The following is a 115,343-nucleotide window of genomic DNA, read 5'->3' on the forward strand; positions in this document are numbered from 1 at the left end:
CAGAAGCCGCGCCAAAGGTCCGGAACCGGAAGGAGTAGCATTAGGGAAAATCAATGACCAGACGTATGCTTTCATTACTTTAGAAAGAACTGGCGGTGTTATGGTTTATAATATTACAGATCCTAATACCCCTACGTTTACAGATTACAAAAATTCCCGTTCTACTTCAGCATACGGAGGTGATAATGGTCCTGAAGGAATTATCTACATCGCTCCTGAAAACACTACAACCAATAAAGGTTATGTGATTATCGCCAACGAAATCAGCGGAACTTTATCCATATATGAAGTGGCCACGCCTGCAACACTAGGAACAGGTGAAATAAAAACCGAACAGGCCACCTTTACTATATTCCCAAATCCTGTCAACAAAGGAAATACTCTTTATTTTAACAGAAAACAGGATTATGAATTGTACGATATGTCCGGAAAATTGATCGGGAAAGAAAAGAATGCTTTAACCATAAGCACTGCTAACCTTTCTACGGGAGTTTATCTTGTAAAAACTTTGGAAGGACAGATCAAAAGAGTCATTGTAAGATAAAATATAATATTTAGTTGATTGAAAAAGCTTCGGAGATTCCGGGGCTTTTTTGTTACTGGAAAATTCATTAGTTTTAAACTTTTAATAACACAATGGAAAATCAATTAGAGAATATTATTCAACAAGTCTGGCATAAAGAAAAACGAAATCTCTTTACATTTCTTACCGGTGCAGGAATTTCATCAGACAGTGGTATTCCTACTTATCGTGGAATAGATGGAATTTGGGTAAAAGGAACTCAGTTTCACAAGCCTGAAGAATTTGGAACGTTACGTTATTTCAGACAGCATCCGGAAGAAGTTCTGCAGTATTCTCTTTTCAGAAAAAAAATGTTTGAAAATGCTTCTCCCAACGAAAGTCATTTTGCATTGGCAGATATTGAAACTCAACTTCAGGACAGATTTCATCTGCTTACCCAAAATATTGACAACCTTCACCGCCGTTCCGGAAGCCAAAGAATCTATGAAATCCATGGGAATAACCGGGAGATTAAATGCTCAAACGGATGTAAAGAAATTATGGATCTGCCTGTGGACATACAAAGCAAAGATCTGGATGAAGATCTTACCGCGAAAGATAAAGAACTTTTAACCTGTGCTCATTGCGGGCATTGGATGCGCCCGAATATTTTATGGTTTGATGAATATTATGATGAAAAAACGAACAAAAAATTCAGTGCACTTAAAATTGCCAAAAACAGTGGTGTTCTTTTTATTGTTGGTACTTCCGGAGCAACGAGCCTTCCTATTGCCATTGCCGAAACCGCACTCAAGTATGGAGCTTTTATCGTAGACATTAATATGGAAGACAATAACTTCACTGAGCTGATCAAAAATAAAAAGAATGCATTAATCATCCGGGAAAAATCTACTGAAGTATTAAAGGTAGTTAAAGAAATTATTACAAAAACCGTCTCCTGAAGCAACCTGATTATTTATGATGATTTAACTTTTAAAATTCTTGAAAAAAGCATTTTATATCTATATTTATCCTCAACAAAAACCAATTCACAATGAAAAATATTAAAACTGGAGGAATTCTTTGTTTCCTGCTGCTGGGAACAGCTACTGCATTTTCACAATCAAGAAAAGTAGAATCTACAAAAGGAGTAGAAAAAACAGAAAGCGATAAGGTGGTACATATAGAAGGTGTGGGCCACAAGCTCAATTACGCTCTCAATGGAGGCGTTGTTGAGGTAGAAGGTGGCGACAACACATTAACAGTCAAAGGAAGTGCTAAAAAAATTACGGTTTCAGGAACAGGTAATAAAGTATACATCGATAAAGTGGATAAAATCTCCATGGAAGGTGGCGGCAATATGGTCTACTACCGGACTTCCGGAACAAAATCAGGAAAGCCGGATGTTTCTATAGAAGGGGTAGGAAACAAAGTTGTAAAACAATAAAAACATTTTTTTTGAGTCTGAAAAATTTCATCATAAACCTGACGGGTTTGGTAGGCTTAGTGGACTCAATATGCAAATAAAAAGACAGGCCTTAAAAAAGCCTGTCTTTTTAAAAATATCTCAGATATATTTTACTCTACGTTGATTACCTTTTCGATTTCCGGAGCATGTTGTTTAATTGTATTTTCAACACCCAGTTTTAAGGTTGAAAAATTCAATGAACACCCGGAACAGTTACCTAAAAGTTTCACAAACACCTGATTATCTTTCACATCAATAAGCTCAATATCACCTCCGTCTTTATTCAAAAATGGTCTGATGCTTTCCAGAGCTTCCATTACTCTTGTTACGGTATCTTCGTGCGTTATGTTTGTTTCCATATTTTTTCAGTTCAATTCGGTTTTTTCAAATTTTATTGAAATTATTATTATTTTGCTTTTGGCGAGCATCCTGCCATCGTAGAAATCTTCACAGCTTCAGTAGGAGGAAGATTTTTATTTCTTTCCACTAAACTTTCTACCATTTTTCTGGCAGTTTCTGTGTAGATATCTGCAATTTTAGATCCTTCCTGAAGCGCAGCTGGTCTTCCAACGTCTCCTGCTTCTCTGATGCTTTGGATCAATGGAATCTCTCCTAATACCGGAATTCCAAGATCTTCCGCTAAATATTGTGCTCCCTGGTTTCCAAAGATATAATATTTATTGTCAGGAAGTTCTTCCGGTGTAAAATATGCCATATTTTCGATCAATCCAAGAACCGGAATGTTAATACTTTCCATCTGGAACATCGCAATTCCTTTTCTTACATCTGCTAATGCAACATGCTGAGGTGTACTTACGATGACCGCTCCTGTTACAGGCACTTCCTGGATAATTGACAAGTGAATATCCCCTGTTCCCGGAGGAAGGTCAATTAATAAGAAATCCAGCTCTCCCCATGCAGCATCTCTGATCATCTGGTTCAAAGCTTTTGAAGCCATAGGACCTCTCCACACTACAGCCTGATTAGCGCCGGAGAAATATCCTATTGAAAGCATTTTAACTCCATAATTTTCGATAGGCTTCATCAGATTTTTACCATTCACTTCTACAGAAATTGGTTTCTGTCCCTCTGTATCGAACATGGTAGGAACTGAAGGACCGTAGATATCTGCATCCAATAATCCTACTTTAAAGCCCATTTTGGCTAACGTTACTGCCATATTTGCAGAAACGGTAGACTTCCCTACTCCTCCTTTACCGGAAGCAATAGCGATAATATTTTGAATTCCCGGAATTTGTTTTCCTTTGATCTGACTTTGCTGAATTTCACTAGGCTCCGGAGAAACGATTTTAAGTTTTAAATGAATGTCTTCTCCAAACTCACTGGCAAAAGCCTGTTTCATGGCAGCCTCCAGTTTTTTCTTTTCGTGCATTGCAGGTGAATGAGCAGTCATGTCAATATAAACATCGTTACCCATAATCTGAAGATTATTCACCAAATCGTCTACTTCTATTTCTTTAAGGAATTCCTGAACCTTTTCTTTCGTCAACATATAAATATAAATTGTTTACAAATTTACGGATTTTTTCGGTAATTTAGAATCAATAAAATCTATAATATCAGGTGATAAATCAGATCGTTAAAAATTTCTTATTTGTGATTTTTATCCTGACATTACACCCAACCTCAGAAAGCAATTGATATGAGAACCAATACCTATCCTTCCAAATACGCACAGGCAAAAGGAATATTTACCATTGGAAAGACGAAATTCAAATGGTATGACCTCGCAAGTGATCCTTCGGAAGTTTCCCGGCAGGACATTGATAATGCACAATTGTGTATTGAAAATGCTGAAGAAAATTTTAAAAACATCGATGATCTGGGATTCGTCATCATGCATCGCTGTGGAGAAAATTATCTCCTGTTAGTCTGCACATGGCGCAGTGAAAATGAATTGTGGGAAAGAAACAAAACCCATCTTCCAACTTACTGTGTCTGGGAAATGGGCATTGTATATTATGAATCTCAGTCCTGGAAAAAATATCTGGGTTCCGGACGGGAAGAAAAAGACAAAGAGGACTATCTCAATGATTTCTTTGAGGGAGAAGTGTAGAAATTTTCTGTTTTGTCATTGACTATATCGAATCTTCGATTTCTGACGACTGAAGAACCTCATAAAATAAAAGATTCTTCATTCCACTCCGTTTCATTCAGAATGGCATGCATAAAAAACAATTTAAAGTCAGAGTATTAATTGGCTCTGTTCTTTTCATCAAACCTTACATTACGATCCATTCCTTTTACTTTTTTATTTCCAAAAGTATAGGTTGCTGATAAAGTAAGTCTTCTGGCGTCGTAGTAATTATTGTAAGAATGTGTTCCTGTTGTATAATAAATTTCTCCCAGACTTTTGCCTTGCTTTAATATATCTGAAACAAATATATTCAGCTGAAGGCTCTTTTCCATAAGATTCAGCTTCACCCCTGAAGTAAGATTTCCAGCAAACTTCATATAGGAATTTCCGGAATTGGAAGGCAGACGGAACCAGTAATTCAGAATCAGCTGTATTGTTTTACTTTGATTGAGTGATATATTATTCTGAAAATCGAAATCATAACTATTCCCTTTTCTGGCAAGAGCATCGGTTGCAAAAACATCCGTATTCATATAAGAATAATTGGCCGAGTAATTCGCTTCCCATTTTTTGAAAAAAGTATCTGAATAGTTAAGGGAAACTCCCATGCTGTTCTGGTTGTAATAATTTTCAAAAGTACTCACCCTGTTTTCTCCTTTCAGGGTGGCAAGCTGACTAAATGCTTCCACGGTTCTCTGAAAATAAGCTGATGCCGATAATTTTCCTTTGTACACGTAGGAAAGTTCAAAATTATGATTGATAGAGGGCTTCAGGAAAGGATTTCCGGTAAAATAAGAATTGATATTGATGTACCAGCGGTAGGGATTGATCGCTCGGAATCCCGGTCTATTGATTCTTTTGGAATAATTCAGGTTGAAAGTATGGTTTTCATTGCTTTTATAGCTGATATAGGCCGTTGGAAAAAATTTCCCATACGAATTTTCAGTCCGCTGTCCGGAAGTTAAAGAATTTCCGTTGACCACCGAATATTCGTAACGTAAACCTGCTTTTGCCGACCATTTTTCGTTGAATGACTTTTCAAAACTTATATAAGCTGCATAATTTTTCTCGTTATATTCAAATTCATTGCTTTTCAAAGGATCTGTAATATATTGTCCGTTCGCTAAGTTCTGATAAAATATACTGGAGTTATTATCAAAATTGGTGAATTTCACTCCACCTTCTGTCTTTGCAAACTGATAAGGCAATGTAAGATCCGCCTGCCCGGAATAAATTTTATAATCCACCATAGAAGGCGATTTTACCACAAATCTGTCTCCCGAACTCTCTGTTGTAGTAAAATCAATAATTGTTTCCGGAGTATTGGAAAAATAATTTCCTGTGATACTCAGTTTATTATCCTGCTTCCCGAATTTCAGATCATAATACGCGCTGGCCGTATGTTGTCTTCCTGTAGCTCTGTGCTGTGCATCAGTCAGTAGTGTATTGGTATAAATCCCATTCTGGAAATAGTTTGAAGTATTTCTGATATCCATATTGGAATGTCCGAATCCGAAATCATAAATAAATCCGACATTGGACTTTTTACTTAACTGATAATCCAAACTTAAATTGGCCCCCAGTCCATCCCCGAAATCTCTTCTATTATCATTGCTTTTAAGACCATCTGCACCTTCTATCCAATAGTTTTCATAGGAATGCTTTTCATTTTTATTCTGTCTCAGCTTTAAGGAAGAACGCAGTTTTTCGTTCTGATAATTTACGGTTACACTGTTTGAATTCCCGGTATAGGTTTGCTGCTGAAGACTGCTGGTAAGGCTTCCACTCCATCCCAAGTTTTGATTTTTCTTTAAAACAATATTGATTAATCCGCTGTTTCCCTGTGCTTCATATTTGGCAGGAGGTGCTGTGATGACTTCAATTTTTTCTATATTTTCAGATCTGAGACTTTTGAGATAGGTAACCAGTTCAGCATCTGACAAATTCAGAATTCTGTCGTTAATCATTACTGCCACCCCACTTTTCCCAACGATGGAAACTCCGGTGTTATCATCTACTTTAACCAGAGGAGTTGTCGCAAGAGCATCCACAGCATCCATCCCCTGTGAGGCAACAGAATTGGATACATTGAAAACCAATCTGTCTGCTTTTCTCTCAATCAGTTTTTTTCTGGCAGTAAGCGTAACCCCTTCGATTTGTTTTTCATTCTTTTTTTCAATAAAAAAGTCCTGTTTTACTTCTCCGTTGATGACAATATCTCTGTTGGAAATTTCTATACCATCCTGTAGAAGCTTAATGGTATAGTTTCCATTTTCTGAAAGTTTCAAAGAGTAATTTCCTTTTTCGTCTGAAATGGAGGTGTGTTTTTTCTGATCTTTTACGGCAATCACCTCAATGTAGGGGACAGCATTTCCAGCCTGAGAGATCTTTCCTTTTATACTTTGAGCTAAAGCAATAGCGGGCAACAGCATGATTACAGCTAGTACTATCTTCTTCATGAATTATATTGTTTTTAATAAGACAAATCGTAAATGCCTTTTATTACATCTCTTTTACTGTTTTTCAATATCTTCGTTCTTTAAAATCAAAACATGAAAAAAGGGCTTATTGCATTTTCCATATGTATTACTCAAATTATTTCCGCACAGAATTATTCCCAATATGTCAATCCCATGATAGGAACCGGAGGCCATGGCCACACTTTTCCAGGGGCGATTGTTCCTTTTGGAATGGTACAGCTTTCTCCCGATACCAGAATTGACGGAAGCTGGGACGGATGCAGCGGATACCATTATTCGGATTCTGTCATCTACGGCTTTTCTCATACCCATTTAAACGGTACAGGAGTTTCTGATTATGGAGATATTATGCTGATGCCTACTATGGGAAATCCAAGCCTGAACAGCAAAGACTATTCTTCGAAATTTTCGCATAAAAATGAAAAAGCAACAGCAGGATTCTATGCTGTAAAATTAGATAAAAATAATATTGATGTTCGCCTTACAACGACAAAAAGAGTCGGGTATCATGAATACACTTTCAACAATGCCGGAAATGCCAATATCATTTTAGACCTCAACCACAGAGATAAGCTTCTGGAAGGTGAAGTAAAGATTATTGATGATACAACCATTGAAGTTTTCAGAAGAAGTGAAGCATGGGCTACCAATCAGTACATCTATGCCAGAATTGAGTTTTCAAAGCCTATGAAAATTTCAAAAAAAGACACCAATGGAAAAGAAGAAGACAATCTTTTTACGGGGACAAAACTTGCTCTGGCATTTTCAGCTAATGTTAAAAAAGGAGAAAAGATCAATGTAAAAGTCTCTGTTTCTCCTACAGGCTATGAAGGAGCAGTAAAAAATATGCTGGCAGAAGGAACATCTAATGATTTTGAAGCAGTAAAAAAACAGGCAGAAACGAATTGGGATAAAGAACTTTCCAAAATTGAGGTGAAATCTGATGATAAAAACAAATTAGCTGTTTTTTATACTGCACTTTACCATGTCTTCACACAACCGAACATCAATATGGATGTTGACGGAAAATACAGAGGCAGAGATAACAAGCTTTATACCGCCAATGGTTTTGATTATTACACCGTATTCTCACTTTGGGATACCTTCAGAGGCGCTCATCCGCTGATGACTTTAATTGACAGAAAAAGAACTGCTGATTTTATCAATACCTTCATTAAACAATACGAACAGGGAGGAAAACTTCCGGTATGGGAACTGGCTTCCAACGAAACAGAATGTATGATTGGCTATCACTCTGTTTCCGTCATTGCAGATGCTATGGCTAAGGGAATTCAGGGGTTTGATTATGAAAAGGCATTTCAGGCTGCAAAAGGTTCTGCCATGCAGGATATTTTTGGTTTGAATGCTTACAAACAGAATCATTATATCAGCATAGATGATGAGCATGAAAGTGTTTCCAAAACAGTAGAATATGCCTATGACGATTGGTGTATTGCTCAAATGGCGAAAATTTTAGGCAAGAAAGAAGACTATCAGTATTTCATGAAACGTTCTCAGAACTGGAAAAACCTTTACAATCCAAAAACAGGTTTTATGCAGCCAAGAAAAAACGGGAACTGGTATGAGCCTTTTGATCCGAGAGAAGTTAACAACAATTATACGGAAGGAAACTCGTGGCATTATTCATATTCTGTACAGCAGGATATTCCGGGGCTTATTGCAGCGCATGGCGGAAAAGAAAAATTTGAACAGTTCATTGATGCTATTTTTACAGCACCTGATAAAACAACGGGAAGAGAACAAGTGGATATCACAGGATTGATAGGACAATACGCCCAGGGAAATGAACCAAGCCATCACATTGCTTATTTATATAATTTCGTTGATAAGCCAGAAAAAACAGATGCAAAAATCAAATACATCCTTGATAATTTTTATAAAAATACACCTGACGGCCTTATCGGAAATGAAGACTGTGGCCAGATGAGTGCATGGTATGTTTTAAGCTCAATGGGAATTTATTCTGTCACTCCGGGATTACCGGAATGGGAAACCACAACGCCTTATTTTGACGAAATTAAAATTCATCTTGAAGACGGTACTACCAGAACAATTACCAAAACTACTGGCAGAGCTGAACTTAAAAAACTGGGATTCGAAAATGTGAAATCGGCTAAAGATTTTAAATATGCTGAACAAACCGCTTCACCAGTAATTGCTGCAGACAGAATTTTTGATTTTTCTACCAAGGTAGAAATCACTCCACTTAATGCCAATGACAAAGTGTACTACATGACGATAGATGAAAGTGACAGCAATAAAAGAAAGACGTTCTCTACTTATAAAGGACCATTCTCCATCACCAAAACCACTCAGGTAATGGCTTATGCTGAAAGAAACGGAGAAAAAAGTTCTGTAACCACAGCTCACTTCAACAGAAGACCTAATTACTGGGATATTAATATTTTATCAAAAGTGACTCCACAGTACAGCGCTACCGGAAACCTTGCTCTTATTGACGGTATCAGAGGGGATGTTAACTGGAGAAAAGGGGAATGGCACGGATATCAGGGACAAAATTTTGAGGCAGTCATTGATTTTAAGTCCCCTAAGAACATAAAATCATTATCTTCCACTTACCTTCAGGACAGCAAAGCATGGATTATAATGCCTAAAAAAGTAGAATATTACGCCTCCATGAACGGAAAAGATTTTGTCCTTCTGAAAACGGTTGACAATACTATTGATCCTAAGGATGAAAAAGTACAGATCAAAGACTTTTCAACAGAAATTCTTCCTACCGAAGCACGATATATTAAAGTAAAAGCTTACTACTTCGGAAAACTTCCGGAATGGCATCAGGGAGCAGGCGGTGATGCTTATATCTTTATTGATGAAATTGCTGTGAAGTAAAAAAACAAAAAACAACACCTATGAAAAAATTATCATTACTACTCTTTTTACTTTTAAGCATTATAAAAGTTTCAGCTTGTAAATGTGTATATGAAACCTTAGCATACAATTATCAAAATTCAGAATTTGTAGGTATTATCAGAATTTTGAAAGTATATGACGAAAATACTGAGCAAAGATCCTATAAAGCAGATATTGAAATTGAAAAAGTATATAAGGGAGCTAAAACATTCAAAACAATGAATGTGAGAGGACTCATTGGAAATTCCTATTCCGGAGCTTGTGAAATTGATGTCCTGCCCAATGAAAGATATCTGATCTTTTTAAACCAATACAATAACACCTATTCCATTTCATCCTGTACTCCAAAATCAAAACTGGAAAATAAACCAACAAAAGATGAAAAATTGTGGCTTAAAAATCTGGAAAAAGCCTTTACTTATTTAAATAATAATACATTCAGGTTTATAGGCTTACAGTTTACCCGTTGCTATGATGAATTCCAAACTGAATATAAATCTGATTTGTCAAAGATCAGTGGATTCAAGCCTAAGCAGCCTTTTGCTATCTATAAAGTAAAAATAGATGATACATCAAAAATTCAGGAAATTACTCCTGTTACAACTTTTGGAAGTAAGGATAGTATGATCGAAAATATACTGAAAACAAAGATGAAAGTCTCTACACCGACATCTTTCTGGAATGCCAACCCAAAAGAAGGTCTACTATTTCTCTCCTATCATAAAGAAAATATAGACAAGCCGTATGGTGAAGTCATCTCCTGTGATTAATACTAAAATAAACCCTTCTTCAGAATTTTGACGAAGGGTTTATTTTTCAATTCATTCTTTCCGACCATTGCAGGACTTCCGGAAGTTCCATATCAGAAAATTCGATGTGGATGACTCTTCTTTTCTTTCCGTTGGTGGTTCGGTTGGAACCATGAAGCGTTAAAGGTTTCATCAGCATAATTCCCCCTTTTTCTACGTTGCAGATTTCTTCGGTTTCAACTGTCCAGTCGATGGTTTCCGGTCTGTAAATGCCTTTTGCATGAGACTTTGGAACCACTTTCAGCGCTCCGTTGTTTTCATCGGTATCATCCAGATGGATTCTGATGGTGTAGATATTTTCCAAAACATTAAGTGGAGGCTGCACCGCAAACTGATTTTGTTTGGTGGTCCACGGTCCGAAATTTTCCAATTCCAGCTTTTTATCCACAGAAATAGTAAGATCCTGATGATAGGCCACGTACCAGTTGGAAGTTTCAGGCTTATCAAAATAGATGCTTTTAACTACAAAATATTTTTCTCCAAAAATTTCCTTTATCACTTTCCTGATGTTTTCATTAAACACAAGATCTTTGATTTCCGGAACTTCCTTTAAAAACTGTCTGATGGCAAAAAGGTCTTCAGACTTTCTAAAATTTTCTTTTGAAGTGTCTATATTTTGCAGCACAACATTGATGTCTTCCAGTTCTTTCTGCGAAAACACATCATTGATAACAGCAAAGCCATATTTTTCAATATGGCTTTTATGATTTTCTAAGTTGTTTAAACTCATTGATATTTAAATTTTGTCTAATGGTTCAGTTAACTGCCCTTCCCATTTTGAAACTGCTGTGGTTGCCAGCGTATTTCCAAGTACGTTGGTCATACTTCTACCCATATCACAGAAATGGTCAATTGGTAAAATCAAAGCAATACCTTCCGGCGGGATACCAAACATTGAACATGTTGCCACAATAATTACCAGAGAAGCTCTTGGAACTCCTGCAATCCCTTTTGACGTAAGCATTAGTACCAAAAGCATAGTGATCTGCTGTCCAAGGGTCATTTCGATTCCGTAGATCTGAGCAATAAAGATTGAAGCAAATGTCATGTACATCATACTTCCATCCAGGTTGAATGAATATCCTAAAGGTAAAATAAAAGATACTACTCTACTGTTACACCCAAATTTTTCCAGTTCTTCCACCAATTTCGGGAATACTGCTTCTGAACTTGTAGTAGAGAAAGCAATCAGTAATGGTTCTTTAATTCTTTTTAAAAGGTCAAAAAGACGGTTTCCTAGGATGAAATATCCTACCAGTAAAAGGACCAGCCAAAGAACTCCTATAGCAAAGAAGAAGTCTCTTAAATAAATAGCATATACTTTAAAAATTTCAAAACCATTGGTGGCCACTACCGCTGCAATAGCTCCCAATACTCCAAGCGGAGCAAACCACATGATATACCCTACCATTTTAAGAATAGCATGCGCAATAATATCAAATAGTTTCACAACTGGTTTAGCATATTCTTCTCCCAGATTAGCCAAAGCAACTCCAAACATCACCGCAAATACAACAATCTGCAGTACTTCGTTGGTAGCGAAGGCTTCAAATAAACTTTTAGGAATCATGTGTTTTACGAAATCTTCCATGGAAAAACTTTTGCTGCTTTTAAGAAGTTCGTCAGCAGAAGCGACATCCTGAATTGGTAATTTGGTAACATGTCCCGGCTCCAGCCAGTTAACAAGGATCAACCCGATAAAAAGGGAAATCAGAGAAGCTGAAATAAACCAAAGCATGGCTTTTGTACCTACTCTTCCAATCATTTTGATATCACTCATTTTGGCAATCCCTACTACTAATGTCGTAAAAACCAATGGAGCAATAATCATCTGTACCAATCTGATAAAAACCGTTCCCAACAGTTTTATGTTTTTAGAAAAGGGTTCTGCACTATCCGGATAGCTCACGTGTACAATACCTCCGATTCCTACTCCCAGAAGAAGGGCAATGATAATTGCTATAAAAAGTTTATTCTGTCCTTTCATATATATAGTTCAATTTGCGCAAATATAATGGTTTTTCAATTGGCAGACGATTTTCTTCTATAGCGTTGAATTTTACATTAAGTTTTTAATCCCCAAAAATTAAAACCCTGGTTTAGAAAATATTGTAAAAAAATTAAGAAACATTTATTGACTTTTTATTCTTTTGGTACAAATTTTATTATTACATTTGAGTGTATAACAACATTAATAAATATACAATATGAAAAAAACTATTGCAATGGCTGCATTAGCTGTAGCTGTATCTTTCGGTGCTATTTCTTGTAAAAAGAAAGTTTCTGATGCCGACCTTCAGACTCAGGCTACAACTATAGTAACTTCTAATCCCAATGCTTCTGTTGAAGTAAAAGAAGGTGTAGCTCACTTAAGCGGTACTTTCGCAGATCAACAGTCTAAAGACGCAATGATTGCTAAATTAAAAGCCATCAGCGGAGTAAAAGACGTAATGGATATGTCTACCGTAGCAGCTCCTGCACCTGCAGCACCAGTTGAAACGGCATCTGCTGTAGATCCTGCTGTTCAGAAAAAAGTTCAGGATGCAGTGAAGGATTTCCCTTCTGTAAAAGTGGAAGTTGTCAACGGACAGCTTACTCTTACAGGAAATGTTTCTGCTTTACAGGCCAGAAAAATCAAGGAATCTGTAGATGCTTTGAAAATCGGAAAGTATAACAACAACCTAATCGTAAAATAATTTAAGATGAGCCAATTACAAGATAAATATTCAAGTGTAGTTTCAGCGGCACAGTCTGCAGGGATCTCCAATCTTCAGGTTCAGGAGCAGGACGGAATTCTTTATGTTTCCGGAAATGCTTCCAATACTGCAGCTAAAGATGCTGTATGGAATGCTCTGGGAGCTATTGATTCTACTTATTCTGCTTCAGATATCAATATTGATGTACAGGTTGCAGGTTTGGCTTCAGGTGCTTCTTTAACAGTGGCTACTGAAGAATCTAATCTTAACATCAGACAGGAACCTTCTACTGAAGCTGCCGTTGTAGGTAAAGCTGCAAAAGGTTCTTCTGTAACTCTTATTGAGCAAACTTCTGATGACTGGTGGAAAGTAAAAAATGCTGACGGCCAGGAAGGATATGCTTACTCAAGATATTTAAGAGCATAATTTTTATTAAAAAATAATAAATTTTCACAAAAAAAGCATAGAAACATCCCAACTTTGGGATGTTTTTATATTTTTACGGCTCTGAAAAAAAAACTAATGAAGAAAACTCTGTTGCTATTGACTTTGATGTTCACTGTCATTATTCTGCACGCCCAAAAGTTACACATTGACGGAAAAATATCCGATTCCGAAAAGAAAGCGATAGAAAATGCCACCGTCTATCTTTTGAAACAAAAAGATTCATCCATTATCAATTATACGGCAACCAATAGGGAAGGGAAATTCTCGCTGAAGATTGATGATATGAAAGAACCTTCCATTCTCAAAATCGATGCTGATAAATTATCTTCCTATTCAAAAAAATTCGAAAAAATAGATCAATCGCTATCTCTGGGAGATATTCAGCTGGAGAAGCAAGGTATTGTAAATAAAATTGATGAAGTAAAAATCACCGTTTCACCCGTAAAAATTAAAAAAGACACTATTGAATTTAATGCAGCTGCTATCAAAGTACGCCCAGACAGTAAAATTGAAGAGCTTCTGAAGCAAATCCCCGGTGTAGAAATCAGCAATGAAGGAAAGATTACCGTGAATGGCAAAGAAGTAGACCAGATCATGATCAATGGAAAGCCTTTCTTTGATAAAGACGGTAAAATTGCTCTTCAGAATTTACCCGCAGATATTATTAAGAATATTCAGTTCACCACCACTAAAACCAAGGAGGAAGAACTCAGCGGAAAAGCAGCCAAATCTCAGAATACCACCATCAATTTTAATATTGATGAAAAGAAAAATAAAGGTTTACTGACAAGACTTACGGTTGGCTATGGATCAGATAAACGGTATGAAGCAAGTGGACTGGCGAGTTATTTTAAAGGGGATACCAAAATAAGCCTATTGGCTTCTTCCAATAATATCAACTCTCAGGGATTCTCCAGAGATGAGGTTTTTGACAGTATGGGAAATGGCCGGAATGCCTGGATGATGCAGGGAGGATCTGTCTCAACGGTAGGAAATATGACTTACTATAACCAGGGAGGCGGTACGAAAGGAATTCAAAGGTCTACAACAATTGGGTTAAACTACAGTGACAAGCTGGGAAAAGATGCCGATCTGGATTCCTTCAGCCTGATGCATTCCGATTCCAATACGGAAACAAGATCTAAAGTTTCAAGATCTACCCTTCTCCCTACTTACACGCTTCAAACCAATTCTGAAAGCAATGGTGAAAATGAGTCCAAACAATACAGCTTTGATACTTCGGCTAAAATCAAGCTGGATTCTATGACGAGTATCTATCTTTCTCCAAGATTTACGAAAAACAGCAGTTTCAATTTTAATAATTCACGTTCATCTACTTTAAATAATGGTAAACTTGTAAATGAAAGTAATACTTATTCAACTAATGACTCGGAAAGCAATTCATTCAATCCATACCTCTATTTTTCAAGAAAGTTCAGGAAAAAAGGACGTTCGGTTTCCGCTAATATGAACAGTTCCATTTCTGAATCTAAAAGAGATAACCTGAACCAATCTCAAAATACGTTCTATCAAACTAATGGAACCACAAAAGACAACAGGGATCAGTTAGCCAAAAATAAAAATCAGAACAGCAGTTTCAATTTTACTGCCGGATATACAGAACCTGTTTCCGATTCTTCAAGTGTAAGTTTTGAATTGAAATATGAAACCCGATCTTCCAGAGATTTGAGAAATGTAAATGATTTTGATAATACAACAGGAGATTATACTAAATACAATCAGCTTTTATCCAACAATATGAAGCAAAGAATCAATCAGATATCTCCTGAGTTGACTTACCAGATTAGCAAAAAGAAACTGAATTTCTGGGCTTCCATGAATCTTGATATTTCGGATATGAAGGTAAATTCTATTTATAACGGCCAGCAATATGACCTTCAGAAAAATTTTGTACTGCCCCAATATAATGTGAACCTTTACTATCAGCTGACTGAAGGAAAAACCTTAAGCTTTTACAACTATTCCAACTTCAACATTCCGACAGCAGAACAACTGACTCCTTATAAAGATGAATCCAATCCTTTGATTACCTATCAGGGAAATCCTGACTTAAAAAATACCTGGACTAACAATCTTTATTTATATTTCAATAATTATAATAAAGTGAAAGAGTTCAGCTACTATTTCAATATTGGTTTTACGTACAGAAATAATGATATCATCAATTTTTCCACCTATGATAATGCAGGAAAACAGGTGATCACTTATGACAACGTAAGCGGAAATAAAAGCATCAATGCCGGCGGAGGTTTCAGTAAAGTATTGAAATGGAAGAATAATAAACTTATTATCAATCCAAGATTCACCATGAATTATGCTTACAATAACGGTTTTATTGATGGACAATCTTTCACCAGCAATTCTTATAATCTAAACCCAGGTCTTAATCTTACTTATGAAATTAAAGATAAAATGACGATCAAGCCCTCTTACAGACTTGGATATAGTTTCTCCAATTATACCAATTATAATGTAACCAATGTAAATACAGCGAATCAGTCATTAAAACTTGAACTGACCAATTATATGCTGAAAGGCAATCTCGTATTTGGAAACGATTTTGAATACAATACCAATTCCAATATTGCTCCGGGCTTTAAAAAAGATTTCTACTTCTGGAATACCAGCCTTGGATATTCATTCTATAAAAAACAGTTTACAGCAAAAGTAAAGGTGTATGACGTTTTAAATCAAAATCAAAGCGTGAGAAGAACCATTACCGATTCTTATTTTGAAGACCGTGAAGATCTCATCCTGAAAAGATACATCATGTTCTCCATCAGCATGAAACTGAATAAATTTGCTGGTAAAAAGACGAAGTAAAGCAACATCATACTTCTGTATATATTTTGATAATGGCCGGATCTTTCCGGCTATTTCTATGGGGCAACCTGAAATATAATCCTGAGCTCCGTTACAACTGAAGATATAATATTCCCCTCCTCCGGAGGGGTGGCGAAAATTCAAAGAATTTTTGACGGGGTGGTTTTTACAACAACCTTTTAAACAAGATTATTAATAAACATGTTTTTATTTTTAAATTAGCGGTAAATTTTTTTTATGAAAATCCATATTTCAGTATTATGTATTCTTTTTTTCATTCTTGGAAAAGCTCAGAAAACGGAACAGAAAGATACCTTCGTTAAAGACAATTTCACCAAGAAAGAATTTTATATTCCAATGCGTGATGGTGTGAAACTTTTTACTGCGGTATATATTCCGAAAGATATATCGAACAAAAACAAATATCCGTTCCTGATGCAGAGAACCTGTTACAGCATTGCACCGTACGGAGAAAGTGAATATAAAGCAAAGGTAGGTCCCAACACGTATCTTATGAAAGACAAGTATATTTTCGTGTATCAGGACGTACGCGGAAGATATATGAGTGAAGGTACTTTTACCAATATGACTCCACAGGTGGAGCGCAAAACCAAAAAAGATGTTGATGAAAGTACCGATACTTATGACACCATCGAATGGCTTTTGAAAAATGTGAAAGATAACAATGGTAAAGTAGGCCAATTCGGAACATCATACCCGGGATTCTATACTGCTGTAGGAACGTTGTCACAGCATCCTGCTTTGGTAGCTTCTTCACCACAGGCACCGATTTCCGATTTCTGGAATGACGACTTCCTTCACAACGGAAGATTTATGCTAGGCTATTTCAGAACATTTCCTGTTTTTGGCGTTCAGAAAACACAACCGGAAAAGCAGGCATGGTATATGGATTCTTTCATCAAACAGACTTCTGAAGACGGTTTGAAATTCTACAGAGATATGGGTACGCTGAAAGATGGATATGAAAAATATTACAAGAATAATTTCTTCATGACAGAAATTATGAATCATACCAACTATGATGAATTCTGGCAGAAAAGAGGTCTTCTTCCTCACTTAAAGAATATCAACCATGCTGTAATGACAGTGGGTGGATGGTTTGATGCAGAAGATCTTTCTGGTCCTCTGAATATTTATAAAACTATTGAAAAGACAAGCCCTAAAGCTAAAAACACAATAGTAATGGGACCTTTTTCCCATGGTGGCTGGTCTCAGGAGCAGGGAAAACATTTCCACAGTGAAACGTATTTTGGAGATAGTATTGCTACTTACTACCAAAAAAATATTGAAACAAAATTTTTCAATCATTACCTGAAAGGCAATACCAAAGAAGATGCAGGACTTCCTGAAGCGCTGATGTATGATACCGGTGCTAAAGAATGGAAAGAATTTGCTTCTTACCCTCCGAGAAATGCTCAGAAAGTGAATTTCTATCTGGCTGATAAAACCCTGAAAAAATCATCAGGACAAGGCTATTCTGAATATTACAGTGATCCTAACAACCCTGTATTGAGTTCAGATCACTTAAAAGATTTTAATGGATTCACTCCAAAAAATTATATGTCAGAAGATCAGAGATTTGCTGTAGGAAGACCAGATGTATTAACTTTTACTACCGATGTACTGACTGATGATATTACATTTGCCGGAGAGATTATGGCTAAACTGAATATTGCTTCCACTTCTACAGATGCTGATTTTGCCGTAAAATTAATTGATGTTTATCCTGAAGATTTCAAGCCGGCAGAAAAGAAAGAAGGTGTTATCTATGGAAACTATCACCAGATGGTAAGAAGTGAGATCATGCCTGCAAGATTCAGAAATACCAAAGAAAAGGGAGAAGCTTTGGTTCCTAACCAGAAGACGGCTGTAAACTTCAGACTTCAGGATGTGGTTCATACCTTCAAAAAAGGACACAAAATCCAGATTCAGATCAGCAGTACGTGGTTCCCGCTTTTCGCCATCAATCCACAAAAGTTTATGGATAACCCGAATTTTGCCAATAAAGAGGATTACACCAAGGCATTTATCAAAGTATATAACGACAGCTCTATTGAAGCTGATGTTGTAAAATAAATTGAAAGAGCTGTTCGTTTGAACAGCTCTTTTATTTTTGAGGAGTTGAAGTTTTTGTTTTTAGGTTTTGGCTAAAGCCCGATGATTTTGTTCTTTTTGTTTAAGTGGGCTAAAGCCCACTTCTATTGATAAAGGTAATAAACAAAAATTGTGGATAAATATTCTCTTAAAAACTATTCTTCAATAGTTCTGAAAGTCAGGTTGACTCTTGGAGTTTTCACTTTTGTAGTGGGTGGAAGTCTATGAAGCCAGTGGTCCTGAGTGGTTCCTTTCATAATTAATAAACTTCCGTTTTCGAGGAATATTTCTGCCTTTTCTTTGGTTGTTTTATGTTTGAATAAAAATTTTCTTTCCGCTCCAAAGGTTAAAGAGGCAATAGCTCCATGTTTCTTCAGATCTGTTTCCCCATCGCTGTGGTAAGCCATACCTTCGCTTCCGTCATGATATAAATTGAGCAGACATGAATTGTAGGTTTCGCCCGAAACTTCTTCACATTTTTTCTTCAGTTCCAGTAATTCGGGAGTCCAGAATTGGGCATATTTTGTTCGTTTCGAATAGGTATATTCAAAAGCTTTTTCTCCAAACCAGGCTACTTTCCTTTTAGTTAAAATTAATTTTCCAAAAATCAGTGCTTCATCATTTTCCCACGGAATCTGGCTGAGCAGATAATCATAGTAAAAATCTGATTGTTCTTTGGAGAAAACCTTACCGTAATAATGAACAGTTCCATCATGGGGAAGGATATTCAGTGGATAATTTGATATTTCTTCGAAGAGACTCATCATAGTTTTCTAATTAAATGTTTTTATTATTAAACACAAATTACACCAATGTTTTTCACAAATGACACGAATTTTATATCAATAGAAACAGACTTTAGTCGAAATTTAAATTTAATATTTTTCAACCGCAAAAGTCACAAAAGATTCTTTCATTAAACACAAATGGCACCAATGTTATTCACAAATGACACGAATTTTATATCAATCGGAAAGAACTTAAGCCCATTAAAAAAAATAATCTAATCCATTGGCTTTAGCCAAAACTTAATAATTGTAGATTCTTTTTTTGCCTTTTGTGATAAAATATTTTAAGAGTAAATATGGGATCCTTCCCAACCTACAATAAGCTGCTTCCTATCACTTCCCCATCTGTAACCTCCCAGATGCCCTGTAGACTGAATCACGCGGTGACATGGAATAAGAAATGCAACCGGATTACTTCCGATAGCCGTTCCAACAGCTCTGGAAGCTTTAGGATTCCCAATTTTTTCTGCCAGGCTGCCATACGTAGACAATTTTCCCATTGGAATGGTCAGCAGACTTTCCCATACTTTCAACTGAAAATCGGTTCCTTTTAGGTGTAATTTTATGGTATTGAGTTTTGTCCAGTCTTTATCGAATATGGACAGTGCATTCTTTTGAAGAGTATCCTGTTTTTCAATAAAAGAAGCATTGGGAAACTTTTGCTTCAGTTCCCCGAATGCTTTTTCTTTATCGTCTTCAAAAGCCATATAGCAGATTCCTTTTTCTGTAGAAGCTACTAATAAATTCCCGAAAGGACTTTCGGAAAAACTGTAATGAATACTGAGGCTTTTTCCTCCGTTTTTATATTCTGCCGGAGACATTCCTTCAATCTTTACAAACAGGTCATGAAGCCTGCTGGTACTGGAAAGGCCCGTCTCATAAGCGGTATCAAACAAACTTGCTTTTTCTTCCTTCAATAAATTTTTAGCATGTTCAAGACTGATGAACTGTAAAAATTTTTTCGGACTTGTTCCTGCCCAATCTGTAAAGATCTTCTGAAAATGAGCCGGGCTCAAGTGAATATTCTCTGCCACTTCCTCCAAACTTGGCTGAAGTCTGAAATTGCTCTGGATATATTCTATCGCCTTGGCAATTCTGTTATAATCTATCTGACTTTGTGTGGACATCATATTATTGTTTTTACCTCACAAATTTCCAAAGAATATACGGCAGAAAAAATCCGATTCTTGCGGAATATTAGTTGTTGTTATAAATATCGTAGTAAGCAAGCATTTTGTAATATAACTTCGCAGAAAGGAAAGCCGTTGGCTTAGCCATTGGAGAATCCATCAATTCTACAATGTCAAATGCTACTACGTTACATTTTTCAAATACTTTTCTTAATAATTCCAGAGTTGGGTACCATTGTAATCCACCTGGCTCAGGAGTTCCTGTAGATGGAGCAATAGAAGGATCAAAAGCATCTAAATCTATTGTGATATAAACATTTCCTGATACTTTCTCCAATACATCATTGATCCAGTTTTCGTTGTTGGCAATTTCGTGAGCAAAGAATACTCTTCCTTCAGGTAAATATTGCGCTTCTTCAATATCCATAGAACGGATTCCCACCTGTACCAGATTATGCTTCTGATTCGCTTCAAAAACTGCACAAGCATGGTTGGAAGTAGAACCGTGGAACTCAGGACGTAAATCTGTGTGAGCATCCAACTGAAGAACAGTAAGGTTTTCAAACTTCTCTCCTACCGCACGGATAGAACCGATAGAAACAGAGTGCTCTCCTCCAAAAAGAGTAAATAATTTACCATCATTGTTCAAAAGTTCTTTTGTTTTCTGATAAACCGCTTCCGTCATTGCTTCCGGTGAAGAATTTTCAGAAACTTCTCCTGCCAAGTAAACTCCCTGTAAGTAAGGTTCTGTTTGAGTTTCAATATCGTAAAGCTCCATGTTTTCGGAAGCGTTTAAGAATAATTCCGGACCTTTATCAGCTCCTTTCCCCCATGTTGAAGTTCCATCATAAGGAACAGTTACCAACATTACTTTCGAATTCTCTAACGTTGCGTTTTCCTCGGGAATTCCTGCGTATGTTCTCATGCTTTATTTAAAAATTTTAATGTTTTAAAATTGAAATATTGACCACAAAGATACAAAGAGTTTATGAGTTGGAGAGTAAGAGTGTAGGAGAGTTTATGAGGATCAGAATTTACCACTCATAGTATATTATCTTCTACCTAAAACCTATCATCTGTTACCTCTTCCCTTTCCACTCTCGACTCAAATAGCTATTTTTGTATAAAACTCATTATATGCCTTTAAAAGCTGTACTTTTCGATATGGATGGAGTCATTGTAGATACGGAACCATTACATAGAAAAGCTTATTTCAAAACTTTTGACGAACTGGAAATTGTAGTTTCCGAGGAGCTTTACACCTCTTTTACTGGTGCTTCCACCAAAAGAGTCTCTGAGACATTGATTAATGAATTTAATTTAGATCAGACTTATGAAGCCATTGCAGGAATCAAAAGATCTCATTTCAAAGATTATTTTGATAATGATGATGAGTTTGACTTAATTCCGGGAGTAAGAAAACTGATCGAGCATTATCACGAAAATGGAGTCAAGCTGATTCTGGCTTCTTCTGCAACGATGGTAACCATCAATATGGTTTTTGAAAAATTCGGACTGGAGCAATATTTCAGTGGAAAGATTAGCGGCGCCGATTTAAAAGAATCAAAACCTCATCCTGAAGTTTTCTTACTGGCGGCAGAAATGGCCGGAGAACCTGTTGAAAACTGTATGGTGATTGAGGATTCTACCAACGGAATTCTGGCAGCTCACAGAGCAAAAATTTTCTGTGCCGCATACAGAAGTCCACATTCTAAAAATCAGGATTACACGTTAGCAGATACAGTAGTTTCTGATTATGAAGATCTGGAACTGGACAAAATTTCAAAATATTTTTAGATAAAAAAAGCTCTCAGAATCTGAGAGCTTTTGTTTTCTATAATTTTTGGCTAAAGCCAATTGATTTTTCTATGATTGTCAAATTATTTATAACCAAGAAGTTTCAATACATCTTCAGGTTCCTGTTTTTCACGGAAAATTTCGTATTGCAATTCACCGTTTTCATCTTTCTGAATCAGGACGTGTCTTGGCTGAGGCATCAGACAGTGGTGTACTCCACCATATCCTCCGATGGTTTCCTGATACGCTCCAGTGTGGAAAAATCCGATATACAGAGGTTTTGTATCACTGAAGACCGGTAAATAAATTGCGTTGGTATGCTGTTCTGAGTTATAATAATCATCCGAGTCACAAGTCAGTCCTCCAAGGAATACTCTTTCATACGTATCTTCCCAACGGTTAAGCGGAAGCATGATAAAGTGTCTTGAAATTGCCCATGTATCAGGAAGAGTGGTCATGAAAGAAGAGTCAATCATATTCCATTTTTCTCTGTCGTTCTGACGTTTCTGAGAAATAATTTTATAAAGATTTGCTCCACTTTCCCCTACGGTAAAGCTTCCGAACTCAGTATAGATATTAGGTTCTTCCACCCCTTCTTCTTCACAGAATTTTTTGATCTGAGAAACGATTTCTTCCACCATATACTGATAGTCATAATCAAAGTTCAAAGAAGTTTTGATTGGGAAACCACCTCCGATGTTCAATGAATCTACTTCAGGAGCGATTTTCTTCAAACGTGCATATACACGAAGACATTTGTACAATTCATTCCAGTAGTAAGAAGTATCTTTAATCCCGGTATTGATGAAGAAGTGAAGCATTTTCAATCTTGCATTCGGATGTTCTGCGATCTTCTGACTATAGTAAGGAATGATATCTTTATATCCGATTCCTAGTCTTGAGGTATAGAATTCGAACTTCGGTTCTTCCTCTGATGCAATTCTGATTCCGATATTAAAGGTAGAATCGATGCTTTCCGTAAGTTTATCCAATTCTCTGTAATTATCAAGAATCGGAGTAATATTTTCAAAACCGCTGTTGATCATATCTGAAATCTTTGCCAGATAATCATCAGTTTTGAAACCATTACAGATAACTTCAATATTTTTATCTACTTTCTCTTTTTCATAAAGAGACTTTACAATATCCATATCATAAGCAGAAGAAGTTTCTATTGAAATATCATTTTTCAATGCTTCTTCCAATACAAAATTAAAATGACTGGATTTTGTGCAGTAGCAGTAGGTATAATTCTTTCTATATTCGGTTTTTTCAAAAGCTTCTTTAAACCAGCTTTTTGCTTTCTGAATATTTTGAGAAATTCTCGGCAGATAGCTAATCTTTAGCGGAGTGCCAAATTGTTCAACTACGTCCATGAGTGGAACGTCGTGAAACAACAAATTGTTCTCAGAAACATTAAATTCCTCCGTAGGAAAATATAATGTCTGATCAATAAGTTCCGAGTACTTTATTTTCATTTCTAAACAAGTGAATTAAGAAATGCAAAATTGCTAAAAAACTTTCATTTTTAGGTGTTAAAATTATTATAATTTTAAATAAACACCCAATATTGAATCTTGTAGAAATTTATCTCTGATAATCAATACGTAAACTTTTGAATATATTCATTCCTTTTGGCATCTGAAATCCCTAATACCTGCTGAATATAGCCATCTGTAGAACCATACTTTTTATTGATCTCCTCAAAAGCTGCATCAAGATATCTTTTTTCTACCCAACTCAATTTTTCCAGCACCTGTAAATCCATTTTAGGATAGAGGAAATGTAAGGTATTGGCAAGGCGTAATCTTTTTTGAACAAGATTTTTTCTGTAATTATTGGATAAAAGATATTCGTTGTAAATAGTCTCTTTATCAAATTTCAGAATGGTAAGAATTAATGCGGTGGTAATTCCGGTTCTGTCTTTTCCTGCGGTACAGTGGTAAAGAATCGGATCTTTGGACTCCAGAATTTCTGTAATAATCTTTTTTATCGTTTCCGGGTTTTCTGTCACATACTCACGATAGAAATCAATCATTCTTTTATCTGCGTCGGAAGCGTTTACTTTGCCTTTAAGAACGAGCTTCTTGGCCTGAGCCAGTTGATCTCCTTCGTCTTCAAACGCTGAATATTTTTTGTAATCCGTTTCTGAAGGTAGCTGATCCGGTTTTTCAGCAATTTCCTTTGAGTTTCTAAGATCAATAATTTCTTTGATCCCGAGTTTTTCAAAATCGTCAAAAGATTTCTTTTTAAGCTTATGAAGATGGGCACTCCGGTAAAATTTTCCTTCTTTTAAAGTTCTTCCATCTGCATTTTTGATATTTCCTACCGTACGGAAATTAATTACTTTCTTGATATGAATTACTTTTTCAGTTTCATTTTTTCCATATTCGGGTGTTTCAAAATGCTGTGTTCTGCATGAGAAAATACAGCATAATGAAATGGTAAAAACTGATATTTTGATTAGTTTATTCAATGGTTTTTAATAAGTTTTGGCTGAAGCCAATGGATTCTTGTATTTTTATTATACGGGCTGAAGCCTGTTCCTATGGATATGATATTAGTGCCATTTGTGAAAAACATTGGTGTAATTTGTGTTTAATGACAGTCTTTTTTTACAATGGGTAAAGCCCATTTCTATTGATTATAATCACTCTAATAAATTGCCGGATATTCAATCTCCTTGATCCCTACAAAAAACAAGACATCCCCTGATTCATACTCTATAGAAACCTCATCTTCAACAGCGAAATTCCGGGTTCCTATTCTTGAAGTGATGCTTAGACTTTCATTGGTCAAAGGCCAATTGAGACCTTTTGTTGTGATATTATTTACTGATGGAAACGGATAAAGAGAGATCATTCTGTTTTTCACTCCTTTCAGTGTGAAATAATGGGGAATAAAATAATACTCTGAAAATTCATCGTAAAATTTTATTTTTATCTGCTCTTTGAATCCATAGGCAACAGTAAGATTTCCCAGAAAATGATCCTGTTCGCCTCCACTTCCTCCAAAAACATCAACTTCTGAAAAACCTCTTTCCTGAATGATTTCCAACGCTTTATGAAAATCTGTTTTTTCCTGATCTAACGTAAGGATAAATTTCCCTTCATACATATCTTCATCTGATCCGGAATGAGAATCAAAATCACCGGAAATAAAATCCAGCTTATCCAAAGGAAATCCCATTCTTTTTAAATAATGAAAGGCACCGTCTGTGCAGGCAATCAATTCATAATTTTCGGGGTTGGGTAATGATTTTGGAGCGTCTCCGTTGATGAAAAGTAATGTTTTATCTTTCATTCGGATTCCAGTATTCTTCCGGTTCATTGTTCAGTTTTGAAATATATCTGGCCAATACAAAAAGATAATCTGAAAGCCTGTTTAAATATTTAATCAATTCGGGACGCACTTCTTCTGATTCATTCAGAAATACCAGTGAACGTTCTGCTCTTCTGCAGATGGTTCTTGCTGCGTGTAAAAAAGTTGCCGGTTTTCCTCCACCTGGCAGGATAAAATACTGAAGCGGTTCCAGCTTTTCATCAAAAGCATCCATCCATTGTTCCAGCTCTTCAATTTCTGTTTCTGAAATAATAATCGGAAGACGTGATTTCCCGTTGGCAAGCATCAGCTTATCCACAGGGGTTGCAGCCTCTGAACCTACAGTGAATAAATCAAACTGGATTTTCTTCAGCTGTCTCAACACTTCTTCATCTTCGATATGGCTTTTTGCAATTCCGATGAATGAATTCAGCTCATCTATATTTCCATAACTGTCTACTCTTGCACTGGCTTTGGAAACTCTTGTTCCGCCATACAATGCAGTCTGACCTTTATCTCCTGTCTTTGTATAAATTTTCATAGTACTAAAATACCTTTTTTTATACAATGTAAAAAGTAAAATGTAGTAATAACTTCCTGTTCTATCTTAAAAAATAAAACTGACATTAGAAATTAATGTCAGTTAGTATTTGCGTAGATGGCTTTTATATCTTTTGGGGTTACTTTGTCTATATTAAAGCACTAATTATTTATTTATACATTAAAAAGTGTAATTAACATTAAGCTGAAAAGTGGTTCCGTTAAATCCAAACTGGTTGACCTCCCACGGATATTTGAATCTTCCTCCAAGATCTGTCACTACATCTCCTTTGATGTATATGACGTCCGGGTAAATATTAAATAAATTATTTACCACTCCGGAAACTTTAAGATCATTCGTGATTTTATAGGTTAAAACGATGTCTGTAACTACTTTACCAGAGAATGTCTGATCTTTGGCAGGATCCGTGGCATGCTGCCATGTAACCGAACCAAAATATGTATTATTAAGGTTAAAATTAAACTTGGTAATGTCATACGAAAGACTCAGAATCGTTTTTGTTTTTGGTCTTGCAGAGATGATTCTGGATTGTTCTTTTCTATCAAAAAAGTTTTCTGAGTAACCATTTTGAGCCAAAATCGGTGGAACGGCAATATTATCTACTATTTTAGTTTCGTTATAATTGAAAGCAGCAATAATTCCCAGTTTTCCTTTGCCAATAGCAGAAGTATAATAATTAGCTACAAAATCTACCCCTTCAGTTACCGTATTCACAGCATTGGTGAAAAACTTCAGAGAGGTTATTTTATTATTGTTTAATATTACTTCTACAGGGTTTGTTAGGTCCGGACTTCCCGGAGCACCGGTTTTGTATCCAATATCTCCAGAGAAAAGTACCCTGTCTTTAATTTTTATTCTATAATAATCTGCTGTAATAGTAAGGTTTTTAAAAGGTTTTACGGCCAATCCTCCTGTAATGTTAAAGGCTTTTTCAGCATTTAATTTAGGTACCCCAAGGTCAGATCTTATAATTTGAGAGTCGTTATTAAAAGTACCCTGATTAGCTACCGTATTCCCTGTAATTTTGGTTTGAACATTAGAATAATAAATCTGGTGTAATGAAGGAGCACGGAATCCAGTAGAAACAGATCCACGGAAAACCAATTTATCATCTAGTAATTTATACCTTGCATTTCCTTTCCATGAAACATTATTTCCGAAATCACTGAAATTTTCATACCTCACCGTTCCTCCAACTAATAAGTTTTTAGTAACATCCCATTCCGCATTCAAATAAGCTCCGATATTCTGACGGTTTTTATTGACTTCATTTTGAGGCTGCAGTCCTGGAAAAGATTCTGCACCATTTCCTATATAAGATGCTTCTTCTCCTGCTTTTGCCTGATAATTTTCATTACGTACTTCAGCTCCGGCTCCTAAAACAAGCGCACCAAAATCCCGGCTGATATCTACGTTTCCTATAATGTTACTGAACTGGTGCCCACCTGCTTTAAAATAAGTTGGTGAATTTGCTCCTAAAGAAGTATTAATGGTATTTGCTACAGCATAATCTACGGCATTAGAACCAAAGGTTGCACTTCCATCAAAACTCCATTTTCCAAACATACCTTTCCATCCGGAAGTTAAATTATAATCATAAACATCTGTTTTAAATTCCGGTTGAAATCCGTTGTAAGGTTGCCCTTTTGGAGTTAATAAACCAAAATCTGAAGTTACCCAATAAGGTGTTCTATACAAAGCAAAACTGGTCCCATTTCTGTAAGTCGTACCCCCAAAAGCATAAAATTTGCCTGTTTCACCTGTTGGCAATTCAAAATTCACAAACATATTGCCCACTTTGGTCTCCGGCTGCCCTATAATCATTCCTAAACCGGGATTGGCCTGAGTCCAGGCATTATCCACGCCAAAAAGTTCATCTTTTGTAACAGAACCTGCGCGGTTTGTTTTATTTTGAGAGGAAAATCCGAATGTAAGATTCAGACTTCCTGTTTTTGCTACTTTGATTCCCGTATTAAAATCTGCTCCGATATTAAAACCGTCTCCCTTTGAAGTAATACCTGAAAAAACATTGACAGTGCTTTTCCCTACACTGTTCTTAAGAATAATATTAATGACCCCTGCAATAGCATCAGATCCGTATTGTGCAGACGCTCCATCCCTCAGAACCTCTACGTTTTGTAAGGCTGCTGAAGGAATACTTTTCAGATCTGTACCTACTTCACCTTTTCCCGGCGTATCGTTTACATAAATTAAAGCACTTTGATTTTTTCTTTTACCATTCACCAAAACCAAGGTTCTGGAAGGTCCTAATCCTCTTAAATCTGCCGGATCAAAGTGAGCTGTTGCATCAGAAACAGTTTGTTGTGATGAATTAAAAGAGGGAACAGCATAGGTTAAAGCTTTGTCAAAAGTAACCTGACCTGTGGATTTTAATTGTACGGCGGAAATATTATCAATAGGAATTGCTGAGGTAATGATTGTTCTGGGCTTTGTTCTACCCGTGGTAACCACCACTTCGTCTATTTTATTTTGTTTTATGCTGTCCTGAGCATATCCCATAACACCAGCTCCGCTTAATACTAAGACATAGATTTTTCTATTAAATAAATTTTCCTTCATGTTAATTGTTAATTATTCAATAAAACTAGTGAAAAAATCAATATTAAACATAAAAATAAAAAATATAATAACAATCTTATTTAGTATTTGCGAAAACTATGCCATTTCATTAAATCATAAATTAATACACGAAACGTAAATTGATTTATTAATAACATGAAAAAAAATAAATCATTAATGTCACATTTGCATAAAAAAATCAATCCCTTAATATCAGAAAAATAAACATGATTTAATTCGTTCTGACTTGTAGTTTTCAGACGGATTGAGATTGCTTTGCCTATGACTGAAATGACCAAGAATAAAAAATGGCCGGGAGAAACCGGCCATATCCAAATTATTTATTTACCTCTACGTATTGTATGATGGTCTGATTTTTTGGGTTGTAGATAATGGTACTACTGTTCGGAAATCTTTTCAGTTTATAATACTGAATGTTTTTATCAGATTTAATATCTTCCAGAATACGGGTATCAAAAGTATTGTCAGGAAGAAATTTCGATATAAAACTTATTTTATCAATGATATTCTGGCCATCGATCTTACGGGCAGTTTTATCAGATTTATTTTCATCAGAAGTAGGCTGGCTTTCTAAAAACGGAAGTAAAACTGCAATATCAGCTTTATATTTAAAAATATATCCTTCAGGCCTTCCGGGAATTTTGATTTTCTTTCCTTTTTCTTCAGAAACAATAGATGCTCCAGTACTTGGGAAAACAGTATTAAACTTAACATCCTCAGAGTTGGTTAAAGAATTGATAGATTCATTGACCGTCTTCTTTACGGTTTCTTCCACCACCTGTTGTGTTTTTTGCTGTACAGTTTCAGTTGTTTTCTGAACAGTCTGATCTATTTTTTCCTCTATCTTATTGCATGATACTAATAAAAAAGCAGTAATAACAGGCAAAATATACTTCTTCATAATTCTAATAATGGCGGTTTTTTATTAATATACTTTTCTTCTAACGCAAAAGTAGGGATCAATATTTTAAGAAAAAAAAATATTTTTTTATTATACGAAATCCTACTGACAAACTGTTGTCATAACTCCCTCTTACCTTTGTATCAACAACAAACAAACCAAATACATTATGACAACTACAGCAACAGCTACAAAACAATTCATGACATCTGAACAGCTATTAGAAGATTGGCAAGGACACAGAAATCTTACAAGAAGAGTGATTGAATCTTTTCCTGAAAAAGAGCTATTTGAATTTTCTGTAGGCGGAATGAGACCATTTGCAAAACTGGCAGTAGAACTGATCAGCATTGGCGGGCCTGCTTTAAAAGGAATTGTGGAAGGAAATATGGAAGCTTACAGTGAAGAAGCTTTTAATCCGAAAACCAAGGAAGAAATTTTGAAAAAATGGGATGAAGAAACGGAAGTGATCAACCATTATTTCAATCAGATTTCTGAAGAACGTTTTCAGGAGACTTTCAATTTATTCGGACAATATGAATTTCCGGTATATCAGAACATTCTTTATTTTGTAGATAATGAAGTTCATCACCGTGGACAAGGATACGTTTATCTGAGAGCTTTAGGAATTGAACCCCCTTTCTTCTGGGAGAGATTTTAATGCACTGAGAAGGTAAAATTGCAGAAAGGGTAACCAAAACTTATATCTTTTTTTGCGACACAACAAATTGACTTTTTTGCAATTCTGCCTTTTCCTTAAACCATTTCATTTATTGCCTCAATTAAGTCTTTAAACCTCAACAGTCTTGTTGGGGTTTTATTATTGATGTCTTTCAACCATTTTTACAAGCAGTTCATTCAAACGGATGCGAAGACTTTCGGGCTCCAGAACTTTAGCATAATCTGCAAAAGTGATCAACCAGCGGGGAAATCCATCACTGATCCATTCTGTTTCAAAAGTGAGTTCCATCCCCCGTTCGGTTTCTACTTCTTCTATCAATCCATAGTATTTTTTAGAATTTACCAAATGATTCATGATCTTTTTGTCAACCAGAAGTTTGGCTTTAACTTTATTTCCATTTGACTTTTTACGGTAATCATTTACCTGTCCGTATTCCTGCAGGAAAGGATTCTGTGTTTTTGAGATTTCCAGAATTCTGTCGATACGAAACTGTCTGAAATCTTTCCTCAGGGTACAGTATGCCATGATGTACCAGATATTAAATTCGAAAAACATCCCGACTGTTTCAATCGTTCTGTTATTCACTCTTCCATCTACCGTCTTATATCTGATATTGAGCTGGGTTTTCTCCGCAATACTTTCCAGGATAATAGGAATTACGTTTTTCAGTGAATCTCCAGAATCTGTATGAAAACTGAAAACATCTATTTGCTTTTCAATATTCTTAATCAGATTTTTATCAGAATATTTCAGTACAGAACGTACTTTTTCCATCGCAGCCTGATAATGATTCCCCAGACTTTGATGGGAAAATTTCTGCATCAGCTTTTCAGCGGTAATGAAACTTAACACTTCTTCTTTGGTGAACATAATCGGAGGAAGCTTATAGCCTTCCATTAAAGAATAGCCGTTTCCAGCTTCTCCCACAATAGGAATACCGGCATTTTCCAGGGTTTTTACATCACGGTAAATAGTTCTGATACTTACATCAAACTTTTCAGCCAGATCCTGAGCGCGTACAACAGGTTTCGACTGCAACTGGGTAAGGATAGCTGTTACCCTATCGAGTTTTTTAAGATAGTGATCGTTCATGATGGAACAAAGCTAAAATTCTTTTTTGAGGTATTACTTATAAATGGGATGACTTTTTGATTTTAATTTTCTTTAAAAGTATTCACCAGTTTATCGAGATTAAGACTACGGGCCGAGGCATCAAAAATCTCACGGTATGTTCCTTCTTTATTGTACAATTCATCATGAGTTCCATTTTCAACCACTCTGCCTTTTTTCATCACATAAATGGTATCGGAATCCAGGATCTGTGAAAGAGAATGGGAAATAATGATCACCGTTCGTCCTTCTTTAATAGCATCCAGAGAATTTTTGATCTGTTCTGTAGCAATGGCATCCAGACTGGCTGTTGGTTCATCCAGAAAAATAACCGGTGGATTTTTAAGGAACAGTCTGGCAATGGCAATTCTCTGCTGCTGTCCTCCTGAAAGCTGAGTGGCATCATGCTGGTATTTTTCAGGAAGATCCATGATCTGATCGTGCAGATAAGCTTTTTTTGCAGCCTCCTGAATTTTTTCAAAACCGGCATTCATATCGCCGTAACGGATATTATCTTCTATGCTTCCCTGAAAGATATGATTTTTCTGAAGTACAAGCCCCAGATCACTTCTCAGGAAAGTATTTTCATATTCATTAAGGTTGACTCCATCCAAAAGAATCTCCCCGGAATCAGGAAGATAGAATTTACACAAAAGATTGATCACCGTTGATTTTCCTGCACCGCTCAACCCTACCAAAGCTGTCGTCTTTCCGTTTTCAATTTTCATGGAAACATTATGTAAAGCTTTCGTACCATTGGGATAGGTGAAATCAACATTTTTCAATTCAAAAGTTCCTTTGATTTCTTTTTCTACAAAGCTTCCGCTGGATTCTGTTTCATGATCTGCATTTAAAATATCGAAATACCCTTCAGCATAGATCATGGCATCGTTCATATCATCATAAATCCTGTGAAGCTGCCGGATCGGTGCCGAAACATTGTTGAAAAGCATAATATGAAGCATAATTGCTCCAATGGTCATTTGCTGGTCAAGTACAAGATAAACGGTTAAAAGGATAATCAAAACAACGCCGAACTGCTCAATAAAAGTTTTTAAACCATCATAAATAAAATTGGTTCTCCTTGTGATCATCTGGCTTTCCATCAGCTCCATCTGAAGGTCATATTGTTTTTTCCCTTCAAATTTTTCACGGACAAAGCTTTTAATAACCATAATAGAATTGATCAGGTTCAAAAGTCCGGAGGTCTTTTTTTCTCTCTGATTCCTAAGCTGGCGTCTCACTCCGCCTAGTTTTTTGGCCTGCAGGGAGCTGATGTAGAAATAGATCGGAACAATAATCGTAGAAACCAGTCCCACATACACATTCTGCATATACATAATGATCAGGGCAATAATGGCATTGGAAAAAAGAGGAAGGATATCAATAAAAAAGTTCTGAACCAATCTGGTAAGACTTTCTATTCCGCGGTCTATTCTGATTTGTAATTTTCCGGATTCATGGTTTTCATCATTAAAATAAGCGACTCTGTAGGTCAAAATCTTATCAATGGCTGATTGTGCCAGCACGGAGCTCACATTAATCCTGATTTTTTCGCCATAAAATTTCTGGCCGAAGTTGATAAAGATGTTTAACAGTTCTTTTCCCAGTAAAATAATGGAAATAATAATGAGAATATGAATCCCCTCCGACATCGGATGTGGAAGATGTGTAAGTTTAGTCACCTCATCTACGGTATATTTCAAAACAATAGGGTTCACCTGTGCTGCAAGAGCTCCCAGAAAAGTAAGAAACAGTGTTCCGTAAATCATGGGACGATAAGGTCTGATGAATGGAACAAGTTGTTTATAGATTCCGAATAAGGTAACGGTTCTGTTAAAAGGTTTAGCCATAGAAATCATTTTAAATGAAAAACGTACCGCTTTCAAAAGAAAAAGGTACGTTTTATTATCATGTTCAGCAAGTGAATGCTTATATTTTATCCTTCAAATACATAAGTTGTAAGGTAGTGCAGCTCTTTTCTGCTGGCTTCTTTAGACTCTGCTTCTGCCTGTTCCAGAGAATATTGGGAATTGATTTCCTTTTTCTGCAAAACAAATGAGTTGTTGGCATTTTTATCCACTACATCATTAAAAATATGTTCAATTTCAGAATTTGCTAAGGTAGCAAAGCTGACTTCTTCAAAGCCATGTAACAATCTAAGATCATCAAACTGACTGAAATTTTCATTGACAAATCCCTGCAGCTGTGCTTTGGAATCAAAGTTACCTGCCCAGATATTGTAAGCATATTTCTTCTTTTTAGGTTTATCTAAAATACTCTGATAAACGAAGTTTTCACCCAGATAGGCTTCTCTTACCTGCGGATCATTGGCAAGATCTTCCGGAAGTCCTTCTTTCAGGATCTTTCCTTCAAACATAATATAGGTTTTGTTTGTAATCGCCAGGGTTTGCTGCACGTTGTGGTCGGTAATCAGAATTCCGATATTTTTATCCACAAGACTTCTTACGATTTTCTGAATATCTTCTACGGCAATCGGGTCTACCCCTGCGAAAGGCTCATCCAGAAGAATGAAGTTCGGGCTTGTGGCAAGACAGCGTGCAATCTCGGTTCTACGTCTTTCTCCCCCGGAAAGAAGGTCTCCTCTGTTTTTACGAACGTGCTGTAAAGAAAACTCTTCAATCAGTTCATCACATTTGATCTGCTGTTCACGTTTTGAAAGCTTCGTCAGCTGTAATACGCCCATGATATTTTCCTCTACAGATAGTTTTCTGAAAACCGAGGCTTCCTGAGCAAGATACCCGATTCCCTTCTGGGCTCTTCGGTACATAGCATCGGTGGTAATCTCCTGCTTATCCAGAAAAATTTTTCCTGAAGTGGGCTTAACCAACCCTACAATCATATAAAACGATGTGGTTTTCCCTGCTCCATTCGGACCCAGCAAACCAACAATTTCTCCCTGTTGAACCTGTACAGAAACGCCTTTTACAACTTTTTTAGGACCGTATTCCTTGATTAAGTTTTCTCCTCGTAAAATCATAGGGCAAATATATCAAAAATATAAACTTCACTTATAGGTTAATATCAACTTGTTTACGTTAAACGCAAACTTATTCATTTACAACCTATTGTAACTTTTCACTACTTTAATCTACTTATCGTAAAACATCAATCAATTATAAATAGTAAGAAATGGAAAATTACGGTTATACAAAAACAGAAAATGTACAAAACCAGCAAAGCAATGTTCCCTACCGTTCAGAAAAGAAAATCCCTGCAGCTATATTGGGAATTCTTGTGGGATGGCTGGCTTTAAATAAATTTTATCTTGGATATACAAAGGAGGGAATTATTCAGCTGGTTCTGAATGTCGTTACTTTTGGTGCTGCCTCTGTTATTCCTTTTATCGAAGGTATTTTATATCTTTTTATGAGCGATAAACAATTCGATGATACGTATGTGTATGGGAAAAAAGGATGGTTGTAAAATTATTATTACTTCGTTAGAAATAAAAAGAGACTACCGATTGAGTAGTCTCTTTTTTATCTGAATGAATTTAATCATTATTTATTTAAAAGAATAGCTGCTTCTTTTGCAAAATAAGTAAAGATCATATCTGCTCCTGCTCTTTTAAAACAAGTCAAACTTTCAATGATCGTTTTGTCGTTATCCAGCCAGCCGTTTTGAGCAGCTGCTTTTACCATGGCATATTCTCCACTTACATTGTATACTGCAATCGGAAGATCAATGGCTTCACGTACTTTGGAAACGATATCCAGGTAAGGAAGTCCCGGTTTAATCATAATTACATCTGCTCCTTCATCTATATCTTTAAATACTTCATTCAAGGCTTCGCTTGAGTTGTGGAAATCCATCTGATATGTTTTTTTATCTTTCGGAATTTCCATATCATCTTTCGGAGCACTGTCTAAAGCACTTCTGAAAGGGCCATAGAAAGAACTTGCATATTTCGCAGCATAGCTTACAATTCCTACATCTGTAAATCCGCTTTCTTCCAAAGCTTCACGAATGACCATTACTCTGCCATCCATCATATCACTTGGCGCCACAAGATCGGCTCCTGCTTCTGCGTGAGATACTGACATTCTTGCGAGTGCATCATTGGTAGCGTCATTTACAACTTTTCCATTTTCAATGATCCCGTCGTGTCCATAGATTGAATAAGGATCTAAGGCTACATCCGGCATTACAATCATTCCAGGAACGGCATCTTTAATGGCTTTGATCGTATTCTGCATCAATCCGTCTTTGTTCCAGGCTTCTTTTCCTGTATTGTCTTTCAGATGTTCTGACACTTTCATATACAAATTGACAGCTTTTACCCCCAAAGAAAATAATTCCTTACATTCCTTCACCGTTAAATCTATACTGCGCCTGAAAATTCCCGGCATAGACGGGATTGCCTCCTGCTTGTTTTCGCCCTCCATTACGAAGATCGGCATTACAAAATCATCAGTTGTAAGCACATTTTCTCTTACCAGACTTCTGATAGATTCATTAACTCTAAGTCTTCTATTTCTTGAATGTATCATTTTGGAATACTTTTTGAATAAGTTTCTACAAATTTAATATAAGTTCTGTAAAAAACTATTGTACGAGATTGCAGAATGTATTACATTTGTTATATATATTCGAGAAATTATAAATTTGATGAAAAAACTTTTACTTTTATTTCTATTTGTAGGCACTTTTGTTGGATTTTCCAACAATTTCAAAGCTCAGCTTAGAGAGCCGGGTTCCATCACTCAAAAAGCAGATGATGGTGTATTGCTTGCCTATCCAAATCCTGCAAAGGATTTCCTTATCATTAAGGCAAAAGATTCTTCTTTAAGAATCAAAAGTGTGACTTTTTATTCTATTTTGGGTATGCAGGTTGCTAGTTATACCGTAAATATGAATTCCGGAGAGATTAATATTGAAAAATTAAAGCCCGGAAAATATATGATCCGGTATATTTTAAGTGACAACACACAGAAAGTTACTCAAATCGTGAAACAATAAATTAAAATCCTGATAATCATCAGGATTTTTTCTTTTTACATTAATTCTGTTTTAATATTTCCGTAACTTTCGGGACTTTTTCATACTAATAGTAAAAAGAACAACTTAATGCTAAAAGCTGAACATATTAAAAAGACCTATAATGCAGGAAAAAAGGTCGCCCTGGATGATTTCAGCATCCATGTTCCAAAAGGCAGTATTTATGGCCTTTTAGGTCCTAACGGAGCCGGAAAAACTTCTTTTATCCGTATCATTAACCAAATTACTCAGGCAGATTCTGGAGAAATCCATATCAATGGCCAAAAGCTTAATCCAAGTCATATTAAAGATATTGGCTATATGCCTGAAGAAAGAGGACTGTACAAAAATATGACTGTGGGTGACCAGATTCTCTATTTTGGGGAACTGAAGGGAATGAAGAAAAGTGATGCGTTGAATGAAGCCAAAAAGTGGTTTGAAAAACTAAACATCGATCAATGGTGGAAGAAAAAACTTTCTGAACTTTCTAAGGGAATGGCACAAAAAATACAGTTTGTGGTAACCGTTCTTCACAGACCTCATCTTTTAATTCTTGATGAGCCGTTTTCAGGTTTTGATCCAGTGAATGCCAACTTAATTAAAGATCAGATCATTGACCTTAAAAATAACGGAACAACCATCATTCTTTCTACCCACAGAATGGAAAGTGTAGAGGAAATGTGTGATTATGTTGCATTGATCAACAATTCAAAGAAGATTATTGACGGAAGAGTTTTTGATGTAAGAGAAAAATTTAAGAAAAATATTTTTGGGATTACGCTTTCTGAAGTAAGCAATGATCACTTTGAAAATTTCAGAAATAAATATGAGATCTTCAACCTATCCAATGAAAATAATCTTGTTTCTTTTGACCTAAAAAATGAAGAGAGCCAGAATAATGTTCTTCTGGATCTTGTACAGGTAGGTAAAGTGAGATCGTTTGACGAAAGAATACCAAGTATGAATGAAGTGTTTATTAATGCTGTAAGTAACCATTCTTAATTTTATGAATAATATTTTTTTAATTACCAAGAGAGAGTTTCTTACCCAGGTTAAGAAAAAGTCTTTCATCATATTGACGCTGCTTGCCCCTGTTATGATTATTGCTTTCGGAGCAATTGTAGGATTAATGTTTAAGGCGAATGAGTCACATAGTATTATAGAAGTTGTTGATAAGAGTGGATTGTTTACCAATCAGCTTCGATCTAATGATAAATTAAATTACGTTTTTGTTTCTGCGGCTGATGAGAAGTCCAAGATTAACAATTTAAAAGGAAATGAATCTCTGGACGGCATCCTGATTCTTCCACCGTTGAAAAATGAGAATTTTGATGAGCTTGAAAAAGAAACCAGACTTATTATCAACAGTAAAATAGGATTTGATACCAAACAACAAATTGTATCTGATATCAGCAATGTTGTCCGAAAAGAAAAAATAAAGCAACTGGGTATTCAGGAAATACAATTAAATAATCTTGATAAAAATTTTACCTTAAAGACCATCAACGTTACGGATAATAATAAAGAGGATTCTGATCTTGCTTTTGGGGTGAAATCCGGATTAAGTATGGTACTGATGTATGTTACTTTTATGTTCATTATTATTTATGGGGTAAGAGTAATGAGAAGTGTTCTTGAAGAGAAAAATAATCGTGTTGTAGAGATCATTATTTCTTCTGTAAAACCTTTTGAACTGATGATGGGTAAAATTCTGGGAGTAACCATGGTTGCACTGACCCAGTTTCTGATCTGGATTACCATGTCTGTTATTGGTGCACTGGTACTCAATACAGGCTTTTCTCCTCTTCAGAAAAATATTCCGGGAGGTAATGAAGAGATTACAAGCAAACTGGATATGGGGCAGCTTGCTACTCAGATTTCACATAGTCTACTGGAGCTGAATTTTCCGTTAATCATCTTTGTATTCATCGTATTTTTCCTTTTAGGATATATCTTCTATAGTTCTATTTATGCAGCCATTGGTTCAGCAGTGGATAACGAAACAGAAACACAGCAATTTACTTTATTTGCTATTTTACCATTAACATTAGGAATGTATGGGAGTTTCACATTGATGAATAATCCGGAAGGTCCTTTAGGTTTCTGGCTATCCATCATCCCGTTTACTTCACCAGTTGCAATGATTGCCAGAATTCCTTTTGGAGTTCCTGCATGGCAGATTGCATTGTCTATTACATTATTGCTGGTAACTACTATTTTTATGATTTTCCTAGCCGGAAAAATCTACCGTGTAGGTATTTTGATGTACGGAAATAAAGCTACATTAAAAGAGCTTTGGAAATGGATAAGAGGGTAAGAAGTAAAAGCCTATCAATAAAAAATCCCGGAAACTGAGTTTCCGGGATTTTTTATATTCTGAAATATTCTATTTGAATATATAGCTTAAAGTAAGAGCAATTACCTGTTCTGATTTTTTCTTATCAGTACCCTTAGTTTCTTTAGCGAGACCAGGATAGGTATCACTTAGACCTAAGTCGTATTTTAATGCTACTTCAAGTTGTCTTTTGTAGCTATATCCTACTCCCAGTCCAAGTCCCCAGTTAAAGCTCTTCGCCTTACCATTTACACCTGCCGGCTGGTTAGGATCGGTAACATCCGGGTCATAATAAGGTCTGCTTACAGGAGCGTCTTTTACCTTCTGGTTCAGCAAGAAATTAAATCTAGGGCCTATTAATCCAAAGAATTCTGATTCTGCTTCAGAAAAATATCCTTTGAAATAAAGAGGCACACTCAGGTAGTTATTAGCATATAAAGCGTCATAACCGCTTACTCCTTTAGCATCTTTATCTTTTCCTGTTTCTCCTGCACCATAGTACAGTACTTCAGGTTGAATAAAGAATTGGTTTGCCTTTCCTACGGGAATCAATGCCAAAGCTCCAGCTTGGAAAGTATATCTTGGGCCTGAAGGGTTGTGGGCGTTAGATACTCTGGAGTAGTTTAAACCTCCTGTTACTCCAAATCTTGTATTTTTCCATTGCACCTGTGCAAAGGAAAAAGCCGAAAGAGTTAAAGCTGAGGCTAATAAAAGTTTTTTCATATGTTGGGTTTTATATTATCCTAGAATCTTAGCTACAGTAGCACCAATATCAGCAGGAGAATCAACAACGTTGATACCGTTTTCTCTCATGATTTCCATTTTAGCCTGAGCTGTATCTTCAGCACCACCTACGATAGCACCTGCGTGTCCCATTGTTCTTCCTTTTGGAGCAGTCTGTCCAGCGATGAAACCTACAACTGGCTTAGTAGATCCACTAGCTTTGTACCATCTTGCAGCTTCAGCTTCAAGACCTCCACCAATTTCACCGATCATTACAACAGCTTCAGTTTCAGGATCGTTGATGAAAAGTTCTAAAGCTTCTCTTGTAGTTGTTCCGATGATTGGATCACCACCGATACCGATTGCAGTAGAGATACCGTAACCTGCTCTTACTACCTGGTCAGCAGCTTCGTAAGTAAGAGTTCCTGATTTTGAAACGATACCTACTTTTCCTTTTTTAAAAACGAAACCTGGCATAATACCAATTTTAGCTTCTTCAGAAGTAATGATTCCAGGGCAGTTTGGTCCGATTAATCTGCAGTCTCTGTCAGCGATGTAAGATTTTACTTTTACCATATCAGCTACAGGAATACCTTCAGTAATACATACAATTACTTTGATTCCTGCTTCAGCAGCTTCCATGATAGCGTCTGCTGCGAATGCCGGTGGTACGAAAATGATACTTACGTTTGCTCCTGCTTTTTCAACAGCATCAGCTACAGTGTTAAATACCGGCTTTCCTAAATGCTCGCTACCTCCTTTTCCTGGAGTAACACCACCTACTACGTTTGTTCCGTATTCAATCATCTGACCAGCGTGGAAAGTTCCTTCGTTCCCTGTAAATCCTTGTACAATTACTTTAGAATCTTTGTTTACTAAAATTGACATTTTATTGTTGTTTTAATTTATTTATTATTTTATTAATGCTCACAAATTTACTCAAATTTCTTTGATTTTGGATAAAACCTTTGGAATTGTTTATTTGAGATTTCTCAGTTTTACTTCTTTTTTAAGATAAGTTTTAAAATCTTCTGCAAACATCCCGATATAGGTTCCTTTTTCAAGATCTCTGTTGACGCCGGTTTTTCCCAAAAGTACAGATCCCGACTCAATTTTGTTTCCGGAAGCAATTCCAACCTGTCCCCATAATGTCACCTCATCTCCGATGATACAGCATCCGGCAATTCCTACCTGAGAGGCGATCAGACATTTTTTTCCGATAACGGTATCATGTCCGATCTGAATCTGGTTATCCAAAACCGAGCCTTCCCCAATGATGGTAGAGTCTGTAACTCCTCTGTCAATGGTACAGCCGTTTCCAATCTCCACATTGTTTTCAACAACAACATTTCCAACAGAGATCAAACGGTCAAAGTTTCCATTTAATTTTCTGTAATAAAATGCATCACCTCCTAAAACGGTGTTGGACTGAATAATTACGTTATCTCCGATTTCCGTACGGTCACCAATGACAACATTAGGAAAGATTAAGGTATTTTTCCCGATCTTCACATTGTTTCCGATCACTGCCGAAGAATGGATCTTTGTTCCCTCTCCTATTTCAACATCGTGAAGTTCTTCCGTGAAATTATAGATTCTGGTAAAATGGGTATTGATTTTATTAAAGTCTCTGAAAGGATCATCAGAAACCAAAAGTGCTTTACCTTCCGGGCAATCTACTTCTTTATCAATTAAAATAATAGTGGCTGCAGAGTTTAATGCTTTGTCATAATATTTAGGGTGATTCACAAAAACGATATCACCTGGTTTTACCATGTGAATTTCGTTAGTTCCCAATACTTCAAAATCTTCCGGCCCTACAAATGCTGAGCCTATTAAATCTGCAATCGTTTTAAGCTTTTGCGGAGAATGGAATCTCATAACAATAGATTTTCTTATAAAACAAAATTCGGAATGCTGATGCAAACCGAATTTATGTAAATTTTATTTATTCTTTTACTCTTTCTAAGTAGCTTCCGTCTTCAGTGCTTACTTTAATTCTGTCTCCCGGTTCAATGAACAAAGGAACCATTACTCTTGCTCCTGTTTCAACGATTGCGTTTTTAAGAGCATTGGTTGCAGTGTTTCCTTTTACTCCCGGATCAGCTTCGATAACATCAAGGTATACTGATTGCGGAAGTTCAGCAGAAAGTGGAGTTTCATCAGCTTCTTTCAAAATGATAGTCACTTCTTCACCCGCTTTCATAAACTGAGAGTTCTCAATCATTTCTTTGTTGATGTATAACTGAGAGAAATCATCATTGTTCATGAAGTGGAATCCGTTCTCATCATCATAAAGATACTGGAATTTTCTGGTGATTACTTTTACTTCATCAATTTTGTGTCCTGCAGAGAAAGTATTATCAATTACTTTACCGTTCGTCACTGACTTTAATTTTGTTCTTACGAAAGCAGGTCCTTTTCCCGGTTTTACGTGAAGGAACTCGATTACTTTATAAATATCATTGCTATATTCGATGCATAGCCCTTTTCTGATATCGTTACTTGTTGCCATTAATATATATTATCTTTTTTACTTAAATTGTATTGGCTGGCAAGCAAACAGGCAGATTTGCAAATTTGCTTTTTAGCATTTCTCTTAATTACTCTCTTTACCGGTTCCGTATCCTTTTACGATACCTCTTGGTGAATTTTGAATAAATTGTAAGATTTCATCTCTTTCAGCCGTTGGAAGCATTTCTTTTTCAATATGGGAAATAGCCTGGGAAACGTTCATCTTCATTTGGAAGATTGCTCTGTAGATCTTCTGAATTTCAAAGATCTTTTCATTCGTAAATCCTCTTCTTCTTAAACCAACAGAATTAATACCAGCATAAGACATAGGTTCTCTTGCTACTTTTACGTAAGGTGGAATATCTTTTCTTACCAAAGTACCTCCGGAAATCATTACATGTTTTCCGATTTTACCGAATTGGTGAACCGCTGATAAACCTCCCATTACTGTATAATCACCAATCTCGACGTGCCCTGCAATACCACAACCGTTTACGATGATAACGTGATCTCCGATAACACAATCATGTGCAATGTGTGAAGTAGCCATAATAAGACAGTGAGCACCTATTTTAGTATATCCTAAAGCCTTTGTCCCTCTGTTTACAGTAACACACTCTCTGATTGTCGTTTCGTCACCGATAATTACCTGGGTATCTTCACCATCAAATTTCAGATCCTGGGGAATTGCAGAGATTACAGTCCCAGGGAAAATCCTACAGTTCTTCCCTATTCTTGCTCCATCCATGATGGTTACATTGGGACCAATCCATGTTCCTTCTCCGATTTCTACGTCCCCTGCAATGGTAGTGAAAGGTTCTACGATTACATTTTTGCTGATTTTCGCACGTTTATCTACGGCTGCTAATTGATGAATCATTTAATCAACTTTATTTTTTGCAACTTGAGCCATAAGCTCTGCTTCTACTGCTACAGTATCTCCCACATATCCATATCCCTGCATATGAACAATTCCTCTTCTGATAGGCTCTATCAATTCAATTTTGAATATAAGCGTATCTCCCGGAATTACTTTTCTTTTGAATTTCACCTTATCAATTTTGATGAAATACGTAGAATAGTTTTCAGGATCCGGAACGCTGGCCAATACAAGAATTCCTCCTGTCTGTGCCAATGCTTCTACCTGAAGAACTCCAGGCATTACAGGCTCTTTAGGGAAGTGTCCAACGAAGAAAGGTTCGTTCATTGTTACATTTTTCAACCCTACTACATGAGAGTCCGAAAGTTCAAGAACTTTGTCAATTAATAAGAACGGAGGTCTGTGAGGCATAAGCTTCATAATTCCGTTGATATCGAATACCGGTTCTTTTGTCAGGTCAAAATCAGGAACGTTTTTCTTTTTCTGCAATTTCCACTGGCGGTTTAGTTTTTTCGCAAACTGAGTATTCACAAAGTGTCCCGGTTTGTTAGCAATAACTTTACCTTTTATTTTTACACCTGCCAAAGCAAGGTCACCGATTACATCCAGTAATTTGTGTCTCGCTGCTTCGTTAGGATAGTTTAAATTAAGATTGTCCAGAATACCGTTTGGTCTGATCGATACATTATCTTTTCCAAAGGCTTTCTTTAATTTTTCTGTGGTATCAGGAGTAAGATCTTTATCTACATATACAATAGCATTGGAAATATCTCCACCTTTGATCAAACCATGATCTAAAAGCATTTCCAATTCATGCAGGAAGCTGAATGTTCTTGCTGATGAGATTTCGTCTTTAAATTCTGAAATATTTTTAAGAGTAGCATTCTGAGTACCTAATACTTTAGTCCCAAAATCTACCATAGTGGTTACTTCGTAAGTATCTGAAGGAATGATGGTGATTTCCGAACCTGTAGCCGGGTCACTGTACGTAAGAACTTCTTTTACCACAAGATATTCTCTTGCAACCGTTTGTTCTGCGACTCCTACACTTTCGATGGCTTCCACAAAATATTTTGAAGACCCATCCAAAATAGGAGGTTCTGAAGCGTCCATTTCTAAAATTGCGTTATCAATATCACAACCAACAAGGGCTGCTAAAAGATGTTCGCAAGTGGTAATTTTTACCCCTAACTTTTCTAATGTAGTTCCTCTTTCAGTTGCTACAACATAATTTACATCAGCTTCTACCTGAGGATGTCCCTCCAAGTCTGTTCTTACAAATACAAAACCTGTATTTTCTTTAGCAGGTTTAATGGTAAGTTTTACTTCTTTACCAGTATGAAGGCCAATTCCAGAAAGAGTTACCTCTTGCTGAAGTGTTTTTTGCATATCACTCATTAGTATTATCTTTTGAGTTATTCTCAAGATTATTTATTCTATTTACTATTCCAGGCAAGTTCCTGAAATGAACATAACTCCTTAAATAGTCATTGTAACTGATTGCTGGTGAACCGTACAAAGTTTCTCTGTCATTAACACTGGAATTCACGCCACTCTGAGCCTGAATTTTCACCTGGTTTCCTATTTTGATATGTCCTACGACACCTACCTGGCCACCAATCTGATTCCAGTCTCCGATAGTAGTGGAACCTGCAATTCCTGCCTGTGCAGCAATTACGTTGTTCTGACCAATTTTCACGTTGTGGGCAATCTGAATCAGGTTATCAATCTTAGTTCCTTTTCCTATTATTGTAGAGCCTATTGTAGCTCTGTCGATACTACAGTTTGAACCAATTTCTACATCGTCTTCAATAATCACATTTCCAAGCTGTGGTATTTTTTTGAAGCCGTCAGCTGTTGGCTGGAAACCAAAACCGTCACCTCCGATTACCGTATTGGAATGAATCACGCAGTTATCTCCAATAATACAGTAGTCATAAATTCTGGCACCACTGTCTATTTTACAGTTTTTACCAATTTTTACACCTTTTCCTATATATACATGTGGATAGATTTGTGATCCTTCCCCGATCTTAGCTTTCTCGGAAACATAGGTAAATGCTCCGATATACGCTTTATCTCCTATGACAGCAGTATCATGAATAGACGAACCGTTTTCAATACCTTCTTTTCTTCCCTGCATTTCCTGATATAAATTCATCAGAATCTGAAAAGAAAGATAGGCATCTTTTACAACGATTAAGGTAGGGTTATAATGATTTTTCTCCAGAAGTTTTTCCGAAACGATGATAACAGAGCATTTTGAGCTATCCAAAAAATGAGAAAATCTATCTTGTGCTATAAAAGAAAGATGTCCTGATTCCCCATTTTCAATTGGTGAAACTCCTGTAATAAGTGCATTCTCGTCACCTATTATTTTTCCGTCAATAAAACTTGCAATTTGCGAAGCTGTAAATTCCATATTCTGCAAAGATAAGAAATTCTATAATTTGCAAACATGTTTTAGTTTCAGATCGTAAATTTTAATATTCTTTAAGAGTCCAGTTTGGATATATCTCTTGGAAACATAAGGATATAGCGGGTCGTCTTATTCACAATTAATCCCGATAAAAGCTGATCTTCCGACTCATGCAGCCTTGTTCTTCTCCCATTTTTATGCAGTAAATAAATAGGTTGTTTCTCTGCATGATATGGCAATAATTTTCTTTTAATTTCATGAACCAATTCATTACCATTATTGATTCCGAAAAGTTCATTACTCTTTTTTATTTTTTCCTCAATTATTTCCTGGCCAAAAGGATGTGATGAAATAATTGTTTTAGGCAAATTTCTCTGAATTACACATTTACACCAGTATGACAATACAAAATCTTCTGAATTCTGCCATTCTTTCATGGCCTGAATTACATCATTATCATCAAGCTGAGTAAATCTTTCTATATCTTCATCTGTGGCACCGCTCTTTTCACGGTATAAAAAATATTTCAGATTGTCTGTTGCCGGAAGTTTTACACCCTGGGAAATCAGATATTTTGCCCTTTCAAGGATTTTAACCAAAAGAAACTCTGCCAAAGCTGAAGTTTTATGATAGTACACCTGCCAGTACATGAACATTCTGGCTGTCAGGAAATTTTCAATGGAATAAATCCCTTTTGCATCAATCACCAGTTCGCCTTCTTCACAGACATTCATCATAGAGATGATTCTCTGGGTATTAATATTTCCTTCTGAAACTCCTGTAAAAAAACTGTCCCTTTTTAGGTAGTCCAAACGGTCAACATCCAGTTGGGAAGAGATCAGCTGGTTAAAAAACTTTCTGTGATACTTCCCCTGAAACATTTCAATAGCCATGGATAGTTGGCCCTGGAATTTCTCATTAAGCTTATTCATGAGCAGCAAAGAAAGATTCTCATGATGCCAGTCATCCATCAGCATACTTTCCAATGCGTGTGAAAACGGACCATGACCGATATCATGCATCAAAATGGCCAGCATAGCTCCTTTTTCTTCTTCCTCAGAAATTTTCACTCCTTTCTGCTTCAATGTTTCTAACGCTGTAAACATCAAATGCATTGCTCCAAGAGCATGGTGAAACCTTGTATGGGTAGCACCCGGGAATATCAGATTCAAAAGTCCGGTCTGCCCGATTCTTCTTAATCTCTGAAAATAAGGATGCTCAATGATATCAAATAAAATTTCGTGTGGAATTTTGATAAACCCGTGAACAGGATCGTTGATGATTTTTAGCTTATTCTGCATTGAAACTTCAGTATTAGTAAACAAAGTTAGGCATTTTAAAATTTAGCCTCTTATTAAATTACTATTAAGATATTGGAATAAGACGATGACCTACCGAATATTTTCATCAAAAACATCATCATATCAACTTTAGAAATTCCTTGGCATTTATTTATTATCAATTCAAGATTTTTTGAAAACCTTTTGCGCCTGTTATATTAAAGGATTATCTTTGAGAGAAAACACGACAACCTTTAATGAGACGCTTCTCACTTTTCCTATTTTTATTTTTAAGTTTAAACTTTTCCGCACAAATAATCACCGAGACCCAAAAGCTGGAATCTCTGTGCAGGGTTTGGGGATTCTTAAAATATTACCATCCTAACGTTGCAAAAGGAAATCTGAACTGGGACAAGCAGCTTTTTCAAAAAATCAATGAGCTTGAAAATATTAATGATAAGGAATCTCTCAATATTCTTTATTCTCAATGGATTGAAAGTCTCGCAGAAATTCCACAATGTAATGAATGTGCAGTACAAGATCAGAAAGTTTATTTTCTCAAAAACTTTGACCTACGCTGGATTGACAATTCGCAAATTTTCTCCGATGATGTATCTCAAAAACTTCGTTACATTGAAAAAAACAGAAATATTGGAGACAATCATTATTTTGGAAAAGGAGGAAGAAAAATATATTTCAGGAATGAAAAATCCTATGGTTCTCAATTTACTTCCAAAAGAAATGGTTTACTGGAGCTATTCAGATATTGGAATTATGTAGAATATTTCTTTCCTTATAAATATGAAACTGATCAGAACTGGAATGATGTCCTTACAGAAATGATTCCCAAATTCCTAATGATTGATAATGACGAGAATTTTCACCTGGCATTAGCAGAACTGGTGGCTAAAACGGATGACTCACACGCTTATATTTCGTCAAAAGAAATTCAACTTAGTTTGTATGGTCAAAGAAAAGTTCCGGTAGAATATACTTATGCTGAAGGAAAACTAGTGATTACAAAAGTTAACGACACACGATCCAGACATAAAAGTACTCTGCATCCGGGAGATGTCATTTATGATATTGAAGGAAAAACCATCCCGCAAGTGATCAACAGTTTAGCCAAATACACACCCGCTTCCAACTCATGGGGAAAGGTTAGTAAAATAAAAGATAAACTTCTCTTCAGCAAGAATGATTCTATTTCCATAAAGATTGAAAGGGATGGACAAAACATAGAAATAAAAACCCGAACGTATCTCATTAAGGATATTATTCACGAAAAAATACCTGTCTCAAAAAAATGGAAATTTATGGATGATGAAAAGAAAATCGGGTATGTGAATATGGGAATTATAGAAAAGGAAGATATTGACGAAATGTACAGTAGTTTAAAATCCGCAAAATCCATTATCTTTGATCTCAGGAATTATCCAAAACAAACGATCATTCCCTTAAGTTACCTTCTTCTTCCCAGCCCCTCAATCTATTATCAATTTACTTTTCCTGACACCACCTATCCCGGGAAATTTTACAGCAGAAAAAATGTCACCGGCAGAAAGAACCCTGAATACTATAAAGGAAATGTAATCGTTTTAGTAGATGAGAATACGCAAAGCCAGGCAGAAACTACAACCATGATGTTCAAACAGCATCCGAAAGCGAAAATTATCGGAAGTAATACTTCGGGAGCCAACGGAGATGTGATTATGTTTAAAATTGCCAACCTTGATACACGGTTTACAGGTTTGGGTGCTTATTACCCGGATGGCAGAGAAACCCAAAGAATCGGAATTATTCCTGACATCTTCATAAAACCAAGTGTAGAAGGGATAAAAAACGGAAAAGACGAAGTATTGGAAAAAGCTTTGGAATATATAAAAACGACTGATTAAGTGAAGTGAAAATGTGAATTATTCTACGCTATTTTCATTTAACTTATATTTAACTTTTAATCTTTCGAATTTGTGAGATTTTAAAAGGATTTGGTCAACATTTTGATACAATAACCATGTAAAAAATAAATTATGTCAGAAAAGATATTATGGATCGATGATGAAATAGATTTACTTAAACCTCATATCGTATTTTTAGAAAAGAAAGGTTATCAGGTAACCCCTGTTAACAATGTAAATGAGGCTTTGGAGCTTATGGATTCAGAGAAATTTGCTTTAACCCTCATTGATGAAAATATGCCAGGCATTTCCGGATTGGAAGCCATTCCAATGATCAAGGAAAAAGATAACGCCTTAAAAATTGTAATGGTAACCAAAAGCGAAGAGGAACACATTATGGAAGAGGCTATCGGTTCCCAGATTGCCGATTATATATTAAAGCCTGTAAACCCTAATCAGATATTACTTTCCCTAAAGAAAAACCTTCAGCAGGATAATCTTGTTGAACAAAAAACGATTCTACAATACCAGCAGGAATTCAGAAATCTTTCCATGGAACTTTCTTACCTGAGAACGTATCAGGAATGGGCTGAATATTATAAAAAGATCCTTAGCTGGGAAATCAAATTTGATAAAGTAGCAGACAATGAATTCGCGGATCTGCTGCAGTCTCAGAAAGAGGAAGCTAACATTCAGTTTGCCAAGTTTATTGAGAAAAATTATGAAAACTGGCTTACAGATTCAGATAAACCGATGATGAGTCACACACTTTTCAAGGAAAAAGTAAAACCGGAAGTGGAAAAAGAAAAAGTTCTTTTACTGATGGTGGATAATCTTCGTTACGATCAGTGGAAAGTGATTGAACCTTTATTTACAAAATACTACAATAAAGTTTCAGAAGATTATTACTACAGTATTCTTCCTACGGCAACACAGTATGCGAGAAACTCTTTCTTTGCAGGATTAATGCCGTCTGAGATTGAGAAACGCTTCCCTGATAAATGGTTCAATGATAATGAAGAGGGAAACAAAAATGAATTTGAACGTGACTTTCTGGAAGATCAGATGAAGAGAATTGGTCTCGGTTCAAAATCTATGAAATACCTTAAAGTACTGAACGCTGATTTTGAAAGAAAGATTTATGATGATTTCAATCAGCATAAAAATAATGATCTTCTGGTCATTGTCTATAACTTTATTGATATCCTGTCACACGCGAAAACAGATAATCATATTGTAGACCAGCTGATTCGTGATGATAAGACTTTCCGTTCCCTTACCTTCAACTGGTTTGAAAACTCTTCTTTATTGAAGATCATTAAGGCAGCCGCAGAAAACGGATATAAGCTGGTGATCACAACAGATCACGGTACTGTTTATGTTAAAAAGCCAAGTAAAGTGGTAGGAGACAGAGAAACTTCTACGAATATCAGATATAAAACAGGTAAAAGCTTAACGTATGATGACAGTGATGTATGGGCCATTACCAACCCGGAAAAGCTTTTCCTTCCAAAAGGAAACCTAAGCTCGAAATATATTTTTGCTAAAAACAATATATTCCTGGCGTATCCTAAAAATTACAATCATTTTGTTAATTACTATAAAGAAACTTACCAGCATGGAGGAATTTCACTTGAAGAGTGTATTATCCCTATCAGCGTATTAGAACCCAAGTAGTTTTTTTCATAGTTTATTTAATTTTGGGTTAAAGGCGGAAAAAATCGAATGATTTTTTCCGCCTCTTTTTTTAAGGCATTCATTTTGCATACTAGAAGACAACCTTAAATAAATATAATCTTATGAAAAAACACATTTTTATTGCAGCAGCATTCTCAGCATTATTTTTAACCTCATGTAATAAAGAAAAGACAACAACAGATTCCACTCCCGCTTCTGTAGACAGTGTTGCATCCAAGCCATCTGATTCAGCAGCTGTTTCAGGAACTCAGGATGAAATTGTAAAAAGTACTTCGAAAGACAGCAATGGAAAAACGTTGGATATGACTTTCAATAATACCAAAAATACAGCTACGGTGGTTTTCAACAATGAAACAATTGAACTACAGGGACAAAAGCCTGCATCAGGAATATGGTATAAGAATGATCATTATGAGCTAAGAGGTAAAGGTGAGGAAATAGAATTGACAAAAGACGGTAAAACTGTTTTCAAAAAATAAAAACCTTACTAACAATATAAAAAGTCGGCTTTGAAATTAAAGACCGGCTTTTTTATTTCCCTACATTTGAAAAAATTTATTTTGTTTATGAGATTAATCACTTACAATGTCAACGGAATCAGAGCTGCTTTCACAAAAGATTTTCTGGGCTGGCTGAAAATTGCAGATCCGGATATCATCTGTATTCAGGAGAGTAAAGCAGGAAACGATCAGATAGATATCGAAAGTCTTGAAAAATTAGGATATCACAGTTATTGGCATTCTGCAGTAAGAAAAGGTTACAGTGGAGTCGGAATTGCTTCAAAAATAAAGCCTAATCAAGTAGAGTATGGTTGTGGTATAGAAAGCTATGATAATGAAGGAAGAATCATCCGTGCCGATTTTGACGGATTTTCTGCAATATCCGTATACGTTCCTTCTGCATCTAATATTGAAAGACTGGATTTTAAAATGCAGTTCTGCCATGACTTCCTTGAGTATATCAAGAATTTAAAAAAAGAAATTCCTAACCTTGTTATATCCGGTGATTTTAATATTTGCCATGAAGCTATCGATATTCACAACCCTGTCGGTTTAAAAAATGTTTCAGGATTTCTTCCCATGGAAAGAGAGTGGATGACCAGTTTTATCAATGAGTGTGAACTGATTGACAGTTTCAGATTCTTTAATAATGAACCGGATAATTATACATGGTGGAGCTACCGACAAAATTCAAGGGAAAGAAATAAAGGCTGGAGGTTAGATTATAACTTCACTTCCTACAGTTTAAAAGATAAGCTTACAAGGGCTGTTATTTTAAAGGAAGCTGTACATTCTGACCATTGTCCTGCTCTATTGGAATTAGATGTATAATCAATGCTATATTTATCCATACAAAAAGCCAGCTGAATCAGCTGGCTTTTTTTTAATTTAAATCATAAAATTAATCGACAATTTCATATTCGACCGGAATAGTACCATGGTTGATATCTCCGATCTCATCGAACGCAGCTTTAGACATGTCTAAAGATCTTGATGAATGGTAAGGCCCTCTGTCATTAATTCTCACTATTACCTCTTTACCATTTTTAAGGTTGGTTACCTTAACGTTTGTTCCAAATGGAAGCGTTCTGTTTGCCGCAGTGAATTTTGAGTTATCAAAGATTTCTCCGCTGGCAGTTTTTCTACCGTTAAATTTATCGTGGTAGTACGATGCATAACTTGTTTTTTTCGCATCTAAGGCATTACTTGTAAAAGAGTAAACACCTAGGGTTGAAATCATCATTATGATTACGAGAATGAATCTTTTCATCATTTTGAACTTTTATTGGTTTTGACGGAGCAAATGTATCAGGAATCTTTATAAAACCCTATTCAATATGTTAAAAACAGTTAATAAAAACACAACAAAATATTAAAAACAACTGTAACCCCTTATGGATAGGGCATTTAGATCACCATGTTAAAAAGTGTTAAAAAAACACTTGAAAAGTTAACATAATTAACTAATTTACACATAATTTAAAATTTGGAAATCTAAAACATACTGAAAATCAACTTATTAAAAACCGCCTATTGTTAAGATTTTTATCCAATAAAATAATTTTAAATTTAAAATTCTTAAATCCAGGATTTGAAGAAAATGACTATCAGAAGTTGGTAAGCCCTATCCTGTCAAATTTCTGAATTAGATTTTAACATCTATAGATAGTGTTAAAATTTCAAAGCTCGATCTTACTTAAAAAATAATAGCCGGAAATTTTAAAAAATTATCTCCATATCATTTATCATCATCAAAAATAAAAGAACCTCTCATCTCTTAAAAGTAAAAAACCAATGATTTCTCATTGGTTTTTTGTTATGTAATTAATAAATTTCTTTATTTTAAGTATTCTAGTACATAATCATATGTTCCACTAGGATACACTACAGACATACTTGGAGATCCTGTAACAGCAGCTCCGGTAGATGTATCATATGAATACAATTCTCTGGAGTATACTGTGTTAGTTCCTGCTTTATAAATAGTAATTCCGTACATAGCAGTAATTCCGGAAGGAGCAGGAATTGTTACTGCAGTAGTTGTACCGTTTGCAGCAAAAGTTCCTTTTATACCATAAATCTGTGCATTATTTACTTGTCTGTTTGTAACAGTTTCAGTAGTAAGGATATTTTCTTTACCACTACCACCTAATGGCAACCATTGCCCGGAAGCAGAAGAGAATGCTGGTGTTGGAGTAGGATTACTGAAATAGTAAAAACCTACACTGACAGGTTGATTACCAATACCAGAACCTGTAGCAGGAGTAGTACCCGCAACAGAGTTATATACGATCATACCATCATATGCTGTAGGAAACTTTAATGCATTGGTTACCTGTGTAACAAATGTAAAAGTAGTTAAGTTTGTTCTAGGAACAGATAAACCTTTTCCTAAGTTGTTGGATGAAGGGAAACTTGAAGCATCTAAGTAAACTGACTCTCCACCTATGGTTGCATTAATTGTATTATTTGTTTTGATCTGTGCATTAGAAAAGATACCCACAGCTAACAATACAAGAGCAGAAATTTTTTTATTTGTGTTCATTTCACTATTATTTTAAATTATAAACTTGTGCAATACCATGCACCACTGATGAAAGTATACTCTAATGCCGAACCTGATACTGCCGGCGAAGTAGTTGTACTAGAGTGAACACCAGTAACACTAAATCCAGCACCACCTGTAGCATCAACAATTCTGAATTTATCTCCGGCAACTGAAGTTGCTACTGGAGGAGCTGCAATAGTTACATTCGTAGTTACCAACATTGATTCATTCTTGTTAATAGAAGTCGATTGTGAAACGTTAGTATATCCAGTAGCTGTAACAGCACCAACCATAGGCTTCCATTCAGGAACTGAATTATCAAAATAATAGAATCCAGGGCCAGTAATTTTAACTTTTCTTGCACCTGTACCTGTTCCGGAAGTAATGTAAACAATAGCTCCGTTTTGAGGCGCAGCATATGTTCCACTAGTATCATCCTTAGCGGATAATTCTGCTGCCGTCATACGAGGGACTAGTAAGGCATCAGGTCTAGCATTGTCTGTAGTATTTGCTACTACGTCTAATGTTGCGGCAGGTGTGGTTGTGTTAATCCCCACTCGCCCCTGTTGAGCCTTAGAAACGGCCGAAAGGCCAACAAGCATAATTGCTGTTAATAAAAATTTTTTCATAAGTTTTTAAAGATTTTTAATTACATTTTTTTCATCAATATTTCCAAAAAAGAAGATACATCTCAACTTGTGAACACTGAATTAAAATAAAATATTCAAATAACTATTTCAATTAATTTTAGGGTTTATTTCAATGATTAACTTGCTGAAATCACATGATTTAAAAATATTGCTTCTTGCGCAAATTTAAGACATAATTTTCGATTTTAAATACATTATAATGGAAAATTAAAAAATCTTAATTACACAAAATATTAACAAATTGATTATCAATTAAATAAAAACCTACTACCGAGAAAATTCTATGTTAATTTTCGTTAATGAGTCAGCTTGAAAAATGCTATTTTTAACTGATTAATAAGCGTTTAGCTAAACCAATTCTCCGTATAAGTCAAATTCTTCAGCGGAGGTAATTTTAACATCTGCAAATTCACCAATAGAAATATAAGTATCTTCTGCTGAAACCAAAACAGTATTATCAACATCCGGAGAATCATACTCTGTTCTTCCGATGAAATAATTTCCTTCTTTACGGTCAAAAATACATCTGAATACTTTACCTATTTTTTCCTGATTCTTTTCCCATGAAATCTGAGACTGCAGCTCCATTATCTCTTCTACTCTTGCTTCTTTTACTTCCTGTGGAATATTATCTTCCAAAACATGGGCAGTAGTGTTTTCTTCGTGAGAATAGGTAAAGCATCCTAATCTGTCAAACTTCTGCTCTCTTACCCAGTCTTTAAGCTCCTGAAATATCTCTTCTGTTTCTCCAGGATATCCAACGATAAGCGTTGTTCTGATCGCCATATCAGGAACTTTCTCTCTGAATTTTCCTAAAAGGGCATCTGTTTTCTCATGGGTAGTTCCTCTCTTCATAGATTTCAGTAAGTCTGAATTGATATGCTGAAGAGGAATATCGATATAGTTACATACTTTAGGTTCTTCGCGGATAATATCAAGAACATCTTCAGGGAAACCGCTCGGGAAAGCATAGTGAAGACGAATCCATTCTATTCCTTCTACTTTTACCAATTCTTTTAAAAGATCGCCCAATGCTCTCTTTTTATAAAGATCAAGACCATAGTAAGTAAGATCCTGAGCAATAAGAATTAACTCTTTTGTCCCTTTTTTGGCCAGTTTCTGAGCTTCTGAAACCAGTTTTTCGATGGGTGTCGAAATATGCCCTCCTCTCATCAATGGGATTGCACAGAAAGAACAAGGTCTGTCACAGCCTTCGGAAATTTTAAGGTATGCGTAATGTTTTGGAGTTGTTGTTAATCTTTCTCCTACCAGTTCGTGTTTATAATCTGCTCCAAGATGCTTTAAAAGTATCGGAAGATCTCTTGTTCCGAAATATTGGTCTACATCCGGAATTTCTTTTATCAAATCCGGTTTATATCTTTCAGATAAACATCCTGTAACGAATACTTTCTCGACCTCACCTCTGTTTTTAGCATCAACATAATCAAGGATGGTATTGATAGACTCTTCTTTCGCATTATCAATAAATCCGCAGGTATTGATGACCACAATGTCCCCACGGTCTTCGTGAACCACTTCTTTGCCATTGGCCTTCAGCTGGCTCATTAATACTTCAGAATCATATACATTCTTGGAGCATCCAAGAGTGACTACATTGATTTTCTTCTTCCCTACAGATTTTGTACGCATCGTTTTGATTTTGAGTCTGCAAAGATACAAAATATTGGAGAGTTAGGATTAAAAAATAAAAACCACTTTATAAAAGTGGTTTTCAGGGATATACTTTAAAAGTTTTTTTCTTTAAATCCAGGGGCATTCTGGTCTTTATCTGAAAGTATGGCATCTTTTTCATCTACTTTCCAATCGATATCAAGATCAGGATCATTGAATTTCACACTTCCTTCTGACTCTTTGTTATAAAAATTATCACATTTGTAAGAAAATACAGCATGGGTACTCAATACAGAAAAACCGTGTCCGAAACCTCTCGGTACATAAAGTTGTAATTTATTTTCAGCAGTAAGCTCTATTCCGAACCATTTTCCGAATGTAGGAGAATCCTCTCTAAGGTCTACAGCCACATCCCAAACGCTTCCTTCAAGGCAGGATACCAATTTTGCCTGGGCATGTTCTCCTTTCTGAAGATGCAGTCCTCTCAATACTCCATAGGAAGATTTAGAAATATTATCCTGCACAAAGTGCCCGTTCATTCCGGTAAGTTCCTCAAATTTTTTTTCGTTGAACTTTTCAAAGAAGTAGCCTCTTTCATCTTCAAATATGGTAGGCTCTATGATGTAGCAGTCTTTAAGCGGGGTTTCTTTAATTTTCATAATAGTTAAAAACTCTATTTCAATGTGGTTATTAATGTTTTAAACAAGATCTTTATATCGTTTTTGAAAGACATACTTTCAAAATACTCCAGATTCATTTTTACTTTGTTTGGAAATACTACTTCATCATTATAAGCTAAAGGATCTTCCTGATTTTTCAGAAGATATTCTTCATCTCTGTATTTAATACTTGCTTCACAGGTAAGCCCAGGTTTGAGTTCCAAAACTTTCCTGTCTTCTCCGACAAGTTTATCATAATATCCTTCAATATCAGGTCTGGGACCTACAAAACTCATATCACCTTTTACAATATTAAACAATTGCGGAAATTCATCGAGCTTAAATTTTCTGAGAGCCTGCCCAACTTTTGAACATGTTCTCTTATGTTCATGAATTGTTTTAATCTTAAAAATGGTAAATGGTTTTCCATATTGCCCTATTCGGGTCTGAAAAAAAATCCCATTAGAAGATGTATCCAAACTTGCAATCACAAATAAAATAATCAGTACAGGCATAAGAAAAAGGATCAATATTGCCGCTAAGGCAAAATCAAAAACTTTTTTCCAATATTTATACTGATTCATTAAATTTAAATAATATTAAAGTCCAAAGTAAGAATGAACAACCTTTGCTATTCTTTCTCTGTCATCATCAGACAGATTAGAACCTGAAGGGAGACATAATCCGTTATCAAAAAGTTTTTCTGAAACATTCCCACCATAGTAAGGAGAAGTTTCAAAGACCGGCTGTAAATGCATTGGTTTCCAAAGTGGTCTTGATTCTATATTGTCTTCTAAAAATGCATGTCTCAGACCTTCTCTGTCCTTTCCTGTAATTTCCGGATCAACGATCACTGCGGATAACCAGTGGTTGGAATAAAAATCATCATTCGACTCTGAAAATACAGTTACCCCTTCAATATTGCTGAAAAGGTCAACATAGAAATTGTGCATTGCTCTGCGGGCAGCCACTCTGTCCTTAAGCACTTCCATCTGTCCTCTTCCTATTCCTGCCACAATATTGCTCATTCTATAGTTGAAACCAATGTGCGAATGCTGATAGTGAGGTGCATTGTCTCTGGCTTGTGTAGAAAGGAAAACCGCTTTATCTTTATCCTCCTGAGTATGACAAACCAAAGCTCCTCCTCCTGAAGTGGTAATGATTTTATTTCCATTAAAACTTAAGATTCCAAAACGGCCGAATGTTCCGCAAGCCTGTCCTTTGTAAGTTGATCCAAGGGCTTCAGCAGCATCTTCAATCACAGGTATCTGGAACTCCTGAGCAATGGCTGTTATTTCGTCCATTTTTGCCGGCATACCATACAGGTGTACTACAATGATTGCTTTAGGCTTTGTTCCTTTCTGAATTCTGTCTTCGATGGCTTCTCTTAGTGCTTTCGGGCACATATTCCATGTAACCGGTTCACTATCCACAAAAACAGGTGTTGCTCCACAATACGCGATGGGATTGGCTGAAGCAGAGAAAGTCATGGATTGGCAGATTACCTCATCACCATGTACAACTCCACACTCGATAAGAGCAAGGTGTAATGCTGCAGTACCCGCAGAAAGAGCAGCTACTTTTGCGTTTCCACCTAAAAACTGCTCCAGATCATTTTCAAATCCGTTAACATTAGGGCCTAACGGAGCTACCCAATTTTCTTCAAACGCTTCGTTGATATATTTTTGTTCATTCCCTCCCATATGTGGCGAGGACAGCCAGATTTTAGTATTCATATTTTTGATTCGTAACTTTTATATAATATTTTTCTTGATAATTCTGCCCGGATTTCCTACAACCACTGAATAATCAGGAACATCGTTAATGATGACCGCTCCGGCACCTATTACACACCATTTTCCTATTTTAATTCCCTGGATTACCGAAGCTCCTATTCCAATCTGAGAACCTTCTCCTACTTCTACTCCTCCGGCAAGTGCTGAATTGGGTGAAATATGAACAAAGTCTTCAACCACACAATCATGATCTACAGATGCATTGGTATTGATGATACAGTGTTTTCCAATGGCAGTATCAGCATTAATTACGACTCCTCCCATGATTACTGTTCCCTCTTCTATATTCACAGAAGCAGAAATTATTGATTTTGGATGTATTAAAGTACCCATCTCACTCTTAATCTGTTCTGCAATCTTTTTACGGATAAGATTATTTCCAATTGAAATAATAAGTTTTTCCTTATCGTCTGGTAAATTATTCAAGACTGGAAATCCGTAGCATTCCTTTTTAGTAACATCCTGATCTATAAATGCCTTAATTTTTATGTCATTAGCAGCAGCAATATCTGCTATTACTTTACCGTGTCCACTCGCGCCAAATAAATACATAGCTATTAATTAATTTCCTTGAAATGGTTCTATGGTAACGTGTCCATCAGCGGACACTCCTTCTCTGATAAATACTTTCTTCGCGGTAAGAAAAAAGATTTTGAAATCTAAAATAAAAGAGATGTTTTCTACATACCATACGTCATAGTCAAATTTCTGATTCCATGATATTGCATTTCTTCCATTAACCTGCGCCCAACCTGTAATTCCGGGTCTCACTTCATGTCTTCGAGCCTGGTGCTCGTTATAAAGCGGCAGATATTGTACCAGAAGAGGTCGGGGACCAATAAGAGACATATCTCCTTTCAAAACATTGATCAACTGTGGAATTTCATCCAGGGATGTTTTACGAACGAATGAGCCTATAGCTGTTAGTCTTTCCGCATCTGATAAAAGAGTTCCATTGGAATCCTTTTTATCATTCATTGTTTTAAACTTTATAATTTTAAATATTTTCCCATTTTTCCCAGGTCTTAACTGGAAGAAAAAGGGTTTTCCATCATTAGCCAGGAATAATCCTATCATAACAACAAGGAAAATCGGAAGCAATAAGGTAATTCCCATCAGAGAAAATACAAAGTCAAAAATCCTCTTTAAATAATTTTTATACATTCTTAAAAGTTAGATCTGTTCGTCATAATACTTGGTGAGCTTCTACTCAATTCTTTTGTTTTTTGCGCTATAACTAATACCAATAATTATTGAACTAAAGTACAAAAATTCCGGTATATTAAAAAGATTACAAGATGTCTGTACGAGTGTAAAATATTGCAAAAATAAAGCAAAAATAGCTTTATAGTATATATTACTTTTATTTATATTCAAGAAAATAGAGGCATTTTGAAATACTGGTAAAAACTTTAGAAAATAAATAATTAACCCTAGAATACCGGTAGCCATTAAAAGTTCTAAAAAGATGTTATGGGGGTGAACTCCATCTTCAAATAAAATTCTGCCTCCTAAGACAGGATTTGAATAAAAAATTTCAAGAGCTGCTCTATATAATGGTCCCCGGCTCGATGTATCTCCTTGAGCAAGCCATTTATACATTCTGTTGAAACTTGTTATTAATCCGTCACCATATTGTTCATGGAGAAAAATAAGTCCTATTAATAACAAAAGTAATGTAATGGCATATAACAGATATTTTCTATTTCCTTTTAAAAGAATCATATAAAAAGAACTTATAGCAATAGCAAGTAAAGGACTCCTCGCCATAGATTGTATTACATTAAAAAGCCCTAAAAAAAGACAGAAAAATAAAAAATATAATTTGTAATCTTTTTTACAAAATAAAAGCAGAAATAAAGAAATAATAAACAATGAGGCCCCTATGTGACCATACATAATGTAATATGTACTAAAAATGTGATCTAAGTTGATATAACCATATATATAATTGACAATAAGAAGACCACATAAAATAAAGAGACAATATTTTGTAATACTTTTGAAATCTACTTTATTGTAATTAATACATAATAATGCTGCACTAGGAAGCAGATTCATAAATAAGACTCTAAAGATATCCTCATTTTCTGATACTATTACATCCTGATTAAACGAATAATTATTAAACGAATAAGTAAGTTTGATGATGTAAAAAATCCAAAATCCAATAAGGCTTACCAGTGAAATATTTTTAAAACTAATATTTTTTCTTTCTCTATAGATGATGAATAAAGAAAAGACAATAATAAAAATCCGATACGGTATAGAAAAGTCCCTGGGATTCATTTCTAATGGTTTTGCAAAAGAAATGGCAACAGTATTTCCTACCATAACAGATAACAGGAATAGTTTATCAATGAAATTATTATTAACAGTAATTTTCAAAATAAAGCCTATTTTTTATTTCAGCCAGTGCAAAGCTACTTCTTTTGCTTTACGGAATGAAATAAAATAGCATCCATGTATTTTTTCCCCAGTACCGGATACGTTCTGTTTTCAAAAATCCATTGTCTCCCTTTATTGCCTATGGCCATTCTTTCCTCGGAACTCATATTGGCATAAAATAGAATTGCGTTTTTAATATCTTCTGCAGATGTACTGTTGATAAATCTACCGCAATCAGCTTCATTAATCATAGAAGGATATCCTGTATACGAAGCAATAATAGGCTTCGCAGCCAGCATATATTCCACCACTTTATTCATAGATTGTCCGTAGTCCCACACTTTTGAATCTTTAGTAGACAAGTATAGAATATCGCAAGCATCAAGAAAATATTTAACTTCACTTTGCCGGATTCTTTGTAAAAATGTCACATTGGAACAATTTTTTAGTTGTTCTTCGTAAGACTCTCTGAGATCACCACTTCCGACAAGTAAAAAATGGATATTACTGTTTTCCTTCATCATTTGTATTGTTTCAATAAAAGGTTCCAATGCATTGGTAACTCCCATACTTCCGGCGTAGCCAATAATAACCTTTCCTGATGGTACTACCCCTGAAAACGGATTTGTTTCTTTTAAAAAGTCTTCAGAATAGTTTTCTGGATCAAATCCTAATGGTGAACAATGAAAAGGTCTTTTATATCCCAGTAATTGTTCTACATGTAGATCTAATCTTGGCATAGTTCCTGCGACCAGATCCGCTTTTTTATATCCAAATTTTTCTATAAACCCTATCAGTAAGACAAGTGGATGCCATTTGGAAAAACCTGCTTCTTCTGTCATAGTTAAAGGCCATATATCCCGGATTTCAAAAACCAGAAAACTCCCAAACTTCTTTTTGAGATAATAGCCATAAATAATGGTAAAAATCGAAAGAGACGAAACAATAACCACATCAGGTTTTGTCATGTTGGAAAGTTTCATGGAGAAAAGCTTTCTTTCAAAATCAAACCAGGACAATATTCTGTCTATTGATGCTGTTTTGATATATTTCTTCGTTTTAATCCATCTTATAGCAACTCCATCCTGTTCTTCATCATTATAAATTTTATCCGTTTCAGGACAATTGGTAAAATGATTTGAATCTGAGGTTATCATGAAGGTATTATTTCCTTGCCTTGTAAATTCTCTTGCCAAATAAAACAAACGTGAAGGAACTTTTGCATATTGAGGAGGTGAGGCGTATTTGGAAATCAGCCAGGTGTTTTTATTCATTTTCATCACTGAAGTGTTGGTTTTTTAATAGGATCTATCAGGAAATCAAGCATGATTGCTTCATTCAAGATATTACTGTTATTAAGATTCTTGATTGTAAGGGAATCTTCAAGTCTACTGATGTCAGAGACAAAATCTTTTACTTTATTTTTATTTTCTAAAATATTTGATTGTATTCTTTCTCCCACACCATCATTTACCCAATTTTGGGTAACGTCAAAGCCTCTTTTTAAACGGTTTTTAAGAATATAGCCTGGTACGTCTTTTTTCATCATTTCACGTAGTATCCATTTTCCATATCCGTATTTAATCTTAAGCAGGTCCGGCAATGCCAGAGCAAACTCTACCAATCTATAGTCCATAAAAGGTAGTCTGCTTTCAATAGAAAAATACATTGAATTTCTATCTTCATATCTTAACAGTGAGGGAATACTGTATTTCTGAATATCTGAAATCTGCCTGTTTGATAAAGATGTGTTTTCAAAAAGATTTAAGGAAATATTGGGTAGACAATCTAAGAATGAAGTATCTTTTCCTGTTGTTTTCAGATACCTGTTTTTCTCATTCCAATATGTTTTTATTTGCTTGGTTTCGAATATCAGCATAAGTGCTAGGGAATGAAAATATTGCAACCCCGGAAGGATTTCTTTTTTTTCTATTGCCTTTTTCAGAGCTACTACAAAAAATTTTCTGTATCCTGCGAAAATTTCATCGCCACCCTGACCTCCCAGTAAAACTTTAATATTTCTTTCTTTTACCTGTTTATAGACTTCATGTTGTGCAATAATACTTAATCCAAGAAACGGAGATTCCTGTGCCTCCATGGTTTGATCATAGATATTCCCCATTTCTTGTGCAGTGTAAGAATGGTGAATATACTCAACATTTATATTTTTATCTTTCGCAAATTTATTGATGGTAGGACCCTCCGATTTTGGGTGATCCGGAGCTCCATAGCTGAAAGCCATTAAATGATTTACTTCTTTCGCTGTAATTGCTGCTATAGATGATGAGTCTACCCCACCACTTAAAGAAATTGCCAGAGGAACATCACTTCTCAAACGTATCTTGGTTGAACTTTCCAACAAAGCTTTCCCCTGGGAAATTAGTTCATCTGAGCTTAAAGACTCAAGTTCTTTTCTTTTCTTTGCCACCTGCTCTTCCAGGGAATACCACGACTTTGTTTCTATTTTCAGCTCTCCATCCAGCGTACATTTCATCAATGATCCTGGCATAAGATATTTTACATTTTTAAAAGGAGTTCTGTCTTCATATCCTTCAAAAAAACCAAATCTTATTCCACTGGAACAGTACTCCAGATCTATCTCCTGCTTTATTTGTTTTGCTACAGAGGCTATAGAAGAGGAGAACAGTAGCTGGCCATCAAAAAAAGTATATATTAATGGTTTAACACCGAATCTGTCTCTTACCAGATAGAACTCTCCTTTAATTTTATCAAATAAGCCAAAAACGAACATTCCGTTTAATTTATCCAAACAGCCTTCACCCCAGCATTCCCATGCTCTTAAAAGAACTTCAGTATCTCCTGTTGTTCTGAATTTAAAACCATTTGATATCAATTCTTCACGGATTTCCTGATAGTTATATATCTCACCATTAAAGGTAATAGTATACCTATCATCATGAGAAATCATAGGTTGGTTAGATGCTTCTGAAAGATCAATAATTGCTAACCTGGAGTGAGCTAAAGTTACTGACCATCCTTCATATTCTATTTTTTCAACACCATAGTAATCCGGTCCTCTTCTTCGTATGTAATTATGTAAATCACTTCCTTCTTCAAAATTGAGGTATTGTGATCTTTTAAACTCTATTGCTCCTGTTATTCCGCACATATTAGTTTGATAAAACTTTTTGATAAAACGTTAATAATTTTTCAGACTGGCTTTCCCATGAAAAATTTTCATAAACTAGCTTTTGTCCCAGTTCGCCCATTTGTTTGGCTCTTTCTTTATTAAGAATGAAGTAATCGATAGCATCGGCTATTTCCTGAGGTTTTTGAGGGTTTACGAAAATACAACAATCACTCCCTTTCAATAAACTTCTCCAGTAAGGAAAGTCTGAGGCAATAAACGGAATTCCCGCAACCATGTATTCAAACATTTTTATGGGCAGACTCACTAAAAATGTTGGAATGGGATGCAAAGTAACCACACCTACTAACGAACGGTTATAAATACTATCTACTTCTTCAGAATTTACATATCCAAAATCATTAACAAGGTGATAGTCTTTATGTTCCTTTATCTCTTTTTCCAGAGCAGGAGAAGAGTACATGCCTGCCAGATTTAGTTTGACCTTTGATTTTGCAAGCTCCAATGAATTCATCAAATCTTTAATTCCTCTCGTACCATCAATGGACCCCACATAACAAACTTCATTCTTTTTTTCATCCCAGGAAATCCTCTCCTGTTTCTTATCAGATAAGATGGGATAGTTATTGATATTTTCAGTTTGTTTGGCAAATTTTTTAAAATAACTTTCAATATGGGGTGTTGCTCCAACCACTCCATCTATTTTTTTACAGATATAGCGTTCGAAATTCTCATATAATAGAGAAATTATATTTGAAAAAGGGGATTTTAAATAAGGTGAGACTAAAATTGTGTTTACCGTATCTTCGTGAGAATCAAAGATTACCTTCTTATTTAGTTTTTTAAGTTTGTTTGCTACTAAAAGGAGTTCGGGATCATGAAGATGAAATACATCTGCATTAAGCTCCTTAGCTTTATTAAAAACTTTGGATGTGGTTTTCGTAATTCTTTTTAATCTGCCATCAGGCGCACCTATATCTATAATTTCCACATTGTCTATCGTCTCATTACCTTTACCATCAGCAACTACCAATGACACCCTGATATCATTAGATGCCAAACTTTTGCACATCTTATGAAATATTCTGGAATCATTTCTCGGATGAACACTCGTTAGATGACATATGTGAAATTCGTATTTTTTATTCATTAATTGGATTTTTGGAAAATTTTCAGGTTTCCTATTAAATACATGATATTGACTTCTCTGGTATTTAACATTTTCCACCAGCCAATAAAGATATGTTCAAAGTTCTGAGATGGCTGGATTCCTTTTTTCCCATCTTTAACATCACTTCGAAAGCTACTGTTATTACCATCTATATAATTATTGAAGGTGTAAAAATCATTTTTTGAATTATAAACAGCAATTTTAGTTATCAACTGATTTGAAAGTAATGTGGTGAGTCTTTCTAAATAACTGTATTTTATTTTGTCGTTTTGAAAATTAAGTTTCAACAGATGCAGATAAGCAGACATTCTCGAAAAATGAGAGGCATCCCAATTGACATTTTGGCTCTTTTCATTATTTTGAGTATCATAAGCATATTGCATAGGAACATACAAAAGAGCTGAACTATCATAGACAGAACTGTACCACTTGGACAGTTGAGTCTCTGAGCTAAATACATCAGTATAAAAATCCAACATTTTGGAAATCTCCTTAACGCTTAAGTTTTTGTTCGTAAATGTAGGATTATCCGATGTAAATATTAATTTATTCTGTATTACTGGTGCCGGTTTAAAAATAGGCATAGCCAAACAGAAAGAACTACTATACATCCAACAAGTAAATAATAAAGTAATCTTAAAAATCAAGGTAGAGCTTTTCATTTACGAACAAAAATTTAAATTATTTTTCAGTATACAATTTCGGAATTTTATTCACTATTTTAATTACTCTTTCAAAATCAAGTCCTAAAGTATCCAGATACCATCTGATATTCTGATAACGTGGAGTATTTTCTATTTCAACAAGTTCTAAAGCTCTTTCTCTTGTTATTTGCCCTTCTCTGATCTGATTGCTTCTGAACGTATCATGCTCTGTAAAACCAGCTACAGTATAATATACATAATTATAAAAAGCTGCTGTACCATCACCAATTCTCCAGGTAGTGGTAGTATCAATTGCTTTTTCCCAATTATAATCATTTAAAAGAGTATTATCTACCTGCTCCTCATCCCATCTCCAATAATCAAAAATGTGATAGTAATCCTGTTTTTCTGTGAAGCTGCGATAGTATTCACCAGACAAAGTATCCCAAAGTGAACTATTGAAATATCCAGGGCTCTCCATCATTGCTCTGAATCTTTTTGAATGATATCTCAGCTGTTTCATAGCACCATGACTGTATACTCTTTTTTCTTCAAAATCAGGTTCAATATCCAAGAATCCTGTTTTAAAGTGAGTTACTTCCAATGGATTTACTCCCCAAAGATTAAGGTTGATCCCTGTTTGCTTTTTGATATCTTCCACATGTCTGAAGAAATGTTTATCTCCTGCAGTAAGCATTGCCATCATTCCTAAATGAGGTGACTTCAGCCATGCTTCAAGGTTCATTCTGATATTCTTTCTTTTCAATGAAATATCTGCGGCAACAATAATGTTTTCTACTCCAAGATCAGCACACATACGGCTGATATTTCGTCTACCGAGGTCCGTTACCATTCCCCAGTCATAGGTATAGGTAACAGGTTTCATCTCCAGTTCCTTTACAATAAGATGTAATCCATAGCAACTATCTCGACCTCCTGAAAAAGGAACAATACAATCCAGTTCCTTACCTTTTCTTCTATAGGGTTCAACCAATTTAAATAATTCTTCTTTCGGTTTTGGATTATTTCTTGGTTTGTAGCTTTTACAGTAGTTACATACGCCTTCTTCATCAAATTTTATGAAAGGCATTGTCTCCGGAAGAATACATTTAGTACATCTTTTGATGTTAAGCTTTTTATATTCAAGCAGTCTTTCTTCAATAGTATTAAACTTAAACTCAGGGATTAAGTCTTCTACTCTGCTTTTTTCATCTGTAACGGTAAGATTTTCTTTTGAGACTGGAATATCCAAAATCAAAGACTCTTCTTTTATCTGAGTGATATTTTCGCATCCTATGATTCTAAGCCCGTAGCTTTCTGATGCAAAATAGGTTTTGTCCTCGTTATATCCTACATATAAACTACCATTATTAGAAAAAAGAAGAAGTTTTCCTTTTTCTGGCAGAGCAAGAGCACAAGCAATAACTCCCTGACATAAAGAAAGTATCTTTTTAGGAAGATCTTCTATTTTATTTTCACTATTATGAAGAAACTCTTCTGCAATAGCCACAATAGCTTCGGAATCAATTTTTAATTGTCTGCTTACCGATAGCTTACTCCAGACTTCTTCTTCGTTTACTATAATCCCATTATGTATTGCACATATATTTCCTCTGATTACTGGCTGGTTATCCCCCAGTCCATTAGTAATCAACCTACTATGTCCTAAAACAATATTGTCATTATATGGTTTTACCTTATTCAGTAATTTTTCAATGCTGTAATCAGCTCTGTTTACCTTATATTGGTTATTTTGATAATAAATCAAACCACTGGAATCTACTCCTCTTTGTTCGGAATGTTTTACCAGAGTTTGAAATTTCTGTCTATTAATACTGGTGTTCGATACGACACCAAAAATTCCACACATTTGTTTTATTTTTTTAAATCATTATTTTTTTAATAACTCGTTTTCCTAAATATTCCAGATACATGATAATGTTATTTTCTACTGTATTACCTCATTTTAAGTATCCGGTATCTTTTATAATTTTAAACAAGTTTTCAGCATTAAAGCTACTATATTTTACTAAATTATATTCTTAAACAGCACTTTTTGATATCTATAAAATCTGATGCTAATATATATAATTCTGATCTTTCAATTAAGTAAAATAATCACTTGAAGAAACAGGACTTACTAAGTGAAGAACCTTTTACTTTCCATATGATTTCAGCATTTTCTTTCCACCAACTGAGGATATAATTGCGAGTGATGTAAGATATAACCACCAATATGTATTTCCCAATGAATCACTATTGATTATACCGATGATAGGGATTACCAGAACACTTGTATATAAGAGCCTTTTCACATTACTACTCAGCATTACACTTTTTTTAAATCCTATTAGAATTTTTACGAGCCAGATTATAAATAATGAAAAAATAACAATCCCATATTGTGCAAAAATTTCTAAAAAGAAGTTATGTGGATTGACTATTCCTTTATAATATTCAGATCTTTCCATATAATATTCATATCCTCCGGCACCCACTCCGGCACCGTAAGAATCAATCAGGAATCCAATTCCAGCAATAAAATTATACATTCTTACACTACCGGATTCATCATTGCTGTAATCAACATTTACCCTATCTTTAAATAAAATTTCTATATTTTGTACCAAAGGATCTGGCAGAAAAGTATAAGAAAAATAAAAAAGTAATAATATAAGAGCAATAAAGGATAAGTTTTTATAGTTTAACCGGATCTGAGATAATAAATAAATAACAATGATGATCATGGATGTTCTATTGGTATTTACAAAAATTATAAGTACAGAAATCCCCAAAACCACTAAGTAGAATATTTTTAACGCTTTTTTCCCTTTTTCAATGATTCCCCATAATACCATAGGTAAACACAAACAAATAAAAACACAATAGTTGTTATAATTTCCAAAAAAAACGGAAGCATAAGGTGCATATATACCAATACCTCCAATTAATCTCTCGTCATCATAGCTAAAATGGTTCATTGTTACAATTTCGTAAATTGCAATAGGCAAAGTAAGTGCTAATCCATAAATCCAAGCATTTCTAATTAATTTGAGAGTAGCATCATTATCTTTCAAAAAAAGAGGAAAAAAGAGTAAACTTGACATACTAGTGGTCATCACGACGATTTCATTCGTTAAACCAATTTGTGGATCCGGGCTCCAAAAAAGAGAAATAAGGCCGTAAGTAATCCAAACAAAATACGTAAAGAGGCCAAAAGTAATTGTATTATTGTAGTGAAGATGAGAACCTTTAGTTGATTTCACCAATAAAAAAGGTAAGAAAAGCAACAATAACCTTGTAGGTTGAAAAGAACCTCCGAAACTTCCCAAGCTTAATGAAAAAATTATAAGAAAAACAATAATATTCATTACTACTTTTTAAAATTAATTATAAAACTCAAATCATTTATTTTAGGACTCAGATATTCTCTTACTCCTGTTCTTGTTATTTTACAGTATATCAGAAGACTTACAGAGAACCATATTACAAATGATATACTTGTTGCTATGGCAGCTCCAACAAGATTAAATCTTGGTATCAATAAAAAATTACTGATTACTGTAATAATGAGAGCCATGAGATTCAAATAAATATTAATTTGTGGTTTTCCCTGAGCAGCAAAGTCTACATTTATGATTTTCGACCCAGCCATTAGTATTATTCCTGGTCCCAAATATAAAAACAGAGATTTTGTATCTGTAAATTTACTTCCAAAAACAATGTTAACTAAATAATCCCCAAGAATATAAAATAACAATGTAGCAATAAATGTCAGAAAAATAACAACTCTTGTAATAATTGGAATCATCACTTTTCTCTGAGCAGACATTGAAGGATTTGAAAACCATGGATAGGTAACAGATGAAATAGTTGCCGGAAGCAGCCATATAAAATCAATAATAACAAGACAGCTAGAATAAATACCGGTTTCCTTTGATCCTAAATAATGCGCAATGATGAATATATTGATACGATAATTTAAGATCGTTATCAGATTAGATACATAAGATTTTAAACCAAATTTCAATATATATTTCTGAATATCAAAATCAATTTTAAAATTTTTTATTGAAAATATTTTAACACTTCTAAAAAAGTAAATTATTAACAATATACTGGTTATGATAAATCCAGTCATAAATGAAATAATCACATGATGAAGGGTTATCTCTTTGTATATCAAAAAAATACACAACAGGATAATAAAAATTACATTGGGTCCTATACTAAAGATAGCATAATTCTTAAAATCCATTTTACCAATCAAAATGGTATACAAAACATTTGTAAACAAGGTACCAATTCCGATAATTGTTGCATACGATTGTAGATCAGGAGGGATCCCATTTAAGCTTCCATACGGTACTATTTTAAAAATTAAATTAAAAACAATAAAAGCAATAATACTTATGAATATTGTTAAATAGAAAATATTTAGAATAACTTTATCCTGGTTATGTTTCTGATTTTGCAAAACATATCCACTGGCAGAGTCAATACCTAATGATAAAAAACTGGTAATAATTAAAATTGTATTGATAAATACGTTATACAAACCATAGTTTTCAACACTTAGATTTCTGGTAATCAACATAGTAGCAACTAACGTTGCTAATGCTCCCATGATTTTCCTTAAAAATAAAATGATGACATTCTTTGTCATGATTTTAGTATTTTCTTATAAACGTTTATAAGGTCATTTGAAACCTTTTCTCTAGAAAAATGCTCAACACAATATTTAACGATCTTCTCTCTGTCAAATTTGTCTTCATTCTCAATTAAATACTTCATTCCTTTATATAATTCTTCTCTTGAATTCTTCTTTACAATGATTCCGACATCATTATTTAAAATAGATTGAGGACCACCGGAATCCGTAGCCAAAACAGGAAGTCCCATAGCTAATGCTTCAATAACAACAATTCCAAATGTCTCTATTAAACTTGGTGAAACATAAAATGTTGAGCTTTTATATTTTTCAATGGCAGTATCCCTGTCAAGTTTTCCTAATAATACTATTTTATCTTCTAATCTTAACTTTTTAATCTGATCCGACAAATTATGATATTCAACCCCATTCCCTCCTATCCAAAGCTCTACATTTTGATATTCTTTAGCTAAATCATCAAATGCATCAATCAAAATATTAAGTCCTTTTAATGGATTGAGTGAAGAAAGAGAGAAAAAAATAATTTTCTCTCCCTTTTTTGTAAAATTGTTATCTTGATTTATAAAATTATCATTTACCCAATTCGGCAAAACATCCCAAGTTCCTCCAATGGACTTTGCTAATACTTCTGCCAAACTTTTACTTACGGCAAAATTATGAGAAGATTCAGTAACTTCAGCCTTAAAAGACATTAATTCACGCTTACTATATAAATTTCTATCAAATCCTGATGAATGCTCAGTCACAACAAAAGGTATATTATACTTTTTTTTTGCATACACAGCAAATTGCCCTGCTGTGATTATGGAATGAATATGAATTAGATCTGGATATCCAAATTTTTCTACATAATTTTCAAATAACTTTTTACAATTATTAAACCACTGTAATCTATTGTATATATTGCAGCCTGGTAAATGCCATAATTCTTTAATAAAGGTATTGACCCCATCATTATTAGAAAATGTCAATTCATTCTGTTTAAAATTAAAACTTTTAAAACTTCTGTAAACCGGAGCAATAACTCCCACATTTTCAATAACAGATGAAAGTCCTTCAATTTGTTCCTTAAAAAAAACACCTGACAAGTTATCATATTGATTAGGATACCAAGATGGAATATAAAGAATATGATTCATTATTGTTTAAGTTTGTAAATTCTCTCAATAATATCTACTACTTTAAGCCCTTCTAAAGCATTGGTAGTGATGGTATTTCTTCCTTTTAATACATCTACAACGTTTTCAATGATAAAATGGTGATTGGCAGCAGATCCTTTATAAGCACCATAATCATTTCCAGGATTTGTTGGAGCTAATTCTGGCATTACATAGTCTTTTATATTACAAACTTCTACTTTGTCCATGTATTGTCCCCCGATTTTCACAGACCCATTCTCTGCGATAATGGTCATAGAACTTTCAAGGTTCTGATTCCAAACAGAAGTAGAATAATTTAATGATCCCATTCCTCCGTCTACAAAATCAAAGCTAACGAAACCTGAGTCTTCAAAATCAGTAAGCGTTTCATGATTAAAATCTGCAAATTTTGCCTGAATATTGGTAATATCACCGAATAGCCAGTACATGATATCGATAAAGTGAGAAAACTGGGTAAATAAAGTTCCTCCATCCAGATCTTTCTTTCCATGCCATGATTCCGGCTTATAATATCGGTTATCACGGTTCCAGTAGCAATTAAGCTGAACCATATATATATTCCCAAGTTTTCCGCTCTCAACCATTTCTTTCACCCATACGGAAGGAGGTGAATATCTGTTTTGCATTACGGCAAAAACTTGTTTATGCTTGTGCAGAGCCTGAAAAATAAGTTTTTCAGCATGCTGTTTTTTCAGAGCCATTGGCTTTTCTACCACAACATGCTTTCCTGCATCTATCACTTTATAAGATTGCTCAAAATGAAATCCGTTTGGAGAAGCGATATTAACTACATTCACTTCAATTCCGGAAGCTAAAAATTCATCTAGTGATGCAAAAAAGGGAACATTATAATTTTCAATTCCCAATACTGATTTATCTTTAACATCAATCAAGCCTACTAATTCACATTCTTCATTTCTTGTGATCATTTCGGCGTGTCTTTTTCCGATATGCCCGCAGCCAACAACTGCAAATTTTATTTTTTCACTCATTTGTATGTTTTTAAATTTTTGAAACTTTGTTATTTTCTAATTTGTATTTTTCTCCACTTTCTTCACAAACGGCAATATTTTCTGCATCAAATTGAAGTCTTTGCCCAAATTCACTCATCCATCCCATTTGTCTGGCAGGGTTTCCTACTACTAATGCATAATCCGGTACTTCTTTTGTAACTACAGCTCCTGCTCCGATAAAAGCATACTGACCAATATTATGTCCACAAACAATTGTTGCATTAGCTCCTATAGATGCCCCTTTTCCAACATGGGTTTTCAGATATTCGTTCTTTCTGTTGACAGCACTTCTTGGATTTATTACATTGGTAAAAACCATTGAAGGCCCTAAAAAAACATCATCATCACATGTTACTCCTTCATAAATTGAAACATTATTCTGAACTTTTACATTCTTTCCCAAAACAACCTTAGGTGAAATGACAACATTCTGTCCAATATTGCATTTTTCGCCCAAAATGCAACCTGTCATAAGATGTGAAAAGTGCCAAATTTTGGTTCCGTTTCCTATTTGACATCCATCGTCAATAACGGCCGTTTCGTGCGCAAAAAAATCCGACATATCTGCTTTATATTAATTAAAATAATTCTTAATTTCTGTAATAATAATATCCAGTACTTCATGGTCAAATTCTGTATGTACAGGAAGAGAGATCACTTCTTTGCAAAGCTGCTCTGTAACCGGAAGACTAAAACCTTCTTTCACATATTGAACAAAAGCTTCTTGTTTGTAAAGAGGCAAAGGATAATATATCATACTTGGAATATTCTTTTCTGCCAGATATTTTTGTAATCCATCTCTTTTTCCATTTTTCACTCTAAGGGTATATTGATGAAATACATGGGTAGAATTCGCAGCTCTTTTAGGAGTTTGAATTTCTGATATACCTGCAAGATTTGCATCATAATAATCCGCCATTCTGTTTCTGGAAGCTGAATACTCATCCAAATGCTTAAGCTTAACTTTCAATACAGCAGCCTGTATGGTATCCAATCTTGAATTACAGCCTAAAACTTTGTGGTAGTATTTCTTTTCCTGTCCGTGATTGGCAATCATTCTGATTTTGAAAGCCAGATCATCATCATTCGTCATCAATGCCCCTCCATCACCATAACATCCCAGATTTTTTGACGGAAAAAATGACGTACATCCAATATGTCCGATAGTTCCTGTTTTTTTAACAGTTCCATCAGAAAATGTATAATCAGAACCTATTGCCTGAGCATTATCTTCTATAACAAAAAGGTTGTGTTTTTCTGCAAATTTAAGAATTTGTTCCATATCAGCACTTTGGCCATATAAATGAACAGGAACAATTGCTTTTGTATTGGGGGTAAGATATTTTTCAAGACCTTCCAGCTGTATATCAAAAGTATCTTTGTTTACGTCTACCATTACAGGTTTTAACCCTAAAAGACCAATAACTTCCGCAGTTGCTACGTAAGTGAAAGCAGGACAGATTATCTCATCACCAGGCTGCAGATTAAGGGCCATCATGGCTATTTGAAGAGCATCTGTTCCATTGGCACATGGAATAACATGTTTTACTCCAAGATATTTTTCGAAATCGTATTGAAATTCTTTTACAGCAGGGCCATTAATGAATGCTGTATTATCTATGCATTCCTGGATACCGGCGTTTATATCTTCTTTTATTTTCAGGTATTGACCTCTAAGGTCAACCATTTGAATTTTCATATTCTTAGTTTTTTGAGTGCACGGAGTGCATTTTTTAATTCATGATCAGCTCACTTATTTTATTTCCAATAGAAAGGCAGGACGTAGCTGCTGGAGAAGGGGCATTTCTAACGTGAATAATATTTCCATTTTTCACGATATCAAAATCATCAATCAATCCTCCATTTCTGTCGCAAGCTTGAGCTCGTACTCCTGAACCTCCTGCAACAAGGTCATTTTCCTGTATTTCCGGTAAAAGTTTCTGAAGGGCTTTTGTAAAGGCGGATTTGGAAAGTGAACGATGCATTTCGCCCATTCCGGTTTTTCCATATTTTGCTACAATTTTTCTAAACCCTGGCCATAGCACGGTTTGCATGGTTTCGTTAAAATTGAAATCAAAAAAGTTATATCCTTCTTTTTTGAAGGCCAAAACAGCATTAGGACCAGCTTCTATATTACCATCAATCATTCTGGTAAAGTGAACTCCAAGAAACGGAAAGCTAGGATCAGGTACTGGATAAATAAGATTTTTTACCAGATATTTTTTTTCATCCTTAATTTTATAATATTCTCCTCTAAACGGGATAATGACCACATCGTTTTTCTCGTTGGTCATTCTGGTTATCTTATCAGAATACAATCCTGCGCAGGAAATTAACTTTTTGGTTTTAAATTCGGAAATATTGGTATTGATAATAATTTCAGATCCTTTATCAATGATATTTTTTACTTCATGATTAAATCTCACTTCTCCTCCTAATTCTTCAAAAAGCTCTTTGATTTTTTTGGCTATTCCAGGATAATCAATAATTCCGGTTTGTGGTACTTTGATTGCTTTTATTCCTTCACAGTGGGGTTCAATTTCACGAAATTCTTCTCTGGAAAGATATTTTAAATTCTGAAGTCCGTTTTCAACTCCTCTTTTATAAATATTATCCAAAAGTGGTAGTTCTTTCTGTGAGGTAGCTACAATTATTTTTCCGCAAAGATCATATTGTATGCCATGTTTTTCGGCAAAGTTAATGACCGAGTTATAGCCTTCAATACAATTTTTAGCTTTAAGGCTTCCCGGTTTATAATAAATCCCGCTATGGATTACTCCACTGTTATGTCCTGACTGGTGCAATGCCACATCATTTTCTTTTTCTACAATGAGGATCTTAGAATCAGGATTTTTAAGTTGTGTCTGGTAGGCTGTAGCCAAACCTACCAAACCTGCACCAATGATTATGATATCATAGTTCATGATCTATTATAATCTTGCATCTACCAGATTTCTGTCTAAACATGCTTTCGTATCAAAAACCACAGCATTTTCTTTTTTAAGTTGATCCAGATCCATTTCCAGGAACTCATTGTGAGATACTGCAATCACTAAAGAATCATACTTTTTCCCGTCCTCAAGAGATTCCAGAATATTAATTCCATATTCGTGCTTTACTTCTTCTTTGCTTGCCCATGGATCATAAATATCAACATTTACTCCGTAGTCAGCAAGTTCTCTATAAATATCTACAACTTTAGTATTTCTGACATCAGGACAGTTTTCTTTGAAGGTAACTCCTAAAATCAAGGCATTAGAGTTTTTGATCACTCCTCCCTTTGCAATAAGAAGCTTCACTACTTTAGCGGCAACAAATTTTGCAATAGAGTCGTTTACACGTCTACCTGATAAGATGACATCCGGGTGGTATCCTAACTGCTCTGCTTTATGGGCAAGATAATAAGGATCTACTGAGATACAGTGTCCGCCTACTAATCCCGGTTTATATTTAAGGAAGTTATATTTTGTTCCTGCCGCTTCCAATACATCATTGGTATCGATACCTACTCTATCAAAAATTAAAGCCAATTCGTTAACAAAAGAAATATTAACGTCTCTCTGTGCATTTTCAATAGCTTTTGAGGCTTCGGCAACTTTAATGCTCGGTGCTTTATGGGTTCCTGCAGTAATAATTTTCTTATAAAGTTGATCTACTTCTTCAGCAATTTTTTCCGTAGAACCTGATGTTACTTTTTTAACACTTGTAAGGGTATTTACTTTATCTCCCGGATTAATTCTTTCCGGAGAATATCCTACAAAAAAGTCTTCATTAAAAGTAAGTCCTGAATATTTTTCAAGAATTGGTACACACTCTTCTTCTGTACATCCAGGAAAAACTGTAGATTCATAAATAATAATATCTCCTTTTTTAATAATTTCTCCTAACATTTTTGAAGCAGAAATTAAAGGATTCAAATCCGGAGCATTATATTTATCAATAGGTGTAGGAACTGTTACAATGAATACATTAGCTTCAGAAATATCAGATAACAGACTTGTTGCTTTATAACCTAAAGAACCATTAGATTCTCTATATTTTTTCAGTCCGGTATTTAATTTATCAACATCAGCTTCAAGCGTTATATCTTTTCCGTTATTAAGCTGATCAACACGTTGTGTATTGATATCAAACCCAAAAACAGGATAATGATCTGCAAATTCAAGAGATAAAGGAAGACCTACATAACCCTGGCCTATAACTGCTATTTTATATGTTGTTGCCATTAACTAAATTTATTTTTTATTTTTTGAAACCAAGATTGTTCTGTATGATGGTTGTAGCCATAACCGTATTTGTTACTGTATCCTAAATTTTCTCTGCTTACATCATTAAGTACAAATCCTACATTTCTGATTTTTTTCTGATCAATATTACTGTTGGCAAATTCCAATAATGCCTTTTCAGTATATTTAGATCTGGAAACGTAAATGGTTACATCAGAAAGCTCAGCAATAAGGAAAGTATCTGTTACAAGAAGTAGTGGCGCGGTATCCAAGATAATATATTCATATTTATCTTTCAGTTCGTTGAGAAGAATCTCATAACGACCGTTGGATAATAATTCTGTTGGATTTGGAGGAATCATTCCTGAATAAATTACATCCAGATAAGGATTAAAAGATGATACATGGATAATATCTGTAAGTTTAGTGTCGTCATTGTAAAGGTATTCCGTAAGTCCGGCAAGTCCTTTTCTTGCAGGATTATATCTTTGAAGCTGAGGATTCCTGATATCGGATCCTATAATAATTGCTTTTTTCTTAGGGTTTGCCAGTGTTAAAGCTAAATTCACAGATGTGAATGTTTTTCCTTCTCCCTTTACAGTTGAAGTAACAAATACTACTTTACCTTTTTTCTCTTTTGAAAGCATGAAATTCATATTCGTGATAAGAATTCTAAATGCTTCTGCCATAGGGGTAATATCATTCATTTTAACAATTTCAGAATCTCCTTTCTCAAGACTTGGTAATTCAGCAATAATAGGCGCATGCACTACCTTTTCAAGATCATGTTTCGTAACCACTTTATCATTGAAAAGCATTGTTAGATAAATAACAATAAAAGGAACTAATAATCCTAAAACAAAAGAAACCATTAAAACAATCTCTCTATTAGGTGAAACCGGTGCTCCGGAAGCATAAGCTAAATCTACAATCTTTGCTTTAGGAGCAGTAATGGATTGGGCAATAGCCGTTTCTTCCCTTTTTTGAAGCAATAGCAAGTACAAATTTTCTTTGATTTGCTGTTGTCTTTCAATACTTCTGAACATTTTCTCAATAGAAGGTAGTTTTGATATCTTTCCGGAAACTATATTTTGTTCTCCTAAATATTCATTTCTTGCCAGCTCAAGGCCTTGTTTGTTTTTCTGAAGACTCTGTGTAACAGAACTACGCATTGCATTAATTTGTTTAGTAACATCTACAACCGTAGGGTTTTCCGGCGTAGCGGACTCCAAAAGTCTGTTTCGATGTAATACTAATTGATTATAAGCAGAAATTCCACTTACTGCGTCTGTATTGTTTAGTCCAACATTTGCAGGAAGAACCTGATACTGTCCTTGATTTGAGACATAACTAATTAAGGAATTTGTAAGTTCTAACTGAGCATCTATTTCCAACTGTTTTGCTCTTGCAGCAGCAGAACTTTCCAAACCAATCTTAGCCTCAGTTTCTATATCAATAATATTATTTTTTGATTTAAAACTTTCTTTTTGGTTTTCAACTTCACCAAGTTCTCCGGATAATTTTTTGATTCTGTCTTCAATAAAATCGAGTGTTTTTTTTGACTCTGAGTTTTTATCAGACATTGCATCATTATTGTAGGCTACAACTAAATTATTCAGGATATCTTCAGCTTTTCTGATTTGTGGATAATTTAGGCCTAATCTAAGTACGGTAGCTTCTTTATTAGCTAAATCCACACTTAAACTGCCTTGTAAACTATTTACTTTTGCATCTGCTGTGGAGATTTGCAGCTCAAGGTTTTTCATATCCACTCCAAGGTTTCCCGGAGCGAATTCTTTATTTTTTGTTATAATGATATTCGCAAAGGGAAGACTGATGGTTTTCCCATATGTTGTAACGATTTCTTTTGTTAAACTTTTTGATGTAAGAATAAGCTTATCTTTATCTATAGTAAGTTTTACAGGAGTTGCAGGTTTTTCACTTTGCTTCTCTTCAATTACTTTAACATTTATAGGACATGTTGCTTTATACAATTCTAGTTTAGTAACCCTACCTTTTCCAATTACATTTACCTGTAAATTTTGATTGATGACTACCTCGCGCATCATCTTTTTAGATTTCAGTATTTCTATTTCATTAGCAATACTATTCGTTTTAAGACCGCCTAAACCTGACAGATCCGGTAATATTCCTAAATCACTTCCCATTATAGGAGAAGAGTTTCTTGCATCTTTAATTAAAACGGAAGTCTGAACATTATATATAGGAGTTATAAATCTTAGCGATATATAACCTATTATTAAAGCAACAAATGCACTTAGAATAAACCATGGCCATCTTCTCAGATATGGTTTTATAATTTCACTAATGTTAATACTATTTGAGTTGTTTTCTACCTCAGAAAATTGTGAAGATTGGTTATCCATCAATTTTTTATTTCTTATTAAATAAACTTACTACTACGGCAACTGCTGTAACCGCGATAGAAATAGCGGTCAAATAAAGTCCAGTATTGGGATTTTGTTTTGCTAAAACATCTTTGGTATTACTTGAGGAAACAATAATAGCATCCCCTTGCTTCAGGTTGTAATAAGGAGAATTAATGAGATTGGCATCCCGAATATTAATACGGCCATGAGAAACAACGCCATTTTCTGTTCTGATCACCAATATGTCTTCTCTTTTCCCATATTGCGTCAGGTCACCAGCCATACCTAGTGCATTTAAAATAGTTGCCTGCCCACTTGCTATAGTATAGTCACCCTGTCTGTTAACTTCTCCAAGTACTGTAACTTTAAAATTCGAGAGCCTGATATTAATTGTTGGGTTAATAACATATCTCGTCATTTTTTCTCTAAGTTCGTCTTTAAAAGCGGTGAGACTTTTATCCGATGTATTCAGTTTACCTAAGATAGGGAAGTCAATATCTCCATTTGCATCTACAATATATGTTGGCCCAGACATAATTGTAGAGCCCTGATTAGGAGTATTTCCTCCTGCTATTGCATTGGTCTGGATAAGTTCTGATGAAGAATAGTTCTGATTAAAAGGCTTTACAACATCCATATCTTTTGCAGTGATCAGAATAATAAGCTGATCTCCTACCTGGATTGTATTTGCTGAATTTTTAGCAGAGGCACTGATTGCAACCTGTTCTATATTCTGCATATAATTTAAATCATTCTTAGCATTGGGATTCACTTTACAAGAAATCACTAATGAAGATGCCAAAACTACTGCTAATATTTTTCCTTTCATTATTTTGTTAAATTATGCAAATATACATTTATATTTTGTCTATTTATCAAGAGCCTCATAGATTGAATTATTGCTTCGGAATTCCGGCACTATAGTTTTAAGAATCCTTACTACTTCCACTTTATCTCTTCTAAGAGAAGCTTTTGTAATTTCTTTAGTAAGAGTATCTATTTCTGCAAATCCCATAGAAGGATCTTTGGAGATCATGATTTTATCATTATGAGTAGGAAGTGTTTTTGCGTCATCACTCAAGAGTTCTTCATATAACTTCTCTCCAGGTCTCAATCCTGTATAAATGATCTTAATATCAATATTAGGTTCGAATCCTGATAATTTTATCATTCTTTTGGCAAGATCAATAATTTTAACAGGTTCTCCCATATCAAAGACAAAAATTTCACCTCCTTCACCCATTGTTCCTGCCTGAAGAACCAGCTCACAAGCCTCAGGAATAGTCATGAAATATCTTACAATTTCCGGGTGGGTAATGGTTACCGGTCCTCCAGCTTCAATCTGCTTTTTAAAATGAGGAATTACAGAACCGTTAGATCCTAATACATTTCCAAATCTTGTTGTAATAAACTTGGTAACATTACCATCTACATTCTGAAGTGACTGCACAAAAAGCTCAGCAGCTCTCTTTGAAGCTCCCATTACGTTGGTTGGATTTACAGCTTTATCTGTAGATACCATTACGAAACGGTTTACTTTATACTTACTGGATAGCTTTGCAACTATTTTTGAACCTAATATATTAACAAAAATAGCTTCGTGAGGATTTTCTTCTACCAAAGGTACATGCTTATAAGCAGCTGCATGATATACCATTGAGAAATTATACGTTTGGAACAGAGATTCCATTCTGTGATGATTGGAAACATCTCCTAAAACAAATTTGAAAGGGATATGAGGAAATTTTTCTCTCATTTCAAGTTCAATTTCATAAAGCGGTGTTTCTGCCTGATCTAAAACGACAATCAATGAAGGATTGAAAAGAGCAACCTGTCTAACAATTTCACTTCCTATAGATCCTGCTCCACCGGTTACTAATACTGTTTTATCAAAATGTCTGCTTTTAACTTTTTCATTTTGAATTTTGATAGGTTTTCTGTTTAATAAATCTTCAATTTGAAGATTTCTAATAGATCCCCCTAGATCGCTGTCTCTCAGTTTTTGTACTGATGGTGCTTTAAAGACATTAAGATCTTTCTCTAAAAATAAATTCACCCATGAATTCATCTCATCTCTGGCCATCATTTCTTTAACAATAAGAACGCCATCAATAATAAGATCTTCTTTGGTGTTTTCTTCTATTTTTTGTTTTTCATAAATTGGCTTTCCTAACAGAGATGCCCTTTTAGAATCTGTTCTTTGTGTCAGAAAACCTACTACCTGATAAGGTAAACTCGGGTTATCAAGAATTGCACGTGCAATGGCAATAGACTGCTCATCAATTCCCAATACTAAAATTCTTTTTTTCAGTGCGCTTCTTCTGTATTCCCTCACAATATGGAAAAATTCCTTCACATAAAGTCTGAAAAGAAATAATCCCATAAATGAAATTACGAAATAAAGCATCAGATAAGGAGTAAGGATAAATTTGCTTCCTGTAATCCAGAAATAGCAGATATTTACAGTTCCGATAGCCAGCATTGTGCAAAAGCAGGAGATCAGGAGTTTAAATAAATCTATAAAGGTGGAGTGGCGGATTATCCCGGCATAGGTCTTGAAGACATACATAAAAGAAGCATTCACCAGAATAATAAAAGCGAAAATTAGGCTTTTATCATCATGATATATGAATTCCTGTTTTGTAATTTTTGCGATAATGTAGGTAGAAAGAAATAAAGATATTACCAGAATAATAATGTCTATTACAAGAATTATCCATCTAGGAAGATATCTTACGTCTGAGAGATTGACAACATTATCCCCTCCAAATATTGTTTTTCTAAGAGAATTGTACATTGTCTATATTGGTGTTCATATTTAATTAAGGTATAATATCTAATTATCCAATCAAAGATAGTTTTGATACAATCATGCAAAAGTAAAATAAATTTATTTCAATATGCTGAAATCAAAAATAAATTTGATGTTACATTTATAAAATCTAACAATTTCATTGTGGTACAGCTAAACCCACAGACAAAAATCATACCAGAGAAACTGTTTATGACGACGACATTTATCTATGTAAATTTTTTATTTCAGCTGTTTTTTCTTTAAAAGAATTATTAAATCTTTATATATCAATCTTTTTCAATGAACTGATTGTTTTTTTTCCTAAAAGTCATACGTCAAGTTTTTTCTTATTTATTAATATTTAGCCAAAAATATCAATTATTTTCTCATACTCAAAACCTTTACTCATCAAATATTTTATAGTTTTGGTTTTTTTTTGATATTCTTTCAAGCCAGTTTGTTTGGTATAATAATCATCAAAAATTTTTCTGATTGTTTTCTCATAATCTGAGTCATCAATCTCATCAAAACAAGAGCTTATCAACCTCTCTGAAATCTGTTTTTGTTTCAGATTGATCTTAATTTTGGTCTTTCCCCAGTGTTTAATGTAAAATTTCCCTCGGATATAGCTCCTGGTAAATCTTTCTTCGTTCAGAAAGTTTTCTTTCAGCAGAAATAAAATAATTTCTTCTTTTGCTTCATCAATAAGCAGAAACTCTCTCATCTTCTGTTCCACTTCCGCATGGCAGCGGTCCTGGTAAACACAATAGTTAACAAGCTTCTGTTTAATTTCGTCGAAAGTATAAGATTTCTTTTCCATTGTAATAAAAAAAGAATGAGCAGTTTGCCCATTCTTTATATGATATTGGAATGTCTGTTAGTAATTGAACAGAGCTTTGCCTTCCATTAATTCGTTAACTTTCTTTCTTACAGATCCAAGAACTTCTTCATTCTTGATATTATCTACCACTTCAGAAATTAACCCTGCAATAGTATCCATATCATTTTCTTTAAGTCCTCTGGTTGTAATAGCAGCAGTTCCTAATCTGATACCAGATGTTGTAAATGGTGATTTATCATCAAAAGGAACCATATTTTTATTACAAGTAATATCAGCAAGCACTAAAGCTTTTTCAGTTTCTTTACCGTTTACTCCTTTATTTCTAAGATCTACTAACATCAGGTGATTATCTGTACCACCGCTTACGATATCAAAACCTCTGTCGATCATTGCTTTTGATAATGCCTGAGCGTTAGATTTAACCTGTTTTGCATAAGTTTCGAACTGTACATCCAATGCTTCACCGAACGCTACCGCTTTACCAGCAATTACGTGCTCAAGAGGACCACCCTGAATACCTGGGAATACAGCTCCGTCAAGTACCTGGCTCATCATTTTAATTTCTCCTTTTGGGGTTTTGTGACCGTAAGTATTTTCAAAATCTTTACCCATCATAATCATCCCTCCTCTTGGTCCTCTAAGGGTTTTGTGAGTAGTAGTCGTTACTACATGACAGTGTTCGAATGGAGAGTTTAACAATCCTTTTGCCACTAGACCTGCCGGGTGAGCAATATCTGCCCAAAGCGTTGCTCCAACTTCGTCTGCTACTTCTCTGAACTTAGCATAGTCTAAATCTCTTGAATACGCTGAGAAACCTGCGATAAGCATTTTTGGTTTTTCTCTCAATGCCACTTCTCTCATTTGGTCATAATCGATAAGACCTGTTTCCTGCTGAACTCCGTAAGAAACTACGTTATATTGAATACCTGAGAAATTCACTGCAGAACCGTGAGTAAGGTGTCCTCCCATTGAAAGGTCCATCCCCATGATTTTGTCACCTGGTTTCAAAACTGCAAGATAAATGGCTGCATTCGCCTGAGAACCGGAATGCGGCTGAACATTCACGTAGTCTACTCCAAAAAGTTCTTTAGCTCTGTTAATCGCTAAAGTTTCAACCTCATCTACTACTTCACATCCTCCGTAATATCTTTTTCCGGGATATCCTTCAGCATATTTATTTGTCAGTACACTTCCCATTGCTTTCATCACGTTTTCAGAAACAAAGTTTTCTGATGCAATAAGTTCTAAACCATGGGTTTGTCTTTGTCTTTCCTTTTCAATCAGGTCGAAAATAATATCCATTTTACTTTTAGTTTTTGAAATTTTCACCCCAAATGTACGGAATTTTCGTCGAGATTTCTCTATTGAAAAAATGATTTTTAAACACTAAAAAATGAATATATATATCCACAAATCCTACATTATGGTTCTTTTAAATGTGTCAAAAAGCCTTTAAAATTCATCATCAGAAAGTTCTTTATTCACCATAGCTCCGGCAAAATTCCCTTGTGCAACTGCATTGGCTACGGAACGCATCATGGTTACATTATCTCCACAGGCAAAAAGTCCGGAAACGGTTGTTTTCTGCATTATATCCACTTTAATAAACCCCTGTTCTGTAAGTTCACACCCCAGATCATCAGATACATTGATATTTTGCTCAAAAGGAATTTTCGCATACAAAGCCTGCAATGGAACTTCCTTTCCGTTTTTAAAAATTATTTTTTGAATGAAACCATTTTCATGTTTTACTTCTTTGATTTCATCTTCGTTAAGGATGATATTATTATTCTTTAGTTTTTCAAGTTGTTCGTCACTAAGAACAGCTTTTCCATTGGTAAATAAAGTGAGATTTTTAGTCAGATTAAAAATCAGTTTTGAAAACTCGTAGGCCATATCTCCGTTGGAAAGAATTCCGGTAATTTCATTTTTCACTTCATAGCCATGACAGTATGGGCAATGAATAACAGAAATTCCCCAACATTCTGCAAATCCGGGAATATCCGGCATGATATCCTTCACTCCTGAGGCAAGGATCAATTTTTTAGCGTAAAATTTTTCACCTGTTGAAGTTTCAATCACAAAACCTTTATTTGCTTTCGAAGTTTTTACCACTGTTCCATTATAAAATCGTACGGTATCATACTTTCCTACATCTTGTTTTGCCAGCTTTGCAATTTCCGCAGGTGTTTTTCCGTCATGAGTAACAAAATTATGGGAATGTGGAGTTTGTCTGTTGCAAGGTTTTCCGTTATCGATAACCAGGACATTTCTTAATGATCTTCCCAAAGCCATTGCTGCAGATAATCCTGAATAGCTTCCTCCTGTTATGATGACATCAAAGTTTTTGTTTTCCATAGTTTAGTTGATAATTGATAATTGATAATTGATAATTGATAATACAAAGTTAACCTAAAATCAATTAACGCAATAAAGTTGCAATAAAATTCATCTATTAACTTTATCTTGTCAACAAATCATCATTTCCAACGTTATTGAAAACTATTTCCATTCATTTTTAACTTCGATAATTTCATCCTGAATTCTCTTGTTGATATTTACTTTTGCTCCCTGCAAACTGAAAATTGCAGTTCCTCTTTCTCTCGCGTAAGGATTGGTAATGGAATCTTTTAATGTTGCAATTTCAAAAAAGGAACCGGATTCTTTAAGTTCTTTTCCTGCTTCAGATGCCTCTTTAATCCTGATCACATTTTTATATTTTTTGTTTACATCTATCCAATTGATATAATCTGCATTAAATGACACTGCCACGACTCCGGCTTTTGAGTAATAATTAATAGCTCCGGTCTGTCCGTAATTATCACACAGTACCATGGTTTTTCCGGTTTTTGACAATCTGGAATATTCTTTATCTACTTTTTGAGCCAGCTCTTTCCAACCCTGCATATCAGCAAAATCCTGTGGCAGCGGATGATCTTTTCCATCTTCCCAGCGAAGCAACCCTAATTTTTTGTATTGACTTTGGTGGGACACGATGTATTCAGGACTTTTATTTGGAAAAGCCACATTATACAAAGGCAGAAATAAAAGTATTGGAATAAGTATGCTAACCGGCTTCAAAAATCTTTTCAAGCCTTTTTCAAATAAATTTCCGAGAAAAACAGCACCAAAAGCAATATACACAGGATAGAGTCCGATTGCGTAGTAATCTTTTGCTTTAAAAAACAAAAACAGAATGATCGTGAAGATATAGCTCCAAAAGAAAAACCTGTATTTTTCAAAAGGTTTGTATAACAGCAATGCTCCCCAGCCTGCAATAATCACAAAAATAACTCCGGCAAAAAATAAAATCTGGGATTTCATAAAATCCATTCTGTCTACATGTACAAGCTGCCGTTCAGAAAGTTCTTTCATATGATGAACAACCGGGAACTTGTTCTGGTACTGCCAGAGAAGGTTGGGAAAAATAATAATCAAAGCTAAAAGTGCAGCCCAGTACAAATGAGGCAGCATAAAAATCTTCCTTTGCTCTGTCAGCAATAATGCAGGAATAAGCCCTAACAATGAAAAAGCAATATTGTATTTGTTTAATATTCCTATTCCGACAATGATAGCACCTATATACAACCATTTTACTTGTTGGGAATTGAAATATTTAATCAGACTGTAGTAAATAAACAACCATAGAAAGATCTCCAGAGAGGTTGGCTGGAATAACATATTTACCCGAAGAAGTACTGAAAATAATAGCCCTAAAGAAGCCAGTACTTTAGCAAACAGGTTTCCATTGAGCTCTTCCACAACTTTCCATGTCAGTACTATCGTCAAAGCTCCGAACAGCGCTGGAAAGAATTTAACCCAAAAGATGGAATTTCCCAACATTTTAATTATCCAGGCCAACCAGGAATTAACGGGAGGAACGGAGAGATATCCCCAGGCAAGGTGATTAGCCTGATCAAGATGCAGGTATTCATCTCTGTGAAGTTCATACTCAGGGCTTATCAGCGAGTATTGGAGTGCAAACTTTGCAATGATAAAAAGTAACAGAATCCAATAGTCTTTTTTCATGGAGGTATAGTTTGGAATTTAAAATTAAGACATTTTAAAATTACTTTTTGTTACACCTTTCCGAATTTATTATCAGCAATTTCAGTTTTTACTTTTTGAATCTTGTCTGACCAATAATTAATTTCCTCATTTTTATCCGGGAATTCTTCTATAGATTTATTCTGACATGAAATCAATGATTCCTGATAAGACTGCAAGATGGTTTTTAAATACATTTCATAGTCATTAGGATTTTTGGGAATATATCCAATTCCATCACAGCCACATGTATGAAAGCATTTTCCCGTTTTTAAAAGACTTTCTATAATTTTCCATTCTTTAACTGCTGTTTTTTTAGGAGCTTTGAAATCTTTCCCCAGATCAGCCATTACGTTGCTGCACTCAGGACATTTTATAGTTCTGTTTTCAATCTCTGAAACAATTTTTTGTAATTCCTCTGTTTCTCTTTTTCTGAAAACATATCCTACTTTGCGAATTACCTTCCCATTAGGCTCATGGTATACTTTTTCTTTTTCTACTCTTTTTATAATATCGTATGCATCCTGCTGTTTAAATGATTTTCTGCATTTGAAGCATACGTAATGTGATTTATAGGTTTTCCCAGCATATCTGCACATTTTTCATAGATTATCCAATTCAAATATAGGAATTTACACTTGCAAAAGTTTTGATCTAAAAAAAGAATCCCGGACGAAAAAAATTCCTCCGGGATTCACAGTTTAAAAGTGTATAGTGTAGTTTATTATTTTTTATTTGCTTTTTCTTTAAGCTCTTCTTTGTCTTTATCAGAAGGGTTCCAAACTTTCACTTCGGTATCTTTTGTGATATTTGATCCCGGAAGAATCTGAACGTTGATCCCGTCACTAGCTCCCAGTTTCACATATACTTTTTTGAATTTCCCATCTTTTTGTTTTGCTTCTACGAAAGGTACATCTTTTCCTTGTTTCTTTTCGTACTGAACTAAAGACTCATCCAATAATAATGCATTTTTCTGAGAACTCAATACAATTTCACCATTCGCAGAAAAACCTGCTCTAATATACTCATTATTAGGATTAGTTACGTTTCCTTCTACCGGAAATTTAATTGTTCCTGCATTATCTTTTCCTTTTGGAGCAATCATCGTTAGTTTTCCAGGGAAAGTTTTATTTTGAAGAGCACCGATCACAATGTTCATATCCATCCCTTCACTTAGTTTTCCGGCTTGTGCTTCATCAATTTCACCTTTAAAAATCAAAACATTTAAATCAGCCACTGAGCAGATTGTAGTTCCGGCATTAAAGTTATTGGCTTCAATCACCTGGCTTCCTGCTTTTACAGGAACTTCCAGTACAGTACCTGAAGCTTTGGAACGAATTTCTGTAGTCGCTAACCCTTGTCCTTTAAGTTCAGGAGTGGCACCTGTTTTAGCAATCTGTAATCTTTTTTGAGCGGTATTCAATTGCTGCTGGGCATTTTTTAAAGTCTGTTGCTGAGAGTACAATTGCTGCTGGGCGTTCAGATACTCCTGTTTAGAAGCGACTCCTTGTTTGTATAGCTTATCCTGCATTTCAAACTGTTTCTGCATATTCCCTACATTCATCTGAGCATTACTGATCTGGATCTGCGCATTCTGAACTTCCTGCTGAGCAGCGTTTACTTCGGAGATACTTGGAACAATTTTTACGGTAGCAATCAGCTGTCCTACTTCTACTTTATCTCCTTCTTTTACTAAAATCTTATCGATAATCCCAGCAATATTGGGTTTGATTTCAATTTCTTCTTTGGGAACGATTTTCCCTGTAGCCATTACTTTATCATCCATATTCTGGATAGTAGGTTTGCGGGTAAGGAAAGCCTCACTTTCTTTGGAGTTTGATTTGATAAAATAGCCAAGCCCTGAGAACAATGCCACTGCAAATAAAAGCCCCAAGACTATATAAATGGCTTTTTTCCAGGTGAATTTCTTTTTCATATGTATAGTTTATTTTTTTTAAATTGAATGATGTGAAAATTAATTATTCTGTTCTTAATGCTTCAATAGGTCTAATCTTTACCGCTCTCTGCGCAGGAATCATCCCGATTATCAATCCTAAAACCACCATTACAGCCATCGCCGCAAATACGTTTCCATAGTTAACGGTCGGATTATAAAAAGGAAATGAATCCTGACCCTGGGTAGCCGCATTGAGGATCATGAGCACAAAAATTCCAGACATAAAACCTATTAATCCTGAGGAAAGTGTAATCACAACACTTTCCAGCAAAATCTGATTTCTTACTTCAGCAGGCTTTGCTCCCAATGCTCTTCTGATTCCGATTTCTTTGGTTCTCTCTTTTACTGTAATCAAAAGAATATTGGAAATAGCGATTACTCCTGCAAGAATCGTCAGTGTACCAACAATAATGGTCAGTAGCTGCATCCCAGTAAGAAAACCGGTTAGTTTTTTAAACTCTTTTCCAAGATTGAAACTTCCGAAAGCATTGGTGTCTTCAGGTGAAACTTTATTTTTGGTTTTTAAAACCTGTTTTACATCTTCTTCCACGGAATTAACGTTAGCATTAGGCTTACTTACAATCGCAAACAGGTCTATCTGGTCTCCTGCATTATACATTTTCGTATAAGTGGAAAGTGGAATGAAAGCGGTCTGATCATTTTCAAAGCCGCCTCCTTTTTTCACACGAAAAACTCCGATGACATTAAAGAAGAGACCTTTAATATTGATTGATTTTCCTATTGGATTTTCTTTTTTCTTGGAATCAAAGAAGTTTTTATAAATCTCTTCTCCAATAACTACTACATTTTTATTTCCGGAAACATCGGCATCATTGATATAGCGTCCGTAGATCAGTTTCTTTTCTGAAATTTTATTTCCTACAGAGTAATCTCCCGTTAATGAATAAGTACCGTTTTTCCCGTTTCTTGACATTGATTCTCCCGGTGTTCCGGTAAAGCTTCCTCTGGCATTTTGTGGCGATATATAATCTATGGCTGTTACTTTCCTTTTCAGCATATCCATATCGGTTAAGTTCAAGTGAACTTCTCTTCCTTTAGGAAATCCCTCATATGGAATGGATGTTTTCTGTGCCCATAAGAAGATTGAATTGGTGGCAAAACCGGAAAATAATTTATCAAAACCATTCTCCATCCCTTTTGCGGCTCCAAGAAGGCTTACATACAAAAACATTCCCCATCCTACGCCAATCATGGTAAGAAATGTTCGGAGTTTATTATTCCTCAATGAATAATAAATTTCCTGCCAAGTATCTTTTTTAAATATGATATTCACCTTTTTGAATTATAAGTTATAAATATGATTTATGAATTCCATTCATTCTTTTAACTAAAAATTTGCTTTTGTTTTTTAGTTTATATTATTCTGTTCTCAATGCTTCAATAGGTTTGATTCTTGAAGCTCTGTACGCAGGTACAAATCCAGCAATCAATCCTGAAAAAATCAGGGCAATAAATGCCATAATAATAGCTCCCCAACCTACACTTGGACTTTTAATGAAGAATTCTTCAAGACTGTCACCAATAAGGCTTAATGTCAAAACACCTACTCCTACTCCTACAAGTCCGGATACCACTGTAATCACAACGCTTTCCTGAACAATCAGTCCTACGATTCCGCTTGGTTTTGCCCCAATAGCTTTTCGTACTCCGATTTCTTTGGTTCTTTCTTTCACGATATACACCATGATATTACTGATCCCGATAATTCCCGCAAGCAATGTTCCCAGACCAATAAATCCAACAATAGCGGTAAGAACTGCCATAAACGTAAATGTATCATTCATATTTTTGGCGTTATTCCAGACACGAACTCCATTTTCATCATCAGGAGAAACATTTTTTCTGGCTTTCAGTTTATCTTGTAACTCATCACCATATTTTATGGCCTGATCCGGAGTCAACTTATCATTATAGGTGATATAAGCTATATTCACTGTGTCAGAACCCTTTTTCATCTGCTGTAAAGTGGTAATAGGTACTGTAATATGTCTTTCATCCCGGTCACCTCCATCATCTGAAAAGACTCCGATCACCTTGTACATCGTTCCGTTAATATCTAGCTCTTTTCCAATAGGATTTCCATTTTTGATCAAATCCCGCTGAACCATTCTTCCGATTACGGCAACATTTAATTTCCTTGTCAAATCCATAGATGTCAGATAACGACCATCAATAATTTTTCTATTCTCAATAACCTGCTCTCCCGGCTCAGCACCATTGATCTGATAGAGACCACTCTCTTTCCCATATTTCACCATTAAATTGGCGCTATACCTGGGACTTGAAGGACCCGCTTTTTTCTTATCTGCATTTATCAAAAAATCATAGTCTGCGTTATTCATTGAAACATTTCTATCAGACTGTAATCCCTTATACGCTAAAGTGGCTTTCCCTGTTGAAATAATAATAAGGTTCTTAGCATCTCCGGCAAATCCTTCTGAGAAAGCATTCTGAAGTCCTTTTCCAATTCCAAAAAGTACGATGAAAATAAACAGCCCCAGGGCTACCGTAAACCCTGAAAGTACCGTCCTGAGCACATTGCTCCGGATAGAACTGAATATTTCCTGCCAACGATCTAGGTCAAACATAGTTTTTATTTTTTTACTTTGTAAAAAAGTCAATTAGCTGCGCTCTCAATTTTCTTCGAAGTCAATTAACTTTGTTGTCAATTTATTCTTCGCAAAACTTTAGTTACGAACCTGACTAATTTTCACATTTCTAATCTTTTTTTAACATTTTACTTAACAAGATAAATGCTGTTTTTATTAAATTTCCAATTTTTGTTAATTCCTCTATTTTAATATAATTACATTCTATAACGATATCAAAACAAGAATCCAACTCAATAACCGAACCTCTGGCAATTTCAAAATACCTCTTTCTTTCCAGTTCAGATTTTCTTGAACATCCTTCAGTAATATTTAGTACAACTGAAGTAGAAGCTCTTCGTATCTGATCGATTATGTTAAACTTTTCATGATCAGGGATTTTAGATAAAATTTTATAACATTCTATTCTTAATTCTCTGGCTGACCGATATACGTCAAGCTTATAATGGTTCAGATTTAAAAACATTTTTATTTTTTTTCATATTCATTCGTGTGTGTTATTAATTATTTTCCCTCTTCATTATCAATTCACTTGTAAAGCAAAATTGACCATTCACGATTCACTTATAATACAATCTGCTTAATAAACTCATCACTTTCAATAATCCCGTCCTTCAGTACTACATTTCTTTTAGTTTGTGCAGCTACATCAGGTTCATGGGTTACAACGATGATTGTTTTCCCCTCATTATTGATATCCTGAAGCAGTTTCATAATATCATGAGTAGTTTTGGAATCCAATGCTCCTGTAGGCTCATCTGCCAGTACTACTTTTGGGTCTGTAATCAAAGCTCTTGCAATAGCGACTCTTTGTTTCTGTCCTCCGGAAAGTTCACTCGGAAGGTGGTTGGCCCATTGTGCCAATCCTACTTTCTCCAGATATTCCATCGCTTTCTGATTTCGCTCTTTTCTCGGTACATTCTGATAGTACAGAGGAAGTGCTACATTTTCTAAAGCCGTTTTATAATTGATAAGGTTAAAAGACTGGAAAATAAATCCTAAAAACCTGCTTCTGTATTCCGCAGCTTTTACTTCAGATAAATGTTCGATAGGAACTCCATCCAATTCATAGATACCTGAATCTTTTTCATCCAGAATCCCAATAATATTAAGAAGCGTGGATTTTCCGGAACCGGAACTTCCCATAATAGAAACAAACTCCCCTTCAGAAATATTCAGATTAATTCCTTTGAGAACGTGAAGTTTGCTTTTCCCTGTATCGTATGACTTATTTAAATCCTGAATTACTAACATTAAGTGATGTATGTTTTATACCCAATAAGTAGATGATATTTTCAAATTGTTACAAGAATAAAAATTTATTCAAATATTTTTTTGTTTAACACAATAGACCTTTATTTATAACACTTTACAAAATATTGTTTAACTGTAACTCTGTATTTGTATCTATTTATCCTCAAGATTGCTGTCTAGCCTATTATCCGAGCCAGTTTCATGTAAATGTGGAAAACTTTTCAGGCTAAAAGTCAGCCTATTAGTATTTACCTCTTTCAAAATCAGTTCTTTTTTTCGAACTTTGCTATTAGTTCTTTACAAGAAATATGAATTTGCGGAAGTGAATAACTTTAATCCACAACTTGCAGATAAACAAAAAGTTAAGTATTTCCTGAACGTTATCCACAGAGATCTAAATTATTTAATTATAAAGATATTTAATATGGGAATTTTTGATAAAAGAGTAAGTTATAAGCCATTTGAATACCCGGAGGTTCTTCAATTTGTAGAGGCAATCAACAAATCGTTCTGGGTACATTCGGAAGTGGACTTTACTGCAGATGTTCAGGATTTTCATTCGCAGTTGGAACCACATGAAAAACATGCTGTGAAAAATGCGCTGTTAGCCATTGCACAGATCGAGGTGTCTGTAAAGACATTCTGGGGGAATTTATACAACCACCTACCAAAGCCGGAATTCAATGGATTAGGATCTACTTTTGCAGAATGCGAGTTTCGTCATTCTGAAGCATATTCCCGTTTATTAGAGGTATTAGGATACAATGACGAATTCCTTAATGTTATCGAAATTCCTGCTGTAAAAGGAAGAATCGAGTTCCTGGGAAATGCTTTAAAACACGCTAATTCTGCAACCCCTAAAGAGTATGTTTCTGCTTTACTATTATTCAGTATTTTAGTAGAAAATGTTTCTCTTTTCTCGCAGTTTGCCATCATCCTTTCTTTCACAAGATTCAAAGGATTCATGAAAAACGTTTCCAATATTATTGCATGGACTTCCGTAGATGAGCAGATTCACGCTAATGCAGGAATCTACCTGATCAACAAAATCCGTGAGGAACAGCCTGACTTATTAACAGACAGCGATATCGAAGACATTTACACTTTGGTAGATGAGTCTATCGCAAGAGAAGGTGATATCCTTAGCTGGATCTTTGAACTGGGAGAAATTGACAACGTTTCTAAAGAAGATCTTCTTAACTTCATGAAATACCGTGTAGATGACAGCTTGAAGAAAATCAACATGAAAACAAAATACAACATTACTCCTGAACAATACAGACCAATGGTATGGTTCGAGGAAGAAGTTTTCGCCAATTCATTAGATGATTTCTTTGCAAAAAGACCTGTAGACTACACGAAACACGATAAAAGTATTACAGCAAACGATTTGTTTTAATATTGGGGCGCGAGCGAAGCGAGCGTCAAAGCGGTCAGTATCAGGACTACCCTTTTCTGATTAATAAGTCAAATTGTTGTTCATCAGTAAAGCACAAATACAAAAGAAATGATTAATGTAATAGTAACCTATACGGTAAACCCCGAATTTGTTCCAAACAATAAAACGAATATCCAAAAGTTTCTGGAAGATTTCAAAAATTTAGATCCTTCCACCTTTGAATATAAAGTTTTTGTAAAGGAAGATGGTGTTACTTTTGTACATTATTCAAACTACATCAATGAAGAAGTTCAGCATGAGGTTTTGAATGTTCCGTCTTTTAAAGAATTTCAGAGATTAAGAGACGAAAGCGGGCTGAACGGTTCCCACAAAGTAGAAATTTTACAATCAATATTATAAAAAAACAAAATTCCGGAGTGATTCTCTCATTCCGGAATTCGAAAATATAACATCTATGGAAGAGCAAAATTCAAATATATGGTGGCTCAATGAAGAGTCTGAGCAAATGCTGAACAGAGGATATCTGTTGAAAGGTGAAACGGTAGACGGAGCTATCGACAGAATTACCACTGCTGCTGCAAAAAGGTTATACAAACCTGAACTTCAACCGGCATTCAAAGAAATGATCACGAAAGGATGGATCAGCTTCTCTTCTCCTGTATGGGCTAATATGGGAACAGAAAGAGGTCTTCCTATCTCCTGTTTCAACGTTCACATTCCGGACAGCATTGAAGGAATTACTCATAAAATGGGTGAAGTCATCATGCAGACTAAAATCGGAGGTGGTACTTCAGGATATTTTGGAGAATTGAGAAACAGAGGAACTGCTGTAACAGATAACGGAAAATCTTCAGGAGCAGTTTCATTCATGAAGCTTTTCGATACGGCTATGGATGTGGTTTCTCAGGGAGGAGTAAGAAGAGGTGCTTTTGCTGCTTACTTAGATATTGACCACGGGGATATTGAAGAATTTTTATCCATTAAAGATATCGGCAGCCCGATTCAGAACCTGTTTACCGGAGTATGTGTACCGGATTACTGGATGCAGGATATGATTGACGGTGATATGGAAAAACGTAAAGTTTGGGCAAGAGTATTGGAAAGCCGCCAGCAAAAAGGTCTTCCGTATATTTTCTTCACAGACAACGTGAACAGAAATAAACCTCAGGTTTATAAAGACCTGGGAATGACGGTGAATGCAAGTAACCTTTGTTCTGAAATCATGCTTCCATCAACAATGGAAGAATCTTTCATCTGCTGTCTGTCTTCCATGAACCTGGAATTGTATGATGAGTGGAAAGATACCGATGCTGTAAAACTGGCAGTATACTTCCTTGATGCTGTATTATCAGAGTTCATTGACAAAACTGAAGGAAACTATTACCTACAGGGAGCAAGAAACTTCGCGATGCGTCACAGAGCTCTTGGATTAGGCGTTTTAGGATACCACTCTTATTTACAGAAAAATATGATTCCGTTTGAAAGCTTTGAGGCGACTCAGTTCAATGCAAGAGCATTCAGACATATCAAAGAGCAGGCTGAGCAGGCTTCAAGAGAACTTGCCAACATCTATGGAGAACCAGAAGTATTGAAAGGATACGGATTGAGAAATACCACAACAATGGCTATTGCTCCTACCACTTCAAGTTCTGCCATCTTAGGACAGACTTCTCCTGGAATTGAGCCTTTCTCTTCCAACTATTATAAAGCAGGTCTTGCGAAAGGAAACTTTATGCGTAAGAATAAATACCTTGCACAACTATTGAAAGAAAAAGGACTGGATAACGAAGAAACATGGAGAACAATCATGCTGAACCACGGATCGGTACAGCACCTGAACGAGCTTACTCCTGAAGAAAAGGCAGTATTCAAAACGTTCAAAGAAATTTCTCCAATGGAGATTATTTCTCAGGCAGCACAGAGACAGCAATATATTGATCAGGCACAGTCACTGAATCTTCAGATTCCTTCTACAATGCCTGTAAAAGATGTCAACTACCTTTATATTGAAGCTTGGAAAAAAGGAGTAAAAACCCTTTACTACCAAAGAAGTTCATCTGTTTCAAAAGAAATGATGGTTAACTTCGTATCATGTTCAAGCTGCGAAGCATAAGACCAAGTAATAAACACGCTATATTTACAAAAGCATACCGAAAGGTGTGCTTTTGTCGTTTTCAATGCTGATTCTGTCTAATTACTTTCCGTAGGAATCATGAAATGCTCTGAGATTTTTGGTTTATATTTGTGTTTATTGTTTAACACCCAAAACTACAGATATGAAATTCGGACAAGTAGAAGACCCATCAAAAATAGATTTCACATTACCTAAAGACCATCCCAAAACCAAAGAAATACTGTCTCTTAATAAAAAAGGGCTGGAAAATATTTCTATCGGGTGTGCAAAATGGAATAAAACAGACCTTAAGGGATTCTATCCTAAAGGAACTAAGGATGAGTTGACTTATTATGCTACTCAGTTTAATTCTATCGAATTGAATGCTACTTTCTATGGAATGCCAACTCCTGATCAGGTAAAAACCTGGAAAGAAAAAACTCCGAAAAATTTTAAATTCTTCCCTAAGATCACCAATACGGTTTCCCATTTCAGAAGGCTGATTGATGTGACAGATCCCGTGACTCATTTTGCTTCTGCTATTATCAATTTTGATGAGAAACTGGGAATGGCTTTTCTTCAGCTTCACGATAATTTTAAGCCTAAGGACTATGACAGGCTGGAAAAATTCGTAAAAGAATGGCCTAAAGAAGTTCCATTAGCCATAGAACTCCGAAATACGGAATGGTTTACCGATGAAGAAATTCTGAATACAACCTGTGAACTTTTTGAAGCCCATAACATCACCAATATCATTGTAGATACCGCCGGAAGAAGAGATATGCTTCATATGCGACTTACTACCCCTAATGCATTTATCCGCTATGTAGGAGCCAATGCTGAAAGTGACTATGAAAGACTGGATGATTGGTTGAAACATCTTACCCAATGGAAAAAAGTAGGTCTTCAGAATCTTTATTTCTTCGTACACCAGAACATTGAAAAAGCTTCTCCTTTATTATCCGCTTATTTTATCAGGAAGATGAATGAAGAATGGAAAACTGATATTCATATTCCGCAAATGGCAACAGAAAGTACCGGAACACTTTTTTAGTACAAAGGATTGCTGAGATAAAATTAAATAGGCTACATTCAGTTAATTTCTTACACCCGATTCATTCCTCTCTGTAACAAAAAAATTTGTATATTAGAGTATAATGTATTTCACTAAACATTATGCTTTAAAACATAAATTATGGAAAAGGAAATTTGTACAATCAGCATTGCTAGCAACTGGCTTGGTGATGAATATATTTTTTATGAAAATCATACCATAAAAAGAGTATATGACAGCCACAGTTTGAATTCCAATAAGAGCGAATGGCTTGAGCCTAAAGAAATCAGTAAACAAAATAAGGATAAACTTATCAAAGCCTGTCCTGAAGAATTCAAGGAACGGATTATGCAGATTCTGGATTATCCTTGACAGAAACTAAAAAGGTAATGAGTATTGGAAACTCATTACCTTTTTTATTTATTTTTTCTAATCAGCAGCACAAGATTGAGAAACAGAAGCAGAAAGTCCAGCGTAATCCAGATTCCCAGTTTGGTATTCTCATAATTATAAGCGTCTACCTGCTTTTTGGCCGCATCAGACAGCTTCATACTTTGATTGATGTAGTTCTGTACTTCTACAATCTGATCAATATTTTTATTAGGTACAGAATGTTGAGAAAAATAGACTAAGTTTTTCTTTCCAAGATAGCCTGCAATCCAGTATTCATCAGACTTATCCATTTTCAGGTATTCTATTCTGTAATATTCCGGGCGTATTTTTCCAATATGTTTAGGCTCAAGGGTTGTATTTTGATCTGTTTTATCTACTTTGATTAAGTAAAAATCCAATGCCTGTGGAAGTTTATTAACCACCTGAAGCCCCACAGAATTATCAACAAATGCCACAGCACTTTTCTTGATAAACCAGTACGTAAATACAGAAATTGAAAAAACAACTGTTACAATACGAAACAGCTTTGCCCACTTGGCCATACTTCCTGATTTAATCTTAAACAGGACCAATGAAAGGACACAAGCCAGAAATATGATAAAAATAATGAGTGTCATATTTTACAAAGATACTCCTTCTCTCTATTTTATCCATGTCCGAGGCCAATTTTTAATTTTAACCAGCCTAAAAAATACTTTTCTATCTTTATTACCCTCTGAACTGAACTGGTATATCTGTTCATAAAAAATATCCGAACTAATAATGTCACATACAATATTTGTTCGGATAGTTAATTTTTGACAAGCAGAAGCAGAATCAGATTCAATTCATTCTAATTCTATTTTCTACTCTACATTCCATTCTTTATAAAACTGGTCCAGGAAATTCAGCATATAATTGTGTCTTTCTTCTGCCATTTGTTTTCCTTTTTCAGTGTTCATCATATCTTTCAGGAGAAGGAGCTTTTCATAGAAATGATTGATCGTTGTCCCGTTAGATTTTTTATACTCTTCTTTTGACATCCCTAATTTGGGTTTCATATCGGGATGATGCATCAGGTTATTTTTAAAACCTCCAAAATTGAATGTTCTGGCAATTCCAATAGCACCTATGGCATCAATACGATCGGCATCCTGCACAATCTGGAGTTCAATGGGTGGATTTAACGGAGCCTGATCTCTGTTCTTGAACGAAATATTTTCAATGACAAATAAGACCTTCTGGATGATTTCTTCAGATACGTTCTGTTCTTCAAGAAAGATTCTTGATATTTTGGGAGCAATGGTTTCATCTCCGTTATGAAATTTAGGATCGGCAATATCGTGAAGAAGTGCGGACAATTCTACTACTTCTTTGTCACAATCCTCTGTTTCTGCTATCTGAGCGGCCAGCTTCCAGACTCTTTCAATATGGAACCAGTCATGCCCGGCTTCTGCTCCTTCTAATTTTTCTTTTACAAATGCTACTGTGTTGTCAATCGTACTTTTCATTTATCTATCAGTTCATTTAAAATAATATCCCATAGTTTGCTGTTGTAACTTCTAAAAAAATTGATATGCCCGATTTCATTTTTATCTGATTCTGAAGCAGCGATCAGCCTGTATGTAGGTTTGAGATTTGAATAGGTATTATTTAATAAACTTAATACTCCTTTTTCTGTAAGCCATATATCATCTTCAGCCCGGATTACAAATACTTTCTGGGTCAAATTTTTAGAAAAGTCATCAATTTTTTCCAACAGCTTATTGGTTGATTTCTTGTTTAAAATTAAGGTTCTCCAGTCATATGCGCAATTTTTTGGAAGACTTTCTCCCAATCCAAACCAATGTGCGGGGAAATATCCTAGCAATGAAGTTGTTAATGGCTGGGCAATTCCAAAACCTAAATACGCTTCAACTTTTGTTCTCCCTTTAAGGTTTCCTACAAAAGCATTTTGTGTTCCTACAAAAACAAATTCTTCAAAAATGTTGGAATCTTCATTCATTCCCAGAATGAGTGCACCTACAGAATGACCTAAACAATACTTTTTGTATTCTTTAAATGCTGACTTGATATATTGAGTTATCGTTTTATAATCTTTTGAGCCCCAAAGCCTCATAGAACCTTGAAACCCTCTCATATTTTTCGGCTTGGAAAGTCCTATTCCTCTGTAATCATAGGTAATAACTGTAAATCCCTGTTCACAAAAGTAGCTGGCAAAAGAAAAATAGACCTGCTGCTTTACCCCTGTTGCTGAGTTAATCAGTAATAGTTTACCATTATCTCTTTCCGGCTTAAATAAATGGGCAACAAGATTAATATGGTCTTCTGTGGTCAATATTAGTTTTTCCATAATATAAAAAAGAAAAAATCCACTATAAAAGTGGACATTTTACTTATATCTTTATGTTAAGTTTCAAACTTTTGATATGTTGTAAATAGCTTTAAGAAAAGAAATCTGAGATTCTCGGAAGTCCTGTCTGAGATCCTTTACCCCCTGAAACTCTTGATGAAACTTCATTTCCGAATTTCACACATTCTTCGATAGAGTTCCCGTGGCATAATGCAATGGCAAATCCTGATGTAAAGGCATCACCCATCCCCATTTTATATACTTTTTCGTCCTTATCGTTTCTGTAATATTTCATTTCGGTACCATCAAAATAAATGGTAGAATTGGTATCATCTCTTACAAATACTTTATTGAAATATTTTTTAAGAACTTCTTCCCTTTTCTCTTCTCCAAAAATAACATACAGTTCATTACTTTTAGCCACAATAAAATCAACCATTTCCAAAATCTCTTCGTTGACTCTCATTGCCGGAGAAGCATACAACCCTACCTTCTTTCCATATTTCTTAGCTTTCCTAACGGTATGTTCTACAACATCCATAGAAACTTCAAGCTGAACCAGCACAAGATCGGTGGTATGAAAATATTTATCCGCTTCGTCTATATGAGATTTACTAAGATGCTTATTGGCTGCGGGTACTACCACAATAGCAGCATTTCCATGAGAAGTTGTTACATAAGCGGTTCCTGTAGCTTCTTTATCTGTTTCATGAACAAATCCTACATTTACATTTTCGCTTACCAGATTCCTCATGATCTGTTGTCCAAGAGGATCCATCCCAACGCATCCTATAAAGTATACACTGGCACCCAACCTGGCCGTACCTACTGACTGGTTAGCACCTTTACCACCAAAGTAACTATCTGATTTGATAGCTAAGACGGTTTCATTAGGCAAAGGAAGTTTTTCGGTTTCAAGAACCAAATCGATCGATGAGCTGCCCACAACAATAATACGAGGTTGTTCTGATGAGAAATTCATTGTGTTTTGTATTAGCTTTAATATTAATAACTGACAAAATTGTGTCTCAAAAATAACTAATTTATAATTAACTTATTTCAATAAATTCAGTAATTATTTTCACGGGTTGTTGATCTTTATCATAAGCGATATAGCTGGCATAAAATCCTTCTCCATATCCGGTTTCAAAAGCAAAGATAGTTCCCGGATGTTCTTTTGCCGGTTTAAGAAAGGCATATTGATCTATGGCACCGTTTTCATCAAAGAAATAGTCATGGAAAAATTCTTCATAGATTCCCATAAAGTCACCTCCTTTATTTTGATATAATCTTTGTTCCAGTTCATTAAGGCTGTTTTGGGTATCAACATCCATCAGACATCCCATCCCGCTTTCTACAGGATATCCGAAAACTTCTCCTTCTTCAAGATCTTTTAATTTTTGTCCTGCTGTGGTAGCCAGTTTCCATTCTTTAACTTCAGAATCACTGAATATAATCTCTGCATAGGCCACACAGTTACTTTCTCTTTCTTTATGAAGCATTACCGAAAAGTCTCCTTTTGGAAATTCTGTAGTAAAAGGTAGCATATCATTGGTGATCAAGGGATCACAGGCAACCAGTTTCCCACTGGAAAGGTAAATCTTTCCTACTTCAAAACTTTCAAGTAACGGGCTTTCTACAAAGTCTTTCGAGAATAGTTTTTGTATGTTTTCTATATGTGTCATTGTATTTATTCTTTTAAACCATCAGGCTGGATACAATTTTCATCTGTACCCAGCCTGAGATTTTGACAAAATTTATTGTCTATACTTTATAAACTTTTCAGTTTTTCTTCAAGGATCGCAATCTTATCCTGAACATCTTTTTGCTTTTGACGCTCTACTTCTACGATTTCCGGTTTTGCATTCGCAACAAATTTTTCATTGGAAAGCTTCTTCTCTACTGAAACCAGGAATCCCTTTAAATATTTCAGTTCTTCCTCAGTCTTAGTTTTTTCTTCTCCTAAATCTAAGTTTTCACTTAATGGGATAGAAACTTCAGTAGCTCCTACCAGGAAAGTAAAGCTTGGCTTATCTGTTTTCTGTCCAAAATGAATTTCAGAAATATTAGCCAGTTTTCTTACTACCGCTTCATTGGCAAATTCAGCAGCATTGGTATATACCTCAGCGGCTTCCCTTGGTGAAATTCCTTTGGTCTGACGGTAGTTTCTAACTCCTGAAATCAGCTCTGCTGCCGTTTCAAAGTTTTTAATAATTGCCTCGTCAAATGCTCCTGCTTCTTTCTGCTGAGCGATTACTAAAGCCTCATCAATATTTCTTTCTGAGATCGTCTGCCATAGTTCTTCTGTCAGGAAAGGCATGAACGGATGAAGTAACTTCATCAGCTCCTCAAAGAAGTAGATCGTTTTATTATAAACTTCTTTAGAAATTCCTTCTCCATAGTTAGGTTTAATCGCTTCAAGATACCAACCACAAAAATCATCCCAAATTAATTTATAGATCAAATGAAGGGCATCAGAAATTCTGAATTTCTCGAATTGATCATTAATTTCAGCAATTGTTTTGTTAAGCTTGTTTTCAAACCACTCAATTGCCTGGTTATCGGTTGCAATAGCTGGCTTATCTTCATGATTCCACATATTGATCAGACGGAAGGCATTCCAGATCTTGGTCATGAAGTTTCTTCCCTGAAGCATTAAATCTTCATCAAAAAGAAGGTCATTACCCGCGGCAGAACTCAATAGAATACCTACACGTACTCCATCTGCTCCATATTTATCCATTAATTCAAGAGGATCTGGAGAGTTTCCAAGAGATTTTGACATCTTTCTTCTCTGCTTATCTCTTACAATTCCTGTAAAATAAACATTCTTGAACGGAACTTCTTTTCTGTATTCCAATCCGGCCATAATCATTCTGGCTACCCAGAAGAAAATAATATCCGGACCTGTAACCAAATCAGAGGTTGGATAATAATAATTGATATCTTTATTTTCAGGATCAAGTAATCCGTCAAACACAGACATTGGCCATAGCCATGAGGAGAACCATGTGTCTAATGCATCGTCGTCTTGTCTTAAATCTTCAAGATTAGCAATAATTCCTTTTTGTTCTTCTAATACTACAAGAGCCTGATGCTTATCTTCAGCCACTACAAAATCATTCTCTCCTTCTCCATAGTAATATGCAGGAATCTGCTGTCCCCACCACAGCTGACGGGAAATATTCCAGTCACGGATGTTCTCCATCCAGTGTTTGTAGGTATTTTTAAACTTCTCTGGATAGAACTTAACCTCGTCATCCATTACTACATCCAAAGCTGGCTTGGCAATTTCAGACATTTTAAGGAACCATTGTACTGAAACTTTAGGTTCAATAACAGCACCTGTTCTCTCAGAAGTTCCTACTTTATTGACATAATCTTCAGCTTTCAGCAAAAGATCTTTCTCTTCAAGTTCTTTAGCGATCTGCTTTCTTACGTCAAATCTGTTTTTCCCTGCGTAATGTAAACCATGCTCATTAAGATTTCCGTCATCATCCAGCGCATCAATCATTTTTAATTGATGTTTCTGTCCGATTTCGTAGTCATTAATATCGTGAGCAGGAGTAATTTTCAAAGCTCCAGTTCCGAATTCAATATCCACATATTCATCTTCAATAATCGGAATCACTCTGTCAACGATAGGTACGATTACATTTTTACCTTTCAGGTGTGCATATCTTTCATCATTCGGATTGATACATACTGCTGTATCCCCAAAAATAGTTTCAGGACGCGTAGTAGCAACTGAAAGAAACTCTTCTGAACCTTCAATCTTATATTTAAGGAAATACAATTTTCCGTTTTGCTCTTTAAAGATTACTTCTTCGTCAGAGATATTGGTTTTCGCTTCCGGATCCCAGTTGACCATTCTATAGCCTCTGTAGATCAATCCTTTATTATAAAGGTCTACGAAACTTTTGATAACCTGCTGAGAAAGTTTATCTTCCATGGTGAAACGGGTTCTGTCCCAGTCGCAAGAACATCCCAGTTTTTTCAACTGCTCAAGGATAGTTCCTCCATATTTATTAGTCCAGTCCCATGCGTGGGTTAAAAACTCCTCACGGGTAATATCTGACTTATTGACTCCTTCAGACTTCAGTTTAGCAACAACTTTAGCTTCAGTAGCAATTGAAGCGTGATCTGTTCCCGGAATCCAACAAGCATTAAACCCGCGCATTCTTGCACGACGGACCAGAACATCTTGAATGGTATTGTTCAACATATGTCCCATGTGTAGTATCCCCGTCACGTTTGGTGGAGGAATGACTATGGTATATGGTGGTTTGTCATTAGGTTCTGAGTGGAAAAATTTGTTTTCCAGCCAGTAATTGTACCATTTTTGTTCTGTTTCCTGTGGATTGTACTTTTCTGAAATCTGCATAAATTCTATTTCTTTGGCTTGCAATTTGCAAAAATAGTCTAAAGAAAAAAATTTTTAAGCATGAATTAAAATAATTTTTAACTTTGTTTCACAAAATTTATCTAACAAACGTATTAACATTCAAGAATATGAAAAAATTAATTGCAGGAATTGCACTATTCGGGACATTTGCTCTTGCATCTGCACAAACTATTACATTTGATAAAACAACTTTCGATTACGGAACTATTAAGCCTAGTGCTGATGGTACAAGATTCTTTACTGTAACGAATTCAGGTGATAAGCCTTTGATTCTTTCAAATGTAAAGCCTTCTTGTGGATGTACGACTCCTGAATTCAGCCAAGATCCTATCATGCCTGGAAAGTCTGCAAAGATCAAGGTTGGATACAATACAGCAATCCCTGGCCCTTTCAACAAAATGATTGAGGTTTTCTCTAATGACCCTGCAAACAGCAGAAGTGTAATCTACATCAAAGGTAACGTAGATGCTAACGCTCCTGAGCCAAAAGTATTGACTCCTGCTGAACAAAAAGAAGCTGCTAAAGCTGAGAAAAAAGCTGCGAAACTTGCAAAAAAGGCTGCTGCGAAGTAATCTCTACTCAAAAAAATAAAAGAACCGTCTCCATTGAGGCGGTTTTTTTATTACATTTATGTTTGATTAGGTGGAAGATGATAGGTAATAGATGGCAGTAAATGTATTGACGTTTATCAAATTTATTATTTAGGTTTCGACGGATTTTTTTTTAATGGCTGGGCAAAGGTCCACCCTATTGAATTGTAATAACATCTTCACTTTTATCTTTTTACTTTTATCTTTAAATAAAAAAAATATGGACACCGATTTCTCAGATAACTTTAAGGTAAGCGGAAAATTTTCGATAAAAAAAGCATCAACGTCTTATAATGGAAAGCTCACTAAAGAAGAAGGAGAGCAAATGCTGATTCAGGAGAAAGAAAAACTTCGTGAACTACAGGAAAAATTATATGCTGACGGAAGCCAGTCTTTGCTGGTTGTATTGCAGGCTATGGATGCAGCAGGAAAAGACAGTATGATAGAGCATGTTTTCGGAGGAGTGAATCCTCAGGGATGTAATGTAACCAGTTTTAAAACACCAAGCTCCAAAGAATATTCTCATGATTTTTTATGGAGACATTATCTGGCACTGCCACAGAAAGGAATGATAGGAATTTTTAACCGATCCCATTATGAAAGTGTTCTGGTGTGCAAAGTACATCCTGAATATAATCTGAGCGAAAAAACATGGTCTTCCGTAAAAGATTTTGATACTAAATTCTGGGAAAACAGATATGAAAGTATCCGTAATTTTGAAAAACACCTTTCTCAAAACGGAACAACAGTTGTGAAGATTTTTTTACATGTCTCTAAGGACGAACAGAAAAAAAGGCTTCTGGACAGAATTGATGAACAGGAAAAAAACTGGAAATTCTCAGCAGGAGATCTCCCTGAAAGAGCGTTATTCGACCAGTATATGGAGGCGTATGAAACTGCCATCAATGAAACCTCAAAAGATTATGCACCCTGGTATGTGCTTCCTGCAGACAGTAAATGGTTTGCAAGAGTAGCGGCCATTCAGATCATTATTGATACTCTGGAGAAAATGAATCTTAAATATCCTACTCTTTCTGATAAAGACAGACAGGAATTACAGGAATCTAAAAAACTATTGGAAAATGAATAAATTGGGTTAAAATTTAGAGGCTTGAAGATGGAGGTTTAAAATCATTACGTTAAAAAATTTCACTCTTCCAGCCTCTAAATTCCAGCTTTAAAAAAAATCACGAGAAAATCTATAAGCCGGATTTTGTACTTCCGAAGAAGTGCCTGTTATTTATCTACGTATTACATTACTGCAATACTTGAGCTGATTACCCCTCGGTTTTCAGGACGAGCCGCCCCTATTTCCATTGCTGAAAAGAACCGATATACTTACCATTGCACCGCAAAGAGTTTACCTGGTTTCACTACAGCCGAACTGTACTTGCTTTCTGTTGCACTTGTCCTACCCTCACGGGTGACGGATGTTATCCGCTTTGCTGCTCTATGGTGTCCGGACTTTCCTACCCTTGCCGAAACAAGAATCAACAAGCCGATTTTCTCGCGGAGGCAAAGGTACACAAATTTTGTGGTAAAAAGATAAGAGCAACAGGACTAAAGAGTTTTTAGCCTCATGTAAACAATATTGATTGAAAATATCTTTCCATGTTTTTGATGAAAATATGAAGTATTATTCAAATATAAGCCTGGACCTTTAGCTCTTCTTCGATTTTCCTTTTTTTACCGTTTTACGATTTTTAATTATAATTTTCACCAATTACTACTTTATTATTATCTTCGTGGCATTATATATCTATGGATTCCAGAGAAAAAGAATTTGCGCAGCTTATCAAAGATAATCAAGGACTGATTATTAAAGTATCGCGTTTGTACACCAATTCTCTGGAAGATGAAGAGGATCTTTTCCAGGAAATCGTGTTACAGCTCTGGAGAAGTTATGATTCTTTCAAAGGAAACTCCAAAATTTCCACATGGATGTACCGTGTAGCGCTCAATACAGCCATTACCCTCTTTAGAAAAAAAAGCAAAAGCCTTCCTACAAATGAGCTGGACATCAACCACAAGGATTTTGTGGAAGATGACGATGAAAAACAGCAGCAGGTATCCCTTTTGTATACGGTAATCAAGACTCTTCCTAATGTAGAAAGAGCCATTGTCATGATGTATCTTGACGATCTGCCTTACAAGGACATTGCAGAAAACCTCGGAATCACTGAAGTTAATGCACGTGTGAAAATGAACAGATTAAAGAAAACCCTTAAAGAACAGATGGAAAAATATGCCTGAATTTGATTTAGATAGCTTTAAGAAAACATGGCAGGAACAACCTGTCCAGCATAAATATGACAACACTGAGATTCTTCAGATGTTGAACAGAAAGTCGCGTAACTATGTGAAATATATTTTCTGGATCAGCGTCGTAGAATTACTTTTCTTTTCAGTACTGGGACTGTTTTACTTTTTTCCGGAAGAGGAATCAGACAGCTTCCGTAAAATGCTTGAAAGATTAGGTGCCCAGGAAGCTCCGGAGGTAGAAAACAACTTCGGGCATGCTTATTTAGCAATAAAAGTCTTAAGTTTATTGATCACGGCATATTTCGTACTGAAATTCTATCAGAATTACCGAAGAATCAAGATTGAGGAAAATCTGAAGGGACTTATCACCAGAATCATTAAGTTCAAAACAACAGTTAATGCTTTCATTCTCATCAGCATTGTATTATTGCTGATATTCACTTTTGTATTGGTTGCTTTTATATTTTACATATTAGATTCTCAGAATATCCAGCCAAGTGGTTCCAATCTTACCATTATTATTGTGGGAATTGCCGTAAGTACATTGCTTGCGATTTCTATGATCTGGTTATATTACAGACTGGTATATGGTACTATTATTAAAAAACTTGATAAAAATCTAAAACAACTTAAAGAAATAGATTCTCAGGAAAATTAATATACATAGGCATAGTTCGGGATATAATTGTTAATTTTATTCCACCAAATCTTAAACTATGCCCTTATCTTATGTGTATGGAACTTCTGAGGTTCCATTATTAGGCCAGACCATCGGAGCCAATCTTAAAAATACTGTCGAAAAATATCCCCATCAGGAAGCATTAGTCTGCGTTCATCAGGATTACAGAGCTACTTATCAGGAATTTTATAATCAAACAACAGCCGTTGCAAAAGCTTTATTATTTTTAGGAGCAAAAGCGGGCGACAGAATCGGAGTCTGGTCATCTAACCGCTATGAATGGGTACTTTTGCAGTATGCAACTGCAAGAATAGGAACTATTTTAGTGAATATCAATCCGGCCTATAGAACTCATGAACTGACTTATGTCCTCAATCAGTCTGAAGTTCGTTTTATTTTTTCTTCTTTAAGCTTTAAAACCAGCAATTATAAAGAGATGGTTGAATACGCGAAAGAAGTATGCCCAACCCTTGATCACGAAATATTCTTTGATGAAAACTGGGAAGAGTTTGTGAATAACGGACAGGAAATCTCGGATGAAGTGCTTCACAGTTTTGAAGAGCATGTACAGTTTGATGATCCTGTTAATATTCAATATACTTCCGGAACTACCGGTTTTCCGAAAGGGGTTACTCTTTCCCATCATAATATTCTCAATAACGGTTATTTTATTGGGATCAGACTAAAATATACTGAGAAAGACCGCGTCTGCATTCCTGTACCTTTTTACCACTGCTTTGGGATGGTCATCGGAAATATGTGCTGCACAGCTCACGGAGCCTGTATGGTAATTCCGAATGACAGTTTTGATCCGGAGATTACTTTAAAAGCTGTTTCAGATGAAAAATGTACTTCTTTGTATGGAGTACCTACGATGTTTATTGCCGAACTGGCAGTAAAAGATTTTGACACCTATGATTTTTCAAGCTTAAGAACCGGTGTTATGGCGGGCTCTGTATGCCCTCCCGAAATCATGAAAAAAGTGGAAAATCTGATGAATATTAAAGAAATGAGTATCTGCTACGGAATGACAGAAACTTCACCTGTATCTACTCAGACTTTAATAGGAACACCGCTGGAAAAACAGGTCAGCACCGTAGGAACGGTTCAGGATCACCTTGAGATAAAAATCATTGATGAAAGTGGCAGAACTTTAAAACGTGGGGAGCATGGGGAACTTTGTACCAGAGGCTATTCCGTCATGCTAAAGTACTGGAATGATCCTGAAAACACCAGGAAAGTATTGGATGATGCCCGCTGGATGCACACCGGAGATATGGCAGTAATGGATAAAGACGGCTATATTACCATTTCAGGAAGGATAAAAGATCTGATCATTCGTGGTGGAGAAAATATCTCACCTAAGGAAATTGAAGATTTTTTATATACGTATACCAACATTCTTGATGTCCAGATCATTGGTGTTCCCAGTGAAAAATTCGGAGAAGAAGTAATGGCATGGGTAAAAGTGAGAAAAGGATTTACCATCACTGCTGAAGAACTACAGGAATACTGCAAAGGAAGAATTGCCCATTATAAAGTTCCAAAATACTGGAAATTCGTAGATGAATTCCCAATGACTATTTCCGGAAAAATAAGAAAGGTTGAAATGCGGGAAATTTCTATGAAGGAGCTGGGGCTGTAAAATGTAAAACTGAGCTGATTAACTTAAAAAGGTAAAATGATAAATAGCTATCCCATTTTTACTTATGATAAAAAAAGCATTTCAAATTGAAATGCTTTTTTATATTGTTAAAGTTCTTTTCTTAACCTCGCGACAGGAATATTGAGCTGTTCCCGATATTTTGCAATCGTTCTTCTGGCAATATTATAACCCTGCTCTTTCAGAATGACTACTAATGCATCATCTGTAAGTGGTTTTCTCTTATTTTCTTTACTGATAACTTCCTGAAGATGGGTTTTGATCTCCTTTGTAGAAACTTCTTCTCCATCGTCATTTGTTAAACTGTCTGAGAACAGATCTTTAAGATATACAATCCCATTAGGTGTATCTGCATACTTACTTTTTACCACCCTTGAAATGGTAGAGATGTCAAAACCTGTAATATCTGCAACATCCTTCAGAATCATTGGTTTCAGAGACTTTTCGTCACCGGTGATGAAATAATCCTTCTGAAATTTTACAATGGCTGTAATCGTTTGTAATAAGGTATTCTGGCGCTGATTAATGGCATCAATATACCATTTTGCTGCATCCAGTTTTTGCTTGATAAATAAAGCAGCCTGCTTGTGTTCCGATGAATTCTTATCATGGGAATAGGTAGTCAGAATATCTTTATATTCTTCAGAAACTCTTAGTGTAGGTGCATTCTTGCTGTTCAGCATAGGGATTACCTGCCCGTCTTTCACCTGAATGACAAAGTCCGGAATAATTTCCTGATTAATGGTAATCGTCTGTGTATCAAAGTTTCCACCTACTTTAGGAGAAAGTTTTGAGATCTCATCCAGAGCATCTTTCAGATCGTCTTCTTCAATATCATATTTCTGAATGATCTTGTTATAATGCTTATTCGTTAAAGCTTCAAACTGATGTCTTAAGATATTGGCTGCCAGAGAAACTGCTTTATCTGAGCTTACTTTCTTTTCAATCTGTAGTAAAAGGCATTCCTGCAGACCTCTTGCTCCTACTCCTGGCGGATCCAGTTTCTGAACATAATTTTCAAGGATATCCTCTACTCTTTCTTTAGTAGTATAAATTCCCTGTGAGAAAGCAAGATCATCAACAATAGATTTGATCTCTCTTCTCAGATATCCGTCTGTATCTAAATTTCCGATCAGGTATTCTGCAATCTTCAGATCTTCATCACCAATATTCACCAGGTGAATCTGTTCTGTAAGATAATCATATAAGGACTGGCCTTCCGTTAAAAGACTCTCGTTATCGAATTCTTCATCATCCGGAGAGTAGTTGCTGGATGCGGTTTTATAGCTCGGTTCATCGTCATAGATATATTCATTGACGTCGAAATCTGTTTCAATGCTTTCTGTACCCTCATCCTGATAAGCATCTTCCAGAGAAGAATAATCATCTTCCTTAGAATCCTCTTTTGCAATTTCCAAAGCCGGGTTTTCTTCTAACTCTCTCTCCAGCTCCTCTTCAAATTCAAGAGTATGAAGTTGAATAAGCTTCATCAACTGGATCTGCTGAGGGGCCAGCTTCTGTCCTAATTTAAGTTGTAAGTGTTGTTTAAGCATATTCTTATTTGCGTTTTAACATAACATATTCTACGAATTTAATAAATTTATTTGATAAAAAACACATTTAGCATGATTTTTGCATTACTTATCCTAATATAATAAACTATTAAATAATAAAAAAAGCCTTAACTTGTGATTAAGGCTTTTTTTATTGTTCTAGAATTCAGCGCTTTTCGGTGTTCTAGGGAAAGGAATTACATCTCTGATATTCGTCATTCCTGTTACGAAAAGAACTAATCTTTCAAGTCCTAAACCAAAGCCTGCATGCGGTACAGAACCGAATTTTCTGGTATCAAGATACCACCAAAGTTCGTGCTCATCTACGTGCATATCTGCCATTTTCTGTTTTAAAACATCTAATCTTGCTTCTCTCTCAGATCCTCCGATGATCTCACCGATACCAGGGAAAAGAACATCCATAGCAGCAACGGTTTTGTTGTCATCGTTCAGTTTCATATAGAAAGCTTTGATTTCTTTCGGATAGTCAAATAATACTACCGGGCTTTCAAAGTGTTTTTCAACAAGATATCTTTCATGCTCAGACTGAAGGTCTGTTCCCCATTTTTCAACAGGGTAAACAAATTTTCCTTTTTTATTTTCTTTAGAGTTCAATAAAATTTCGATCGCTTCCGTATAGCTTACACGCTTGAAACGCTTCGCTACTACATTCTGAAGTTTTTCGATAAGACCTTCTTTTGCTCTTTCTTTTTCCGGTTTTGTCTTTTGTTCTTCCGCAAAACGGTTGTCCAGGAACTCAAGATCATCTTTGCAGTTATCCAATACATACTGGATCACATATTTTAAGAAATCTTCCGCAAGGTCGATGTTATCTTCAAGGTTGTTGAATGCTACTTCCGGCTCAATCATCCAGAACTCGGCAAGGTGTCTTGTTGTGTTAGAATTTTCAGCACGGAAAGTAGGTCCGAAAGTATAAATTCTTCCCAATCCCATTGCTGCAGTTTCTCCTTCAAGCTGTCCTGAAACGGTAAGGTTTGTTTTCTTACCGAAGAAATCCTGTGCAAAATCAATTTCACCTTCCTCAGTTTTTGGCATGTTGTTCAGATCAAAGTTGGTTACCCCAAACATTTCACCCGCTCCTTCCGCATCTGCACCTGTAATTACCGGTGTGTTGATATAGAAAAACTGGTTCTGGTTGAAGAATGAGTGAACTGCAAAACTTACTGCGTGACGCACTCTGAACACCGCTCCGAAAAGGTTTGTTCTGAATCTTAAGTGAGCCTGCTCACGAAGTTTCTCAAGGCTGTGTTTCTTAGGCTGAAGAATTGTACTCTGAAGTTCTTCTGTAAAGTTATCTCCTAAAATAATGATCTTTTTAGCGATAATTTCCACAGATTGTCCTGCTCCCTGGCTTTCCACCACTTCTCCTACTACTTTCAGGGAAGAAGCTGTACTGATATTCTTAAGAATAGCCTCATCAAAATTTTCGAAATCAACAACTATCTGCAAATTATTAATCGTAGAACCATCATTAAGCGCAATAAAGCGATTAGCACGGAAGGATCTTACCCATCCGTAAACTGTAATGTCATGATGTAATACTTTCTTGTAATCCTTTAGGATTTCTTTGATCGTTTGCTTTTTCATTTGTTGATGATAAATTTTTTATATAAAAATTAATGTCTGCAAAGTTACAAAAAAACAGCGCAACTTGATGATTGCGCTGTCTTTAAAAATCATTTAACAGGTATTTAAACTCTCCGTTCAGGAAATTCACCTTTTTTCTTCTGCAAAATCTTCTGCATTTCAGGGTTACATTTCCACTCAATATTGTCCTGAACTTCAACAATATCCGGAATACCTCCGGAATAAACACACTTACACTATCACTTTTAAAAAGAATAAAATATGATTTTACTCTGAGTTTTCATGGAATTAGTTTTATTGAAATGGTTATTAGTTTTTAAGTGATAAGTTCGTGGTAAATTACCGGGTTATACATCCATTTTTAGACTATACTATACTTTTAAACTGTGTGGCGGATTAACCGGATTTACTGTTTAATGATTTTTAAATGATCACTACACTTTACATCTCTAAATTCTGAACAATTACTTCATGATTTACATTTTAGTTTTCTTGGTTATTAGTTTTTATCCTCTCCTTCATTATTAGTTTTTATGATACAATTCCCGACTTGCTTTTTTTTTATGATCAACAGTTTGGAACTGATATCTTGTATTGTGCACATACAAAATAAATGGTTGTGTTTTTACCTGAAGCAAAGATGCAGGATGTGGAAGAATGAAACAAGGGAATGCTTTATAGATTCATAAATTTATATACCTAAAAACATGAATTTATAAACAATAAAAAACTAAATATCAACAACTTAACGTTAACTCAAAGACATATTTTCAATTTCTTTCAAGTAGATAGAAAGTGGTGTTCCGGTTCGTTTTTTGAAGGCTAAAGTGAAGGCCTGTTCATTATTATATCCTAATTCTTCAGCGATAAAAGGAATTTTATAAGACCTGAATTTTTTGTCATTGGCCAGTCTGCTGATGGCATAATCAATACGAAGATCATTGAGATAGGTTGCAAAGTTTTTCCCTTTGTAAGTATTGATAATTTCTGACAGATATTTTGAGTTTGTTTTTATTTTTTTGGCAAGACTTCCCAATGTGATACCCTTATTCAAAAACTGATCATTGTTTTCAAATATTTCAAGTTCTTTTAAAATAGTCTGGGCAATATCTTCAGAAATAGTTCTCGATATTTTGTCCTCAACATTTTCTGTACTGACTGTTTGAACAGGTACTGCTGAAATTTCATTCTTAATTTCCGGATCTCTGTTTTTTTCGCTTTTATTTTCATTAACAGATTGAATAAGATCCTGGGCAATCTTCTTGTAGTTCTTTTCAGATTTTTTATATTTAAAATAAACGTTGATAAATAATAAATGTGAAATCAGCAAAAGACTTAAAACAATATAGAAAAGACTTTTTCTTTTCGTAAGCTCATTGGTTATGCTTTCTTTTTCCTGCTGAAGTTCCGGAGTATCATATCTTCTCGGAAGCTCTCTGGAAATATACCTGAACTGCATATCCAGCACCTGATCTACTTTTAAAAAACGGTCTACATAATACAGCTGCTTTTCCTTATCACCGTTTTCTTTATAATAATCAATAAGGTAAGTATATACATCTCTCAGCTCAGGATAGATATAGTTGGTTTTAAGAACCAGAGAATCTATTTTCCTGAAAAAGCCAACGGCTTTTTCTTTTTCCTGAAGTCCGGCATAGGACTTTCCTAAATACAAAAGTGTATAATTCTGGTTTCTTTTACTTCCATTATGATTTGTAAAGAAATATTTTTCGCATTCCAATAAGCCATCAATGGCTTTCTGATAATTTCTGGAATGCAGATGATAATATCCAAGCAGCCCAAGATTCTGATGATATCGGTAAACATCTTTATTTTTTTTAGAATCCAGCAACCCGTCTTTTATCAGTACATAAGCAGAATCCATTTTATTGATCTCTATGTAAGCATCTGCCAGATTCAGTTTGAGAGAATTTTTCTCATCCTCATTCATATAATCTGTATCATAAGCATAGTGTCTCAGTACTTTTGCTGTCTCTGCATGTTTTCCTATATAATTGTTCAGGTGGGCAATACTGATATGGGCCATAGCAATCTGCCTCTTATTTCCTTTTTCTTTTGCATATTTCAGTCCGAGGATATAATTATTGAATGCAGATTGAAGATTGTCATTCTTAGAGTATAAATTTCCTCTTAGCAAATAAATTCTCGCCGGATAGATATTTTCTTTGGAACTTTTTGTGATGTACTGTAAGCTGTCTAAGTATTTTAATGCGTTGGGTAAGTCTTCTGCAAAATGAAGCATTACATATCCTTCAGCAATCTGAGTGGTGTTTTTTTCAGATTTTGCCTTTTTAAGATAATAATCGGCAATACTTTTACTGTTTATTTCTCCCGCAGGACTGTTGTAGAATTCTTTTTCCAATTCCTCATAAGTCCGTTCTTCCAGAGAATTTTTTCTAATATTCAGGGTTTGTGCATGATAAAACACAACCCCTATAATCAAAAACAGTAGTAAAGATTTTATTTTCATCATTCATCCTAGCTATATTACAAAAATATTATTTTTCTTCAGTAGATCCACCACTCCTTTTGCTTTTTTTCCATGTATTCATCCATATTTTTATTAAAATTCGGGATAATAATTCAATAAAAAGTGAATACATTCTGAATATTATACTTTTTTCTAATATCATTTCCATTCTACTTTACCTTCCAGATAGTACACTCTTCCATTGCTCTCATAAAGAAGATCATATCCTTGAGAGGTCAGATAAAAATGACATACCTTCATTTCACCATTTCTGTCTTTAAACTGAAGAACTGCAGGACACATTTTAGCCTGATCCATTTTCTTTACAATAAGATTAAAATCCTTCTGAATATTTTTTTTACTGTACAGAGATAACATCCGATCATTAATAAAACGAATATATTTCAAAGATGAAAGAGGATAAGTAATCAATTGAAAAGGCTTTCCTGCAAGCTTTGCAGCATTCTCATTGAAAAAATTCGTGATCGAAATACTATCCTGTGTAATAGTTTTCACCACACTTGATTCATATCTCTGACCATCCGCAAATTCCATACTGTATATGGCTTCCATTTTAATAGCAAAACCTTTCCCGGATTTTCTCAAATCTGTAAGATCTGTAAATTCCTTTCCTTTTTTAACAACAATCAAAACATTTCCTTCTCCGAAATCACAGTCATAATATTTTTTATAATCAAAAGGCTCTTCTGTTTGGGTATTTACTGT

General features: G+C 35.2%; 101 protein-coding genes, 1 other RNA gene and 1 pseudogene (2 of these 103 cut by a window edge). 30 read left to right on the forward strand and 73 right to left on the reverse strand.

Features of this window, described 5'->3' with window-relative positions; translation table 11 throughout:
- The 3 genes from PZ898_RS09570 to PZ898_RS09580 form a co-directional block, all read left to right on the forward strand.
- Positions 1–544, forward strand: the 3' portion of a protein-coding gene (locus tag PZ898_RS09570) for a choice-of-anchor I family protein (RefSeq protein WP_277695395.1). It extends 2,495 nt beyond the left edge of the window; 544 of the gene's 3,039 nt are visible here — the last part of the coding sequence; the start codon falls outside the window, past its left edge; it ends in the stop codon at positions 542–544.
- 92 nt (positions 545–636) lie between these two features.
- The gene (locus tag PZ898_RS09575) at positions 637–1,464 is read left to right on the forward strand and encodes a Sir2 family NAD-dependent protein deacetylase (RefSeq protein WP_123279313.1); all 828 of its coding nucleotides are present in this window, start codon (positions 637–639) and stop codon (positions 1,462–1,464) included.
- A gap of 92 nt (positions 1,465–1,556) precedes the next feature.
- Positions 1,557–1,949 carry a DUF3060 domain-containing protein gene (locus PZ898_RS09580; RefSeq protein ID WP_277695396.1) on the forward strand — a complete coding sequence of 131 codons (393 nt, stop codon included), beginning with the start codon at positions 1,557–1,559 and terminating at the stop codon, positions 1,947–1,949.
- A gap of 131 nt (positions 1,950–2,080) precedes the next feature.
- Here PZ898_RS09580 and PZ898_RS09585 read toward each other — a convergent pair whose 3' ends face one another.
- Positions 2,081–2,329 (reverse strand): NifU family protein, encoded by a 249-nt coding sequence (locus PZ898_RS09585; RefSeq protein ID WP_002977212.1) that lies wholly within the window; start codon positions 2,327–2,329, stop codon positions 2,081–2,083.
- A 47-nt stretch (positions 2,330–2,376) separates the two neighbouring features.
- On the reverse strand, positions 2,377–3,483 hold the full coding sequence (locus PZ898_RS09590) for an Mrp/NBP35 family ATP-binding protein (RefSeq protein WP_062674106.1): 1,107 nt from the start codon (positions 3,481–3,483) through the stop codon (positions 2,377–2,379).
- 150 nt (positions 3,484–3,633) lie between these two features.
- On the opposite strand from PZ898_RS09590, the gene PZ898_RS09595 reads away from it, so the two are divergent.
- Positions 3,634–4,047, forward strand: a complete 414-nt coding sequence (locus PZ898_RS09595; protein WP_277695397.1) for a hypothetical protein — start codon at positions 3,634–3,636, stop codon at positions 4,045–4,047.
- Between the two features lie 137 nt (positions 4,048–4,184).
- Here the strand turns inward: PZ898_RS09595 and PZ898_RS09600 are convergent, their stop codons facing one another.
- Positions 4,185–6,527 carry a TonB-dependent receptor gene (locus PZ898_RS09600; protein ID WP_277695398.1) on the reverse strand — a complete coding sequence of 781 codons (2,343 nt, stop codon included), beginning with the start codon at positions 6,525–6,527 and terminating at the stop codon, positions 4,185–4,187.
- Between the two features lie 93 nt (positions 6,528–6,620).
- Between PZ898_RS09600 and PZ898_RS09605 the strand changes: the two genes are divergently transcribed.
- Positions 6,621–9,422: a GH92 family glycosyl hydrolase gene (locus PZ898_RS09605; RefSeq protein WP_277695399.1), complete on the forward strand. Its 2,802-nt coding sequence runs from the start codon at positions 6,621–6,623 to the stop codon at positions 9,420–9,422.
- 20 nt (positions 9,423–9,442) lie between these two features.
- The gene (locus PZ898_RS09610) at positions 9,443–10,213 is read left to right on the forward strand and encodes a hypothetical protein (RefSeq protein ID WP_277695400.1); all 771 of its coding nucleotides are present in this window, start codon (positions 9,443–9,445) and stop codon (positions 10,211–10,213) included.
- A 46-nt stretch (positions 10,214–10,259) separates the two neighbouring features.
- On the opposite strand, the gene PZ898_RS09615 is transcribed toward PZ898_RS09610, so the two are convergent.
- Entirely contained in the window at positions 10,260–10,982 is a 723-nt protein-coding gene (locus PZ898_RS09615) for a phytanoyl-CoA dioxygenase family protein (protein WP_120232037.1), read from the reverse strand.
- A 6-nt stretch (positions 10,983–10,988) separates the two neighbouring features.
- Positions 10,989–12,239, reverse strand: a complete 1,251-nt coding sequence (locus PZ898_RS09620) for a cation:dicarboxylase symporter family transporter (RefSeq protein ID WP_047434424.1) — start codon at positions 12,237–12,239, stop codon at positions 10,989–10,991.
- A 220-nt stretch (positions 12,240–12,459) separates the two neighbouring features.
- Between PZ898_RS09620 and PZ898_RS09625 the strand changes: the two genes are divergently transcribed.
- The 4 genes from PZ898_RS09625 (at position 12,460) to PZ898_RS09640 (ending at position 18,336) form a co-directional block, all read left to right on the forward strand.
- On the forward strand, positions 12,460–12,948 hold the full coding sequence (locus PZ898_RS09625; RefSeq protein ID WP_062674094.1) for a BON domain-containing protein: 489 nt from the start codon (positions 12,460–12,462) through the stop codon (positions 12,946–12,948).
- 6 nt (positions 12,949–12,954) lie between these two features.
- Complete coding sequence (locus PZ898_RS09630) at positions 12,955–13,374, forward strand: SH3 domain-containing protein (protein ID WP_062674092.1); 420 nt, start codon at positions 12,955–12,957, stop codon at positions 13,372–13,374.
- Positions 13,375–13,470: 96 nt separating this feature from the next.
- Positions 13,471–16,239 carry a TonB-dependent receptor gene (locus PZ898_RS09635; protein ID WP_277695401.1) on the forward strand — a complete coding sequence of 923 codons (2,769 nt, stop codon included), beginning with the start codon at positions 13,471–13,473 and terminating at the stop codon, positions 16,237–16,239.
- A gap of 237 nt (positions 16,240–16,476) precedes the next feature.
- Entirely contained in the window at positions 16,477–18,336 is a 1,860-nt protein-coding gene (locus PZ898_RS09640) for a CocE/NonD family hydrolase (RefSeq protein WP_277695402.1), read from the forward strand.
- A 173-nt stretch (positions 18,337–18,509) separates the two neighbouring features.
- Here the strand turns inward: PZ898_RS09640 and PZ898_RS09645 are convergent, their stop codons facing one another.
- The 3 genes from PZ898_RS09645 to speB all read right to left on the reverse strand — a co-directional run bounded on the left by PZ898_RS09645 (position 18,510) and on the right by speB (position 21,197).
- Positions 18,510–19,118, reverse strand: a complete 609-nt coding sequence (locus PZ898_RS09645; protein ID WP_277695600.1) for an alpha-ketoglutarate-dependent dioxygenase AlkB — start codon at positions 19,116–19,118, stop codon at positions 18,510–18,512.
- Positions 19,119–19,426: 308 nt separating this feature from the next.
- A complete protein-coding gene (locus PZ898_RS09650) occupies positions 19,427–20,269 on the reverse strand; it encodes a methylated-DNA--[protein]-cysteine S-methyltransferase (protein WP_123279305.1) in 843 nt (280 codons plus the stop codon).
- Between the two features lie 70 nt (positions 20,270–20,339).
- Complete coding sequence (gene speB / locus PZ898_RS09655; RefSeq protein ID WP_062674087.1) at positions 20,340–21,197, reverse strand: agmatinase; 858 nt, start codon at positions 21,195–21,197, stop codon at positions 20,340–20,342.
- 212 nt (positions 21,198–21,409) lie between these two features.
- On the opposite strand from speB, the gene PZ898_RS09660 reads away from it, so the two are divergent.
- The gene (locus PZ898_RS09660) at positions 21,410–22,069 is read left to right on the forward strand and encodes an HAD family phosphatase (RefSeq protein ID WP_120232041.1); all 660 of its coding nucleotides are present in this window, start codon (positions 21,410–21,412) and stop codon (positions 22,067–22,069) included.
- 83 nt (positions 22,070–22,152) lie between these two features.
- On the opposite strand, the gene PZ898_RS09665 is transcribed toward PZ898_RS09660, so the two are convergent.
- From PZ898_RS09665 to PZ898_RS09690, 6 genes are all read right to left on the reverse strand, one after another.
- Positions 22,153–23,547: an arginine decarboxylase gene (locus PZ898_RS09665; protein WP_062674083.1), complete on the reverse strand. Its 1,395-nt coding sequence runs from the start codon at positions 23,545–23,547 to the stop codon at positions 22,153–22,155.
- A gap of 122 nt (positions 23,548–23,669) precedes the next feature.
- Positions 23,670–24,545, reverse strand: a complete 876-nt coding sequence (locus PZ898_RS09670; protein ID WP_216444013.1) for a tyrosine-protein phosphatase — start codon at positions 24,543–24,545, stop codon at positions 23,670–23,672.
- Positions 24,546–24,724: 179 nt separating this feature from the next.
- Positions 24,725–25,372: a thiamine diphosphokinase gene (locus PZ898_RS09675; protein ID WP_277695403.1), complete on the reverse strand. Its 648-nt coding sequence runs from the start codon at positions 25,370–25,372 to the stop codon at positions 24,725–24,727.
- A complete protein-coding gene (locus PZ898_RS09680; protein ID WP_041461407.1) occupies positions 25,362–25,931 on the reverse strand; it encodes a cob(I)yrinic acid a,c-diamide adenosyltransferase in 570 nt (189 codons plus the stop codon). Before PZ898_RS09680 ends, PZ898_RS09675 begins: the two co-directional genes overlap by 11 nt.
- Positions 25,932–26,111: 180 nt before the next feature.
- The gene (locus tag PZ898_RS09685) at positions 26,112–28,532 is read right to left on the reverse strand and encodes a TonB-dependent receptor (RefSeq protein WP_277695404.1); all 2,421 of its coding nucleotides are present in this window, start codon (positions 28,530–28,532) and stop codon (positions 26,112–26,114) included.
- Between the two features lie 337 nt (positions 28,533–28,869).
- Positions 28,870–29,454, reverse strand: a complete 585-nt coding sequence (locus tag PZ898_RS09690) for a hypothetical protein (protein ID WP_062674077.1) — start codon at positions 29,452–29,454, stop codon at positions 28,870–28,872.
- Between the two features lie 169 nt (positions 29,455–29,623).
- On the opposite strand from PZ898_RS09690, the gene PZ898_RS09695 reads away from it, so the two are divergent.
- Positions 29,624–30,115: a DinB family protein gene (locus PZ898_RS09695; protein WP_062674075.1), complete on the forward strand. Its 492-nt coding sequence runs from the start codon at positions 29,624–29,626 to the stop codon at positions 30,113–30,115.
- Positions 30,116–30,274: 159 nt separating this feature from the next.
- Here PZ898_RS09695 and PZ898_RS09700 read toward each other — a convergent pair whose 3' ends face one another.
- The 3 genes and pseudogenes from PZ898_RS09700 to lptB form a co-directional block, all read right to left on the reverse strand.
- Complete coding sequence (locus tag PZ898_RS09700; protein ID WP_277695405.1) at positions 30,275–31,228, reverse strand: YafY family protein; 954 nt, start codon at positions 31,226–31,228, stop codon at positions 30,275–30,277.
- Positions 31,229–31,290: 62 nt separating this feature from the next.
- Positions 31,291–33,099: an ABC transporter ATP-binding protein gene (locus tag PZ898_RS09705; RefSeq protein ID WP_347176655.1), complete on the reverse strand. Its 1,809-nt coding sequence runs from the start codon at positions 33,097–33,099 to the stop codon at positions 31,291–31,293.
- A gap of 422 nt (positions 33,100–33,521) precedes the next feature.
- A pseudogene (gene lptB / locus PZ898_RS09710) lies at positions 33,522–34,247 on the reverse strand (LPS export ABC transporter ATP-binding protein); the annotation flags it as partial.
- Between the two features lie 152 nt (positions 34,248–34,399).
- On the opposite strand from lptB, the gene PZ898_RS09715 reads away from it, so the two are divergent.
- Entirely contained in the window at positions 34,400–34,693 is a 294-nt protein-coding gene (locus PZ898_RS09715; protein ID WP_120232045.1) for a TM2 domain-containing protein, read from the forward strand.
- Positions 34,694–34,770: 77 nt separating this feature from the next.
- On the opposite strand, the gene hemB is transcribed toward PZ898_RS09715, so the two are convergent.
- A complete protein-coding gene (gene hemB, locus PZ898_RS09720) occupies positions 34,771–35,760 on the reverse strand; it encodes a porphobilinogen synthase (protein WP_277695406.1) in 990 nt (329 codons plus the stop codon).
- Between the two features lie 118 nt (positions 35,761–35,878).
- Between hemB and PZ898_RS09725 the strand changes: the two genes are divergently transcribed.
- From PZ898_RS09725 to PZ898_RS09735, 3 genes are all read left to right on the forward strand, one after another.
- Positions 35,879–36,229 carry a T9SS type A sorting domain-containing protein gene (locus PZ898_RS09725; protein ID WP_034699180.1) on the forward strand — a complete coding sequence of 117 codons (351 nt, stop codon included), beginning with the start codon at positions 35,879–35,881 and terminating at the stop codon, positions 36,227–36,229.
- Positions 36,230–36,337: 108 nt separating this feature from the next.
- Positions 36,338–37,249 (forward strand): ATP-binding cassette domain-containing protein, encoded by a 912-nt coding sequence (locus tag PZ898_RS09730; protein ID WP_277695407.1) that lies wholly within the window; start codon positions 36,338–36,340, stop codon positions 37,247–37,249.
- A gap of 4 nt (positions 37,250–37,253) precedes the next feature.
- Complete coding sequence (locus PZ898_RS09735; protein WP_120232047.1) at positions 37,254–38,564, forward strand: ABC transporter permease; 1,311 nt, start codon at positions 37,254–37,256, stop codon at positions 38,562–38,564.
- 69 nt (positions 38,565–38,633) lie between these two features.
- Here PZ898_RS09735 and PZ898_RS09740 read toward each other — a convergent pair whose 3' ends face one another.
- The 8 genes from PZ898_RS09740 to PZ898_RS09775 form a co-directional block, all read right to left on the reverse strand.
- Positions 38,634–39,305: a porin family protein gene (locus PZ898_RS09740; protein WP_277695408.1), complete on the reverse strand. Its 672-nt coding sequence runs from the start codon at positions 39,303–39,305 to the stop codon at positions 38,634–38,636.
- A gap of 15 nt (positions 39,306–39,320) precedes the next feature.
- Positions 39,321–40,193: a succinate--CoA ligase subunit alpha gene (gene sucD, locus PZ898_RS09745; protein WP_002977143.1), complete on the reverse strand. Its 873-nt coding sequence runs from the start codon at positions 40,191–40,193 to the stop codon at positions 39,321–39,323.
- A 90-nt stretch (positions 40,194–40,283) separates the two neighbouring features.
- Complete coding sequence (locus PZ898_RS09750; protein ID WP_123279300.1) at positions 40,284–41,186, reverse strand: LpxD N-terminal domain-containing protein; 903 nt, start codon at positions 41,184–41,186, stop codon at positions 40,284–40,286.
- 67 nt (positions 41,187–41,253) lie between these two features.
- Positions 41,254–41,820, reverse strand: a complete 567-nt coding sequence (gene efp / locus PZ898_RS09755; RefSeq protein WP_002977139.1) for an elongation factor P — start codon at positions 41,818–41,820, stop codon at positions 41,254–41,256.
- 84 nt (positions 41,821–41,904) lie between these two features.
- Complete coding sequence (gene lpxA, locus PZ898_RS09760; protein WP_062674059.1) at positions 41,905–42,699, reverse strand: acyl-ACP--UDP-N-acetylglucosamine O-acyltransferase; 795 nt, start codon at positions 42,697–42,699, stop codon at positions 41,905–41,907.
- On the reverse strand, positions 42,700–44,097 hold the full coding sequence (locus tag PZ898_RS09765; protein ID WP_034699159.1) for a bifunctional UDP-3-O-[3-hydroxymyristoyl] N-acetylglucosamine deacetylase/3-hydroxyacyl-ACP dehydratase: 1,398 nt from the start codon (positions 44,095–44,097) through the stop codon (positions 42,700–42,702). It lies immediately after the preceding gene.
- Positions 44,090–45,121: a UDP-3-O-(3-hydroxymyristoyl)glucosamine N-acyltransferase gene (gene lpxD, locus PZ898_RS09770; RefSeq protein WP_062674056.1), complete on the reverse strand. Its 1,032-nt coding sequence runs from the start codon at positions 45,119–45,121 to the stop codon at positions 44,090–44,092. The genes PZ898_RS09765 and lpxD overlap by 8 nt, the downstream gene beginning before the upstream one ends.
- Positions 45,122–45,192: 71 nt before the next feature.
- Positions 45,193–46,419: an HD domain-containing protein gene (locus tag PZ898_RS09775; protein ID WP_062674054.1), complete on the reverse strand. Its 1,227-nt coding sequence runs from the start codon at positions 46,417–46,419 to the stop codon at positions 45,193–45,195.
- Between the two features lie 236 nt (positions 46,420–46,655).
- Between PZ898_RS09775 and PZ898_RS09780 the strand changes: the two genes are divergently transcribed.
- The 4 genes from PZ898_RS09780 to PZ898_RS09795 all read left to right on the forward strand — a co-directional run bounded on the left by PZ898_RS09780 (position 46,656) and on the right by PZ898_RS09795 (position 51,325).
- A complete protein-coding gene (locus PZ898_RS09780) occupies positions 46,656–48,296 on the forward strand; it encodes a S41 family peptidase (RefSeq protein ID WP_277695409.1) in 1,641 nt (546 codons plus the stop codon).
- Between the two features lie 132 nt (positions 48,297–48,428).
- The gene (locus PZ898_RS09785; RefSeq protein WP_062674050.1) at positions 48,429–49,973 is read left to right on the forward strand and encodes a bifunctional response regulator/alkaline phosphatase family protein; all 1,545 of its coding nucleotides are present in this window, start codon (positions 48,429–48,431) and stop codon (positions 49,971–49,973) included.
- Positions 49,974–50,095: 122 nt separating this feature from the next.
- On the forward strand, positions 50,096–50,473 hold the full coding sequence (locus PZ898_RS09790; protein WP_277695410.1) for an MliC family protein: 378 nt from the start codon (positions 50,096–50,098) through the stop codon (positions 50,471–50,473).
- Between the two features lie 87 nt (positions 50,474–50,560).
- Positions 50,561–51,325, forward strand: coding sequence for an exodeoxyribonuclease III (locus PZ898_RS09795; RefSeq protein ID WP_277695411.1), 765 nt, complete (start codon positions 50,561–50,563; stop codon positions 51,323–51,325).
- A 70-nt stretch (positions 51,326–51,395) separates the two neighbouring features.
- On the opposite strand, the gene PZ898_RS09800 is transcribed toward PZ898_RS09795, so the two are convergent.
- The 36 genes from PZ898_RS09800 to PZ898_RS09975 form a co-directional block, all read right to left on the reverse strand.
- Positions 51,396–51,767, reverse strand: a complete 372-nt coding sequence (locus PZ898_RS09800; protein WP_062674044.1) for a septal ring lytic transglycosylase RlpA family protein — start codon at positions 51,765–51,767, stop codon at positions 51,396–51,398.
- A gap of 564 nt (positions 51,768–52,331) precedes the next feature.
- On the reverse strand, positions 52,332–53,039 hold the full coding sequence (locus PZ898_RS09805) for a hypothetical protein (protein WP_062674042.1): 708 nt from the start codon (positions 53,037–53,039) through the stop codon (positions 52,332–52,334).
- A 17-nt stretch (positions 53,040–53,056) separates the two neighbouring features.
- Positions 53,057–53,506 carry a hypothetical protein gene (locus PZ898_RS09810; protein WP_277695412.1) on the reverse strand — a complete coding sequence of 150 codons (450 nt, stop codon included), beginning with the start codon at positions 53,504–53,506 and terminating at the stop codon, positions 53,057–53,059.
- Between the two features lie 534 nt (positions 53,507–54,040).
- The gene (gene rimO, locus PZ898_RS09815; protein ID WP_062674038.1) at positions 54,041–55,342 is read right to left on the reverse strand and encodes a 30S ribosomal protein S12 methylthiotransferase RimO; all 1,302 of its coding nucleotides are present in this window, start codon (positions 55,340–55,342) and stop codon (positions 54,041–54,043) included.
- A gap of 95 nt (positions 55,343–55,437) precedes the next feature.
- The gene (gene rfbC, locus PZ898_RS09820; protein ID WP_034699135.1) at positions 55,438–55,983 is read right to left on the reverse strand and encodes a dTDP-4-dehydrorhamnose 3,5-epimerase; all 546 of its coding nucleotides are present in this window, start codon (positions 55,981–55,983) and stop codon (positions 55,438–55,440) included.
- Between the two features lie 14 nt (positions 55,984–55,997).
- Positions 55,998–56,567: a sugar transferase gene (locus PZ898_RS09825; protein WP_062674036.1), complete on the reverse strand. Its 570-nt coding sequence runs from the start codon at positions 56,565–56,567 to the stop codon at positions 55,998–56,000.
- 15 nt (positions 56,568–56,582) lie between these two features.
- Positions 56,583–57,719 carry an aminotransferase class I/II-fold pyridoxal phosphate-dependent enzyme gene (locus PZ898_RS09830; protein WP_120232053.1) on the reverse strand — a complete coding sequence of 379 codons (1,137 nt, stop codon included), beginning with the start codon at positions 57,717–57,719 and terminating at the stop codon, positions 56,583–56,585.
- A gap of 18 nt (positions 57,720–57,737) precedes the next feature.
- Positions 57,738–58,331, reverse strand: coding sequence for an acetyltransferase (locus PZ898_RS09835; RefSeq protein WP_277695413.1), 594 nt, complete (start codon positions 58,329–58,331; stop codon positions 57,738–57,740).
- A gap of 9 nt (positions 58,332–58,340) precedes the next feature.
- On the reverse strand, positions 58,341–58,943 hold the full coding sequence (locus tag PZ898_RS09840; protein ID WP_062674030.1) for a sugar transferase: 603 nt from the start codon (positions 58,941–58,943) through the stop codon (positions 58,341–58,343).
- Positions 58,944–58,985: 42 nt separating this feature from the next.
- Positions 58,986–60,167 carry an O-antigen ligase family protein gene (locus PZ898_RS09845; protein ID WP_123279293.1) on the reverse strand — a complete coding sequence of 394 codons (1,182 nt, stop codon included), beginning with the start codon at positions 60,165–60,167 and terminating at the stop codon, positions 58,986–58,988.
- A gap of 35 nt (positions 60,168–60,202) precedes the next feature.
- A complete protein-coding gene (locus PZ898_RS09850) occupies positions 60,203–61,447 on the reverse strand; it encodes a glycosyltransferase family 4 protein (RefSeq protein ID WP_277695414.1) in 1,245 nt (414 codons plus the stop codon).
- Entirely contained in the window at positions 61,447–63,297 is a 1,851-nt protein-coding gene (gene asnB / locus PZ898_RS09855) for an asparagine synthase (glutamine-hydrolyzing) (protein WP_277695415.1), read from the reverse strand. Before asnB ends, PZ898_RS09850 begins: the two co-directional genes overlap by 1 nt.
- Before the next feature lies 1 nt (position 63,298).
- Complete coding sequence (locus tag PZ898_RS09860) at positions 63,299–64,426, reverse strand: glycosyltransferase (RefSeq protein WP_277695416.1); 1,128 nt, start codon at positions 64,424–64,426, stop codon at positions 63,299–63,301.
- Positions 64,426–65,031, reverse strand: coding sequence for a hypothetical protein (locus tag PZ898_RS09865; protein ID WP_277695417.1), 606 nt, complete (start codon positions 65,029–65,031; stop codon positions 64,426–64,428). The genes PZ898_RS09860 and PZ898_RS09865 overlap by 1 nt, the downstream gene beginning before the upstream one ends.
- Before the next feature lie 97 nt (positions 65,032–65,128).
- On the reverse strand, positions 65,129–66,961 hold the full coding sequence (locus tag PZ898_RS09870; protein ID WP_277695418.1) for a hypothetical protein: 1,833 nt from the start codon (positions 66,959–66,961) through the stop codon (positions 65,129–65,131).
- Between the two features lie 286 nt (positions 66,962–67,247).
- Positions 67,248–68,462 carry an O-antigen ligase family protein gene (locus PZ898_RS09875; protein ID WP_277695419.1) on the reverse strand — a complete coding sequence of 405 codons (1,215 nt, stop codon included), beginning with the start codon at positions 68,460–68,462 and terminating at the stop codon, positions 67,248–67,250.
- A gap of 2 nt (positions 68,463–68,464) precedes the next feature.
- Positions 68,465–69,757 (reverse strand): oligosaccharide flippase family protein, encoded by a 1,293-nt coding sequence (locus PZ898_RS09880; RefSeq protein ID WP_062674013.1) that lies wholly within the window; start codon positions 69,755–69,757, stop codon positions 68,465–68,467.
- Positions 69,754–70,902, reverse strand: a complete 1,149-nt coding sequence (locus tag PZ898_RS09885) for a glycosyltransferase (protein WP_277695420.1) — start codon at positions 70,900–70,902, stop codon at positions 69,754–69,756. Before PZ898_RS09885 ends, PZ898_RS09880 begins: the two co-directional genes overlap by 4 nt.
- On the reverse strand, positions 70,902–71,915 hold the full coding sequence (locus PZ898_RS09890) for a Gfo/Idh/MocA family oxidoreductase (protein WP_062674008.1): 1,014 nt from the start codon (positions 71,913–71,915) through the stop codon (positions 70,902–70,904). Before PZ898_RS09890 ends, PZ898_RS09885 begins: the two co-directional genes overlap by 1 nt.
- A 10-nt stretch (positions 71,916–71,925) precedes the next feature.
- Positions 71,926–72,498, reverse strand: coding sequence for an acyltransferase (locus PZ898_RS09895; RefSeq protein WP_062674006.1), 573 nt, complete (start codon positions 72,496–72,498; stop codon positions 71,926–71,928).
- Positions 72,499–72,510: 12 nt separating this feature from the next.
- Positions 72,511–73,635 carry a DegT/DnrJ/EryC1/StrS family aminotransferase gene (locus PZ898_RS09900; RefSeq protein WP_062674004.1) on the reverse strand — a complete coding sequence of 375 codons (1,125 nt, stop codon included), beginning with the start codon at positions 73,633–73,635 and terminating at the stop codon, positions 72,511–72,513.
- 34 nt (positions 73,636–73,669) lie between these two features.
- The gene (lhgO, locus tag PZ898_RS09905; RefSeq protein WP_062674001.1) at positions 73,670–74,860 is read right to left on the reverse strand and encodes an L-2-hydroxyglutarate oxidase; all 1,191 of its coding nucleotides are present in this window, start codon (positions 74,858–74,860) and stop codon (positions 73,670–73,672) included.
- 6 nt (positions 74,861–74,866) lie between these two features.
- Positions 74,867–76,162, reverse strand: coding sequence for a nucleotide sugar dehydrogenase (locus tag PZ898_RS09910; protein WP_062673998.1), 1,296 nt, complete (start codon positions 76,160–76,162; stop codon positions 74,867–74,869).
- A complete protein-coding gene (locus tag PZ898_RS09915) occupies positions 76,162–78,549 on the reverse strand; it encodes a polysaccharide biosynthesis tyrosine autokinase (protein ID WP_062673996.1) in 2,388 nt (795 codons plus the stop codon). Before PZ898_RS09915 ends, PZ898_RS09910 begins: the two co-directional genes overlap by 1 nt.
- 7 nt (positions 78,550–78,556) lie before the next feature.
- On the reverse strand, positions 78,557–79,381 hold the full coding sequence (locus PZ898_RS09920) for a polysaccharide biosynthesis/export family protein (RefSeq protein WP_062673994.1): 825 nt from the start codon (positions 79,379–79,381) through the stop codon (positions 78,557–78,559).
- 39 nt (positions 79,382–79,420) lie between these two features.
- Complete coding sequence (locus PZ898_RS09925) at positions 79,421–81,349, reverse strand: nucleoside-diphosphate sugar epimerase/dehydratase (protein WP_062673991.1); 1,929 nt, start codon at positions 81,347–81,349, stop codon at positions 79,421–79,423.
- Positions 81,350–81,707: 358 nt separating this feature from the next.
- Positions 81,708–82,166 carry a regulatory protein RecX gene (locus PZ898_RS09930; RefSeq protein WP_062673988.1) on the reverse strand — a complete coding sequence of 153 codons (459 nt, stop codon included), beginning with the start codon at positions 82,164–82,166 and terminating at the stop codon, positions 81,708–81,710.
- Positions 82,167–82,223: 57 nt separating this feature from the next.
- Positions 82,224–83,489: a serine hydroxymethyltransferase gene (gene glyA, locus PZ898_RS09935; RefSeq protein ID WP_034699074.1), complete on the reverse strand. Its 1,266-nt coding sequence runs from the start codon at positions 83,487–83,489 to the stop codon at positions 82,224–82,226.
- A gap of 150 nt (positions 83,490–83,639) precedes the next feature.
- Positions 83,640–84,545 (reverse strand): NAD(P)/FAD-dependent oxidoreductase, encoded by a 906-nt coding sequence (locus PZ898_RS09940; protein WP_062673987.1) that lies wholly within the window; start codon positions 84,543–84,545, stop codon positions 83,640–83,642.
- Between the two features lie 144 nt (positions 84,546–84,689).
- Positions 84,690–86,216 (reverse strand): glycosyltransferase family 39 protein, encoded by a 1,527-nt coding sequence (locus tag PZ898_RS09945; protein WP_277695421.1) that lies wholly within the window; start codon positions 86,214–86,216, stop codon positions 84,690–84,692.
- A 50-nt stretch (positions 86,217–86,266) separates the two neighbouring features.
- On the reverse strand, positions 86,267–86,833 hold the full coding sequence (locus PZ898_RS09950; RefSeq protein WP_062673983.1) for a hypothetical protein: 567 nt from the start codon (positions 86,831–86,833) through the stop codon (positions 86,267–86,269).
- 125 nt (positions 86,834–86,958) lie between these two features.
- Positions 86,959–88,170, reverse strand: a complete 1,212-nt coding sequence (locus tag PZ898_RS09955) for an efflux RND transporter periplasmic adaptor subunit (protein WP_062673981.1) — start codon at positions 88,168–88,170, stop codon at positions 86,959–86,961.
- 43 nt (positions 88,171–88,213) lie between these two features.
- Positions 88,214–89,485: an ABC transporter permease gene (locus PZ898_RS09960; protein ID WP_062673979.1), complete on the reverse strand. Its 1,272-nt coding sequence runs from the start codon at positions 89,483–89,485 to the stop codon at positions 88,214–88,216.
- Positions 89,486–89,570: 85 nt separating this feature from the next.
- A complete protein-coding gene (locus tag PZ898_RS09965; protein WP_120232078.1) occupies positions 89,571–90,800 on the reverse strand; it encodes an ABC transporter permease in 1,230 nt (409 codons plus the stop codon).
- Between the two features lie 130 nt (positions 90,801–90,930).
- Positions 90,931–91,287, reverse strand: a complete 357-nt coding sequence (locus PZ898_RS09970) for a four helix bundle protein (protein ID WP_277695422.1) — start codon at positions 91,285–91,287, stop codon at positions 90,931–90,933.
- A gap of 98 nt (positions 91,288–91,385) precedes the next feature.
- Positions 91,386–92,075, reverse strand: coding sequence for an ABC transporter ATP-binding protein (locus PZ898_RS09975; RefSeq protein WP_062673972.1), 690 nt, complete (start codon positions 92,073–92,075; stop codon positions 91,386–91,388).
- A gap of 424 nt (positions 92,076–92,499) precedes the next feature.
- Here PZ898_RS09975 and PZ898_RS09980 point away from each other — a divergent pair, with 424 nt between their 5' ends.
- The 5 genes from PZ898_RS09980 to PZ898_RS10000 all read left to right on the forward strand — a co-directional run bounded on the left by PZ898_RS09980 (position 92,500) and on the right by PZ898_RS10000 (position 97,013).
- Positions 92,500–93,474, forward strand: coding sequence for a ribonucleotide-diphosphate reductase subunit beta (locus tag PZ898_RS09980; protein WP_062674779.1), 975 nt, complete (start codon positions 92,500–92,502; stop codon positions 93,472–93,474).
- A 108-nt stretch (positions 93,475–93,582) separates the two neighbouring features.
- On the forward strand, positions 93,583–93,873 hold the full coding sequence (locus PZ898_RS09985; RefSeq protein ID WP_062673969.1) for a hypothetical protein: 291 nt from the start codon (positions 93,583–93,585) through the stop codon (positions 93,871–93,873).
- Positions 93,874–93,928: 55 nt separating this feature from the next.
- Positions 93,929–95,587: a ribonucleoside-diphosphate reductase subunit alpha gene (locus PZ898_RS09990; protein WP_062673967.1), complete on the forward strand. Its 1,659-nt coding sequence runs from the start codon at positions 93,929–93,931 to the stop codon at positions 95,585–95,587.
- 163 nt (positions 95,588–95,750) lie between these two features.
- A complete protein-coding gene (locus PZ898_RS09995) occupies positions 95,751–96,641 on the forward strand; it encodes a DUF72 domain-containing protein (protein ID WP_277695423.1) in 891 nt (296 codons plus the stop codon).
- Between the two features lie 141 nt (positions 96,642–96,782).
- Complete coding sequence (locus tag PZ898_RS10000; RefSeq protein WP_062673962.1) at positions 96,783–97,013, forward strand: hypothetical protein; 231 nt, start codon at positions 96,783–96,785, stop codon at positions 97,011–97,013.
- 44 nt (positions 97,014–97,057) lie between these two features.
- Here the strand turns inward: PZ898_RS10000 and PZ898_RS10005 are convergent, their stop codons facing one another.
- The 6 genes from PZ898_RS10005 to PZ898_RS10030 all read right to left on the reverse strand — a co-directional run bounded on the left by PZ898_RS10005 (position 97,058) and on the right by PZ898_RS10030 (position 103,750).
- A complete protein-coding gene (locus PZ898_RS10005) occupies positions 97,058–97,651 on the reverse strand; it encodes a hypothetical protein (protein ID WP_082798780.1) in 594 nt (197 codons plus the stop codon).
- Between the two features lie 228 nt (positions 97,652–97,879).
- Positions 97,880–98,524, reverse strand: coding sequence for an HD domain-containing protein (locus PZ898_RS10010; protein WP_062673960.1), 645 nt, complete (start codon positions 98,522–98,524; stop codon positions 97,880–97,882).
- On the reverse strand, positions 98,521–99,366 hold the full coding sequence (locus PZ898_RS10015) for an alpha/beta hydrolase (RefSeq protein ID WP_062673958.1): 846 nt from the start codon (positions 99,364–99,366) through the stop codon (positions 98,521–98,523). The genes PZ898_RS10010 and PZ898_RS10015 overlap by 4 nt, the downstream gene beginning before the upstream one ends.
- 91 nt (positions 99,367–99,457) lie before the next feature.
- A complete protein-coding gene (locus tag PZ898_RS10020; protein ID WP_034699029.1) occupies positions 99,458–100,348 on the reverse strand; it encodes a ribokinase in 891 nt (296 codons plus the stop codon).
- Positions 100,349–100,415: 67 nt separating this feature from the next.
- Positions 100,416–101,051 carry a DUF4241 domain-containing protein gene (locus PZ898_RS10025; RefSeq protein ID WP_062673956.1) on the reverse strand — a complete coding sequence of 212 codons (636 nt, stop codon included), beginning with the start codon at positions 101,049–101,051 and terminating at the stop codon, positions 100,416–100,418.
- Between the two features lie 86 nt (positions 101,052–101,137).
- The gene (locus tag PZ898_RS10030) at positions 101,138–103,750 is read right to left on the reverse strand and encodes a valine--tRNA ligase (RefSeq protein ID WP_277695424.1); all 2,613 of its coding nucleotides are present in this window, start codon (positions 103,748–103,750) and stop codon (positions 101,138–101,140) included.
- A gap of 128 nt (positions 103,751–103,878) precedes the next feature.
- Between PZ898_RS10030 and PZ898_RS10035 the strand changes: the two genes are divergently transcribed.
- Both PZ898_RS10035 and PZ898_RS10040 read left to right on the forward strand, forming a co-directional pair.
- Complete coding sequence (locus tag PZ898_RS10035; RefSeq protein WP_034699021.1) at positions 103,879–104,343, forward strand: DUF1573 domain-containing protein; 465 nt, start codon at positions 103,879–103,881, stop codon at positions 104,341–104,343.
- A 238-nt stretch (positions 104,344–104,581) separates the two neighbouring features.
- The gene (locus PZ898_RS10040) at positions 104,582–105,451 is read left to right on the forward strand and encodes a polyphosphate kinase 2 family protein (protein WP_062673951.1); all 870 of its coding nucleotides are present in this window, start codon (positions 104,582–104,584) and stop codon (positions 105,449–105,451) included.
- Between the two features lie 96 nt (positions 105,452–105,547).
- On the opposite strand, the gene rnpB is transcribed toward PZ898_RS10040, so the two are convergent.
- An RNA gene (gene rnpB / locus PZ898_RS10045) (RNase P RNA component class A) lies at positions 105,548–105,871 on the reverse strand.
- Positions 105,872–106,122: 251 nt separating this feature from the next.
- Between rnpB and PZ898_RS10050 the strand changes: the two genes are divergently transcribed.
- The 3 genes from PZ898_RS10050 to PZ898_RS10060 are packed head-to-tail and all read left to right on the forward strand — an operon-like array spanning position 106,123 to position 108,947.
- On the forward strand, positions 106,123–106,614 hold the full coding sequence (locus PZ898_RS10050; protein ID WP_062673949.1) for a sigma-70 family RNA polymerase sigma factor: 492 nt from the start codon (positions 106,123–106,125) through the stop codon (positions 106,612–106,614).
- Positions 106,607–107,281, forward strand: coding sequence for a beta-carotene 15,15'-monooxygenase (locus tag PZ898_RS10055; protein WP_120232084.1), 675 nt, complete (start codon positions 106,607–106,609; stop codon positions 107,279–107,281). Before PZ898_RS10050 ends, PZ898_RS10055 begins: the two co-directional genes overlap by 8 nt.
- Before the next feature lie 58 nt (positions 107,282–107,339).
- A complete protein-coding gene (locus PZ898_RS10060; RefSeq protein ID WP_062673947.1) occupies positions 107,340–108,947 on the forward strand; it encodes an AMP-binding protein in 1,608 nt (535 codons plus the stop codon).
- 107 nt (positions 108,948–109,054) lie between these two features.
- Here the strand turns inward: PZ898_RS10060 and rpoN are convergent, their stop codons facing one another.
- The 4 genes from rpoN to PZ898_RS10080 all read right to left on the reverse strand — a co-directional run.
- Positions 109,055–110,518, reverse strand: a complete 1,464-nt coding sequence (gene rpoN, locus PZ898_RS10065; protein WP_062673944.1) for an RNA polymerase factor sigma-54 — start codon at positions 110,516–110,518, stop codon at positions 109,055–109,057.
- A 159-nt stretch (positions 110,519–110,677) separates the two neighbouring features.
- Complete coding sequence (gene asnS, locus PZ898_RS10070) at positions 110,678–112,126, reverse strand: asparagine--tRNA ligase (protein WP_120232085.1); 1,449 nt, start codon at positions 112,124–112,126, stop codon at positions 110,678–110,680.
- Between the two features lie 751 nt (positions 112,127–112,877).
- Positions 112,878–114,620 carry a helix-turn-helix domain-containing protein gene (locus PZ898_RS10075; protein ID WP_277695425.1) on the reverse strand — a complete coding sequence of 581 codons (1,743 nt, stop codon included), beginning with the start codon at positions 114,618–114,620 and terminating at the stop codon, positions 112,878–112,880.
- 156 nt (positions 114,621–114,776) lie between these two features.
- Positions 114,777–115,343, reverse strand: the 3' portion of a protein-coding gene (locus PZ898_RS10080) for a hypothetical protein (protein ID WP_062673939.1). Its footprint extends 75 nt past the window's final position; the window shows 567 of its 642 coding nt (coding positions 76–642); its start codon lies beyond the right edge, outside the window — the gene reads right to left on this strand; its stop codon occupies positions 114,777–114,779.

It is taken from the genome of Chryseobacterium sp. WX (assembly GCF_029542485.1).
Taxonomy (GTDB): domain Bacteria; phylum Bacteroidota; class Bacteroidia; order Flavobacteriales; family Weeksellaceae; genus Chryseobacterium; species Chryseobacterium cucumeris.

Coding starts and splice junctions, on each gene's coding strand:
- PZ898_RS10050 (WP_062673949.1), top strand. CDS start 106,123: ATGGATTCCAGAGAAAAAGAATTTGCGCAGCTTATCAAAGATAATCAA.
- efp (WP_002977139.1), bottom strand. CDS start 41,820: ATGGCAACAAGTAACGATATCAGAAAAGGGCTATGCATCGAATATAGC.
- PZ898_RS10015 (WP_062673958.1), bottom strand. CDS start 99,366: ATGGAAAAACTAATATTGACCACAGAAGACCATATTAATCTTGTTGCC.
- PZ898_RS09865 (WP_277695417.1), bottom strand. CDS start 65,031: ATGCCTATTTTTAAACCGGCACCAGTAATACAGAATAAATTAATATTT.
- rimO (WP_062674038.1), bottom strand. CDS start 55,342: ATGCGTACAAAATCTGTAGGGAAGAAGAAAATCAATGTAGTCACTCTT.
- PZ898_RS09625 (WP_062674094.1), top strand. CDS start 12,460: ATGAAAAAAACTATTGCAATGGCTGCATTAGCTGTAGCTGTATCTTTC.
- PZ898_RS09640 (WP_277695402.1), top strand. CDS start 16,477: ATGAAAATCCATATTTCAGTATTATGTATTCTTTTTTTCATTCTTGGA.
- PZ898_RS09785 (WP_062674050.1), top strand. CDS start 48,429: ATGTCAGAAAAGATATTATGGATCGATGATGAAATAGATTTACTTAAA.
- lpxA (WP_062674059.1), bottom strand. CDS start 42,699: ATGATTCATCAATTAGCAGCCGTAGATAAACGTGCGAAAATCAGCAAA.
- PZ898_RS09590 (WP_062674106.1), bottom strand. CDS start 3,483: ATGTTGACGAAAGAAAAGGTTCAGGAATTCCTTAAAGAAATAGAAGTA.
- PZ898_RS10040 (WP_062673951.1), top strand. CDS start 104,582: ATGGACACCGATTTCTCAGATAACTTTAAGGTAAGCGGAAAATTTTCG.
- lhgO (WP_062674001.1), bottom strand. CDS start 74,860: ATGAACTATGATATCATAATCATTGGTGCAGGTTTGGTAGGTTTGGCT.
- PZ898_RS09965 (WP_120232078.1), bottom strand. CDS start 90,800: ATGTTTGACCTAGATCGTTGGCAGGAAATATTCAGTTCTATCCGGAGC.
- PZ898_RS10030 (WP_277695424.1), bottom strand. CDS start 103,750: ATGCAGATTTCAGAAAAGTACAATCCACAGGAAACAGAACAAAAATGG.
- PZ898_RS09700 (WP_277695405.1), bottom strand. CDS start 31,228: ATGAACGATCACTATCTTAAAAAACTCGATAGGGTAACAGCTATCCTT.
- PZ898_RS10035 (WP_034699021.1), top strand. CDS start 103,879: ATGAAAAAATTAATTGCAGGAATTGCACTATTCGGGACATTTGCTCTT.
- PZ898_RS09715 (WP_120232045.1), top strand. CDS start 34,400: ATGGAAAATTACGGTTATACAAAAACAGAAAATGTACAAAACCAGCAA.
- PZ898_RS09575 (WP_123279313.1), top strand. CDS start 637: ATGGAAAATCAATTAGAGAATATTATTCAACAAGTCTGGCATAAAGAA.
- PZ898_RS09660 (WP_120232041.1), top strand. CDS start 21,410: ATGCCTTTAAAAGCTGTACTTTTCGATATGGATGGAGTCATTGTAGAT.
- PZ898_RS09985 (WP_062673969.1), top strand. CDS start 93,583: ATGATTAATGTAATAGTAACCTATACGGTAAACCCCGAATTTGTTCCA.
- PZ898_RS09680 (WP_041461407.1), bottom strand. CDS start 25,931: ATGAAAATTTATACAAAGACAGGAGATAAAGGTCAGACTGCATTGTAT.
- PZ898_RS09875 (WP_277695419.1), bottom strand. CDS start 68,462: ATGAATATTATTGTTTTTCTTATAATTTTTTCATTAAGCTTGGGAAGT.
- PZ898_RS10010 (WP_062673960.1), bottom strand. CDS start 98,524: ATGAAAAGTACGATTGACAACACAGTAGCATTTGTAAAAGAAAAATTA.
- PZ898_RS09795 (WP_277695411.1), top strand. CDS start 50,561: ATGAGATTAATCACTTACAATGTCAACGGAATCAGAGCTGCTTTCACA.
- asnS (WP_120232085.1), bottom strand. CDS start 112,126: ATGAAAAAGCAAACGATCAAAGAAATCCTAAAGGATTACAAGAAAGTA.
- PZ898_RS09800 (WP_062674044.1), bottom strand. CDS start 51,767: ATGATGAAAAGATTCATTCTCGTAATCATAATGATGATTTCAACCCTA.
- rfbC (WP_034699135.1), bottom strand. CDS start 55,983: ATGAAAATTAAAGAAACCCCGCTTAAAGACTGCTACATCATAGAGCCT.
- PZ898_RS09805 (WP_062674042.1), bottom strand. CDS start 53,039: ATGAACACAAATAAAAAAATTTCTGCTCTTGTATTGTTAGCTGTGGGT.
- PZ898_RS10055 (WP_120232084.1), top strand. CDS start 106,607: ATGCCTGAATTTGATTTAGATAGCTTTAAGAAAACATGGCAGGAACAA.
- PZ898_RS09595 (WP_277695397.1), top strand. CDS start 3,634: ATGAGAACCAATACCTATCCTTCCAAATACGCACAGGCAAAAGGAATA.
- PZ898_RS09610 (WP_277695400.1), top strand. CDS start 9,443: ATGAAAAAATTATCATTACTACTCTTTTTACTTTTAAGCATTATAAAA.
- PZ898_RS09605 (WP_277695399.1), top strand. CDS start 6,621: ATGAAAAAAGGGCTTATTGCATTTTCCATATGTATTACTCAAATTATT.
- PZ898_RS10005 (WP_082798780.1), bottom strand. CDS start 97,651: ATGACACTCATTATTTTTATCATATTTCTGGCTTGTGTCCTTTCATTG.
- PZ898_RS09705 (WP_347176655.1), bottom strand. CDS start 33,099: ATGGCTAAACCTTTTAACAGAACCGTTACCTTATTCGGAATCTATAAA.
- PZ898_RS09685 (WP_277695404.1), bottom strand. CDS start 28,532: ATGAAGGAAAATTTATTTAATAGAAAAATCTATGTCTTAGTATTAAGC.
- PZ898_RS09650 (WP_123279305.1), bottom strand. CDS start 20,269: ATGTCCACACAAAGTCAGATAGATTATAACAGAATTGCCAAGGCGATA.
- PZ898_RS09810 (WP_277695412.1), bottom strand. CDS start 53,506: ATGACGGCAGCAGAATTATCCGCTAAGGATGATACTAGTGGAACATAT.
- PZ898_RS10020 (WP_034699029.1), bottom strand. CDS start 100,348: ATGAATTTCTCATCAGAACAACCTCGTATTATTGTTGTGGGCAGCTCA.
- PZ898_RS09885 (WP_277695420.1), bottom strand. CDS start 70,902: ATGAATCATATTCTTTATATTCCATCTTGGTATCCTAATCAATATGAT.
- PZ898_RS09580 (WP_277695396.1), top strand. CDS start 1,557: ATGAAAAATATTAAAACTGGAGGAATTCTTTGTTTCCTGCTGCTGGGA.
- speB (WP_062674087.1), bottom strand. CDS start 21,197: ATGAGAACATACGCAGGAATTCCCGAGGAAAACGCAACGTTAGAGAAT.
- PZ898_RS09920 (WP_062673994.1), bottom strand. CDS start 79,381: ATGAAAGGAAAAATATTAGCAGTAGTTTTGGCATCTTCATTAGTGATT.
- PZ898_RS09950 (WP_062673983.1), bottom strand. CDS start 86,833: ATGTGCAGATATGCTGGGAAAACCTATAAATCACATTACGTATGCTTC.
- PZ898_RS09850 (WP_277695414.1), bottom strand. CDS start 61,447: ATGAAAATGAATAAAAACACCTGGCTGATTTCCAAATACGCCTCACCT.
- PZ898_RS09735 (WP_120232047.1), top strand. CDS start 37,254: ATGAATAATATTTTTTTAATTACCAAGAGAGAGTTTCTTACCCAGGTT.
- PZ898_RS09980 (WP_062674779.1), top strand. CDS start 92,500: ATGGGAATTTTTGATAAAAGAGTAAGTTATAAGCCATTTGAATACCCG.
- PZ898_RS09940 (WP_062673987.1), bottom strand. CDS start 84,545: ATGGAAAACAAAAACTTTGATGTCATCATAACAGGAGGAAGCTATTCA.
- PZ898_RS09910 (WP_062673998.1), bottom strand. CDS start 76,162: ATGGCAACAACATATAAAATAGCAGTTATAGGCCAGGGTTATGTAGGT.
- PZ898_RS09585 (WP_002977212.1), bottom strand. CDS start 2,329: ATGGAAACAAACATAACGCACGAAGATACCGTAACAAGAGTAATGGAA.
- PZ898_RS09955 (WP_062673981.1), bottom strand. CDS start 88,170: ATGAAAAAGAAATTCACCTGGAAAAAAGCCATTTATATAGTCTTGGGG.
- PZ898_RS09830 (WP_120232053.1), bottom strand. CDS start 57,719: ATGAATACTAAAATCTGGCTGTCCTCGCCACATATGGGAGGGAATGAA.
- PZ898_RS09730 (WP_277695407.1), top strand. CDS start 36,338: ATGCTAAAAGCTGAACATATTAAAAAGACCTATAATGCAGGAAAAAAG.
- PZ898_RS09925 (WP_062673991.1), bottom strand. CDS start 81,349: ATGTACAATTCTCTTAGAAAAACAATATTTGGAGGGGATAATGTTGTC.
- PZ898_RS09690 (WP_062674077.1), bottom strand. CDS start 29,454: ATGAAGAAGTATATTTTGCCTGTTATTACTGCTTTTTTATTAGTATCA.
- PZ898_RS10060 (WP_062673947.1), top strand. CDS start 107,340: ATGCCCTTATCTTATGTGTATGGAACTTCTGAGGTTCCATTATTAGGC.
- PZ898_RS09840 (WP_062674030.1), bottom strand. CDS start 58,943: ATGTATAAAAATTATTTAAAGAGGATTTTTGACTTTGTATTTTCTCTG.
- PZ898_RS10025 (WP_062673956.1), bottom strand. CDS start 101,051: ATGACACATATAGAAAACATACAAAAACTATTCTCGAAAGACTTTGTA.
- PZ898_RS09665 (WP_062674083.1), bottom strand. CDS start 23,547: ATGAAAATAAAGTACTCGGAACTTATTGATCAGACATTATATTTTCCT.
- PZ898_RS09765 (WP_034699159.1), bottom strand. CDS start 44,097: ATGAGTGATATGCAAAAAACACTTCAGCAAGAGGTAACTCTTTCTGGA.
- PZ898_RS09890 (WP_062674008.1), bottom strand. CDS start 71,915: ATGAGTGAAAAAATAAAATTTGCAGTTGTTGGCTGCGGGCATATCGGA.
- glyA (WP_034699074.1), bottom strand. CDS start 83,489: ATGGATATTATTTTCGACCTGATTGAAAAGGAAAGACAAAGACAAACC.
- PZ898_RS09750 (WP_123279300.1), bottom strand. CDS start 41,186: ATGAGATTCCATTCTCCGCAAAAGCTTAAAACGATTGCAGATTTAATA.
- PZ898_RS09860 (WP_277695416.1), bottom strand. CDS start 64,426: ATGAATAAAAAATACGAATTTCACATATGTCATCTAACGAGTGTTCAT.
- PZ898_RS09945 (WP_277695421.1), bottom strand. CDS start 86,216: ATGAAAAAAGACTATTGGATTCTGTTACTTTTTATCATTGCAAAGTTT.
- PZ898_RS09620 (WP_047434424.1), bottom strand. CDS start 12,239: ATGAAAGGACAGAATAAACTTTTTATAGCAATTATCATTGCCCTTCTT.
- PZ898_RS09775 (WP_062674054.1), bottom strand. CDS start 46,419: ATGCAGAATAAGCTAAAAATCATCAACGATCCTGTTCACGGGTTTATC.
- PZ898_RS09995 (WP_277695423.1), top strand. CDS start 95,751: ATGAAATTCGGACAAGTAGAAGACCCATCAAAAATAGATTTCACATTA.
- PZ898_RS09780 (WP_277695409.1), top strand. CDS start 46,656: ATGAGACGCTTCTCACTTTTCCTATTTTTATTTTTAAGTTTAAACTTT.
- PZ898_RS09600 (WP_277695398.1), bottom strand. CDS start 6,527: ATGAAGAAGATAGTACTAGCTGTAATCATGCTGTTGCCCGCTATTGCT.
- PZ898_RS09930 (WP_062673988.1), bottom strand. CDS start 82,166: ATGGAAAAGAAATCTTATACTTTCGACGAAATTAAACAGAAGCTTGTT.
- PZ898_RS09645 (WP_277695600.1), bottom strand. CDS start 19,118: ATGAGTCTCTTCGAAGAAATATCAAATTATCCACTGAATATCCTTCCC.
- PZ898_RS09695 (WP_062674075.1), top strand. CDS start 29,624: ATGACAACTACAGCAACAGCTACAAAACAATTCATGACATCTGAACAG.
- PZ898_RS09870 (WP_277695418.1), bottom strand. CDS start 66,961: ATGTGTGGAATTTTTGGTGTCGTATCGAACACCAGTATTAATAGACAG.
- PZ898_RS09880 (WP_062674013.1), bottom strand. CDS start 69,757: ATGACAAAGAATGTCATCATTTTATTTTTAAGGAAAATCATGGGAGCA.
- PZ898_RS09635 (WP_277695401.1), top strand. CDS start 13,471: ATGAAGAAAACTCTGTTGCTATTGACTTTGATGTTCACTGTCATTATT.
- sucD (WP_002977143.1), bottom strand. CDS start 40,193: ATGTCAATTTTAGTAAACAAAGATTCTAAAGTAATTGTACAAGGATTT.
- PZ898_RS10000 (WP_062673962.1), top strand. CDS start 96,783: ATGGAAAAGGAAATTTGTACAATCAGCATTGCTAGCAACTGGCTTGGT.
- PZ898_RS09895 (WP_062674006.1), bottom strand. CDS start 72,498: ATGTCGGATTTTTTTGCGCACGAAACGGCCGTTATTGACGATGGATGT.
- PZ898_RS09990 (WP_062673967.1), top strand. CDS start 93,929: ATGGAAGAGCAAAATTCAAATATATGGTGGCTCAATGAAGAGTCTGAG.
- PZ898_RS10075 (WP_277695425.1), bottom strand. CDS start 114,620: ATGATGAAAATAAAATCTTTACTACTGTTTTTGATTATAGGGGTTGTG.
- hemB (WP_277695406.1), bottom strand. CDS start 35,760: ATGATACATTCAAGAAATAGAAGACTTAGAGTTAATGAATCTATCAGA.
- lpxD (WP_062674056.1), bottom strand. CDS start 45,121: ATGGAATTTACAGCTTCGCAAATTGCAAGTTTTATTGACGGAAAAATA.
- asnB (WP_277695415.1), bottom strand. CDS start 63,297: ATGTGCGGAATAACAGGAGCAATAGAGTTTAAAAGATCACAATACCTC.
- PZ898_RS09725 (WP_034699180.1), top strand. CDS start 35,879: ATGAAAAAACTTTTACTTTTATTTCTATTTGTAGGCACTTTTGTTGGA.
- PZ898_RS09790 (WP_277695410.1), top strand. CDS start 50,096: ATGAAAAAACACATTTTTATTGCAGCAGCATTCTCAGCATTATTTTTA.
- PZ898_RS09615 (WP_120232037.1), bottom strand. CDS start 10,982: ATGAGTTTAAACAACTTAGAAAATCATAAAAGCCATATTGAAAAATAT.
- PZ898_RS09900 (WP_062674004.1), bottom strand. CDS start 73,635: ATGAAAATTCAAATGGTTGACCTTAGAGGTCAATACCTGAAAATAAAA.
- rpoN (WP_062673944.1), bottom strand. CDS start 110,518: ATGCTTAAACAACACTTACAACTTAAATTAGGACAGAAGCTGGCCCCT.
- PZ898_RS09970 (WP_277695422.1), bottom strand. CDS start 91,287: ATGTTTTTAAATCTGAACCATTATAAGCTTGACGTATATCGGTCAGCC.
- PZ898_RS09835 (WP_277695413.1), bottom strand. CDS start 58,331: ATGTATTTATTTGGCGCGAGTGGACACGGTAAAGTAATAGCAGATATT.
- PZ898_RS09675 (WP_277695403.1), bottom strand. CDS start 25,372: ATGAAAGATAAAACATTACTTTTCATCAACGGAGACGCTCCAAAATCA.
- PZ898_RS09975 (WP_062673972.1), bottom strand. CDS start 92,075: ATGTTAGTAATTCAGGATTTAAATAAGTCATACGATACAGGGAAAAGC.
- PZ898_RS09915 (WP_062673996.1), bottom strand. CDS start 78,549: ATGGATAACCAATCTTCACAATTTTCTGAGGTAGAAAACAACTCAAAT.
- PZ898_RS09740 (WP_277695408.1), bottom strand. CDS start 39,305: ATGAAAAAACTTTTATTAGCCTCAGCTTTAACTCTTTCGGCTTTTTCC.
- PZ898_RS09630 (WP_062674092.1), top strand. CDS start 12,955: ATGAGCCAATTACAAGATAAATATTCAAGTGTAGTTTCAGCGGCACAG.
- PZ898_RS09825 (WP_062674036.1), bottom strand. CDS start 56,567: ATGAATCAGTATAAATATTGGAAAAAAGTTTTTGATTTTGCCTTAGCG.